The sequence below is a fragment of the Mesorhizobium sp. M0174 genome (assembly GCF_040322275.1).
GTDB lineage: Bacteria > Pseudomonadota > Alphaproteobacteria > Rhizobiales > Rhizobiaceae > Mesorhizobium.
Map to the genome: position 1 here is coordinate 1 of NZ_JAMYTB010000010.1, position 111,036 is coordinate 111,036.

Here is a 111,036-nt window from a genome sequence, read left to right on the forward strand (position 1 = left end):
CCTGGAACAGAGAACCTTGCAGACCATCGACAACCCGTTCGGCACGAGGTTGTCACCCATGTCTTAGGTACATTCTGTTACCCATGTCTCCGGGTCGTACCCTGTTTTTTCTGGTCGGAGTGGCAGGATTTGAACCTGCGACCCCATCGTCCCGAACGATGTGCGCTACCAGGCTGCGCTACACTCCGTGACCAGACCGCGGGCTTATAGCCGCCGCGTTTGGTTACTGCAAGCGTCAATGGAGGCGCTTCTGTCGCATTTCTTTCGCTTTCGTCGCCACGTCATACAGGTTTCAGTTTCCTGTCGCACAAACACGGCTTAAAGGGCTTCTGGGTAACCGTCGCCTTGCCTCGAAGCACCTGATTCAGCAGCCTGGAGTTTGCAGCCTTGTCGATGAAGATCGTTAGCGATGTCAAACCAAACACTTTTGAGTTTGAAACCTCGGCGCTGATCAAGCCGTCCGGGTTTCGCGAATATGATGCGCGCTGGTGGTTCGGCCATCCCGGCTCGAACGAAACACCGGAACTCAATCTGATCGGCGTTCAGGCGCTCGGCATGGGGCTCGGCACGCTGATCCGTCGCCTGGGTGCCGGGCCCGACATCGTCACCGGCCACGATTTTCGCTCCTATTCGCTTGCCATAAAGCTGGCGCTGGTTTCCGGGCTGATGGCAGCCGGCGCACGGGTCAAGGATGTCGGGCTGGCCCTGTCGCCGATGGCTTATTTCGCCCAGTTTGCGCTCGACACCCCGTCCGTCGCCATGGTCACTGCCTCGCACAACGAGAATGGCTGGACCGGCGTCAAGATGGGCGCGGCGCGCCCGCTGACTTTTGGTCCGGAGGAGATGAGTGCGTTGAAGGCGATCGTGCTGTCCGGCGATTTCGATCTTGTCGGTGGCGGCTCCTATGACTTCGTTGCGGACTTCCGCAAAACCTACCTTGACGATCTGACAGCGGGAAAGCGTATCTCCAGGAAGCTCAAGGTGGTGGCCGCTTGCGGCAACGGCACCGCTGGGGCTTTCGCTCCCGAGGCACTGGAAAGGATCGGCTGCGACGTAATCCCACTCGACGTCGAGCTCGATCATACATTTCCCAATTACAATCCAAACCCCGAAGACATGCAGATGCTGCACGCCATTCGCGACAAGGTGCTGGAAACGGGCGCCGATGTCGGGCTCGGTTTCGACGGCGACGGCGACCGCTGCGGCGTGGTCGACAATGAGGGCAACGAGATCTTCGCCGACAAGGTCGGTGTCATGCTGGCGCGCGACATTTCGCACCTCTATCCCGGCTCGACTTTCGTCGTCGACGTCAAGTCGACCGGATTGTTCATGACTGACAAGGTGTTGCGGGAAAATGGCGCGGTCACCGACTATTGGAAAACCGGTCACTCCTATATCAAACGGCGCGTCGCCGAACTCGGCGCCGCCGCCGGTTTCGAGAAATCGGGCCATTTCTTCTTCAATCCGCCGATCGGCCGCGGCTATGACGATGGCCTGGTAACGGCCATCGCCATATGCCAGATGCTGGATCGCAGTCCGCAAAGTAGCATGGCCGATCTCTACCGCGATCTGCCGCTGACGTTCGGCACGCCGACCATGTCGCCACACTGCGCCGACGAGCTCAAATACGGCGTCGTCGAGCGCGTCGTAGGCGATTTTCGCAAGATGAAGAACGACGGCGCGGTCTTCGCCGGCCAGAAGATCGCCGAACTGATCACCGTCAACGGCGTCAGGGTCGTGGCGGAGGACGGCACCTGGGGGCTGGTGCGGGCATCCTCGAACAAGCCGGAGCTTGTCGTGGTGGTCGAAAGCCCGGTATCGTCGGAGCGGCGCCGGCAGATGTTCGAAGCCGTCGATGCCGTGCTGCGCCGCAGCCCCGAAGTCGGCGCCTACAATCAGACCTTTTGAGCACGAGGCTTGTTTTCATGACCGAACGGATCGTCAGTTTTGTGATGAGCGGCGGCGTCGGCTCGCGGCTGTGGCCACTGTCGCGCGAGGACAATCCCAAGCAGTTCCATGATTTTTCCGGCGACGGCTCGATGCTGGCCAAGACGCTGCGCCGGCTGACCGCGCGGCCGGAGGGCGAAACGCCGATCTTCCTGATTGCCTCGGAAAGGCACGCCGACCGCGTTCATGCCGATATTGCCGGTCTCGAGCTTTCCGGCGGCGGCCCGCTGTTCGAGCCGACCGGCCGCAACACTGCCGCGGCCGTTGCCTTGGCAAGCCTGCGCACCTTGTCGGAATTCGGCGACAGCCTGGTGCTGGTGGTGCCCTCCGATCACGAGATCGCGACGGCGCAGCAATTCTGGCAGAGCGTCGAAGCCGGCACCGCGGCGGCGCGCGAGGGCAGGCTGGTGGTTTTCGGCATCAAGCCCGCGCAACCTGAGACCGGCTATGGCTACATCGAGGTGGCCGGCGAGCGGGACGGCATCTGCGACGTCTCGCGTTTCATCGAAAAACCCGATCTCGCCACGGCGCAGAGCTATCTCGAGGCCGGTAACTTCTATTGGAACACCGGCATCTTCCTGTTTCGCGCCAGCGCCATGCGCGACGCATTCATGGCTTTCCAGCCCGACATCTGGAGCGCCACCGAGGCTGCCTATCAGGCGGCGACATCAGACCTTTCGGGCCTCTACATGCCTCTGGAGCTCTATGCCGCCATCCCATCGACATCGATCGACTATGCGATCATGGAGCGCGCCAGCGGCATCGCCATGGTGCCGGCGGGCTTTCGCTGGAACGATCTCGGCTCCTGGCAATCGCTGCTCGACGTCGGCCCCTCCGACAGGCAGGGCAATGTCATCGTCGGCGATGTCGTCGCCATCGATTGCGAGAACTCCTATATCCGCAGCGATGGTCGCCTCCTGTCGGCCATTGGCCTGAAGGACGTCGCCATCGTGTCGACCGCCGACGCCACTTTCGTCGCGCCGGTCAGCCACAGCCAGAATGTCAAAAAGATCGTCGAGCAGCTCGAAAAGAGCGGTCGCCTTGAGACCAGGTTCACGCCCGCCGACGATCGCGTCATCGAAAGCGGCGCCTGGCAGCGCCGCGTGCACCATTGGCTGTTCGAGGAGACGGTGCCGTTGTGGTCGACGGTCGGCGTCGATGAGCGCCATGGCGGTTTCCACGAAGCGCTCGGCTTCGATGCCGCCCCCCTGATGAAACCCAAGCGCATGCGCACGCAGGCCAGGCAGATCTACGCCTTCGCCGTCGCCAAGGCGCGCGGCTGGAACGGCCCGGCCGATCGGTTGATCAGCCACGGCCTCGAATTCATGGCCAGGCACGGCCGTACCGACAATGGCGGCTGGGTACGCACCCTCAACATCGACGGCACCGTCGCCGACGGCGCCGAGGATGCTTACGATCATTCCTGCGTGCTCCTGGCGCTGGCGCATGCCCATATGTGCGGCAATCCCGATGCGTTGCGGCTTGGCGAGGAAACCTTTGCGTTCATCGACGCGCATCTCGAGGACGAACGCCTGACCGGCTTCCGCGAGACCTCGAGTGGCGAGGGCGAGCGCCGCTCCAACCCGCACATGCATCTGCTCGAGGCGTTCCTGGCCTGGCATCAGGCGACCGGCGAGCGCGCTCATCTCCGCCGCGCCGCGCGCATCGTCGATCTGTTCCGCAGCCATTTCTTCGACCCGGAAAGCTGGACCCTTGGCGAGTATTTCGACCATGAATGGCGGCCGGCCCCTGGCGAGAAGGGCACCTGGACCGAACCGGGCCATCATTTCGAATGGGCCTCGCTGCTGATCGACTTCGCCGGCCGCAGCCGCCAGAGCGACTTGACCGGCCTCGCCAGGAAGCTCTACGCGTCGGCGATCGCCAATGGCCTGAACCGCGCCACGGGCCTCGCCTACGGCGCCGTCTCGCGGCAAGGACAGCCGCTCGACCGCGTCTCGCGCAGCTGGCCGCAGGCCGAAGCGATCAAGGCGGCGATCGCGCTGGACGGTTCGGGGGGGCCCGACCTGAAGCCGGAAATCGAGGCGCGGGTCGGCCGGCTGTTCCGCTGGCACATCAATCCGGCACCGCTCGGCCTGTGGATCGACCGCATCGACGAGCGTGGCCGCTCGCTGGCAAACGAGGTGCCGGCCAGCATCTTCTATCATCTCGTCTGCGCGCTGACCCAGTATCTCGACGGCACGGCCCGCAAGGATCAGTACGGGCTGGCGACATCCCCGCTCTCGACATAGACCGACTTCAGCTGCGAATAGAGTGCTAGCGCCGCGAGCGAATTCTCGCGGCCGATGCCGGACTGCTTGAAGCCGCCGAAGGGGATTTCGACCGGCGTCAGATTGTAGGCGTTGATCCAGCAGGTGCCGGCCTGCAGTTCGGCGATCACACGATGGGCGCGCGCCAGGTCGCGGGTGAACACGCCGGCGGCGAGGCCGAATTCGGTATCGTTGGCGCGCTCGATCACCTCGTCCTCGCTGTCGAACTTCAGCACGCTCATCACCGGCCCGAAAATCTCCTCGCGCGCTATGCGCATCGTGTCGGTGACCTCGGTGAACACCGTCGGCTCGACGAAGAAGCCACCCTGGAAACCCTGCAGCGAAGGCACATTGCCGCCGCAGGCGAGCACCGCGCCATCCTGCTTGCCGGCCTCGATGTAAGAGACCACCTTGTCGTGCTGCGCCTTCGAGACCAGCGGCCCCATCTGCGTGTCCGGATCGAGCGGATCGCCGATGCGGATTTTCTTCGTCCGTTCGGTCAGCCTCTCGACGAAACGGTCATGGATGCCGCTCTGCACGAAGACCCGCGTGCCGTTGGAGCAGATCTGGCCGGTCGAATAGAAATTGCCGAGCATCGCGCCGCCGATGGCATTTTCGAGGTTGGCGTCTTCGAAGACGATCAGCGGCGACTTGCCGCCGAGCTCCATCGTCGCGTGCTTCATCTTCGAGCCGGCGAGCGACAGCACCTTGCGGCCGGTCGGCACCGAACCGGTCACCGAGACCTTGGCGACGACATCATGTCCGACAAGCCCGGCGCCGACATCGCCAAAACCCTGCACGACGTTGAACAGCCCGTCCGGCAGGCCGGCCTCGGTGTAGATTTCGGCGAGCGCCAGCGCTGAAAGAGGCGTGTTCTCCGACGGTTTGAACACCATCGCATTGCCCATGGCGAGCGCGGGTGCGGATTTCCAGCCGGCGATCTGGATCGGGTAGTTCCAGGCGCCGATGCCGACGCAGACGCCGAGCGCTTCGCGCCTGGTATAGGCAAAGGGTCCGCCGAGATCGACGGCCTCGCCATTAAAGGCGGCAACGGCGCCGCCGAAATATTCCAGGCAGTCGGCCGCCGACGGGGCGTCAGCAACCAGCGTCTCCTGGATAGGCTTGCCGGTATCCAGCGTCTCGATGCGCGCCAGATCGGCATTGCGCCCGCGCAGAATGTCGGCGGCACGGCGCAGGATGCGGCCGCGTTCGACCGGCTTCAGCCGCGCCCAGGCCGGTTGTGCTGCACGCGCCGCCTCGATCGCGAGCTCCAGCACGTTCGGCGTCGCCGAGCGCAGCATGGCGATGGTCTCGCCGGTTGCCGGATAGATAACCGGCAGCGCTGCGCCGCGCTCGTCGTCGATATAGCGGCCATTGACATAATGCGATGCCGTTGGCTGGGCGCGCATGACTGTTCTCCAAATCGTCTTGTCGCGGCATGCGGAATATGCGTCCGCCGGATCATGGCCTATCTGTCCGACACCTGCCAGCGCGGATTGATCCATGGTTCCTGGTTGGAAGGTGGCAGCGGCGTGCGCCCGAGAATGTGGTCGGCGGCCTTCTCGCCAGTCATGATCGACGGCGCGTTGAGATTGCCGTTGGTGACGCGCGGGAAGATCGAGGAATCGGCGACCCGCAGCCCTTCAACGCCAATGACGCGGCATTCCGGATCGACCACGCTCATCGCATCATCGGCACGGCCCATCTTGCAGGTGCCGCAAGGGTGGTAGGCGCTTTCGGCGTGGTCGCGAATGAAGGCGTTGAGGTCGTCGTCGGACTGCACATGCGAGCCCGGCGACAGTTCCTTGCCGCGGTACGGATCGAAGGCCGCTTGCCCGAAGATCTCGCGGGTCAGCCGGATGCAGTGGCGGAACTCCTTCCAGTCGTCCGGATGCGACATGTAGTTGAAGCGGATCACCGGCTTCGATTTGGGATCGGGCGAGCGCAGCGTGACCGAACCGCGCGACTTCGACCGCATCGGCCCGACATGCGCCTGGAAACCATGCGCCTTGGCCGCCGCTTTGCCGTCATAGCGGACCGCGGCCGGGATGAAGTGATACTGGATATCGGGATAATCGACGCCAGCGCGCGAGCGCACGAAGGCGGCTGCCTCGAAATGGTTGGTAGCGCCGAGGCCGGATTTGAAGAACAGCCATTGTGCCCCGATCATCGCCTTCGAAAACGGATTCAGCACCGAGTTCAGCGTGATCGGCTTTGTCGATTCCTGCTGGATGTAGAGCTCCATATGATCCTGCAGATTGCGGCCGACGCCCGGCCGGTCGGCGATCACGGGAATGCCGTTCTCCCTAAGGTGCTGGCCGGGGCCGATGCCGGACAGCATCAGGATCTTGGGCGAGTTGATCGAGGACGCGGCAACGATCACCTCGCGCCGCGCTCTGACTACCTGAATCCGTTTGCGCGCTTCGATCTCGACGCCGGTGGCGCGTTGATTCTCGATGATCACCCGCCGGGCGAAACCCTTGACCAGGATGACATTTTTCCGCCTCAGCGCCGGCCTCAGATAGGCGCTCGCCGCCGACCAGCGACGGCCGCCGCGGATGGTCTGCTCCATCGGCCCAAAGCCCTCCTGCTTCGCGCCATTATAGTCGTCGGTCAGCTCGAAGCCGGCCTGACGGCCTGCCTCGACGAAGGCGCCATAGAGTGGGTTCGTCCTCGAGCCGCGCTGCACAGTCAGCGGGCCGCCATGGCCGCGCCAGCCATCCTCGCCGCCTGCGCTGTCCTCCATGCGCTTGAAATAGGGGAGCACGTCGGCAAACCCCCAGCCGGCCGCGCCCTGTTCGGCCCAGTGGTCGAAGTCGCGGGCATGGCCGCGCACATAGACCATGCCGTTGATCGAGGACGAGCCGCCGATGACCTTGCCACGCGGCGTCGCCAGCACGCGGCCACCGAGGTGCGGCTCGGGCTCGCTGGCAAAGCCCCAGTCGTAGAGGCTCATATTGAGCGGGATCGACAGCGCCGACGGCATCTGGATCAGCGGCCCAATATCGCTGCCGCCATATTCGATGACGATGACCGAATGCTTGCCCTCCTCCGACAGCCGGTAGGCCATGGCCGAGCCGGCCGAGCCGGAGCCGATAATGACGAAATCCGCTTCAAGCATGGTTCATGCGCGCCCGTGGTTCATATGCGCAATGAAATCGGCCAGCGAGACGTTGCCGCCGGTTGCCACTACGAGAACGGTCTTGCCGGTCGCGTCGACCTTACCGCCGAGCAACGCCGCCAGCGAAGCAGCGCCGGATGGTTCGAGCACCAGCTTCAGCCGCTCGAAGGCGATGCGCATGGCGCGCCGCACCGAGGCATCGTCGACGGTGACGCCGCGAACGCCGGCCGCCTTCACCGCTGCGAACGGCGCGTCGCCCGGCCGCCGCGACATCAGCCCGTCGCAGATCGATTTCGGCCCGATCGGCATGGTTTCGATGGCGCCATGCGCCAGCGACGAGCCCATGCCGTCAAAACCTTCGGGCTCGACGCCGATGATCTCCGTGGCGGGCGACAGGTAATGGAAGGCCAGCGAAACGCCCCCGATCAGGCCGCCGCCGCCGACTGAGCAGAACAAGAGATCGGCCTCCGCTTGCCTGGCGGCGAGCTGGTCGAGTGCCTCCAGCCCGGCACCGGCCTGGCCGGCGACGATCTCCGGATCGTCGAACGGGTGCAGCAGCGCCAGGCCTTCGCTCGAGGCGATCTCGCGCGCCTTGGCGGCGGCGACTTCCTCACGCGCGCGCTCGCCATGGTCAGTCAGCACCACGCGCGCGCCGTAGCCCGATGTGGCGTCGCGCTTGGCGGCCGGCGCGTCGATCGGCATGACGATGGTGACGGGAATGCCAAGCGCTTCGCCTGCCGCCGCCAGCCCTTGCGCAAAATTGCCGGAGGAGTAGGCGACGACGCCCTTTTTGGTTTCGTCAGGCGAGAGCTTCTTCAGCCGCCAGTAGGCGCCGCGCACCTTGAACGATCCGGCCCATTGCAGCGATTCGGCCTTAACGAAGACGCGGGCAGCGCCGGTCTCGCGGGCGAGTGCCGCCGATTCCAGCAGCGGCGTGACCTGCGTTGCCTTGGAGGTGACGGCATAGGCCTGCCTGAGATGGTCGAGCGAGGGGACGAGACGGTCTGCCATCATTTGCCTCGCGGAAAGCGCTTCTGCTCTTCGAGCAGGTCGAGGTTCATATGGTTGCGCATGTAGCGCTCCGATGCCTTCTGCAGCGGCTGGAATTCCCAGGGATAATGGGTGCCGTTGCGCAGCGCCGGGTAGACCACCCAGCGGCGTGCCTGGCTGGCACGCACCGCGGCATCGAACGCCGCCATGTCCCAACGCGCCCGCACCTTGTCGGTGAAAGCGGCCACCAAAGCCGCATTGGCCGGATCGGCGGCGAGATTGGTCAATTCCCGCGGATCCGATTCAAGATCAAACAGTTGCGGCGGATCGATCTCGCAATGGATGAATTTGTAGCGGCCCTCGCGCATCGCCACCATCGGCGCGTTGGAGCCTTCGGCGGCATATTCCATCAGCACCGGCGCGGAGCGTTTCTTTCCGTTCAGCAACGGCAGCAGCGACTGGCCGTCGGTCCACGGCGCAATCGCGCTGATGTCGATGCCGGCGAGATCGCAAAGCGTCGGCGTCACGTCGAGGTTGGAAACCGGCGTCTCGATCAGCCCGGCGTGTACGCCCTTGCCGGCGATCATCAGCGGCACCCGCGCCGAACCTTCGAAAAAGCACATCTTGAACCACAGGCCGCGCTCGCCGAGCATGTCGCCGTGATCCGAGCAGAACAGGATGATCGTATCGTCGAGCATTCGCGTGCGCTCGAGTACCGACAGCAATTCGCCGACCTTGTCGTCGAGATAGGAGATGTTGGCGAAATAGCCGCGCCGTGCGCGGCGTATCTGCTCAGCGGTGATGTCGAACCTGTCATAGTCGCTGGCGCGGTAGAGCCGCTGCGAATGAGGGTCCTGCCTGTCGTAAGGAATGAAGCCGACCTCGGGCTCGAGCGCCGGGCAATCCTGGTAGAGGTCCCAGTAGCGCCGCCGTGCGACGTAGGGATCGTGCGGATGGGTGAAGGAAACCGTCAAGCACCAGGGCCGATGTGCGGCATCGTCGGAGACGCGGGCAAAATCGTAGAGCTTCTGCACCGCATGGAAGGCGACCTCGTCGTCATATTCCAGCTGGTTGGTGATCTCGGCGGTACCGGCGCCGCTGACGGAGCCGAGATTGTGATACCACCAGTCGATGCGCTCGCCGGGTTTGCGATAGTCGGGTGTCCAGCCGAAATCGGCCGGATAGATGTCGGTGGTCAGCCGCTCCTCGAAACCGTGCAACTGGTCCGGCCCGACGAAATGCATCTTGCCGGAGAGGCAGGTGTGATAACCTGCGGCGCGCAGATGATGGGCAAAGGTCGGGATCGAAGACGCGAATTCGGCGGCGTTGTCATAGACCCCGGTGCGTGACGGCAACTGGCCGCTCATGAATGCGGCGCGGCCCGGCGCGCAGAGCGGCGAGGCCGTGTAATTGTTGCAAAAACGCGCCGAACGCGCGGCGAGCGCCTTCAGATGCGGCGCGTGCAGGAAGTCCGCCGGCCCATCCGGAAACAGCGTTCCGTTGAGCTGATCGACCATGACGATCAGGATGTTGGGTCGCTTGGATGTCACTGCTTCTGCCGTCCGCTGAGCTTCGTTTCGAGATAGTCCTCGACCAGTGCAATCGCGGTCGCGGCATCGGGAACACCGTCCTTCAGCGCGCGCCTGATATAGAGCCCGTCGATCAGCGCCGCGGTCGCTTCGGCGACCCGATCGGCCTCGCTTCTCGGCAGGATGCCGGCCAGCCCGCTGAGCAGATTGGAATGCAGCCGGCGCGCATAGACCTTGAGCAGCCGGCGGAGTGCTGCCGATTTCTGCGCCTCGACATAGAAGGCGAGCCAGGCGGCGATCGTTTCGGGCTGGAACTGGATGTCGGAGAAATTGACCGCGACCACCGCCGAGACGCGCTGGCGCGCCGTGCCGGCCGCGCGAAGTGCGCGGCGCGTATCGGCGGTGAGTTCGCTGAGGATGTGCCGCATCGTCGCCAACAGCAATTCGTCCTTGACGCCGAAATAATGGTGGGCAAGCGCCGAGGACACGCCGGCGCGCCCGGCGATTTCCGACATCGTCACATCAAGCGAACCGCGCTCGCCGATCGCCGAGATCGTTGCGTCGATGAGCGCCCTGCGGCGCAACGGCTCCATTCCGAGTTTCGGCATTCCTGCTCCGGCCTGTTGGGACAAGATTATTTTTTATTGACGCATCAATCAACAAAAATCCAGCCTGATTTGCTGGCAAAAGCCAGGCACTATGACCAGATGATCAAGATCAAGCGATTGTGCGGTTCTGGCCCCTTCACGAAGCCGGCGGAACGGTTCATGCTTGAACAATGCTGAGGCGGGCCGCGACATACGTTGCCCGGCCCGCAGGATGGAGGTTGCCATGACAGCATGCATCGTCGGCTGGGCGCATTCGCGCTTCGGCAAGCTCGAAGGCGAGACGCTGGAGAGCCTGATCACCAAGGTGGCAGTCGAGGCGCTCGATCATGCCGGCATCGGTCCGGATGACGTCGACGAGATCGTGCTCGGCCACTTCAACGCCGGGTTTTCCGCCCAGGATTTCACCGCGAGCCTGGTCCTCCAGGCCGACGACCGGCTGCGCTTCAAGCCGGCGACCCGCGTCGAGAACGCCTGCGCCACCGGCTCGGCGGCGGTCAGGCAAGGCATCCGCGCCATCGACGCCAATGCCGCCCGTATCGTGCTGGTGGTCGGCGCCGAGCAGATGACGACGACGCCCGGTCCCGAGATCGGCAAGAACCTGCTCAAGGCCTCGTATCTGCCGGAGGACGGTGACACGCCGGCAGGCTTCGCTGGCGTCTTCGGCAAGATCGCCCAAGCCTATTTCCAGCGCTACGGCGACCAGTCGGATGCGCTGGCGATGATCGCCGCCAAGAACCACAAGAACGGCGTCGACAATCCCTACGCGCAGATGCGCAAGGATTTCGGCTACGAGTTCTGCCGGCAGGAAAGCGAAAAAAACCCCTTCGTCGCCGGTCCGCTGAAGCGCACAGACTGCTCGCTGGTGTCGGACGGTGCCGCCGCGCTTGTCCTTGCCGACACGGCCACGGCGCTGAAGATGCGCCGCGCCGTCGCCTTCCGCGCCAATGAGCATGTGCAGGATTTTCTGCCGATGTCGAAGCGCGACATTCTCGCCTTCGAAGGCTGCGAGCAGGCCTGGAACCAGGCGCTGAAGCAGGCGGGCGTGACGCTCGGCGACCTGTCCTTCGTCGAGACGCATGACTGTTTCACCATCGCCGAACTGATCGAGTATGAGGCGATGGGCCTGGCCAGGCCGGGCGAGGGCGCCAAGCTGGCCCTGGATGGCGAGACGGCGAAAGATGGAAGGCTGCCGGTCAATCCGTCTGGCGGGCTGAAGGCCAAGGGCCACCCGATCGGTGCCACCGGCGTATCGATGCATGTGCTGGGCGCGATGCAACTCGTCGGTGAGGCGGGCGGCATCCAGGTGCCGGGAGCAAAGCTCGGCGGCATCTTCAACATGGGTGGTGCCGCGGTCGCCAACTACGTTTCCATTCTCGACCGGATCAGATAAACCCGCCCGCATTTGCGGGAGGTGACATGACAAATCCGGTTCTGGTCGAGGTCTTGCGCGGCGCTCTCGTCGAGAGCGCCCATCGCGGCGCTGTTGCCGTCTTCGACGCCGACGGCAAGCCGGTCTGGGAGATCGGCGACACGGCACAGCCGGTGTTCCCGCGTTCGGCGGTCAAGGCGATCCAGGCGCTGCCGCTGGTCGAGAGCGGCGCTGCCGATGCCTACGGCTTCGGTGACCGGGAGCTGGCGCTGGCCTGCGCCTCCCATTCCGGCGAGCCGCCGCATGTCGAGCTGGCACGCGCCATGCTGGCGAAAGCCGGCCTCGACGAGACGGCACTCGAATGCGGCGCGCATTGGCCGTCGAGCCACGGGGCGACGCTGGCGCTTGCCCGCGCCGGCCGTGCGCCGAACACCTTGCACAATAATTGTTCCGGCAAGCACTCAGGCTTCCTATGCACCTGCGTTCACAGCGGCATCGCCCATCGTGGTTACGTCGAGGCTGGCCATGCCTCGCAGGAGATGGTGCGCGAAGCGATGCAGGCGGTGACCGGTGCTGCCCATGACGCCGATCACCGCGGCACCGACGGCTGCTCGATTCCGACCTATGCCGTGCCGCTGCGCAGCTTTGCCCTTGGCTTTGCCCGCATGGCGACAGGTGCCGGCTTCGAGCCGGTGCGCGCCCGGGCGGCGAAGCGGCTGCTTTCCGCCTGCATGGCCGAGCCGTTTTTCGTCGCCGGCACGGGCAGGTCCGACGTCGCGATGATGGAGGCCGCGCCGGGCCGGATTTTCGTCAAGGGAGGCGCCGAAGGTGTTTTTTGTGCAGCCGTTCCGGAGCTTGGCCTTGGCATCGCGCTGAAGTGCGACGATGGCGCCGGCCGCGCCGCTGAAGTGATGGTCGCAGCCGTGCTGGCTAAGCTTTTGCAAGCCGACCAGGCGCTCGCAGCGAAACTGACCGAACAGGCAAATCCGCCTATCGAAAGCCGGATCGGTGCCAAAGTCGGCGCGCTCCGGCCGACGGCCACCCTCAACTGACGTGGTTGCGCTCGACGGTCAGATGCGCGTAGCCGGCATTGCCTGATGCGGCGAGGTCACCGGTCACTCGCTCGGCCCAGCGTTGGCCGACGATCGCGCCGTTCTGGACTCCGTCGATGACATTGTCGGAGATGATTGCCGTTCCGGCACCTTCGACCACGCTGACGGCGATGCCGGTTCCGGCCTTGCGGACGATGTTTCCCGTGGCGACCACATTGCGCATGAACGGTCCCCAGCCGATCTGCATGCCGTAGAGCGGCGCATTCTCGATGACGTTGCCGGAAACGGTGGTGTCGGCCTCGACGCTGATGCCGACGCCGAAGCCGGGCGCGTCGGCAGGGTAGGGGCCGCTGGTCGACAGATTGCGGACGATGTTGCCGGAGCACACGCCCATGCGGCCGCCCTCATTGAAATTGACGATCGAAATACCGTTCGCGGCGCCATCGACGATGTTGTTGCCGATGACGGCGCCTTCGAACGAGAATTCGGAATACACGGCCGTCTCGCCCGAACGCGAGCAGGTGTTACCGGTGATCTGCAAATTGCTGGAACTGTTGGCGCGGATCGCCGAGAACGCGCAATCCGAGACAATATTGCCGGAGATGATGACGTTGCCGGCGCGGAACGCATTGATGCCGTTGCCGTTCTGGCCGGTTCCGCCGCTGCGCGCCTGGATGCGCTCGATCCGGTTGCCGCTGACGATGGTGCCGTCTTCCGCCGCCTGCCAGCGGTGCACGAGAATGCCGCCATTGGCGCAGTCGGAGACGCTATTGCCTGATATTTCCAGGCCATCGGCCTCGACCGAATAGATGCCGACATCGGCCGCACCGGATATCTCCGAGCACTGGATGCGGCCCGAGGCCTGTTCGAGCGCCAGACCGTTCTTGCCGCTGCCGGTCATCTGGCAGTTGTCGACGACCAGATGGGCGATGCGGCGCAGATCGAGCAGGCCTTGCGTGTAGTCGCCCATCCAGCGGTTGCTGCCATCGAACACCAGCCCGCTGAGTTCGATATGCTCGGCCCGTTCGGCCATAATGAGATGGCCATTGCCGCCATAGACGATCCGCGATGCGCCCGGCACGCCGGACAGGCGCACGCGGCCGGGCAGCGACAGGTTGGAAACGATATAGGTCCCCGGTGGCAGGAACACCGTGATGTCGCGGTCGTGCGCGTCGCGCAGCAGCTTGGCGAAAGCCTTGCTCTGGTCGTCAAGCGCACCGGGCCGGACGCCGAGCTCGGTCGCGTTGATCGCGCCACGCATCGCGGCTTTCTCGATGCCGGGAAGGTTTTTCGCCGCTGCCTTGCCGAGCGAAAGCCCCATGACGGCAAAGCCGGCGGTCTGCGCAAGCAGCGTTCGTCTGTTCAACATCGGCACAGATTCCTTGCGTTCAACGGTCGCGCCGCAGGATTCGTGCCAGACTAGCCCGGTCGAACTCGTGGTGAAATCTGACGCTTGGCCCCTATTCCATCCTCGTTGGCTCAGCGATCACCGCCCCGTTGAAGGCAAGTTGCAGGAATATCTGGTCGATCTCCGCGGGAGACAGCTTCGTATCCCTCTCAAGCCACCAGTGCATCACTTCAAAGAACGCGCCAACGATGAAGCGTGTGGCAATCTCAAGTCTGACTCCGCCTTCATCACCTTGGATATTCGCCAACTCATGGCGAACCTGCCTGCTTATCCAGCCGCGGATCTCTTCTGGCATTTCGCGCTTTTTCCCGCCCATCAGCGCACGGTGCATCTCCCGCGTGGCATGAGCATGCTCGAACACCGGACCGCTGAAGGAAAAGCCCTTGGCGTTCCGCTGCGAATGGCGTTCGGCACCGTGTGCCTGCAAGGTCTTCAGATGGTCGTCGATCGTTGCTTTCCTCAAGCGGTCCTTGTCGGGATAGTGTGTGTAGAAAGTCGAGCGGCCGACATCGGCTTCCCTGCAGATATCCTCGACCGTGATCGCCGTATATCCCTTCTCGGCGGTCAGTCTGAAAAGCGCCTGCTGCAGTCGGCTGCGGGTCCTGGCGACCCGACGGTCGATCGGTCCGGCTGGCATCGGCAACATCCTTTTCCGGCCAAAGGACACCAAATCGTCCAGTATTGGGCGCGTCGGTGCGATGTGGCCAGTAAAACTGATACTGGACACACTGTCCAGTATCATATGCTCTTGCGGAAGGCCCAGCGCGATGCCCGGCTGGCCGGAGATAAAGCAATGCACCAACGTCTTTTCGGAACAATAGTTGGAGGGCATGCGCTAGTCGCGCTCGTCAAAGTGGCCGTGGTGCTCGCGGCATTTTTCTCGTTGGGACAGGCAAATGCGGTCTTTTCCTTGGGAGTTCCCGTCCTCCTGCTTCATGCTGGTGCACTCGTCGTAGTCGCGAGCTTATTGATATGGCAAAGCGCTCACGGGCGGCTGTCCGCCAAGGCCCGCAGACCGGCCGCCAGCGAGGAGAAGGCGCCGCATGTCGGCATCACGCTTCATTCCGCCGCCCTGTACGATATGCTGGCGTGGCTTCTGACCTTCGGTCGCGAACGTGCTTTTCGCGAAAGGATATTAAGCTTTGCGAAGCTGAAACCGGGAGAAGTGGTCCTGGATGTCGGGTGCGGCACCGGCACCACCGCGCTCCTTGCCAGACAGAAGGTGGGGCCGGAGGGGCGTGTGCACGGCGTCGACGCCTCCGCCGAAATGGTTGCGCGCGCGACGGCAAAGGCCCGGCGAGCCGGGCTACAAGTCGGGTTCTCGACCGCCACCGCTCAGGAACTGCCTTTCAAGGATGGGGAATTTGATGTCGTCCTCAGCACGCTGATGTTCCACCATCTTCCAAAGAAGGGCCGCGAGGATTTCGGCAGAGAAGCCTTCCGCGTCCTGAAGGCGGGCGGTCGCGTGCTTATCGTCGATTTTGCAAAACCGCCGCGCCGGAAGAGCACCTTTCGGCTCCACCGGCATGGTTACGTCGATTTGGACAAAATCGCAGCGGATCTCGGCCGGCTCGGCTTCAATATCGTTGAGCGAGGCGACGTCGGAACCAAGGGGCTCCGCTATCTAATTGCGCAGCCGGACCCCAAGCGGCTGTTAAACGTCGGGTATTGAACCCAGATTTCCGTCACCATCCTCTTCTTCAGCAATGGCTTGTGGAGTCGTCGCGCCGGGCCTAAGTTCGTCGGATGAGCAGGGCCTTCACCCGCGAGGAAGACAGCGAAAACGCCATTGCCGGCATCGGCGAGCGGCCGATCAGCCATCACCGCAATCTGGTCACGGAACGCGGCATGGCGCTGATCGATGCCGAGGTGGCCGCTCTGCGCGACGAACTGGGCAGAGCCGAGAAGAGGGCCGACCGCGAGCGCATCGCGCTGGTGTCGCGTGATCTCCGCTACTGGACGGCGCGGCGCGAAAGCGCCGAGCTTTCGGTGCCGGAACCGGGCAGCGACATGGTTCGCTTCGGCATGGGCGTCACGCTGGAAAGCCACGACGGCAAGAAGGTGCACTGGAAGATCGTCGGCGAGGATGAGGCAAATCCCGCCAAGGGGACAATTTCCCATATGTCGCCGATGGCGATGGCGCTGTTCGGCAAGAAGGTCGGCGAAGTTGCCGTGGTCAACGGTAAGGAATGGGAGATCGTCAAGCTCTCCGACAGTTAGTCTTCGAGCTTGACGACATGATCGCGGAAGAACGCCGCGGCGCCGGCCTCGTCGATTTCGCCGGCGGCGACGCCCATGACGAATTCGTAAAGCATGCCGTCATTGGCCGACAGGGCATAGCCATTCACAATCAGAAATGCGCCGGCCGCGACAATGGCCGTGCGTTTGTTGCCGTCGACAAAGGCATGATTTCTGGCAATGCCGAAGACATAGCCGGCTGCGAGTTCTTCAACCGACGGGTCTCCGTAGTTGGCCTTGTTTTCGGCGCGAGCGAGCGCCGATTCGAGGGCATTTTCATCCCTCAAGCCTTGTGCTCCGCCGTGTCGGCGCAACTGCTCCGCGTGCATGGCTTCGACTGCACGCCGCGTCAGAAACTCCCAGCTCATTCGGCGAGCTTCTGAAGCGCGACCTTGTATTTGTCCATCACCTTGCGGGCAGCTTTCATTTGCCGCTCGAAGCTGTCGTCCACCGGCTTCAGCGCAAGACCGTCACCTGTTTCAACGATTTGAAGCTGGTCGCCGGCCTTCAGGTTCAGACGATCGAGAAGCTCCCTCGGCAGGATCACGCCTTCGGAATTGCCGATCTTGCGAATGGTCGTGTTCATGGTGAGGCATCCTGTTGCAACGCTGATTATAACTCAGCGTGTTTCTTGTTACAACAGACATTGTAACAAAGCGTCAGCCGGCCTGCAGCAGCCGGTCCATCAGCCGCTCCGCCGCTTCCGGGATGACCGTGCCGGGCGGGAAGATTTCAGTGGCGCCTGCCTGCCGGACTGCATCGTAATCCTGCGGCGGGATAACGCCGCCGGCGACGATCAGCATGTCGTCGCGGCCCAACTTCTTCAGTGCAAGCTTGAGTTCGGGAATGAGCGTCAAATGGCCCGCAGCCAGCGACGAGGCGCCGACGATGTGCACGTCATGCTCGACTGCCAGTCTGGCGATCTCGTCCGGCGTCTGGAACATCGGCCCGACGGTGACGTCGAAGCCTAGGTCGGCAAAGGCGGTGGCGATCACTTTCTGGCCGCGATCATGGCCGTCTTGCCCCATCTTGGCGACCAAAATGCGCGGCTTGCCGCCGGACCTCTCCTCGAACGCGATGATCTTGTCCTGCAGCCGGTCGACCACGGGATTGTCGCCGAGCGCGTTGCGATAGACGCCGGAGATCGTCTGCACCGAGGCGACATGGCGGCCGAAAACCTTTTCCAGCGCCAGCGAAATCTCGCCGACCGTGGCGTTGGCGCGTGCGGCCCGGATGGCGAATTCCAGCAGGTTTCCGTTACTCCCGGCAGCACGGGTAAGCGCATCGAGCGCGCTCTCGACGGCGGCGACGTCACGCGTACCTTTCAGCCGCTGCAGCTTCGACAATTGCCGCGCCCTGACTTCGGCATTGTCGATCCTCAGCACGTCGACTTCGATGTCCGTGCCGGGACGGTGAGCATTGACACCGACCACGATCTGTTCGCCGGAATCGATGCGCGCCTGGGTGCGCGCGGCAGCCTCTTCGATGCGCAGCTTCGGTAGGCCCCTTTCGATCGCCGCGGCCATGCCGCCGAGGCTCTCGACCTCCTCGATATGCGCAAGCGCACGCGCCGCCAGATCATGTGTCAGCCGTTCGACATAGGCGGAGCCGCCCCACGGGTCGATAATGCGCGTCGTGCCGGATTCCTTCTGCAGGATGAGCTGTGTGTTGCGGGCGATGCGGGCCGAATGGTCGGTCGGCAGCGCCATTGCCTCGTCGAAGGAATTGGTGTGCAGCGACTGCGTATGCCCTTGAGTGGCGGCCATCGCCTCGATCATGGTGCGGATGATGTTGTTGTAGGGATCCTGCGCCGTCAGCGACCAGCCCGAGGTCTGGCAATGGGTGCGCAGTGACAGCGAGCGCTCGTCCTTCGGCGAAAAGTTCTTCAGCATCAGGCTGGCCCACAAAAGGCGCGCTGCTCTCAGCTTCGCGACTTCCATGAAGAAATTCATGCCGATCGCCCAGAAGAAGGAAAGGCGCGGCGCGAAACGGTCGATGTCGAGGCCGGCCGCGACGCCGGCGCGGGCATATTCGATACCGTCTGCAATCGTGTAGGCGAGCTCGAGATCCGCCGTCGCTCCCGCCTCCTGCATGTGATAGCCGGAGATCGAGATCGAATTGAACTTCGGCATGTGCTTCGACGTGTAGGAAAAAATGTCCGACACGATCCGCATCGAAGGTTTTGGCGGATAGATGTAGGTGTTGCGCACCATGAACTCTTTCAGGATGTCGTTCTGAATGGTCCCGGTGAGGTCCTTCTGCGCAACGCCCTGTTCCTCCGCCGCGACGATATAGAGCGCCATGATCGGCAGCACCGCGCCGTTCATCGTCATCGATACCGTCATCTCGTTAAGCGGGATGCCGTCGAACAGCTGGCGCATGTCGAGAATGGAATCGATGGCGACGCCGGCCATGCCGACATCGCCGGCGACGCGCGGATGGTCGCTGTCGTAGCCGCGGTGCGTGGCGAGATCGAAGGCGACCGACAGGCCTTTCTGGCCGGCGGCAAGGTTGCGCCGGTAGAAGGCGTTGGACTCTTCGGCCGTCGAGAAGCCGGCATATTGCCGGATCGTCCAGGGTTGCTGGACATACATCGTCGGATAGGGGCCGCGCACGAAAGGCGGCAGGCCTGGATAGGTATCGAGATGTGGCAAGCCCTTGAGATCGCCCTGGTTGTAGAGATGCTTGACGGCAATGCCTTCCGGCGTCACCCGCTGGCCTTTGACCTCGACCGGCACCCGCCGTGGCGGCGACCAGCCGATCTGGCTGAAATCCGGGATCATGGCACGGCTCCGATCGACTGATCGATGCGGATCGGAAATAGCGGCTCGCACACCGCAACGCCTTCGGTGAAGGCAGGCCGCCGCTCCGCCGCCAGCGTCTCGACCGGACGCTCGGTCTTCGACGGGTGCAGCGTCGTGCCGACGATCGCCCGTTCGCCCGCCTGGTAGGCTGTGTTGCGGCGGGCGGAAGCTGCCTGGACGCGCCTCTGGATGTGGCCTTGCTCAAGGCTGGTCAGCACGCCGCCTTCTGCCTCGATCTGCTGGAACTCCTGCCAGGCCGCCGCGCAGAGCTCCGCAGTCAGCGCTTCGACGGCGCCCGAACCGCAAGCTGGATCGGCGACGTGGTCGATGTGGCTTTCATTGGCCATGATCAGTTGCGCGTTGCGGGCAACGCGGCGGGCAAAACCCGCGGGCAGGCCGTGCGCGATCGTGTGCGGCAGGATGGCGATCGAATCCGCGCCGCCGGCGGCAGCCGCGAAAGCGGCGATGGTGGTGCGCAGGATGTTGGTTTCCGGATCGGCCGCCGTCATCATCCGGAAGGATGTTTCGGCATGGATGCTGGCGGTGGAGGGCGGTATCGAGCAGGCCTCCTGGACACGCGCCCACAGCCTGCGCAACGCCCTGACCTTGGCCGTCGAAACGAACTGGTCCTGGTCGACGCTGAGCGCAAAACCGATATGCGGCGCCGCGTAGACGAGCGGCTGGCGCGCCTTCTCGAACAGCCTCAAATAGGAGACGGCCGAGGCGAGCATGGTGCCAAGCTCCTGCGCCTCGGTGGCGCCGGCATTGTGGAATACCCGCCCGTCGGCCTCCAGCAGCACGCCGGGCACACCCATCGAAAAGAAATGCGCCAGCGATTGCGGCATCGAAGCCTGTAAAGCCTCGATCGACATGCGCAGCCTGCCGGTCCCGGCAAAGATCGCCGCCGGATCGATGCCGAAGGAGAGGTTGAGCTTTGCCGGGTCGGAGCGGCGCTTGGTCAAAAACGCCACCAGCCAGTCGGCCACGGCACGGCTCCAGGGATGGGCGTCGATGCGGATCTGGATGCGGTTGAGCGGCACGCCGTCGAGCACGCCCTCCAGCGCCTCCGCCGTCCTCGGCAAGCCATAGCCGAAGGCGTTCGGCGCACCCTCGAAGACAAGCGACAGTCCGGTGGCACCCTGCGCGACGTCTTCCAGCGCCTGCGCACTGGCGCGGCCTATGTCCGGATCGTCGATGCGCTGGCTGACGATCCACGGTGATCCCGGGTTGGCGCGCACGACAGGCTCGGCGGTTACCGAACGCTCGTAGAGCGGCTCGATGCGGATGGCGTCGTCCGTATGCGAGACGAGCTTTTCCTCGAAGGACCCGCCGGCCAGCGCCTTCTCCGCCAGCGCCAGCCATCGTTGCCGGTCGACGTTCGGAAGTTCGGCATCCTGGGTCAAGGCACCGGCGCCCATCGGTTCTCCTCGTTCTAGCGGCCGCAGCGGCCGACTATGTCAGTCTACGGTCCCCGGCCCGATATCACAATGCAGCACACATGCCGTGCAACACGCCTTTCGTGACGGCGACCGTCAATCGATTGCCAAACATGGGCAGGTTCCGCAAGCTCCAAAAGCCATTTTCGACGGTGCCCATTGTCGCTGCGCAATGGCCTCATTATACCTGCGGCGGGGCTCCCTTTTCTTCAAGGGATCAGGGCATTCAACCCTATAGGTTTGCGGAGACCGGACACATGGCCGACGATACCAGTATCTTCATAGGGGCCAGCCGCAAGCCGGACGACAGCTATCAGCGGCCCGAACAGCTTTTGCTGCAGTATGGCAATCGTCACGGCCTGGTCACCGGCGCGACCGGCACCGGCAAGACGGTGACCCTGCAGATATTGGCCGAGGGTTTCTCCAATGCCGGCGTGCCGGTATTCTGCGCCGACATCAAGGGCGACCTGTCGGGTATCGCCATGATGGGCACAACGCAGGATTTCCTGGTCAAGCGGGCCGAGCAGGTCAAGCTCGATCCCTATGAATTCCAGGAATTCCCGGTCATCTTCTGGGATCTGTTCGGCGAGCAGGGCCACCCGATCCGCGCCACCATCTCGGAGATGGGCCCACTGCTTCTGTCGCGGCTGATGAACCTTTCCGAGGCGCAGGAAGGCATCATGAACATCGCCTTCCGCATCGCCGACGAGGAAGGCCTTCTGCTGCTCGATTTGAAAGACCTGCAGTCACTGCTTGCCAATATCGCCGACCGCGCCGAAGAGATCGGCGCCCGCTACGGCAATGTGACGAAACCTTCGGTCGGCGCGATCCAGCGCACGCTGCTGGTTCTGGAGCAGCAGGGCGCCGCGAATTTCTTCGGCGAGCCGGCATTGCGGATATCCGACATCATGCGCACCACGCGCGATGGACGCGGCGCCATCAGCGTGCTCGCCGCCGACAAGCTGATGATGAATCCGCGGCTCTATGCGACGTTCCTTCTGTGGCTGATGTCGGAACTGTTCGAGGAACTGCCGGAAGTCGGCGACCCGGACAAGCCGAAGCTGGTCTTCTTCTTCGACGAGGCGCACCTTCTGTTCGACGACGCGCCGAAGGTGCTGGTCGACCGCGTCGAACAGGTGGTCCGGCTGATCCGCTCGAAAGGCGTCGGCGTTTATTTCGTCACGCAAAATCCGCTGGATATCCCTGAAACGGTGCTGGCCCAGCTCGGCAACCGCGTGCAGCACGCACTTCGTGCCTATACGCCGCGCGAACAGAAGGCCGTCAGGACGGCGGCCGAGACGTTCAGGCCCAATCCCGACTTCGACTGCGCAACCGTCATCACGCAGCTCGGCACCGGCGAGGCGCTGGTCTCGACGCTGGAAGCCAAGGGCGTGCCGTCCATGGTACAGCGGACGCTGATCCGCCCGCCGTCATCGCGGCTTGGCCCGATCACGCCCGAAGAGCGCCGCAAGCTGATCAATGAGAGCCCGGTTGCGGGACAGTACGACCAGACCGTCGATCGCGAATCGGCTTTCGAGATCCTGCAGAAAAAGGCTAAGGACGCCCAGGAGGCACAGGCGCAGCAACAGGACGCAGGCCGTTCGCGCTGGACTATTCCCGGCTTCGGCAATGACGGTCCCCAGCCGACCGGCGGCCGCCGCGCGCCGCGCCCCTCCAACCGCCAGACGGTGGCGGAGGCGGCGATCAAATCCGTGGTGCGCTCGGTCGGCTCGTCGGTCGGACGAGCGATCGTGCGGGGTATTCTGGGGAGCCTGTCCAGGGGCAGGTGAGGGGCATCGGACCCGAAGGCGGGCATCGGTGTTGGCAATTCTGTCCTGGAATCAAGCGCCAGTATCCAGATCTGGAGGACAGCGGACGGCGGCTATGCGGTCATGAGCTGTCACTGGTGGCGTCTGCCCACAGCACGGCAAAATCCGCTGCTCGGCGTAAGCATCGGACCTAAAGGCCGGCACCGGTACAGGCACGCCGACGCGCAGCAAAACCAGCGGGAGCGAGGAAGATCCCGCCCGCGCTTTCGACCAGCTCAGAAGATCGAATTTGTGATCGATTTTATCGGACCGAGCAGGATCGATCCTTCCGGCACGCCGGCGTCGATCGGAATGGCTCTGCGGTTTGCTGTTGCCACCACCGGCTGGCCGACATCGGCTGTCACCACGACCGGGGTCTTGTTCGGCACACGATCGTAGAGATCGATAATGTCCTGGTTCATCAGGCGCACGCAGCCCGACGACACCGACTTGCCGATCGACCGCCATTCCGGCGAGCCGTGCAACCGGTACAGCGTGTCCTGGTTACCCTGGAACAGGTAAAGCGCACGCGCGCCAAGCGGGTTGTCCAGCCCGCCGGGCATGCCGCCATTATCGGCGCTGTATTTTGCGAGCTCGGGCTGGCGGGCTATCATGTCCTCCGGTGGCGTCCATTTCGGCCATTTCTGCTTCCATTGGACCACCGCATCGCCCGACCATTCGAAGCCGGCGCGGCCGAGGCCGACGCCGTAGCGGATCGCCTGGCCGCCGGGGCGCACCAGGTAGAGGAAGTGGTTGGTCGTGTCGACGACGATGGTGCCGGGCTGCTGCCCGGTCGGATCGTCAACGATCTGGCGCAGGAACTGCGGGTCGATCTTGTCGACAGGTATGGCCGGCAGCTCGAAGCCGCCATCCGACATCGGCCCATACATCGTCACGTAGTCGCCGAGCGCCGGCTCGACATAGGTCGGCGGCGGTGGCTCGACTGGCTGCTGCGACAGCGTGGTGCAACTGGAAACCGCGACCGAGGCGGCGCCAAAGGCGGCCGCGTTGAGGAAACCGCGACGGCTCAGGCGAAGAGAGGACGATTGGGGTGTGAACATGATTGCCTTTTTTAAGTCTCAAATCGCAACAAAGCATAAATGCGTCCTGTTGCGCAGGTGCCGAGCAATGCCCGGCGCGATAGGCGGTTCCAATTCTGGCCGCAGGGTGGACAAACAAAGGCAAAGCTGTGACTGGACCGTACTGTTGCGTCGAGGCAACATGTCCGGCCGTCAAACCCCGGAGATCAGACCATCGAGGGACGGCAGGATCAGGGCCGGTGGAAAATCCCGGTATTCCTCTGGCTGATTGGCGCGGTTGATCCACACCGTCCTGAAGCCGAACTTGGTGGCGCCGGCGACGTCCCAGCGGTTGGATGACTGGAAAGAGACGGCGCCCGGATAGAGGCGCCAGCCCGTGGTGACCATGTCGTAGACCGACGGATCGGTCTTGAAGCGCCTGACGCTGTCGACGGAAAAGACGTCGTCCAGGACCTGGTCGAGCGCGGCGGATTTGACCGCCGCTTCCAACATCTCAGGCGAACCGTTTGACAGGATCGCCAGCCTTGCCCCCGATGCCTTGAGCGCCTTGAGCACGGCCGGTACCTCCGGATAGCAGTCCAGCCGCCAATAGGCCTCGAGCAGCTTCGCCCTCAGCCCGGCATCCGCGGATGGAACCTTGCGCAGGGCGAAGTCGAGGGCCTGCTCGGTGAGCTGCCAGAAATCGGCATAGGCCCCCATCAGCGTCCTGACCCAGGAATATTCCAGCTGCTTGGCGCGCCAGATATCCGACAGCAACTGGCCGTCCGGCCCGATCTGGTCGGCGTGACGGCGCACGGCCGCATGCACGTCGAACAGCGTGCCATAAGCGTCGAAAACGTAAGCCGCGAACTGCATTCGACAGTTTTGAGGCCGCGTAAGGCAAGGCGCAAGCGCTGATTGCAGTCCGCCAGCCCGCTGGCCTCAACAAATCTCAGCCAAGCCGGTTGACGGCGGCCGCCAAAGCATCTTCCAATGCGCCGCAACAAGCATCGAACGGAACCTGGCAATGACACTGGCGACTGCGGCGCAATCGGCGACATGGACCTTCGTCGACGGCGACTGGTACGAGGGCAATGTTGCCATTCTAGGGCCGCGCAGCCACGCCATGTGGCTCGGCACCAGCGTGTTCGACGGCGCCCGCTGGTTCGAGGGCGTCGCTCCCGATCTCGATCGCCATGCAGCGCGGGTAAATGCCTCGGCGATCGCGCTCGGCCTGAAGCCGACGATGAGCACCGACAAGATCGTCGGCCTGACCTGGGACGGACTGAAGAAGTTCGACGGCAAGACGGCAGTCTACATCAGGCCGATGTATTGGGCCGAGCATGGCGGCTATATGGGCGTGCCGGCCGACCCGGCCTCGACGCGTTTCTGCCTTTGCCTCTACGAATCGCCGATGATCTCGCCGGCGGGGTTTTCGGTGACGGTGTCGCCGTTCCGGCGCCCGACCATCGAAACCATGCCGACCAATGCCAAGGCCGGCTGCCTTTATCCCAACAATGGCCGGGCTATCCTCGAAGCCAAGATGCGCGGCTTCGACAATGCGCTGGTGCTCGACATGCTGGGCAATGTCGCCGAGACCGGCACCTCGAATATTTTTCTGGTCAAGGACGGCCATGTCATGACGCCGGCGCCGAACGGCACCTTCCTGTCCGGCATTACCCGCGCGCGCACCATGGCCCTGCTGGGCGAATACGGCTTCACGACGACGGAAAAGACGCTGTCGATCCGCGATTTTCTCGAGGCTGACGAAATCTTCTCGACCGGAAACCACTCGAAAGTCGTGCCGGTCACCCGTATCGAGGAGCGCAATCTGCAGCCCGGACCGGTGGCCAAGAAGGCGCGCGAACTCTATTGGGAATGGGCGCATTCGACTTCGCCCGGCTGACCCGCTAAAAAGCGGCCGGCGCTTCGTTTCCGGAGTTGTTCCAGACCAATCCAGTCCTATGTTAGTCCGGTATCGACACCGGATTTTTCCACGAGGGAGTACGACCGATGGCTTTTGAATTGCCCGCCTTGCCCTATGATTACGAGGCCTTGCAGCCTTATATGTCAAAGGAAACGCTGGAATATCACCACGACAAGCACCACAAGGCCTATGTCGACAACGGCAACAAGCTGGCCGCCGAGGCGGGCATGGGCGATTTGTCGGTCGAAGAGGCCGTCAAACAGTCCTTCGGCAAGAATGCGGGCCTCTTCAACAATGCCGCCCAGCACTACAATCACATCCATTTCTGGAAATGGATGAAGAAGGGCGGCGGTGGCAACAAGCTGCCGGGCGCATTGCAGAAGGCGGTCGACAGCGATCTTGGTGGCTACGACAAGTTCAAGGCCGACTTCATCGCCGCCGGCACCACCCAGTTCGGTTCGGGCTGGGCCTGGGTCTCGGTCAAGGACGGCAAGCTGGCGATCTCGAAGACGCCGAATGGCGAGAACCCGCTCGTCCATGGCGCGACGCCGATCCTCGGCGTCGATGTGTGGGAACATTCCTATTACATCGATTATCGCAACGCCCGGCCGAAATATCTCGAAGCCTTCGTCGACAGTCTCATTAACTGGGACTATGTGCTCGAACTCTACGAAAAGGCCTGATCCGTTCCAGAAAGCCCCGGCAAAACCGGGGCTTTTCTTTTTCACCATCAGAACGACAGTTGCAAAATTTCACGCAAGCGTGAGGCGAAGCGTCGGAATTTTTAAGCCATCCTTGCCGTTTGTCATCGGGGTGGGACCGCATCCTGAATTGCCTTCAACATGGAGCCAAGTGAATGAGAAAGCTTATCCTCGCCATCTCGATGCTCGCCTTCGCCGGTTCGGCGGCATTTGCCGACCCGGTTGCTGACCGGCAGGCGCTGATGAAGGAACGTGGCAAGATCGCCGCCGGCTTGTCGAAAGTGGTCAAGGGCGAGACGCCCTACGACGCAGCTTCGGTGCTGACCGCGTTGCAGGCACTGCAGGCCAATGCCGAGAAATTCCATGCCGGCGTCGACACGCTTTTCCCGGCGGGCAGCGACACCGGCGACACCACGGCGTCTCCCAAGATCTGGCAGGACATGGCCGGCTTCAAGACGGCTGAAGGCAAGTACCTCGCAGACGTCAAGGCAGCGGTCGCCGCAGCACCTGCGGACGCCGAGGCGTTGAAGGCACAGTTCAACACCATCGGCGGCGGCTGCGGCAACTGTCATCAAAACTACAGGGTGAAAAAAGGCTGATGGCGGGCAATGCGCTTGCTGAAGAAACTTGTCGGCGCCGCCCTCGTTCTGGGCGGCGCGGCCGCGATTGCCGGCTGGTTCCTGTCGGCTCCGGTCAGGCTCGATGCCGCAACGCTGGCTGAGCTTGGTCCCGGCGACGCCGCCAGGGGCAAGCGCATCTTCTACGCCGGCGGCTGCACGTCCTGTCATGCCAAGCCCGGCTCGCAAGGCGACGCCCGCCTTCAGCTGGTCGGCGGCCTCGAGCTCAAGACGCCGTTCGGCACCTTCGTGCCGCCGAACATATCGCAGGATGCCAGGGACGGCATCGGCGCCTGGTCCGTCGAGGACTTTGCCAACGCCATGCTGAAGGGCGTATCACCGTCGGCCGAGCATCTTTATCCGGCATTTCCCTATACTTCATACGCGCGCATGAAGCCGGCCGACATTGCCGATCTCTATGCATTCCTCAAGACCTTGCCCGCGGTCGCCCGCAAGGCGCCCGCCAATTCGCTGGCATTTCCCTTCAATGTCCGACGCGGTCTTGGCTTGTGGAAGCTGCTCTATTTGAGTGACCAGCCGGTCGTTTCCTTTCCCGACGGCACGCCCGACCCGGTGCTGGCCGGCCGCTATCTGGTGGAAGGCCCCGGTCATTGCGGCGAATGCCACACGCCGCGGGACCTCGCCGGCGGCACCAGGAAGGGCCAGTGGCTGGCAGGTGCGGCCGCCGCCGAAGGCAGCGGTATCGTGCCGAACATCACGTCGGGCGAGGGCGGCATTGCCGATTGGTCCGAAGCTGACATCGCCAACTATCTCGAAACCGGCTTCACGCCGGATTTCGATACGGTCGGCGGCGCAATGGTCGACGTGCAGCGGAACATGGCCGTGCTGACCCCGGAGGACCGCGCGGCAATCGCTGCCTATCTGAAAGCCGTGCCGCCGCATCCCAACGGCTATCCGGCTCGCAAGAAGCCGGCGAGCTGACGGCCGTTGCGTCAGCGGTCGCCGAGAAAGTCGAAGCCGGTTTCGAAGAAGTGATTGTAGTCGCAGGTCATTTCCTCGCCAGGCGCAATGTCGCGCAAGGCATAAGTCTCCTCCGGCTGCGAGACGTCGCAATTCGGGTCGTCGGCATGGTTCATGTAGCGCGCATCGTCGGCTTCGAAGACGATGTAGTTCGGGTCGCACCGGTCCGGGTAGGCGTAGCGGTCAAGGTAGGTTTTCACCGGCCCGGTTTCCCGCTCGTAGGTCGTCACCTCGATGCGGCGGTCGTATTTCGGGTCGAGCTTCCAGACCAGCGTGCCGCGGGGAATGTGGTTCTTGGCAAAGACGCCGATGCCCTGGATGGGCGATTTGTCGAGATAGACATCGACGAGCAACATGGCAGATCCCTGGGTGATTGAGTGTTGGCGGCGAGTGAAAAGGCCGCGCATTGGGTAGCGCGCGACCTTTGCAATTGCGAGCGGAAAATCAACTGTGCCTGCCCAGTATCCGAAGCCTCGTACGGCGTCGCATGTCGAGACCCTAGCGCTGTTGCAGCGCCAGCCGGATGCCCAAGGCGCAATAGATGCCGCCGACAGCCTTGCCCTGCCATCTCAGCACCGTCGGGTTTCGGCGCAGGAAAGCGCCGAGGCCGCCCGCACCCACGGCGAAAACCACCGTGCTGACGAGGCCCAACAGAACAAAGATCACGCCCAATGTCGCCAGTTGAAGCATCACCGATCCGTTTTCAGGCCGCACAAACTGCGGAAGAAATGCAAGGAAGAAAAGTGCGGTCTTGGGGTTGAGAATCTCGGTCAAAACAGCCTGCCGAAATGCTTTGGCAGCGGGGATCGCAAGTGCGCCGGCGGCCGGATAGGCAGGCGTTTTCTCGATGATCGCGCGAACGCCGAGATAAATGAGGTAGGCTGCGCCGATGTACTTCACTATGCTGAAAAGCGCCCCCGACGTGGCAATGATCGCCGAAATGCCGACGATCGCCATGAAGGTGTGAACCACGTCGCCGGCCGCGATCCCCGCGCCGGTCGCGATGCCCACCCTGGTTCCAGAGCTGGTTGCTCGCGCCACGGTCAAAAGGGTGGCAGGACCCGGGATGAAAACAAAGCCAAGCACAACCGCGACATACGCAATCAATGTGGCAAGATCGATCATTGGTGGGCTTCTCCGCAACTTCCATCCTCAATGAAGGCATGTAGCGGAACAGCAAGCAATACCTGCCTATCCGCGGTGTTCACGCGGCAAGCTCGGCCTTCCCTGTCACCTTGAGCGCAAAGGCATAGGTGAAGGCGATTTCCTCCAGCCTCGAAAACCGGCCAGAGGCGCCGGCATGGCCTGAATCCATGTTGATCTTGAACAGCACCGGATTCTCACCTGTCTTGCGGTCGCGCAACCGCGCTACCCATTTGGCCGGCTCCCAATAAGTGACGCGCGGGTCGGTCAGGCCGGCCAGCGCCAGAATCGGCGGATAGTCGAGTGCGGCGACATTGTCGTAGGGTGAATAGGCGGCGATGGTCCGGTAATCCTCCGCCGAAGCGATCGGATTGCCCCATTCCGGCCATTCCGGCGGCGTCAGCGGCAGGCTGGCGTCGAGCATGGTGGAGAGCACGTCGACGAAGGGAACTTCGGCGATGATGGCGCCGAAACATTGCGGCGCCATGTTGGCGACCGCCCCCATCAGCATGCCGCCGGCCGAACCGCCTTGCGCGACGATGCGGTCATGCTGCGTATAGCGTTCGGCGACGAGGTGCTGAGCGACCGCGATGAAGTCGGTGAACGTGTTCATCTTGTTCGCCCGCTTGCCGTCGTCGTACCAGCCATAGCCCTTGTCCTTGCCGCCGCGAACATGGGCTATCGCGTAGACAAAGCCGCGGTCGACCAGCGAAAACAGATTGGTATTGAACGCGGCCGGCACGGTGATGCCGTAGGAGCCGTAGCCGTAAAGCAGGCACGGCGCCGACCCGTCGAGCGGCGTGTCGCGGTGATGGAGGAGCGAGATCGGCACCAGTTCGCCGTCGGCGGCAGGCGCCATCAGCCGGCGCGTGACGTAGTGCTCCGGGTCGTGGCCGGACGGCACTTCCTGGGTCTTGAGCAGCACTCGCTCGCGGGTGCGCATGTTGTAATCGAAGACCTGCGCCGGGGTCGTCATCGACGAATAGGAAAAGCGCATGATCTCGGTGTCGTATTCGTAGGAGCCGGACAGGCCGAGCGAGAAGGCTTCCTCGTCGAAGGAGATCAGGTGCTCCTCGCCGCTCTTGCGGTCGTGTACGACGATGCGCGGCAGGCCTTCCTTGCGCTCGAGCCGGACCATGTGGTCCTTGAAGCCGATCACCGAAAGGATCAGCCGGCCCGCTTCGTGCGGCACCAGTTCCTGCCAGTTGGCGCGCACCGGATCATGCGCCGGCGCCGTCATGATCTTGAAGTCCTTGGCACCGTCGGCATTGGTGAGGATGAAGAAGATGTCGCCGCCTTCCTCGAGCTCGTACTGCAGGCCGGTCTGGCGCGCTGCAACCAGCTTCGGCTCTGCGAACGGATCGTTGGCGCTCATGATTCGGTATTCCGAGGTCTCATGGTCGTTGATGCCGATCATGATCCACTCGTTGGATCGCGTGCCGCCGACATCCATGAAGAAGCCGGGATCAGTTTCCTCGTAGATCAGCCGGTCGTTTTCAGGACTGTCACCAAGCGCATGGAACAGCACTTTGGAAGGCCGGTGGTTGGGGTCGAGGCGAGTGTAGAAAAACCCGTCATTGCCGGCATCCCAAACACCGCCACCGCCGGTGTCCGGAACCCTATCCGCCAGGTCGTTGCCGCCGGCGAGATCGCGGACGCGCAGCGTGTAGAATTCGGAACCCTTGTCGTCGAAGGCCCAGAGCAGCTTGCTGTGGTCGTCCGAATGATCGACGCCGCCCAGCCGGAAATAGGGTTTACCCTCGGCCTCGGCATCGCCGTCGAGCAATATCTGCTTGTCGCCGCCGTCGCGCGCCGTGCGGAAATAACGCGGCTGCTGGCCGCCAAGCTTGAAGGAGGAGCCGTAGGCATAGGGCCCATCCTTCATAGGCACAGAGGAATCATCTTCCTTGATACGCCCCTTCATTTCCGCGAAAAGCTGCTTCTGCAGCTGAGCCGTATCGGCCATCAGCGCCGCCTGGTAAGCATTCTCGGCTTCGAGGTGGGCGCGGATTTGGCCGTCGAGCAGAGACGGATCCCTGAACATCTCTTGCCAATTGGTGGCCCTCAGCCAAGCATAGTCGTCCGTCCGCGTAATGCCGTGATGCGTGTCGAAGATCGGCCGTTTCTCCGGCTGCGGTGGGGTGGCGGTCGGAAACACTGGGGTTCTGGTCATTGCGTCTCGCTGTGGAAGTTACTTGAATAGCGAATGAACACGCCGATCAGCGCGGGTTCAGCGGCTATGATCTATTGTCGTGGTGGCTCGAGGGGACGGGCTGGAGGAGAGGACAATGAACATTTTTTCTCGGACTGTCGCGGCCCTCGCCGTCGCTGCGACGACCCTGGCCAATGCCGGTCATTCTCATGCAACTGCCTTTGCGGCTTGGCAAGTGGCCAATGTGCCGTTCGGCGACACACTCAATGTGCGCAAATATCCTTCGGGAACTTCGCAGAAGCAGGCCGCCTATCCCAACGGGACGGTTCTGCAGATGACCGGCAAATGCACCGGTGGGATAAATCTGCTGAATCTCGCCAACCATTCGTACTGGCAGCAGAAACAGAAGATCCGCAATCACTGGTGCCAAGTCTGGCATGATCCGGCACAGAACGGCCAGTTCGTCACCGGCTGGGTCTACGGAAAATACATCACCCCGTTTCAGTGACGCGGCACGCCGCTCCCGGCCGACGGCTCACGAGCAACAGTAATGTTTCGCAACCTATGATTTTACTGAATCCGCCGATTGGCCAGGCTGTAATGCTGCCGGCTGGATCAAGCATTGAGGTCTATTTACCTGCTGCAGTCTGTGTAATGGCTGCTTGCCGCCGCGTCAGTCGATGCTGGTCTGACCAGAAAAAACGGCAAGTTTACACTCTGCACGAAAGAGTGAAGCTGAATATGAAAGATTTGACTTGCATCGCTGAATAGAGCGCAAGAAGCGAATTGACTTACTTGACGCCAAGGCCCATTAAGGTGCCGCGACGCGAATCGCGGAGGCTTTTTCCTGCACAAGTTCGCGCGATGCCCAACTATCGAAACGGGCGCAAACAGAAACAATTCTCGTTGGGGCCTGAATGCCATGGATATTACCGAAACACCTTCCAGAAACAGTGACGCGCTGATCGAGCTTACCGCCGACGTGGTGGCCGCCTATGTCAGCAACAATCCCGTGCCGGTCGGCGAATTGCCGAACCTCATTGCCGATGTCCATGCCGCTTTGGGGCGCGTCGGCGGGGCCGCCGAGCAGCCGCCTGCCGACAAGCAGAAGCCGGCGGTAAATCCGAAGCGTTCGGTGCATGACGACTACATCATCTGTCTCGAAGACGGCAAGAAGTTCAAGTCGCTCAAGCGTCACTTGATGACCCACTATGATCTCACGCCCGACCAGTATCGCGAAAAGTGGAACCTGGACCCGAGCTATCCGATGGTTGCGCCCAATTATGCGGCCGCCCGTTCGCAGCTCGCCAAGAAGATGGGTCTCGGCCGCAAGCGCAAGGGACGCTGATAACCGGCTCTTCGGGTTTGACACTCAAACGGCGCCTGCGGGCGCCGTTTTGTATTATGGGGTCAAAGGTCGAACCCCCCATGCTGCCGGCAACTGCCGTCCGGTCAGGCGGTCTGCTTCAACGCTGCTTCGGCGTCGCGCTTGATGCGCTTGACCATCGAGCGAAGACCATTGGCGCGCTGCGGCGACAGGTGCTCGTCAAGTCCGAGCGCCTTCAATGTGGCCTCCGCGTCGGTCCTCTGGATTTCGCTGGCCGGCCGTCCCGAAAACAGCGCCAGCATGATGGCGACCAGACCGCGCACGATATGGGCGTCGGAATCGCCCTTGAAGGTAATAACGGGGTCGGCACCACCGCCCTGTTCGGTGGTCAACCAGACCTGGCTGACGCAGCCGGGGACCTTGTTGGCCGGTATGCGTTGCTCGTCGGGAAACGGCGGCAGCGCTTCACCCAGTTCAATCACATAGCGATAGCGGTCTTCCCACTCGTCGAGCAGGGAAAAGTCGTCGCGGATGGTCTGGATCGTCGTAGTCATCACCCCGGATATAGTCATCCGGCGCTGCCACGTCACGGAAAAAGAGGAGAAACGCCGCAGGCGCCGAGCGTGGGGAGCCTTGCGGTCTGGCGATGAATTCGGCCGAAACAGTGTCAGTTCTTCGCCGGCAAGTGCAGTTTCGCCGGCAGATCGACTTTCGCCGGCAAGACGATTTCCTCGGGCACGCTGCCGGTGGTCGTCACCGTATCTGGTTCAGGGGTTTTGTCGTCCAGCATGGCGGCCGCGATCTTGGCGGTTTCCCTGGCCCGGGCGGTGATGGTGTGCATTGCCGATTTGCCGGTCTCGCACACGTCCGGCTTGCGCTCGCAGATGCCGGCGATGTCGCCGACGGCTTCGCGCGCCGCAAACAGCGCCTGGAGCGGCCCGACGCTTTCGCGGCCCGCATCATCGGCGCCGACACCCAGCGGCAGCGCCAGAAGCACCAGCGAAAACCAGAAAGCAGCTCTTATCAGAAAGCCCATCTGTCTGTCCTTTATGACGGTCATGCCTCCGAACCGCACGACCCTTGTACCGCGATACTGGCACGGAGGCGCAAAGGACGACTTGTCCCGAAAGCAACAGTTTTCCTCAAATTTTAGGCAGATTCGAAACAAAGCGTTTTGAAGTTCATTTGCCTCGAATGGTTCATATTTCATTCAGCAAATGGTAACCATCCAACCTATTGTTTCTCCTCGTTATTTTTTGCATTGGTGACAGTTTGATGCGATCGCCCGCCAACCCAGGCGCGGGTGGTCCGGATAACGCTCCGTTTACTATGGCGGCAATTGCCCCGGTTTTTTCCCCGCCGGTATCCCGATATTTGCAGCCTGCCGGGGACGATCGGCCCAGCCTTATCCATTCCTTAAACGCTGGATGCGAGTTTCGGATCGACAAAAGCCGCCTGCAAAGCAGAGCCGTTCACGACCGGGTGCGTTGAGTTGAGTGCGATCAAGGCCAGATACGCCGAGTTGCCAGGCGCGATAGCCGCCGGTTGCGAACGGATGGTTCATCCGTCCGTCCTCGGCCAGGACGACCGCCGCCGTGAGAGCCGGTTCATTGGCGTCATGCTGGCGGCTCCCTTCTTCAGCGCGGGTGCAGCGGTGACGCTGGTCACGTCGGGCATGGGCGCGGCCGTGACTGTGGCTGCGATCTTTGCGGCGTTCGGCCTTTGCTGGTTCGCCGCCCTGCTGGTGGCTGCATCGGGCAAGATGACCCTGGCCGGCCAACTCGCCTTGGTCGTCGGCAGTGTTGCCCTGGGTGCCCTTATCGCTGCCGCCGGCGGTGTGGCCTCGCCGGTTGCCTTGCTCGCGGTGGCGCTGCCGTTTGAAGCCTGGTGGATCGGCCAGTCGCGGCGTGCCGTGATCTGGGGCGCCATCTCGGCCCTTGTCGCAGTCTTGCTGCAGCCTTTAGCCGGTTCCGTCTTGCCGCTCGGCCAGACCGAAATCGCCGCATGGCACTGGCTGGTGCCGTTGGCCTGGGCGCTCACGCTCATTCCGCGTGTCGCTTCACTTCGTGCCACCGCCAGCGCTCAGCTCGATCCGGCCGGCAGCCACCGGCTCGAAGACCTGATCGACGCCGTCGTGCTGCGAATCGCTGCCCATGGCGAGGTTCTGGACGCCTCGGCTAAGGCACGCACGATGCTGAGGCTGCCACCGGAGCTGCTTTTCGGCACCGGACTTTTCGATCGCATCCATCTGTCCGACCGCGTCCCATATCTCAGTGCGCTGGCCGATATGCGCGAGGGCGCCCTGTCGCGCCGGCTCGATCTTCGCGTCCGGCTGCCGCAGAACAGCGGCGTGACGGCCGACAACTACCAGCCGTTTTCGCTCGAGATGATGCGCGCACCGGGGCAGGAGACTGTCTTCACGCTTGTTCTGCGCGAGAACGATGAACTGGCCGGACTGCGCCAGGAGCTTGCCGCTGCCAACGAGGCGGCTGCTTCGGCCGAGGTGGCGAAAGGACGCTTCCTTGCCGTCGTCAGCCATGAGTTGCGCACCCCGCTCAATGCCATCATTGGCTTTTCCGACATGCTGCTGCACGAGATGTTCGGCAGCTTCAAGGATCCGCGCCAGAAGGAATATGTCGGGCTGGTCAGGGATTCGGGCCAGCACCTGCTTGCCGTCGTCACCTCGATACTCGACGTATCGCGGATCGAATCGGGCGCCTACGCGACCGAACCGGAACCGTTCCGCTTTCGCGAAGCGGTCGAGATGTGCCAGTCGATGATGCGCCTGCAAGCCGAGGCAAAGGCCATCGATCTGCAGGCCCAGATCGCGCCGGATGCAGGCGAAATAAATGCCGACCGTCGCGCCGTGCAGCAGATCCTGATCAATCTCGTCTCTAACGCGATCAAGTTCACGCCCGAAGGCGGCAATGTCGTCATCGGCGCCAAGCGGATCGGCTCGCGGCTGCATTTCTGGGTCCGGGACACCGGTATCGGCATCGCCGAGGAAGATTTCGCCAATCTCGGCAAGCCGTTCATGCAGATCCAGAACGACTATACCCGTCGTTTCGAAGGCACAGGGCTCGGGCTTTCGCTGGTGAAGGGGCTGGTGGCGCTGCACGAGGGCACAATGTCGATCGAAAGCATGCCGGGCGAGGGCACCACGGTGACGATCAGCCTTCCCGTGAGCGGCCCGACGGGCCGCTCGGCGGAGAAGACCGGCGTGGTGCCGATGTCCGCGGTCAAAGCCAAGGCGGACGGTGGCAAAGGGGAGAGCAATGGGTCGCTCCGCAAAACAGCCTAAGGCGGTCAAACGCCGCGGCAATGCCTTCGAGCACGGAGCGATGGCGCTGGGCAGCCTGATCTCGCGCAATCCTGTTGTGGTCGGCGGCTCCACCGCGTTCCTGGTGACGCTGTTCTACGTCTCGGCGAACGCGCTTTGGTACCAGCCCTTTCCGCATGCCGGAGCGTTTTTCGCTACCAGAAGCATCGAACGCTTTCCGCGGGCGGATAGCAATGAGCCCGAAACCACCATCAATATCGTGCGTCCGGCCGCTACGCCGATCAAGAGCGACCCGGTCGTCGAGCAGGTCCAGGGCATCTTGAAGGATCTCGATTTCTATTCCGGCACCATCGACGGTATTCCCGGACCGAATACGCGCAAGGCCATCCAGGCCTATCAGCAGAAAGTCGGATTGAATGCCTCCGGCGAGATCGACGGCGTCCTGCTGGATCAACTGGGCGCCACGCCAAAGACCGCGGCCGTGGTTCCGCATCCCGTGCCGCGGCCGGTCGAAACGGCCGCTGCTCCGGCCGCCATTCCGGTATCCGCACCAGCAAACGCAGCGGCGCAAACGCCGGATCCCCGCATCGTCAAGATCCAGGCCGGACTGAAAGCGTTCGGCAATGAGGACATGCAATTGGATGGCGTCGTAGGCGCGCGCACCAAGGCCGCGATCAAGGAATTCCAGGCGCTGTTCGGCTTGCCGGAGACCGGCGAGCCAGACGAGATCGTCTACGTCAAGATGCGCGAGATCGGCCTGACCAACTGAGGGCCGAAACCTAGTCTCCCGGCCTATTTAAGCCATTGCTCCGGGTCACGCATTCCATGGACTATCGCCACGGCTAACACGCCGTAGGGCATGGGCTCGTAAATCACGATGTAGCGCCCCTCGACCAGAATGCGGGCGGTGGCGCTCAATTCCGGTCGAGCTGCGCCCATTTTGGCGTGCTCGCAAGCCAATTCTAGCCTGTCGAAAATGCGTCCGATCAGCTTGTCAGCCGCCTTCTCGTTATCGACGGCAATGTGATGCCAAATATCTCGCAAATCCTGAGAAGCTCGCGGGGTGAGCCGGTATTCAGCCACGGACTGCGCGTTCGGCCTTCAGAGCGCGTAAGAAAGCCGTACGATTTACGTGTTGACCTTCGCCACTTGCCATCCCTTCGTCATAGGCCCTTTTGAGGCGTTCCAGTTCAAGAGTGCGGAATTCCTCGCGCTGCTCCCATAGACGTAGTGCTTCCCTGACGATTTCACTGTTGGAAGCATAGTCTCCGCTGTTCACGGCGTCTTGTAGACGGGCGGCCTGCTTGGGGGTAAGCGACACAGTAAGAGTGCGCATGGGCTGGGCTTTCATACCGGGCACTATAGCATTTTTCACAGAGGCCAACAAGTTTTGTTAGACTTTGTTGGTAAATCGTCGCATTCCGGGACTTGCTTTGATGGCCAACCGTTGCTCGCGAATAAGTGAGAATCTCGACACCACAAACCCGAAATCGTACAGGGTCCCGCCATGCGGGTAACCACCGATCTGTGGGTGTCGGCCCTGTTGCGCCGGGTTTTTAGCGCCGGCGGCTTTGCCGCCGTGGTCAAGCGCGGCGCCACGGAAGCCGGCGCAGTTTTCGTGTTGGCGCGTGGCCGGCTAGGAGAGATGGCGCTGTTCGGGCCGGCGCCGCAGACGAGCTACGATTCGGCCAGGCCGGACGACCGTTTTTTCAGTCTGCTTGGCGAAGGCGACGATGCCGCCATTTTCGACGCGCAGCTGGAGCGCGAGAAGAAATTCGATCCGGATATCTGGGTGATCGAGATCGAGGCGGGCGTCGTTCCCGTCGAGGAGCTTATCTCGGTCAAGGCGTCGTAACGGCAAGCCTTCAGATGCGAAGCGCCTTTGGGGTGGCGGTTACATCGGCGTTGTTCGGCTTGCGCAGGTCGGCATTTGCCGCGACGCGCCCGGGCTTGCGAACGATTTTCGACACGGTGTCGGCCTTCCAGCCGCGGAGCCTGTCCAACGCAGCGTCGCGGTGCAGCAGGCGGTAGCGGTCGAGGAAGATGCGGATCGCCTGCGGGTGCGGAAACTCGGTCGGATAGATGGCAGCCGTGATCAGGAACGCCTTGTCTTCGCTGAGGTCGAGCGCGCGCAAGGCGAAAAGTAGCGGTGTGTAATTTTGGCTCGCGGTGAGCGTCCGCGCCGTTGAAAAATCGACTTCGAGCGCATCGGCGAGCGCTGTCTGAAAGAATGCCGCATTGCCGGTCAGCGCGGTTTCGCGCAGCTTGACGTAGGTTTGTGGCTCGACGAACGGTCTGATGGCGGTGCCGCGCTCGGAGCGCATCATGGATCGCAACCGGCGGCGTACGGTTTCGGCGGCGTCGGCCGCCTCTTGTCTGTTTGCGTCGCTCGCGACCATTTCCGCGTTTTCGGACGGGGCAATGGCAGTTGCTTCCGGCTGCTGCTGCGACCGCACCAGCGTCGGCCTTTCAAGCACTTTGGTGAGATCGGCGATGGTTTGGTTGAGATCCTTGCGGCGGGCAATGGCACGGGCATGCGGCAGGCCGTGACGCCCGATCAGCGCGATCAGGTCGATGTCGCTGAGGGCACGCGAGCGGATGAGTAGCGGAGCGGCGATGTCGACCCGCTCCTGGCAAAGCCGCCGCACCAGCGCGGCGGGTGCATATTCGCATTCGGAAAGGGCCGCTGCGACGTAGCGGCGCGATTCGACCGAGACATTCTCGAAAAGCGGCAGCGTCAGGTCTTCGAGCTGCGCGATCTCCCGGCGCGAAGGGCGGGTGAGCGAACAGAATGCCGATACCGCGGCGCGAAACAGCCTTTCGGCCTTTCCCGATTCAGCTCCTGCTGCGATTTGCCCGAAATCCGAAGCTGACACGAAGGATACGCCTGACACTCGACACGATCTGGAGGGCGCTCTGCCGGGCTGTACCGGTTTCGCGTTTCCCAAGAACAAAGATCAATTTAGCGGCGATCCGTTAGCGCTCCGTTAACCTACTGCCTTCTTAATCGACTATGGAGGCGTTGCGTTGTGCTCCGGGGCAACCGAGAGGAATACGCGAACCATGGGCATGGTACTGTCTTTCGTGCCGCGAACGGCGGCAACCAATCGAGCACAACAAGCCGCGCCGGCGGCAGTGATCATATTTCCCGGGGTGCGCTACGAGCAGCGGCCGCTGACGGCCGAAACGCGGCCGACCGGCCCCGACAAGCCGGGACCGTCGGGAACATTGCCGGTACCGCACCACTGAGCATCGGAACCGGCCTAAAAATCCTGCAGTTCGCAGGAACTCTGTTCGAGAAAGCGCGAGACAATCGGCTTCCAGCTGTCGTCGGGCACGAACGAACGGATGACGAACACGCCTTCCTCTATCGGCGCCTCGACGAAGATGGCCCCTTGCAGTTCCTCGGGAAGATCCTTGCGGACCTCGATCATCTGGGCCGGCGTCAGCACAACGGTGTCGAGCACGCCTGCGGTCGCGCTGTGGTCGTTGAACGAGTAGATGTTGTGGCCGCCGCGGTCATAGACCGATATCGACCAGAATGGCACCTTGCCCGGCGCCTTGACCCGCACCATCCCCTCGGCAAGGTCGAAGCGGCAAGCCGCCGCATAAAACAGCGGATCGACCGATTTCACCACCGGCGCGCCGCCGGCTTCCGCGTCGAGCCTGGTCATCTTGTAGAGATCCGAAGCCATGGCCAATCGCGACCAGGCGTCGCGTTCGGAGAACTCGGGGACGAGCAGCAGCACGACGATGTGCACGATGCCGGCGCCGAGCAGGCCGAGCAGCACGGCATGCAGCAGGCTACGCATTGCAGCCGACCTTCTGGATCTGCGGCAGCGTGACGTCCGACAGACCGGTGCTGCTGGCGATCGGTGTGTCGTAGAACGTGAGCACCAAGTACATCTTGCCGGCGCCGCTGGTCAGTAGCCAGTTGCCAGGTGCAGGGCGGCTGCCGACGGAAATGACCACCGAATTGTCGGCCTGGCGCAGCACTTGATAGGACTGCAGCGCAGCCGGCCTCGGCGTGCCGGTCTCGACCACGCCAAGCGACTGGTCGGCGGCATAAAGCGTCCAGAACCGAGCGGTGGGAAAACCGCCCGCAATCTTGTAGGCGCATTGCCGCTTGAGCTGTTCGCCGCCGGAATCGCGTTCGGCTATGAAGGACAGCCCTTCCGCCTGTCCAAGCGCCAGCACGCCTTCGCGAGCCACCCGGGCTTTGGAATAAGGATCCGCCGTCGGCGTGCCGATATCCGGGAAGGCGGTCCATTGCCCGATCCTGATGGCGCCGACGCCATCCTGCAGCTTCAGCGCGTACCAGACGCTGGCGCCACCGCCACCGATGGCGATGGCAAGCGAAAGCAGCGTCAGGAAGGCGTTCTTGAGCATGACGAGCCGGGAGAACCGAAGGCCGGGGACAGAGAGATTGCCGCCCGGGGATATCTCGGCGCAGGGGCTTATGGCAAGCGGCCCCGCGGAATTGGCCGTCACAGCGCCGACAGGGTCTCCGGTGCAGCGGGCGCGTCGAGCACGGGTGCCGCCTGGAAAAGCCTGGTGAGTTCTTTCAGGGTCCGGGTGGTCCGGCTGGACAGCACCGGCGGACGCTCGGCGGCGGCGTCGGCTGCTGCCTGTTCGGCGTTCTTCTTTTCCGCTTCCTCGGCCTTGGCGGCGATTTCGGTATCGACGAAAGGATGATCGATACCGGGGATCGGTTTCAGGTCGATATTCTGGTGCGCATAGAGCATCAGCCGCTGCCACACCATTGCCGGCAGCGTGCCGCCGGTCATCTTGTTGGTCGCGGTGAAGTCGTCGTTGCCGAGCCAGACGGCGGCTGTGTAGTTGCCGGTAAAGCCGACGAACCAGGCATCGCGGTAGGACTGCGTCGTGCCGGTCTTGCCGGCGACAACGATGTTTGGAAGGGCCGCGCGCCGGGCCGTGCCGATCACCGGCACCGCCGCCAGCATGGTGTTCATGTATTTGAGCGCCTGCTCCGACAGCACCCGGTGCGGCGGCGGCGCGTCCTTGGCGAAGTCGTAGACCACCTCGCCGGTACGGTTGAAGAGTTGGCTTATGCCGTGCCGGGTTCCGGCAAAGCCGTTCTGGGCGAACACGCTGTAGCCCGTCGCCTGGTCCATCACAGTCATGCCCGATGTACCGAGCACCATGGTCTTGTGCGATTCCAGCGGCGACTCGACGCCCATGGCTTCGGCCATCGCCTTGATCGGCTTGATGCCGAGATAATCCTTGGCCAGCCGCACCGGCACGGTGTTGATCGATTTGGCCATCGCCGTGATCAGCGTCACCTTGCCGGCCGACCCGCCATTGTAATTGTGGGGCGACCAGCTGCCCCAGGAGATGGGTCCGCCGGACACCACCGAATCCGGCGTGAAGCCATGCTCCATCGCCGTCGCATAGACATAGGGCTTGAACGAGGAGCCGGTCTGGCGAAGTGCCTTGGTGGCGCGGTTGAACTGGCTGGCGCCGTAGTCGCGGCCGCCGACGATCGCCCGGACGGCGCCGTTGGTCTCGATGACGACGATGGCGCCCTCGGTGACGTTGTATTCCTTGCCGAACTGGCGGAGGTGGAACTCCATCGATTCTTCGGCCGCCTTCTGGATGTTGGCGTCGAAAGTGGTGTGGGCGACAAGCGAGTGCGGGCCGCCTTTGGCGGCGATCTTCTTGACCTCGTCGAAGGCCCAGTCGAGGTAATAATCGGGGCTCTTCTGCTCGCCGCGGTCGACGATTTCGGCCGGGTGTAATCTTGCCTGCAGCACCTGGCCTTCGGTCATGAAGCCGGAATCGACCAGATTGGACAGTACCACATTGGCCCGCGCACGGGCGGCGGGCAGGTTTATGTGCGGCGCGTATTTGGTCGGCGCCTTGAACAGGCCGGCCAGCATCGCCGCCTCGGCAAGGTTCAGGTCCTTGACGCTCTTGCCGAAATAGAAATCGGCTGCTGCCTCGATGCCGAAAGTGCCGCCGCCCATGTAGGCGCGGTCGAGGTAAAGCTGCAGGATTTCCTTCTTCGACAGATTGGCTTCGAGCCACAGCGACAGGAAGGCTTCCTTGATCTTGCGCTCGAAGGTCCGTTCGTTGGTCAGGAACAGGTTCTTGGCCAGCTGCTGGGTGATGCTCGAGCCGCCCTGGACGACGGAATTGGCCCGCACATTCTCGAATATCGCCCGCGACAGGCCGAGCACATCGATGCCGTAATGGTCGAAGAAACGGCGGTCCTCGGTGGCCAGCACCGCCTTGATGACATGGTCGGGCATCTCGTCGACCGGCACCGAATCGCGCTGGATGATGCCCCGCTGGCCGATCTCGTTGCCGTAGCGGTCTAGGAAGGTGACGGCGAAGTCGCCTTGCGTGCGCCAGTCGCCGGCGGTTATCTGGAAGGCCGGCAAGGCCAGCGCCAAAAGGACGACGATGCCGCCGGCACCGAGCGTAAAGCCTTCACTCAACAGTTCGATCAGGCCGCGGCGCCAGCCGCCGACGCGGAAACGCCGCGAGAAGATGGTGGCCGCCTCCCAGAACTGGCGCGCCCTGAAGCCGATTTCGTAGGCAGAGGAATCGATCCACGCATCCACCGCCAGCAGCCTTGCGGCGATCGGACCTCTTCTCTTGCGTGGTTCCAAAGGACTGGCCATTCCAGGATCCGGCTGCGGGGACGCCGCCAACTGAGAAACCGCATGCCGGCAATTTCACGGCGGCGCGCCTTTCAAGACTATTCGTCCATTTTGGTGCTGCCTACAAGGGCGATGAAGGTTCCGCGCTTGCGTGGGTGCTGAGGATCGGCAGCGTCACATGGGACGCTTGTCCGCGATCTTTTTCGGGTCGCGGCCTATCATACCGGCGTTGGCTTTCCTGTGCTTGTCGGCAAGCCTGCGAATGCGATCGAAGCGGCTTTCCTCGGCCACTTCGATTTTCGCCGCTGCATTTGGCTTCGGGACGAATGCGATCATTGATCGATCTCCTTGCCGATGGTGCGCGCCGGGGATACCCGGCGGCTGTCTTTCAGGCTTGTTTCCGGCAGTGGCTGGTCAATAGCCCATGCCGCCGGGCGAAGCAGCGGCTTCCTTCGCCGGAACGTCGGTGATCATGGCTTCCGCCGTGATCAGAAGCGCCGCAATGGAGCCCGCGTCCTGCAGCGCCGTCCGTACCACCTTCGCCGGGTCGACGATGCCGGCCTTGATCATGTCGACATAGACCTCGTTCTGGGCATCGAAGCCCTGATTGTGATCCTTGCCGTCGGCGAGCTTGCCGACGACGATCGAACCTTCGACGCCGGAATTCTCGGCGATCTGCCGGATCGGCGCTTCGAGCGCTCTCGACACGATCGAAATGCCCGCCGTCACATCGGCATTGGCTCCGGTCATCCCGTTCAGCACAGCCTTGGCGCGCAGCAACGCGACACCGCCGCCCGGAACGATGCCTTCTTCAACGGCCGCGCGCGTGGCGTTCAGCGCATCGTCGATGCGGTCCTTCTTTTCCTTGACCTCGGATTCGGTGGCGCCGCCGACGCGGATGACGGCAACGCCGCCCGCCAGCTTGGCGAGACGTTCCTGCAGCTTCTCCTTGTCATAGTCGGACGTGGTTTCCTCGATCTGCGCCTTGATCTGCTGGACGCGCGCCTGGATGGTGGTCTTCTCGCCGGCGCCGTCGATGATCGTGGTGGTGTCCTTCTCGATCAGCACGCGCTTGGCGCGGCCGAGCATGTCTATGGTAATGTTCTCCAGCTTGATGCCGAGATCCTCGGAAATCATCTGTCCGGCGGTGAGCACGGCGATGTCTTCCAGCATCGCCTTGCGGCGGTCACCGAAGCCAGGCGCCTTGACGGCCGCTACCTTGAGGCCGCCGCGCAGCTTGTTGACGACCAGCGTTGCCAGCGCTTCGCCCTCGACGTCCTCGGAGATGACCAACAGCGGCCTCCCGCTTTGCACCACGGCTTCGAGGATGGGCAGCAGGGCCTGCAGATTTCCGAGCTTCTTTTCGTGGATGAGGACGTAAGGGTCTTCCAGCTCGGCGCGCATCTTCTCGGCATTGGTGACGAAATAGGGCGAGAGATAGCCGCGGTCGAACTGCATGCCTTCGACGACGTCTAGCTCGGTTTCGGCGGTCTTGGCCTCCTCGACGGTAATGACGCCGTCATTGCCGACCTTGTCCATCGCCTTGGCGATCATGGCGCCGACACTGGTGTCGCCATTGGCGGCAATGGTGCCGACCTGCGCGATCTCGCCTGAGGACTTGACCTTCTTGGCTCGGGCCTGGATTTCCTTTACGACGGCGCTGATGGCAAGGTCGATGCCGCGCTTGAGGTCCATCGGGTTCATGCCGGCGGCAACGAATTTGGCGCCCTCGCGCAGGATGGAAGCGGCAAGCACCGTGGCGGTGGTGGTGCCGTCGCCGGCGAGGTCGTTGGTTTTCGAGGCCACTTCGCGCACCATCTGTGCGCCCATGTTTTCGAACTTGTCGGAAAGCTCGATTTCCTTTGCCACGGCCACCCCGTCCTTGGTGATGCGCGGCGCGCCGTAGGCCTTGTCGATGATGACGTTGCGGCCTTTGGGGCCGAGCGTCACCTTGACGGCGTTGTTGAGGATTTCGACGCCGCGCAGCATGCGGTCACGCGCGTCGGTGGAGAATCTGATTTCCTTGGCAGACATGATCTTTTCCAGTTCGGTTGTCGTGGCAAGGCGCTTGCAGCGCCTGAATCAAAGCTCGGAGCGTCCTTTGCGCGCGCGGGAGGGCGCGCGGCCTTCCAATCAGGCGGCCTTCTTGGCAGCCACGGTCTTGTCGATGATGCCCGTCTCGCTTTTTTCGATGATGCCCATGACGTCGGCCTCCTTCATGATCAGAAGGTCCTCGCCGTCTATCTTGACCTCGGTGCCGGACCATTTGCCGAACAGAATGAGATCGCCGGCCTCGACGTCGAGCGGGATCAGCGCGCCGCTTTCGTCCCGCGCGCCCGGCCCGACAGCGATCACTTCGCCTTCCTGCGGTTTTTCTTTGGCATTGTCGGGGATGATGATGCCGCCCTTGGATTTGGTGTCGCTTTCGGCGCGCCGAATGACGACGCGATCGTGGAGTGGCCGGAATTTCATGGGGACTCTTTCTGGGGCCGGCTTAGGCGGCCGCCCCCTCTCTATAGGCGCCTTGGCACTCGATTGATAGGAGTGCCAAAAAATATTCATAGGGCATATAAAATAAATATTCATAGGGCATATAAAATATTGAACGTATTATCTTGCCTGGTCATCCCTTGGTGTTCGGGTCCTGCCGAATATTAATGAAATTGAATTTCTGTCTTTGAACACCTATTTTACGATGAAGTTCACAGTCATGACTTTCGCTGCAAGGGAGATTTTACCGATGGCCGAAGGCAATCAGAACATCATGGAAAAAGCTCAGGCTCGCTTCATGGAAAACCAGAAGAAGACGGCGGAACGGAACAAAGCAACTGCCGAATATCTCTCGGAGGCCAAGGCCAGGAGCATCAAAACGGCAAGGCTGAGGGAATTGCGACTGGCCAAGGAAGAGGCGGACCGCGCGGCGGAAGCTCTGAATCCGGTCGCCGCAAAGAAGAAGCGGGCGTCACGGGCAGTCAAGAAGGCCGTATCCGCATCGATGGAGGCGAAACCATGAGCCTGACATTTCCCAATCCCAGCCGCAGCTACGACGAGGCAAGCAAACGCATCCGCTTCGTCGGCCATGACGGCATGTTCCAGATTTCCTTCTCTGTCGCTACCGATGCCATCTCCAAGATGCAGCCGGGAACGGCGGCCTCAGAAGCTACCTACCTGGCAGCCTTCGACACGGCTTCCAACTCGATCCACGATGTCGCCAGGAATGCCTATGCCCGCACCCGCAGGAGCATATATGTGCTGACTGCGGCCGATTTTCGCTAGATCCGTCGCAATCCGTCCACAAGACGCTTTCTCAGGGCTTCCGGTCCGCCTTCGCTCGCCGCTTGACGTCGCGACCGTTCAGCCGGTCAAGGGGTCCGTGACGCAGAGGGCTGCGGCGTCGCGCATTCCAGGAGCAGGGCTTATTCCCGAGGTCATGAAGGTTCATAATCCGTATGAGACGCGCTGATTCGCGCTTTTGCCGGGATGCCGTCATGCAACGCAGCTACGCAGCCGGGAGGTCGACGCGACGGGCGAGGGCAAAGACAATGACCGCGCCGGCCGTCGAATTGCAGAGGGCAATATTCGAGGCAGTGAACGGCGATCCCGACCTGTCGGCGGCACTGGGCGATGCAAGACTGTTCGACCATGCCCCGGAAAATGTTGCGTTCCCCCACATGACCTTCGGCCGCACCAGCGTCTACGACTGGGCAACGGGGACGGAGAACAACGCCGAGCAGTTGCTGACGCTGCATGTCTGGTCGAAGTCCGAGGCCAGCAAGGAAACCACCGACATCATGGACCTGGTCAGCGCCCGCCTGCGAGATGCGGCGCTCTCGCTTGGTGAACATCGTCGCGCCCATCTCAAGCTCGAATTCGCCGAAGCCCGCTACGACGAGGACCTTTCGGCCCATCACGGGCTGCTGCGCTTCCGCGCCGTGATCGAGGAAGACGGCTGAGCGTCGGGCACTTTCCGTAAAATCGGGCAATTTTGTTCTTGCTTTGTGCCGGCAGCTATGCTACTAATTTGGCTATGGTGCTGATTGGCGCCAATGACCCGTCGCAGAGCGGGTTTTTTTATTTCCGGTCGGTTCGGCTGAATCTGCCTTCGGTTGCCGGATCGATTGTCGAAGTCGGGGCAAACCTGAAGCGATTGCCTTTCACCGCCAAACGATGCCCGGTTGTCGGCGAAGGATCGGAGGGCTAGGTTAACTTGGCAATTTCGCGGGATGGGCAGCGAAAGGGCAATCCGGTAATCTCGCGCTTCAGGGGTGTGGCGGGCATGCATTCGAGCGTTCACCGTTCATATCACGTTCAGCACCGGCGCGTTAGAACGCTGGCCATGAAAACCCTTCGCTCGCACTTCCGGACCGCGGCACTGGCGCTCTCAGCCGCCGGCCTGCTTGCGTCGCAAGCGATGGCGATCCCCGCTGTCACGCCCGAGCGGCCCCAGCCGGTCGTCCTCGCCGCGTCCGACTGCTACGCGATCGGCCAGCAGGTGGCGGAGCAGAATGGCGGCACCTTGGCCAAGGCCTCGCAGTCGACACGCGCCGGCAAGCCGGTCTGCGTCATCGTCGTGCTCGTTCCGGGCAAGGACGGGCAGCGTCCCCGTCGCTCGGAGATCGTCGTTCCGCTGAACTGAACCGTGCCGTTTCCCAGTCTGCCGGAATCGGCCTATATCTGAACAGCTTCAACAGGCCTTCCGCATGCGCGTACTCGTCGTCGAAGATGACAAGGATCTCAACCGGCAGATCGGCGACGCGCTGGTCGATGCCGGCTATGTCGTCGACCGCGCTTTCGACGGCGAGGAAGGGCATTTTCTCGGCGACACCGAGCCCTATGATGCCGTGGTGCTCGACATCGGCCTGCCGCAGATGGACGGCATCAGCGTGGTCGAGCGCTGGCGGCGCGGCGGCCGCAAGATGCCGGTGCTGATCCTGACGGCACGCGACCGCTGGAGCGACAAGGTTGCCGGCATCGACGCCGGCGCCGACGACTACGTCACCAAACCCTTCCACATCGAGGAAATTCTGGCCAGGGTGCGCGCTCTGATCCGGCGCGCTGCCGGGCATGCCTCGTCCGAGCTGACCTGCGGGCCGCTGCGTCTCGACACCAAGGCCTCCAAGGCCGACGTCGACGGCGTACCGCTGAAGCTGACCTCGCACGAATTCCGCTTGCTTGCTTACCTCATGCACCATATGGGCGACGTCGTATCCCGGACCGAACTGGTCGAGCATCTCTACGACCAGGATTTCGATCGCGATTCCAACACGATCGAGGTCTTTGTCGGACGGCTTCGCAAGAAGATGGGCATCGACATGATCGAAACCGTTCGCGGCATGGGCTACCGCATGCGTAAGCCGGAGGCGTAACGCGGAACCGCTTCCTACAAGACCCGCCGTCTCGAACACGCCGTCGCTGCGGTCATGGCCGCGTTCGCTGGCGTTTCGCGTCATCGCCTTTTCCACGGTCTGGGCGATCCTCACTCTGGTGGTCATCTTCACCTTGATCACCACGCTCTATCGCCAGGCCAGCGAGCGCGGTTTCGACAGCCTGCTTTCGGCGCATCTGTTCAACCTGATCGGCTCGGTGGGCGTTTCCGAAGGCGGCCAGTTGACCGGCGCTCCCGACCTTGGCGATTTGAGATTCTCGGAGCCGAATTCCGGCTGGTACTGGTCGGTCGAGCCCGCCTCGGAAGGCGTGCACGGCGATCTCCATTCGTCGTCAATGACCAAGGCGATCCCGTCGCCAAGCGTTGCCGAGGTGCCCTTCAATGCCAGCTTCCAGCGCAGCTATTCAGCGGACGGCATCGAAGGCGAGCAGTTGGAGGTGTTCGAGAGCGAGTTCGTCCTCGATGCGAAAAATCGCGCCGCGCGCTTCCGTGTCATGGGCAACCAGACCGAGCTCGAGCAGGAAATCGCTACCTTCCAGCGGCGTCTGTTGACCTATCTGTCGCTGTTCGGCGTCGGCATGATCGCCATCAACGCGATTGCGATCCTGCTCGGCCTGCAGCCGCTGCGCCGGGTCAGGAATGCGCTTGCGATGGTGCGCGAAGGAACCGCGCAACGCCTCGACGGCCGTTTCCCGGCCGAGATCGAGCCGCTCGCCAACGAGACCAATGCGCTGATCGAGAACAACAGGCGTATCGTCGAGCGGTCGCGCACGCAGGTCGGCAACCTGGCGCACTCGCTGAAGACACCGCTTGCCGTGCTGCTCAACGAGGCGCGGGCGCTGGGTGGCGCCAAGGGGCAGCTGATCGCTGAGCAGGCTGCTTCCATGCAGAAGCAAGTGGACCATTATCTGCAACGTGCCCGTGTCGCCGCGCAGCGCGACAGCGTCGTCTACCGAACGCCGGTGACACCGCTGGTCCAGCGCATGGTTCGGGTGCTGCAGAAGCTCAACCCGCAGACGGCGCTGTCGCTCTCACTGCCGGCCACCGACATCGTCTTTGCCGGCGAACGCGAGGACCTGGAGGAGTTGCTCGGCAATCTGCTCGACAATGCGATGAAATGGGCAAGGAGCGCGGTTGCCGTTTCCGTGAAGCCAATCTCCAGCAAGGGTGGCGCCAGCAAGGAAGGCGCGGCCAATCTATTCGAGATAGCCATCGAGGATGACGGCCCCGGCATTCCCGACGACAAGGCGCGCGAGGTATTGCAGCGCGGCCGGCGTCTCGACGAGACAAAACCGGGCAGCGGGCTCGGACTTGCCATTGTCGCCGACCTTGTCAACGAGTATGGAGGCTCTCTGGCGCTGGAACGATCCGTCATGGGTGGATTGAAGGCGATGGTTCGATTGCGGAGCCTTCAGTAATGCTTTTCCAGGTGGCCGGCTGCGGCCAAATTTCCGACAAACATCGACATTATCGCCGCGCCAGCCTGCTGACAGCGCGGCGGTCCAGCTCAAGAAAGCCGGTATTGGCATGAAGATTCGCGTCGCGCTCGTTTCCGCCCTGCTCGCCGTCTCCGGCTGCACAACGCTCAGCAAGGGCCCGGCCGTTACGGTAACGCCGGCCGCCACGCCCCCCAGCGGCGCCAAGGTGGCGACGACGATCATCTCCGCCATGGGCGGCGGCCTCGTCGGCGGCTCTATCGGCGCCGGCCTGAGCGAGACCGAGAAACGCAGCGCGCTCGAGGCGGAATACAAGGCGCTTGAATACACGGCGAGCGGCCAGAAAGTGGCTTGGAAGAGCGACAGTTCGGCCCATCGCGGCGAAGTGGTTGCCGCCCAGCCCTATCGCGTCGGATCGCAGGACTGCCGGCAATACACCCATACGGTGTTTACCGGCACCGCCGGCGCCACCGCGCGCGGAACCGCCTGCCGCAATGCCGACGGCAGCTGGACGCCGCTGACGTAGCTGGTCCGGCCGTTTCCGCCAAAGCGTCGCAGCACGCTTGTGTTGGCAGGGCAGGGGTCTCGTTCTATTGGAAGAGCCATGCTGTTCTGGGTCATAGCCGCAATCCTGACGCTGGGCGCAAGCCTGGCGGTGCTGCTGCCGTTGGCCGGTGGATCGAAGAACGCGTCCGCTGCCGGCGATCACGACCTTGAAGTCTATCGCGACCAGCTGGCCGAGCTTGACCGCGATATGGCGCGTGGCCTGATCCAGCCGATGGAGGCCGAAGAGGCTCGCGCCGAAATCGCCCGCCGCATCCTTCGCCTGAGCAATGCCGGCCAGGCCGGCGAGACGGCGACGCAGCCGTCGCGGTCGACAAGACTGGTGGCGACGGCTGCCGTGCTGGTGGTTCCGCTGCTCAGCTGGGGCCTCTATGGCCAGCTCGGCTCACCCGACCTGCCATCGCAGCCACTCAGCGAACGCCTGGCCAAGAACCCCGCCGACAGCTCGGTCGACGAGCTGATAGCCCGCGCCGAGGCGCACCTGGCGGCCAACCCATCCGATGGCCGTGGCTGGGACGTTCTGGCGCCGGTCTATCTGCGCATGCAGCGATACGCCGATGCGGTGACCGCCTATCGCAACGCCATCCGCCTCGACGGCGACAGCGCTGCCCGTCAGGCGGGTCTTGGCGAGGCGATAGCCAATGCGGCCGGCGGCATTGTCTCGGCCGAAGCGCAGGCGGCGTTCGAGGCGGCGTTGAAGCTCGATCCGGCCAATCCGAAGGCCGCGTTCTATCTCGCCATGGGCATGGCACAGGAGGGCCGCATAGCTGAAGCCACGGCGGCCTGGCAAAAGATGCTGGCCGCCTTGCCGCAGGGCTCGCCGTGGCGCGGCGCCGTCGAGCAGGCGCTGGCCGAATCCGCCGCCCGCAGCGTCGCTTCCGGAGCGCCCGCGAAAGGACCGAGCGCCGAGGATATCGATGCTGCCTCCTCGATGTCGCCGCAGGACCGGCAAGCCATGATCAGCACTATGGTTGCCAGCCTCGATGAAAAGCTTCGGCAAAATCCGCGCGACGAGGAAGGGTGGATGCAGCTCGTTCGTTCTTATGTCGTGCTGGGCAAGACAGATCAGGCGCGTGACGCGCTCAATCGCGGTATCGCCGTCTTTGGCGCGGACAGTGACCAGGCCAGGAAATTCACCGCCTTTGCTGCCTCGCTCGGCGTGACGGCGACGGAGTAGACGATGACGCGCAAGCAGAAACGACTGTCGGTGATCGCCGCAGGGCTGGGGTTTCTCGGTGTTGCCACCGGGCTGACCTTCTGTGCGCTTGGCCAGAAGGCCTCCTATTTCTACATGCCGGCTGATCTGGCCACCGCCAGCCTTCAGCCGGGCCAGCGCATCAGGCTCGGCGGCCTCGTCGAAAAAGGCACAGTAGAGCGTAGCCAAGGCGCCACCGTCGCCTTTTCGGTGACCGACAACCAGAAGGACGTCAAGGTCACCTATACCGGCATTCTTCCCGACCTTTTCCGGGAAGGGCAGGGCGTGATCACCGAAGGCTCGTTTGGCCCCGACGGCATCTTTGTCGCCGACAGCGTGCTCGCCAAGCATGACGAGACCTATATGCCCAAGGAGGTGGCCGACGGCCTCAAGGCCAAGGGCGTGTGGCAGGAGAGCAAGAGTGAGTAGCGGGTGCGGCGACAATGGTTGAAACCGGACATTTCGCCCTGGTCCTGGCGTTTGCGCTGGCCCTGGTGCAGACGGTGGTGCCGATGTTCGGCGCGCGCACCGGCAACCACAAGATGATGGCCGTCGGCGCACCCGCCGCGCTGACCGGCTTTGCCTTGACGGCGCTGTCCTTCGTAGCGCTGGCGACCGCCTATGCAGGGTCCGATTTTTCGGTTGAGAGCGTCTGGGAGAACTCGCATTCGCTGCAGCCGCTGATCTACAAGATCACCGGAACCTGGGGCAATCACGAAGGTTCGATGCTGCTCTGGGTGCTGATCCTGATCTTCTTCGGCGCGCTTGTCGCCGTTTTCGGCGGCAATCTTCCGGCGACGCTCCGGGCCAATGTGCTTGCCGTGCAGGGAGCGATCGGCGCCACGTTCTTGCTGTTCATCCTGACGACGTCGAACCCGTTCGTCAGGCTCAATCCGGCGCCTATCGAGGGACGCGATCTCAACCCGATCCTGCAGGATCTCGGCCTCGCCATCCATCCGCCGCTGCTCTATCTCGGCTATGTCGGTTTCTCGATCTGCTTTTCCTTCTCGGTCGCCGCCCTCATCGAGGGCCGCATCGACGCTTCGTGGGCGCGCTGGGTAAGGCCATGGACGCTGGTCGCCTGGATGTTCCTCACCGGCGGCATCGCCATGGGCTCCTACTGGGCCTATTACGAACTCGGCTGGGGCGGCTTCTGGTTCTGGGACCCGGTCGAGAACGCATCCTTCATGCCGTGGCTGGCGGGCACGGCGCTGCTGCATTCGGCGATCGTCATGGAAAAGCGCTCGGCGCTGAAGATCTGGACGCTGCTTCTGGCGATCCTGACCTTCTCACTGTCGCTGCTCGGCACCTTCCTGGTGCGTTCCGGCGTGCTGACCTCGGTGCACGCATTCGCCACCGATCCGACGCGTGGCGTTTTCATCCTCTGCATCCTGACGCTGTTCATCGGCGGCTCGCTGGCGCTGTTTGCCTTGCGCGCCTCCCGGCTGACGGCCGGCGGCCTGTTTCACCCGATCTCGCGCGAAGGCGCGCTGGTCCTGAACAATCTGTTCCTGACCACCGCCACCGCCACCGTGCTGGTCGGCACGCTCTACCCGCTCGCCGTCGAGGCGCTTTCGGCCGACAAGATTTCGGTCGGCGCGCCGTTCTTCAACCTGACATTCGGCCCGCTGATGGTGCCGCTCTTGGTCGTCGTGCCGTTCGGGCCGCTGCTCGCCTGGAAGCGCGGCGACATTTTCGCGGTCGCCCAGCGCCTGATGGCGGCTTTCGCGGCGGCGCTGCTCGCCGTACTGGTGACGGCCTTGTTCATCGATGGCGCATCGGTATTCGCAGCGCTCGGTGTCGGCCTTGCCTTCTGGCTAATCTGCGGTGCGCTCACCGATCTCGGCGTCAAATCCGGCTTCGGCACCGTCGCGCTCGCCACCATGCTCAGGCGCTTCGCCGGCCTGCCGCGCTCGGTCTTCGGCACAGCGCTTGCGCATCTCGGTCTCGGGCTGACGACGCTTGGCATTGTCGGCACGCTTTGCTTCGGCACCGAAAAAATCCTGTCGATGCATGCCGGCGAGACCGTCGAACTGTCCGGTCACAGGCTGCGCTTCGAGGGGCTCTACCCGGCCCAGGGCCCTAACTACAGTGAGGATCGCGGCCGCTTCGCCCTGCTTGGCGCCGACGGCAGCGTCGCAGGCGAGATCACCTCGGCCAAGCGCTCGTATCCGGTGCGCCAGATGACCACAACCGAATCCGGCATCAGGACGATCGGCTTCAGCCAGCTCTATCTTTCGCTTGGCGACGAGGGCAGCGATGGCTCGGTGGTCGTTCGTCTGTGGTGGAAGCCGCTGGTGACGCTGATCTGGGGCGGCGGATTGGTGATGATGGCGGGCGCGGCGATGTCGCTGCTTGACCGCCGCCTGCGCGTCGGCGCACCGTCGCGCCGCAAGCCTGCAGGCGCCATGCCATCGGCGAGCCCGCAATGAGAAGGAGCACGCTGGCCTCGCTGGTCCTGCTGCTGGCGCTGTTGTTCGCCGGCGCCGCGCAGGCGGTCCAGCCCGACGAGGTGCTCGCCGACCCGGCACTCGAGGCGAGGGCGCGCGCTTTGTCGGAAGGCCTGCGCTGCATGGTCTGCCAGAACCAGTCGATCGACGAGTCCGATGCCGATCTCGCCCGTGACCTGCGCATCCTTGTGCGCCAGCGTCTGGTCGCCGGCGATACCGATCAGCAGGTGATGGACTATGTCGTTTCGCGCTACGGCGAGTTCGTGCTGCTGAAGCCACGCTTCAATCTGCGCAATGTCTTGCTCTGGGGGACGCCAGTTCTTCTGCTGCTCGTTGGCGGGACGTTTATCCTGCTGGCCGCCCGCTCGCGCCGCTCGACGGCGACCAATGCCCTGACCGCGGACGAGCAGGCGGCGTTGGACGCAATGCTCCGCCGCGATTGATCGATACATTACGAAAGTTTCATGTACCGGAAATGGCGCCGTAATGTGCGGCTCTCTATTTCCTTTGTCGAGGATGCCAAACAAGGGGCGTCCCTTGAAAAGAGGATACGAGAACCATGAATGTTGCCCCCAATTCATCTCTTCGCACTCGCAAACGCCTGCTGGCCGCAGCCGCATCCCTGGCCATTGCCGGCGCGATCGGCTTCGGCGCCGTTGCCACCGGGACAGCCCCGGTGCTGGCCGACGCCGTGCGTGTCGAGGCACCGCAGGTCCCAAGCTTCGCCGATGTGGTCGAGCGTGTTTCGCCGGCGGTTGTCAGCGTGCGCGTCAAGGCCAAGATCCAGCCGACGGCCGATGACGGTTCCGACCAGATGGACGACGAGGACGGCTTAGGCAATCTTCCCGATAACCCGCAGCTGCGGCGTTTCTTCCGCGAATTCCGCGGCTTTGGCGACCAAGGCCCGAACGGAATGCGTCGTTTTGGACATCGTGACCGCAACAACGACCAGCCGCGGCCGGTGGCGCAAGGGTCCGGCTTCTTCATCTCCGATGACGGCTATCTCGTCACCAACAACCATGTCGTCGAGGAGGGGACCGCCTTCACCGTGGTGACCAATGACGGCAAGGAACTCGACGCCAAGCTGATCGGCACCGATCCGCGCACCGATCTTGCCGTGCTCAAGGTCGATGACGGCAACAGGTTCACCTATGTCGACTTCGCCGATGATTCCAAGGTTCGCGTCGGCGACTGGGTGGTGGCTGTCGGCAATCCGTTCGGCCTCGGCGGCACGGTTACCGCAGGCATCGTTTCGGCCCGCGGCCGCGATATCGGCGCCGGTCCCTATGACGACTTCATCCAGATCGACGCCTCGGTGAACCGCGGCAATTCGGGCGGCCCGACCTTCAACCTCAACGGCCAGGTTGTCGGCATCAACACCGCGATCTTCTCGCCGTCGGGCGGCAGCGTCGGCATTGCCTTCGACATTCCCGCTTCGACCGCCAAGCAGGTCGTGCAGGACCTGATGAGGAACGGTACCGTCCAGCGCGGCTGGCTCGGCGTCGAAATCCAGCCGGTCACGCCTGAAATCGCCGAGTCGCTTGGCCTTGGGTCCGGCAAAGGCGCGCTCGTTGCCAGCGCGCAGGACAACGGTCCCGGCAAGAAGGCCGGCATCACCGCCGGTGACGTGATCACCCAGGTGGACGGCAAGGACGTTGCTTCGCCGAAGGAACTCGCCCGACTGATTGGCGCTTACCCGCCCGGCAAATCGGTCGACGTCACGGTGTGGCGCAACGGCAAGAGCGAGGCGGTTAAGGTCGACCTTGGCAAGCTGCCGTCGAGCGACAAGCAGGCCTCGGCCGACCAGCAGCCTGCTCCGGCACCGAAGACCGACACGCTCGCCGATCTCGGCCTGACCGTTACCAAGTCCGAAAATGGCAAGGGACTTGTGGTGACCGACGTCGACCCCGACAGCGATGCCGCCGATCGCGGCATCCAGCCCGGCGACGTCATCACCTCCGTCAATTCGACGGAAGTGAGCGGCACCGCCGACGTCGACAAGGCGATGGCCGACGCGGTGAAGTCCGGCCGCAAAGCGGTGTTGATGCAGATCACCCGCGACGACAGTAACCGCTTCGTCGCACTGCCTGTCGCCAAGGGCTGACTTTTCCGGTGCGGCGGTTTTCAACACCCCCGAGCCGCCGCACGGGAAAGCACGGGGCCTGAATACGTTAGTCAGTCATCGTGTTCCGCCCCAGCGGCAGCGGGCTTCCCATCGCCCGCTGCCGCTCGAACATGTCGCTCAAAGCGTGAAGCGGTTTTAGGCTACGACATGCTAAAACAAAGACTTACCGCGTATCCTTGAATCACTTTGTTCGCGATACGCCATGGAGAAGGCCACGATGCGTATGCCGGCCACTCAATCTTCCAGCGAAATCGCGTATAACGGTTCTATGAAGATTCTCGTCATAGAAGACGATCGCGAGGCAGCCGACTACCTGCAGAAGGCGTTCGCCGAGGCCGGCCATACCGCCCATGTCGCCGGCGACGGCGAAACCGGCTTCGCGCTCGCTGATTCCGGCGACTATGACGTCATGGTCGTTGACCGCATGATGCCGCGCCGCGACGGCCTGTCCGTCATTGCCGGGCTCAGGTCCAGAGGCAATACGACGCCCGTCCTGATCCTTTCGGCGCTCGGCGAAGTCGACGACCGGGTCACCGGTCTGCGCGCCGGCGGTGACGACTACCTGACCAAACCCTACGCCTTTTCCGAACTGCTCGCCCGCGTCGAGGTGCTGAACCGCCGCGCCAGCGCCAGGGAAGCCGAAACCGTCTACCGGGTCGGTGATCTCGAACTCGACCGGCTGTCGCACTCGGTGCGCCGCGCCGGGCGCGAGATAACGCTGCAGCCGCGCGAGTTCCGCCTGCTCGAATATCTGATGCGCCATGCCGGCCAGGTGGTGACGCGCACCATGCTGCTCGAGAACGTCTGGGACTATCATTTCGATCCGCAGACCAACGTCATCGACGTTCATATCTCTCGGCTGCGGGGCAAGATCGAGAAGGGGTTCGACAAGCCGATCCTGCACACGGTTCGCGGCGCCGGCTACATGCTGAAAAGCGGCTAGAACCCCATGGCTCTTTCCGTGCCGGCCATCATGAAGACGACGGCAGCGCGGCTTTCAGCGCTTTATCTTCTGCTTTTTGCGCTGTGTGCGGTGTTGCTGGTCTTGTACATGACCTCGCTCTCGGTGCGCATGCTGACCGCCCAGACGCAGGAGACGATCAACGACGAGGTGCTCGGCCTTGCCCGCGCCTATCAGCGCGGCGGCCTGCCGCTGCTGGTCCGCGTCGTCGAGCAGCGCTCCCGCCAGCCCGGCGCCAATCTCTATCTGATCGCCGATGCCAACGGCCAGATCCTGACCGGCAACGTGCAGAGCCTGGAGCCGGGCGTGATCGAGGCCGAGGGCTGGACCACCGAACCGTTCTCCTACCGCCGCTTCGGTGAGGGCGAGCTCGAACGGCAGCGCAACCCGGTCTCCGACCCGAACGAGCCCGCCCAGAGCGAAGTCCAGGCCGAAGGCGAGAAAGGCCACAACGCCGTTGCCCTGGTGCTGCGCCTGCCCAACCAGATGATCATGCTGGTCGGCCGCGACCTCGGCGAGCCGGAGCGCTTCCGCGCTGTCATTCGCCGTGCCTTGATGCTGGCGCTCGGCATGATGGGCGTCGGCGGGCTGCTGATCTGGTTCTTCGTCGGGCGCGCGGCGCTGAAGCGCATCGACAGCGTGTCGGAGGCGAGCCGCCGCATCATGGGCGGCGATCTTTCCGGCCGGCTGCCGGTCACCGGCGCCGGTGACGAGTTCGACCGGCTGTCGGAAAACCTCAATTCCATGCTGGCCCGGATCGCCACGCTGAACGAGGGCCTGAAGCAGGTCTCCGACAACATCGCCCATGACCTGAAGACGCCGCTGACCAGGCTGCGTAATCGCGCCGAGGCGACGCTTTCCGGCAAGCACAACGCCAGTGACTACCGGCAGGCTCTGGAAGGAACGATCGCCGAATCCGATCAGCTGATAAAGACCTTCAACGCTATCCTGATGATTTCGCGGCTGGAGGCCGGCTATTCCTCGGAAAGCACCACCAGGGTCGATCTGGCCGCTGCCGTGCACGATGTCGTCGAACTCTACGAGCCGGTAGCGGAGGAGGCGGGCGTGACACTCGAAACTTCGGTGCAAGGTTCTTTCGTCGTCGACGGCAATCGCGAGCTGATCGGCCAAGCGCTGTCCAACATCGTCGACAATGCGATCAAATATTCGACCGACTCGACCTCCGGGCCTACGGTTCGCGTGACGCTGGAGCGTGTCGGTAGCGAGATCAGACTCGCCGTCTCCGACAACGGCCAGGGCATTCCCGACGATGTCGACCGCGCCAGGGTGACCGAGCGTTTCGTGCGGCTGGAAAAGAGCCGCTCGCAGCCGGGTTCCGGCCTTGGCTTGAGTCTCGCCAAGGCGATCATGACATTCCACAATGGACGGCTTGAGCTGCTGCCCGGCAATCCCGGATTGTCGGTCGTCATGAGTTTTCCCGGGCGGGAGGATCGCTGATGGTTGCGAGGATGGCAGTGCGACGCCTGGAAACGGACTGGCTGTTGAAGCCGGCGGTAGAGCTCGTTCCGCTGGATGCAAGCCGCGCCAGGCAGGAACTGTCGGAGATCGCCGACGCCGCGCGGCAAAAGGAACTGCCGCGACTGGCGAAATTTCTCGCCGGCAAGGGGGTCGTCCAGGATTTCCTCGCCGCCGTGTTCGACCTGTCGCCGTTCCTGCGCGATACCGCGCGCCGCCGGCCGCAGATACTCGATGCGCTTTTCGACGGGAGGGTCGAGGCGCGGCTGTCATCGATCGGCGCCGCGATCGACAAGGCAGCACGCGCAGAGGCCGTCTCCGAAACCAGCCTGATGATGGAGCTGCGCCAATGCAAGGCGGAGGCGCATTTCCTGATCGCCTTGGCCGATCTGGCCGGCGAGGCCGAGACCTCGTTGACAGTGCGGCGACTGAGCGACCTTGCCGATGCCTGCACGCGTGCGGCCGTCGATTTCCTGCTCCGCGACGCGCATGAGCAGGGCAAGCTCCGATTGCCGGATCCCAAAAATCCGGCGCGACGCTCGGGCTGGATTCTGCTCGGCATGGGCAAGCTCGGCGCGCATGAGTTGAACTTCTCCTCCGACATCGACCTCGTCGCCTTCTTCGACCCCGATGCGCCTGCCGTCGTCGACCCGCTCGATGCCACAGAGCTGTTTTCGCGCCTGACCCGTCGGCTGGTCCGTATCCTCCAGGACCGCACCGAGCACGGTTACGTCTTCCGCACCGATCTCAGGCTTCGTCCTGACCCCGGCTCGACACCGCTGGCGATCCCGGTCGAGGCGGCGCTGCGCTACTATGAGGCGCGCGGCCAGAACTGGGAGCGCGCCGCCATGATCAAGGCTCGCCCGGTGGCCGGCGATGTTGCTGCCGGCGCCGCGTTCCTGAAGGAACTGCAGCCCTATATCTGGCGCAAATACATGGACTATGCGGCGATTGCCGACGTCCATTCGATCAAGCGCCAGATCCACGCCCACAAGGGCCATGGCGAGGTCGCGGTCAAGGGCCACAACGTCAAGCTTGGCCGCGGCGGCATCCGCGAGATCGAGTTCTTCGTCCAGACCCAGCAGCTTATCGCCGGCGGCCGCTTTCCCGAACTGCGCGGCCGCGAGACCGTGCCGATGCTCGGCGAACTCGCCGCGCGCGGCTGGATCACCGCCGACGCGCGCGATGCACTCACCAGGCAATACTGGTTCCTGCGCCGCGTCGAACATGCCATCCAGATGGTTGCCGACCAGCAGACGCATATCCTGCCGGAGGACGAAGAGGGGCTGGAACGCGTCGCCCGCATGCTGGGCTTTGCCGATGCGGCAGGCTTTGCCGAAACGTTCCGCGCGGCGCTGCATCAGGTCGAGCGCCACTATGCAGCGCTGTTCGAGACCGCGCCGGAGCTTTCGGCCGGCATCGGCAATCTGGTCTTTACCGGCGACGTCGACGATCCCGATACCTTGCAGACCCTGCGGCGGCTCGGCTTCCAGCGGCCGAGCGACATCTGCCGGGTTATCCGCGGCTGGCACTTCGGCCGCTACCGCGTCACCCGGTCGGCGGAGGCACGCGAGCGGCTGACCGAACTGACGCCGGCGCTGCTGCAAGCCTTCGGCCAGACGCGGCGAGCGGACGAGGCGGTGATCCGCTTCGACGAATTCCTTGCCGGCCTCCCTGCCGGCATTCAGCTGTTTTCGCTGCTGCAGTCGAATCCGGCGTTGCTGAAGCTGATGGCGACGATCATGGGCGCGGCACCGCGGCTGGCCGCCATCATCACGCGCCGGCCGCATGTCTTCGATGGCCTGCTCGATCCGGCGCTGCTGAGCGAACTGCCCAACCGCGCCTATCTATCGGCGCGCCTTGCCGGCTTTCTCGAAGGCGACAGGGCTTATGAGGACGTGCTCGACCGGCTGCGCATCTTTGCTTCGGAGCAAAAATTCCTGATCGGCGTCAGGCTGCTTGCAGGGTCGATCGATCCGCCGCGCGCCGGCCGCGCCTTTTCCGATCTCGCCGATCTGACCATCGGGGCGGCGTTGCAGGCGGTGACGGCGGAATTCGCGTTGCGTCATGGCTATATTGCCGGCGGCAGGGTCGCACTGCTCGGCATGGGCAAGCTCGGCAGCCGCGAACTGACGGCGGGTTCGGACGTCGACCTCATCCTGCTCTACGATCACGACGCCGATGCCGAGGAGTCCGACGGCGACAAGCCGCTTGCCCCGTCGCATTACTACAGCCGGCTGACGCAGCGGCTGATCGCCGCCGTTTCCGCGCCGACCGCCGAGGGCGTGCTCTACGAGCTCGACCTTCGCCTGCGACCGTCCGGCAACAAGGGGCCGGTGGCCACGCACGTCGATGCATTCAAGAAGTACCAGCGCCAGGACGCCTGGACGTGGGAGCATATGGCGCTGGCGCGGGCCCGCACGATCGGTGGCGATGCCGAGCTCTGCCGCGAGGTTGAGGAGGAAGTTGCCGCAGTACTCGCTCTGCCGCGCGATCCAGCCAAGGTGATGGCCGAGGCATCCGAGATGCGCGCCATGGTCGACAAGGAGAAGCCGCCGCGCGATCCCTGGGACATCAAGCTGATCCCGGGCGGCCTCATAGATCTCGAATTCATTGCCCAGGTTGCGTTGATCACGGGAAAGATCGAAGCCGGCCGCAGGGCTACCGGCACGGCTGAGGTCCTGTCGCGCTTGGCGCCGGATTTCGCCAGCGCCCAGGTCAGGCAGGAACTGGTGGATGCCTTTTCGCTCTATCTGGCGCTGACTCAGATGATACGGCTTTGCCTCACCGGCGCGTTCGAACGCGACGACGTTCCGCCAGGGCTTTCCGATCTGCTTCTTGCGGTCACCGACCTGCCTGATTTCGGTGTGCTTGAAGGGCATCTCAAGGAGACGTCGCAGAAGGTCAGAAAGGATTTCGACCTTCTGGTTCGTGCGAAATAACCGTGACGGCAACCAGCCGTACGGGCGAGAGCATCGGACCCGAAATTGCGACCTTTTTTGGGAGGTTCCGATGTTCAATCAAAGAGATAGGGCGGGGGATGAAGGTCCGCCGCTCTAGCATCGGGGGTGACGATGCAACAGGAGAAGACCATGAGAAAGACAACCAGACTTGCACTCGTTTTCGCAGCCCTGGCCGGCGCCGTCGGCACCGCAGCCTTGCAGACGAGCACTCCGGCGCCAGGCCGCGCGACGGCATGATGATGCGCCTCGGCAAGGTCATGAAGGACAATGACGGCACCATCACCTTCGACCAGTTCTCCGACGCCATGAACGCGCGGCTGAAGAAGATGGTCGCTGACAATGGCGGCAAGCTGACCGTGGCACAGCTCGCCGACGCGCTGGAGAAGGCACGCTTCGAGCAGATGGCCAGGCGCATCATCGCCCGCTACGACACCAAGGGCGACGGGACGCTGACCGCCGACGATATCACCAGCCGCCAGAAGAAGGTGTTCGCCATGCTCGACCGTGACAATGACGGCAAGATCGAGAAGAACGAACTGCCGAAGGGTCCCGGCCGTCACCGCCAATGGGACGGCGAGGGCAATGATGGCGCTGACGGCATGCAGTGAGAATTGACAACCGCTCCGGCGGCGCGAGCCGCCGGAGACTTATCTGGTCATTCACGCAGCCGCCCTGATCGCCTGCGCGACTTTCTTCATCGGGATGCGTACCGAGACGATCGTGCCGATGCTTTCGGTCGAACGGATCTTCAACGCGCCACCCTGAAGCTCGGCCAGCGAGCGCGAGATGGCGAGGCCGAGGCCGGAGCCGGTATGGCTCTTGGAGAACTGGTTTTGCACCTGTTCGAATGGCCGTCCGAGCTTGCTCAGCGCCGCTTTCGGGATGCCACAGCCATTGTCCTCGATCGTCAGGATCAGCGCGCTGGAAATGCTGCGGGCTCTGACCGAAATGTGGCCGCCTTGCCCGGTGAACTTCACCGCATTGGACAGAAGGTTGATGAGGATCTGCTTGATCGCCCTGCGGTCGGCGAACAGCGTCAGCGAATCGGCGATGCGGGTTTCGACGGTGATCGACTTTTCCGCCGCCTGCAGCGAGACGACGCGAACTGTCTCCCTGATGAGCGGGCAGAGATCGATTTCTTCCTGATCCAGGGCGAACTGGCCGGCCTCGATCTTCGACATGTCGAGGATGTCGTTGATCACGCCGAGAAGATATTTGCCGCTGCCATTGATGTCGGTGGCATACTCTTCGTAGCGCGGCGACCCCAGCGGCCCGAACAGCCGCCGTTCCATCAGTTCCGAGAAGCCGATGATCGCGTTGAGCGGCGTGCGCAACTCGTGCGACATGTTGGCTAGGAATTCGGATTTGGCCCGGTTTGCCGCTTCGGCCCGCTCGGTTTCCTTCATGTATTTGCGATTGAGCTCGACGAGCTCACGAGCCCGTTCTTCTTCCGCGCGGCGGGCAAGGCTGAGGTCGTGGATTGTCGCCATCAGCCGGCGCTCGCTGTCGACCAGCTTCTCCTGGTGCAGCTTGATCTGGGTGATGTCGGAGCCGACGGAGACGGTGCCGCCGTCCCTTGTCCGCAACTCGTTCACTTGCAGCCAGCGGCCGTCGGCAAGCTGGCGCTCGAAGGTCACGCCCCCCTGCGGTCCGTTGGTATTGGCAAGCCGTCGCTCCGAGGCGAAGGCCAGCATGCGTTCCTCCAGCACGGCGCGCGGGGCGCCCGGCATCACGTCGCGATCCGACAGGCCGTTGTCCTGCTGGTATTTGGAATTGCACATGATCAGGCGCTCGGACGAATCCCACAGCACGAAGGATTCGTTGATGTTTTCGATGGCTGTCCTCAGGCGCAGGTCCGCCGCTTCGGAGCGCAGCGCCAGGTGCCGCTGCTCGGTGACGTCGACGGCGATGCCGATCAGCTGGATCTCCGGCGCTTCCGGGTCGATAACCTGTGCTCTTGCGCGCATCCAAACCCATTGCCCGTCGGCATGGCGCATCCGGAACACCTGATCGATATGATCGATCTCGCGTGCGACGATCCTGTTGGCGAGTTCGAACAAATCGCCGTCCTCGGGATGAATGATTTCGTCGACTTCGCCGAACGACAGCATCGTGTCGCAAGGCTCGTAGCCCAGCATGTCGTACATCGAGCGCGACCAGTACATCTTGCCGCGCACCATGTCCCAATCCCACAGGCCGCAGCGGCCGCGCACCAACGCCATGTCGATGCGCTGGTGGGCTTCGAGATAGATGCGGTCGGCGGCCTGGGCACGCGCCGCCTGGCCGAAATAGGCATAAAGGACGACGATCAGCACGCCGGCCGTCAGCACGAACAGCGTGACATTGAGTGAGACCGTCTTGCGCCAGGCGTCAAAAACTGCCTCCTGCGGCACGAACGCTGCCGCGGCACCCTTTCGGCCATTCGCCAGGCTCACTGCCGCGTACCAGTCCTGTCCGCCGATGCTAACCTCCATCACGCCGGCGCGGTCGCCGAACATGAACAGCGGCTGCCCGCCCTGCACGACGCCATCGAGCGATCGGCCCTCCCAGTGCATCGACTGCGGCGATACGGCAATGATCTTGAAGGCGCTGTCGGCGATCGCCAGTACGTGGCTTCGGCCCATCGCGCCCTGACGACCGGTGCTCTCCAGCAGGTCCTGGATCGCACCTGGCGCGGAAACCATGGTCGCGTCGGCGATCGAACTGGCCAGTTGGCCGGCGGCCAGCGCAAGGATCGCTTTGGCGTCGCGCTCGATCTCGTCGCGCTCGTTCATCAGCGACAGAAAGCGCAGTACTGCGATGATCAACAGAAACATGATAATGAGGGCCGGTATCGATCGCCGCAACAGCGGCTCGGCTGCCAGCAGCCGTCGGTAGGCAGGTTCGGCGATGAGCCGCGTATTGCCCGCGAGACCGTCGTTTCGCGCCTCGCGACGCTCAAACGCCGTCCCACCGGGCGCGCCCCACGCGTCCGCCTTCGCCATAAATGGCACTCCCCGATTTTCTGTCCCGCTTGACGATCCGGCAACGCCGCACTTCCGAATCGTCACTAAAGAATCAAAGGTGATTCGCCTTGTCCAGAGGTGCGGCGAAAAAAGATTAAAAATCGACTAAAATAATGGGTTTTCGGATGGTCTTCCCTTCTCCCACGACAAGGGGAGAAGGGGAGGTCGCTTACGCCAGGGTGCGCTCGATGATGTCTCGCAAATCGGCCGACAGCTTCTCGGTATTGGCGATTGAAAGCAACGCCTCCCTTGCCTTGGCCTGCCGCACGGGTTCGAGCGAGCGCCACGACCTGAGCGCCGTCGCCAGCCTGGCGGCCACCTGCGGGTTGCGTTTTTCGACCTGCAGCACCGTTTCGACGAAAAGCCGGTAGCCCTCGCCGTCGGCGCGATGAAAGCCGGTCTGGTTGGCGCTGGAAAACGTACCGATGAGCGCGCGTACCCGGTTCGGGTTGGCCATCGAGAACGTTGGGTGGCTGGTCAAGGCGCGCACCGCGTCGACGGTTTGCGGACCGGGCACGCTGGCCTGGATCTGGAACCATTTGTCCATGACCAGCGGATCGGTTGCATATTTCGCCTCGAAATCGGCCAGTGCCTTGATTGCCTCAGGTGAGCCGTGGTGACGGTGCGCAAGCACGGTCAACGCCGCGGCACGATCCGTCATGTTGGTCGCCGATTGGAAGTGCCGGGCAGCGAGTTCCGCACCTCCCGGCAGCAAGGAGAGATAGTCCAGCAGGACATTGCGCAGCGCCCGCCGCCCGGCACTGGCCGCGTCCGGGCTGAACGGACCATTGTCGGCGAGCCGATCGTAGAAGTTGGAGAATATCTCGCGGTTGGCCTCGGCGATCGCAACTGCCAGCGCCCTGCGCGCCGCGAAAATGGCGTCGGGGTCGATGTTCTTGCCGATGTCGCGGGCGATATCGGCCTCGCCGGGCAGCGCCAGCGCCAGTGCCCGATAGGCGGGTTCGAGCGCTTCGTCGCCGGCTATTTTGCCGGCAAGCCCGGTCAGCCGGGCGCTGAACTCGGGTTGCCTGTGGTCTAGGATCTGGCGGAAAGCTGCAATCAGCGCATCGGTCAAAAGCGTGTTGAACGCCTGCCAGCGCGAGAAGGCGTCGCTGTCGTGGCCAGCCAGAAAAAACTGGTCGTCGGGCCGCTGCTCGACCGAAAGCGTCACCGGCGCCGAAAAGCCGCGGTTGAGCGACATGGCCGGCCGCTCGGCAATACCGGAAAACCTGACGACATGGCGGCGTTTGCGAATATGGATGACGCCGTCCTCGACATTCGCTCCTTCCACGCCGCTATAGGCTGTCGCCTCTCCGCCGGCGCCGACCAGGCCGAAGGCAAGCGGAATGTGCATCAGCCGTTTGCGGCTTTCCGACGGCGTTGGCGGCACCGACTGCTCGATTTCGAGCGTGAATTCCTGCGCCGCAGGATTATACGCCGAACTGACGGTCAGGTTCGGCGTACCGGCCTGATGATACCAGAGCGAAAACTGCGACAGGTCGCGACCGGAAACGTCTTCGAACACCTTGATGAAGTCTTCGATCGTCGCCGCCTGGCCGTCGTGACGTTCGAAGTAGAGGTCCATGCCGGCGCGGAACGTCTCTGCACCGAGGATAGTGTGGATCATGCGCACGACTTCCGAGCCCTTTTCATAGACCGTCGCCGTATAGAAATTGTTGATCTCGCGATAGCGGCGCGGCCGCACCGGATGCGCCAGCGGCCCTTGGTCCTCGGGAAACTGATGGGCGCGCAGCGTACGTACCTCGGCGATGCGCTTGACGGCGCGCGAGCGCTGATCGGCGGAGAATTCGTGGTCGCGGAAAACGGTCAGGCCTTCCTTCAGGCAAAGCTGGAACCAGTCGCGGCAAGTGATTCTGTTACCTGTCCAATTGTGGAAATACTCATGCGCAATGATGGCCTCGATATTGGCGAAATCGGCGTCGGTCGCGGTTTCCTGGTCGGCCAGCACATATTTGTCGTTGAAGATGTTGAGACCCTTGTTCTCCATCGCGCCCATATTGAAGTCGGACACGGCGACGATGTTGAAGACATCGAGGTCGTATTCGCGGCCGAATGCCTCCTCGTCCCATTTCATCGACCGTTTCAAAGCGTCCATGGCGTAGCCGGCGAGCCTCTCTTTGCCCGGTTCGACATAGATTCCGAGCTCGACTTTGCGGCCAGACAGGGTAACGAAACTGTCCGAGATCTTGCCGAGGTCGCCGGCCACCAGCGCAAACAAATAGGACGGCTTGGGGAAGGGGTCGTGCCAGACCGCATAGTGCCAGCCGCAGGCAAGCTCGCCACTGCCGGCCGGGTTGCCGTTGGACAAAAGCAGCGGCGCCTCATTGCGCTCCGCTTCGATACGCACCGTATAGACCGACAGGATGTCGGGACGGTCGAGGAAATAAGTGATGCGGCGAAAGCCTTCGGCCTCGCATTGCGTGCAATAGACGTCGCTGGAGCGATAGAGGCCCATCAGCGCTTCGTTCTGCGCCGGCGCCAACACGGTTTCAATTCTCAGCCGGAAGCGCCTTGTGGCAGGGGGGCTGATGATTGTCAGTTGATCGGGCGTGACGAGAAAATCCTCAAGGCTCGGTTCCTGGCCGTCGATGGCGATACTGCGGAGCGTCAGCCCGTCGCCATCCAGCACCAGTGGCACCGACGCGGCAATCTCGTCGCGACGTTCGACCGTCAGCACGGCGGTGACATGCGTTGCTTCAGGCGAAAGGCGGAAAGTCAGGCTGGTTTCCGGAATCAGATAATCACTAGGGCGATAGTCTTCGAGTTTGAAGACCTGGCCGGTATCCGTGCGCATTCCTTGATTTTTCCTGTCGATCCGGGAGCGGCGGGCGGGTCCGCTGGTCCAAATAATTTGAAGTCTGCGCTCTTTACACGAAACACTCCCTCGACAAAACTGCAGCGACGTCTATTTCCGGCGATCATTTTCCAAGCATCATCGCGAGGCTTCCATGACCATCGTCACGCCGAAATTCGGGATGAGCGCCTCTGTGTTGCGTCGCGACGATCGGGCTTTCATCAAAGGCGCCGGGGCGGTTACGATCGGATCGACGCCTGCCGCGCTCAATGCGGTGACCGACGCGTTCTACCGCGCCTACGGCATCAGGCATATCGACAGGCCGGCAACGCCGGCGCGCATCTGGGCGATCGAGGAAGCAAAAGGGGCGTGACAGCCAGACCGGATTTGCCAGTGCTTGCAGCCGGCAATCTTGCCGGCGAGCACAGCACACTGACCGGGATCTTGCTCAAGATCGTATCGGTGGCGGTCTTCGTCGGCATGTCGTCCTGCATCAAGGCGGCGGGCACCGTGCCGGCGGGCCAGATCGTCTTCTTCCGCTCCTTCTTTGCCATTTTTCCGATCATCGCCTTCCTCGCCTTCCAGGGAAAACTCGGAACCGCCTTTTCGACAAAGCGCCCGATCAACCACATTGCGCGCGGCGTCGTCGGTGTCTGTGCCATGGGGCTCGGCTTCTTCGCGCTGACGCGGCTGCCGCTGCCGGAGGCGATCACGCTGAACTACGCGCAGCCGCTGCTGGTCGTGGTGTTCAGTTCGATCTTCCTCGGCGAAGCCATCCGCATATATCGCTGGAGTGCGGTTGCCGTCGGCCTGGTCGGGGTGCTGATCATCTCATGGCCGGAACTGACGCTGCTCAGTTCGGGCGCTGCCCTTGGCGATCAGGAGGTGCTCGGCGTCATTGCCGCCCTCATAGCCGCGGCGATCTCCGCCATCGCCATGCTCCTGGTTCGCAACCTCGTCCAGAGCGAGCGGACGGCGACCATCGTGCTGTGGTTTTCGGTTACCGCGAGCCTCATGGCGCTGCTTTCGCTGCCATTCGGCTGGCAGGCGCTGACGACGACACAGGCCGGGCTTCTGATTGCCGCGGGTTTTTGCGGCGGGCTTGGCCAGATCCTGATGACCTCGGCCTATCGCCATGCCGAGGCTTCCGTCGTGGCACCCTTCGAATACACTTCGATGATCCTCGGCGTCGTCGTCGGGTATCTGGTCTTTGGCGATGTCGCCACGATCAACATGCTGGTCGGCGGCATGATCGTGGTTGCGGCGGGGATTTTCATCATCTGGCGCGAGCGCCAGCTGGGTCTCGAACGCACCCGCACCCGCAAGGCCGTCGCGCCGGAAGGGTGATCACGGCTCCGCTGCGTCAGTCCGCTCTTTCGCCAGCCGCACCAGCACCGCCCGCGTCTGTTCGTCGGCGGGGAAAAAAGATTCGATCGCCAGCTCCGACAGCGTCACGTCGAGCGGCGTGCCGAACACGGTGATGGTGCTGATGAACGACAGCACCGCGTCGCCATGGGCAAGCTTGAGCGGATGGACAATCGCATTTGGTTCGACCGGCGCCGGCCGGCTGCCTCTAAGGCCGGACGGATAGGCCCGAAGCTCGCGCTCGAGCTCGACCAGAACCGGATCGGCGGTAGCGTCGTTCTGCCGCTTCAGCCGCTCCAGAAGATGCGTCCGCCATTCCGCTAGGTTGACGATACGCGGCGCGATGCCGCCGGGATGCAGGCTGAGGCGCAAAACGTTGACCGGCGGCTTCAGCAGGGAGGCATCGGCGACATTGGCGAGGAACGGGCCGATGGCGGCGTTCGCCGACACCAGGTTCCAATGCCGGTCGACGGTAAGCGCCGGGAACGGCTCGTGCGCCTTGAGCACGGTCTCGACCGCCGCCATCGCCGGTGCCATCGAGGCATCGTCAAGTGGTCGTTCGCCGAAGCTCGGGGCAAAGCCGGCGGCCAGCAGCAGCTGGTTGCGCTGCCTGAGCGGGATCGAAAGCTGCTCCGCCAGATGCAGCACCATGTCACGCGAGGGTGCGGCGCGGCCGCTTTCCACGAAGCTCAGATGCCGCTGCGAGATCTCGGCCTCCATAGCGAGGTCGAGCTGGCTCATGCGCCGGCGTGTACGCCATTCGCGAATGAGACTGCCGGCGGAAATCTGGGCTGCTGTCATAACGAGATGACTAGGCCGGCAGTGGGCGCATTTCAATTACCTGCGAAGTCATGATGCCGCCCTTCCTTCCTCGCAAGGGGAGAACTGAAGACGCGCTCTGCACCATTACCCAAGCGCCCGCAACTTCGCCTTCACTTCGAGGAAATCCCGCCACGCCAGCTTCTTGTGCGCCGGCGTTCTCAGCAAATAGGCCGGATGCAGGGTCGGCATGGCAGGAATGGCGACGCCGGACGGGGTCGTGTGGACGCGCCAGTTGCCGCGCAGCCGCAATATGCCTTCGGAGGTGTTGAGCAGGGTCTTTGCCGACGGGCCGCCGAGATTGACCAGCACCTTCGGATTGACCAACTCGATCTGCCGCTCGATGAACGGCCGGCAGATCTCGGTTTCGTGCGGGGTCGGCGTGCGGTTGCCGGGCGGCCGCCAGGGAATGACATTGGCGATGTAGACGGACGTCCGGTCAAGACCGATCGCAGCCAGCATGCGGTCGAGCAGCCGGCCGGAGCGGCCAACGAACGGCAAGCCCTCTATGTCCTCATCGCGACCCGGCGCTTCGCCGACCAGCATCACCTCGGCAGTCGGATTGCCGTCGGCGAACACAAGGTTCTTGGCGGTGAATTTGAGATTGCAGCCGTCGAATGCCGCCATGTGCTGGCGAAGCTCGTCGAGGCTTGCCGCCGATCTCGCCAGTTGCCGCGCCAATGCCGCTTGCGCCTCGTCGGGCACCGTTGACATGGCCGGGGACGTTCGCACTGCCGGTGCTGTACTCGGTCTCTCGCCCATTTCGGCGCGCGATACGCTCGTCGAGCGTTGTGGCGCCGCATTTTCACCGGCCGGCATAGCGGCCGCCGCAGGCACCCGCTCCGGTGGCCTGGCTTCTGCAAACCTGTTTACCGGGTGTTCTTCAAGTGCCTCGTCGACGCCGGCGCTGGCGTAGAAGGCCAGCAGCTCGGCGAGATCGGCTCGGCTATTGTGGGGGGCGGCAGTCATGGTTTCACATTCGGCCGCAAAGCTTGAATTTGCAAGTTCAGCTCGACGGTATGCGCGGATCCTGCACCAGATAGAACGTCCAGCGCGGCGTGTAGTCGGTGATCAGGAAATAGAAGCTGGCGGTCTTCAGCGGGTCGATCTTGCCGTTCTTGAACAGCAGGCGGTCATACGGTTCGAAATTGCGGTCGAAATCGGCGTAGCTGCTCGACCAGATATTTTCAGGCGTTTTGTTGCGCTGGTCAAACGACAGGCCGTCGCCGAACACGCTCGGCTGGTCGAGGATCTCCTGGAGTTCGAACTGGAACTCGACCCAGGCCTGGCCGCTATTGTTGAGCACGTCGATGCGCATATACATCAGACCATTGGCGAAGTCTCCCGCCTTGCCGAACGGCTGGATCGGCTTTGTCGTGCGAATGGCAAGCGTTACCGGCGTCGCTGAATTCAGCTCTTCGGTGATGACCAGCGGATCCTCTTTCGTGCCGATGCCGGAAGCCCCGGTGATGCGGAAGCCGCCGCGCTCGTCGGAAAAGGAATAGGCGCCGGTCGCCCAGACCAGTTGCTGCTCGGCATGGGCATCGAGGGTCGTCAGTGGCAGCAGCGCCAACAGCGCCGCACGGCAAATCCGGCCGGGCGTGAAAAAAAAGCGCGTCGATGAAAAGCCAGCCGGCCTGAATATGCGCATGGCGGGAAGTATGGCCGATAAGCAAGCCGTCGAACAATTAAAAACATCAGTGCGACATATCTGTGCAAACGGAATAGGATTGAAGATTGATGCTCGCCACCGCGAATCTGTGTGGCAGGACGCGACTTTTTGACGAAATCGGTATTGTCACGTCCGCGCCGGTTTCCCGTCGCTATTTGATGCGCTATGCAGCGCGTGAGCCAGCAAGATGCCGGGAATAGCGAGCCAGTGAGGGGTCGATGAGCGATATCGAACGCGAAAGCATGGAATTCGACGTGGTCATTGTCGGCGCCGGCCCGGCCGGCCTCGCCGCCGCGATCCGTCTCAAGCAGGTCAATCCCGAGCTTTCCGTCGTCGTGCTGGAAAAGGGCGGCGAAGTCGGCGCGCACATCCTGTCCGGCGCCGTCGTCGATCCGATCGGCATCGACCGGCTGCTGCCCGGCTGGCGCGAAGAGGAGGGTCATCCCTTCAGGACACCGGTCACCGACGACCATTTCCTGGTTCTCGGCCCCGCCGGTTCGTTCCGTCTGCCCAATATCCTGATGCCGCCGCTGATGAACAATCACGGCAACTATATCGTCTCGCTCGGCAATGTCTGCCGCTGGCTGGCGACCAAGGCCGAGGCGCTGGGCGTCGAGATCTATCCGGGCTTTGCGGCGGTCGGCCTGCTCTACAACGAGGCCGGTGCGGTCACCGGCGTCGTCACCGGCGACATGGGCGTCGAGAAGGACGGCACGCACGGTCCGGGCTTTGCGCCGGGCATGGCGCTGATGGGCAAATATGTCTTGATCGGCGAGGGCGCGCGTGGCTCGCTCGCCAAGCAGCTGATCGCCAAATACCACCTTTCCGACGGCCGCGAGCCAGGAAAATACGGCATCGGCCTCAAGGAACTCTGGCAGGTCAAACCGGAAAACCACCGGCCGGGCCTTGTGCAGCATTCCTTCGGCTGGCCGCTCGATATGAAGACCGGCGGCGGCTCCTTCCTCTACCATCTCGAGGACAACCAGGTGGCAGTCGGCTTCGTCGTTCACCTGAACTACAAGAACCCCTATCTGTCGCCCTTTGACGAGTTCCAGCGCTTCAAGACCCATCCGGCGATCCGCGGTACCTTCGAGGGTGCCAAGCGGCTGGGCTATGGTGCCCGCGCCATCACCGAAGGCGGCTGGCAGTCGGTGCCGAAACTGTCCTTCCCCGGCGGTGCCCTGATCGGCTGCGCGGCCGGCTTCGTCAACGTGCCGCGCATCAAGGGCTCGCACAATGCCGTGCTCTCCGGAATGCTGGCGGCCGAGCATGTCTGTGATGCGATAGCCGCCGGCCGCGCCAATGACGAGCTGGCCTCCTACGAGGCCACCTGGCGCGCCACCGATATCGGCAAGGATCTGAAGAAAGTGCGCAATGTCAAGCCGCTATGGTCACGCTTCGGCACCATTGTCGGCGTCGGCCTTGGCGGGCTCGACATGTGGCTGAACACGCTGTTCGGCTTCTCGCCCTTCGGCACGATGAAGCACGGCAAGGCCGACTACGCCACGCTGGAACCGGCCGCCGCGCACCAGAAGATCGCCTACCCGAAGCCGGACGGGGTGCTGACCTTCGACCGGCTGTCGTCGGTGTTCCTGTCCAACACCAACCACGAGGAGAACGAGCCGGTCCATCTGCTCGTCGCCGACATGGACCTGCAAAAGCGCTCCGAGCATGACGTCTATGCCGGGCCCTCGACGCGTTACTGCCCGGCCAGCGTCTACGAATGGGTCGACAAGGACGGCAATGCCGCCGCCGATCCTGCGGCAAAGGATGTGCGCTTCGTCATCAACGCGCAGAACTGCGTGCACTGCAAGACTTGCGATATCAAGGACCCGAACCAGAATATAAATTGGGTGCCGCCACAGGGCGGCGAGGGCCCGGTCTACCAGAACATGTAAGTCACAAGGTTTGTTCCGGACTAAACAAGATGAGGAGCAGCGCAACCGTAGGATTGTTGAATAAACCGCCTGCCTGTGTTTCCTTTCTGCGGCGACAGGGAGGAAGGAAAAATGCGCCTGGCAGTTCTGACGAGCGTTGTGGCGATCGGGGCATTGTGCGCCCCTGCAGCCTTGGCCGGCACTAAGGTGCTGGTCAAGACACGAACTTACAACATTGCCGGAACCACCGGCGCGGCCCTGATCGAGGCCATGGATCGCAGTGGGCCGAAGCACGGCTTCATGACCCACGCCATCGCGCAGACCGGCTACAGCGTCGATGATTGGACCTTCGACGCCCATCAGGAAAACGGCGTCTGCCGCCTGCGCCAGGCCAACGGGACGCTCAATCTCTTCTATACCTATCCCAAACTAGTCTCAGCCACATCGCCTGCGCTGCAGAAGCGCTGGAAGCGGTTCTTCGCTGGCGTCCGCGCCCATGAAGAGACCCATGGCCGCATCGCCAGACAGATGATGCGGGCCACCGAAAAGTCGGTTCGAGGGCTGACAGTCGCTGATGACCCGCACTGTTTCGAGGCACGTCGCGAGGCAAAGCGCCGGATCAATGCCATCTATGCCGAATACGAGGCAAAGCAGATCGCCTTCGATGCGCACGAGCATCGCGACGGCGGCCCTGTCGAGCACCTCATCCGCGCTTTTGTGGGCCAGTAATAAGCCAGGTCGAGACTGGACTGCGGATTTTCAGCTTCGCGTCCCGCCAGGCAGCGCTGCAAGCGCGGTCGCCGTCTGGTGCTCGTCGAGCGGCTTTTGTTCATGCGACCGTAGCGAAAACTCCACCAGCACCGGCAGATGGTCTGAGCCGGTGTCCTCAAGGGTCGACGCCGAACGGATAACGATGGCGCCCTTGCTGAAAACCTGGTCGATCGGCAGTCCGGCGAAGCGCAGGAAATCCGGCAGCTTTCTGTAGAGCCAGGTCGGCCCGACCGACGGCATTACAGTCAGCTTGCCAAGCGATGCGACGCGCCGGACGGCGGCGCTCCATGGCGCTGCGTTGCAGTCGCCCGCCAGGATCGACGTCTCGCCAAGCGAGGCGATTTCGTCAGACAACCCTCCAATCTGCCGTGATTGGTTGTGCGGCCATGGCCAGGTGAGGTGGATGGCGCCGACATCGACGTCGGTTCCGCCGAAATCGACCGTGGCGATCGCCATTGCGCCGCGGCTGTCGCAGTGCGGCGCTGTGCCTATGGCAAACGGTCGTCTGGACAGCAGCGCAACGCCGAACACGCCATTGGGATACGGGCAGAGGATCCGGTAGGGATAAGCGCTGGACAGCAGCCCAAGCTTTGCCTTCCACATCTCGGACACCTCTTCGAGGGTGATCACATCGGGCTGGGTCCGGCCGATCAGCGACAGCACCTTCTCAGGCGTTGGATTGTTGAACCTGAGGTTCATCTGCAGCAGGCGGTAGACCGGCTCGTCACCAGGTTTGGCTTCGTAGGCGGCCTGCACCTGCCATAGCCGCGAAAGCGGCAAGGCATTCGACGTGGTGGCAAAGGAGGCTACCGCAAACAGCAAGGCGGCCGCAGCCTGCAGGCGAAACGAGGTGGCGAGCAGGGGCAGCGCGCAAAGCGCCATCAGCACCGAAAAATGGACGCGGAAATGAGCAAAGGAATCGAGGGCCGGATGCAGCGATCCGAAAAACCCGGCCACCAGCGCGGCCGAGAGTGCAAGCATTGCGACGAATGCCAGCGCAACCGTCATTTCCCGAATACGTGCCATCGCTTTGTCTATCGGCAGAAGTGCGGCTCAATCAAGATGACGAAATGTCCTGACCCGGACCGACACATGCGATTCGGCATTTACTGGAAGGCCGTTTCCGAAAAGCTCCTGAGCTTACGCGAATGCAGTCGCTCCATCGGCATTTCAGCCAGCTTCTCCATCGCCCTGATGCCGATGGTCAGATGCTGCGCCACTTGCCGCTTGTAGAACTCGGTCGCCATGCCGGGCAGCTTCAATTCGCCATGCAGCGGCTTGTCGGATACGCAAAGCAGCGTGCCATAGGGAACCCGGAAGCGGAAGCCGTTGGCGGCGATCGTTGCCGATTCCATATCGAGCGCGATCGCCCGCGACTGCGACAGCCGCTGCACCGGCCCGCGCTGGTCGCGCAGCTCCCAGTTGCGGTTGTCGATGGTGGCGACGGTGCCGGTGCGCATGATGCGCTTGAGGTCGTAGCCGGAAAGCCCGGTGACCTCGGCGACCGCTTCCTGCAGCGCCACTTGGATTTCAGCCAGCGGCGGGATCGGCACCCAGACCGGAAGATCGTCGTCGAGGACATGGTCTTCCCGAACATAGGCGTGTGCCAGCACATAATCGCCCAGCGCCTGCGTGTTGCGCAGGCCAGCGCAATGGCCGAGCATCACCCAGGCATGCGGCCGGAGCACCGCAATATGGTCGGTGATGGTCTTGGCGTTGGAAGGGCCAACGCCGATATTGACCATGGTGATGCCGCCATGATTCGGCTTCTTCAGATGATAGGCCGGCATCTGCGGCAGGCGAGGGGGCGCAGCACCCTCACCAGGCGCGCTGTCGCCCACTTTGGTCACGATATTGCCCGGCTCGACGAACTCTACATATCCGTCACCGCCATTGGCCATCAATTCGCGTGCACGGGCGACGAATTCGTCGATGTAGAACTGGTAGTTGGTGAACAGCACGAAGTTCTGGAAATGCTGGGGACTGGTCGCCGTATAGTGCGACATCCGATGCAGCGAATAGTCGATCCGTTGTGCCGTGAACGGCGCCAGCGGCCGTGCCTCGCCCAATCCCACTTCAAATGTACCGTTGGCGATCTGGTCGTCGGTGCCGTCGAGATCCGGCACGTCGAACAGGTCACGGATCGGCCGTTTGATGCGTTCCGCAGCGGAACCGTCGACATGCGTGCCTTCGAGAAAGGCGAAATGCAGGGGGATGGGAGTGGTCGATTCTGAAACCGTGACCGGAACGCCGTGGTTGCGCATGATCAGCCGAAGCTGTTCGGTGAGATAGCTCTCGAAAAGAGCAGGCTGGGTGATTGTGGTTGAGAAATGCCCCGGCGTCGGCATGTGACCATAGGCCTGCCTCGAGTCGATCTGGGTGAACGAACTCGTGGTGACGCCGATCTCCGGATAGAAGGCCCGGTAGCGTTTGTTGTTGTCGCCGCCCGCTGCGAGCGCGGCAAATGAATCGCGCAGGAACTTTGTGTTGCGGTCGTAAAGCACCTGCAGGGCCGCGACCGCCTTCTTGGCGTCGTTGAAGCTCTGTCGGCCAAACGGCTCCGGCGTGACGACCGATTCAATGGCTTGGGGATAGATTCGCTTTTCCATGACCCAATATAGAGAGTTGGGCGCGCAGTTGGGAGGGGGTAAGGCGGTCTCAAAACGCGCTGTCGGCGGTTTTCTTTCCGGCGGCCTAACCTCGCCGCAAGCTGACCAGCAGCACAAAGCCGACGCTGGCCTTTCTCAGCGCAGGCGCCTCGATGGTCGAACCGGAATCGGCGCGCATCGTCGGCACGGCCAGGACCGGGGCCGCCAGAACCGTCAGGATGAGTGCCGTCCGCGGCAGAAGCCGAAGGATCTTGACGACATTGGCGGTGAGGCGGGTCATGGCGTGGGTTTCAATATCTCGCTGTCGGGTTCAGTGGCGAAGCTGGTTCGGGCAACCGAGCCGGCAGGAAATGGCCACATCCCAGGCGCGGGCCGGCCGGCCGGCTTCGGCGACAAGGACGGCGAACAACATGCCGAACAGGCTCATCAGCAGGCAGACGATGGTGAAGCGGCGGGCAAGCATCGCGCGGTGTCTCCTTCAACACGCATGACAATGCCTTGCCCAGGCTGAACCGGCTCTGATGCCGGCGTTCATCTGGGGTTCAAAATGGTTGATGATCTCTGGGCGGGCCGCCTTGAAAGCAGTGACCTATGGCGAGCCGCGGCTGCGAGACCGATATATGAAAACGGGGCCGACTGGCCCCGCGCACCCCGGCAGGAATGGCACGATCAGAGCTTGTGCCAGGTCTGGCTCTTGCAGATCAGCCCGCCCAACACGCAGCCGCTCATCTTGAGCGAACTGCCGGAAAGCGAAGCCTTGCCCGAATAGGTCTTGTCGGTTTCGGGGTCGGTTATGGTGCCGGCATATTTGTTGTCGCCGGCCACCTTCAGTGAACCTATGTTCTTGCCGGCAAATTTGCCGGATTTGAGCGTAATCGAAAATGCCCCGCCGCCACCCGAAATGGCGGCAGTCGCTCCGGCTTGCGTTTTCCAATTGCCTTCGATCGGATCGGCCCATGCCGCGCCGGTCATCATTATTGCGGCCGCGAGGGCCAGGCTCACGTGTCGAAACATGTCTTTCCTCCCTCAGGCAAGTCCAATCGGGCTCCGTCCCGGCCGTCTGCCCCTTACGCAAACGTAAGCTAGTCCAGCTCCCGGAAAAACAAAAGCGGTGCCGCGACGGAACGGTTGCGGGTTTTTGCCCGCTCCCGAACGGCCGCGCCGGCGAAAAATGAAACGGGCCGCACACGTCTTTGTCTTCTGTGGTTAGCCGAGTCTTGATCCGCGCCTCGCAAGTTTTCTTCAAATTTTGTGCAAACTGGCGCAGTTGCTGGCTTTGTATCCTTAACGAATTTTCGCGTTTACCTCTTGTTTTAGCTTTGTTTTCCTCAAATTAAGCACGCCATTTAACGACGGATTCAAGCCTCCGCGGCATTCTCGAAAGCATCGAAAGAGCGGCCGCCCCCGAAGGTAATCAAGGACACCGAGGGACAGACGGAGACAGCTCTCGGGAGCCAGAACAGGGGATTTGAAATGGCACGTTTTGAAATGCTTGAAGCCGGCTTCGGCGCCATGGGGGCAACTGCCCAGGCCGATATTCTTTTCGAGTTGGGCATGATGTATGCGACCGGCCGCGATTGCGAGACCGATGTCGTCGCCGCCCACAAATGGTTCAACATCGCCGCGATCAAGGGTTCGGCCCGCGCCGCGGAACTGCGTTCTGAATTGTCGGCCGCCATGTCGAAAGTCGAGATCGCCAGTGCGCTGCGCGAAGCCCGCGAATGGATGACGATGCACTGAATTCGCCGACACTGAGTTCACTGACAGGGACGCTTCGGGTCAAGGCCGCGCAGACGGCTGGCCCCGAAAAAAAGAGGCCGCGCAAGATGGCCGACCAAGTCAAAACCAAGAACACAGCAGGCTGATCAGGCCGAGCCGTGCAACAGACAGGGAAGGCCAGCAGGTTCCGGCGCGGATGCGCCGGCAAGCTCAATGGCAAAAGCCGCGACCGGCCGGAACAGGGCTGGCGCGGCTTTGTCTTTGGGACCGCATGTTACAGGCCCAATCGAGCGCCGACGATGCGTCTAGACAGCTCCGGCGAAGGATGAAATTCTCCCGCCACTCTGGAAGAGGCGCGGCCGGGCGGCTGCGCGAGAGTGGAGGAGTTATGTTACCATGAAGAAATTCAGTATTTTGAGCGCAGCCATATTTGGCCTGATGATGACCGCGCCGCTCGCCTTCGCCGACGACATCACCTTTTCGGTGGTCGGACCGATGACCGGGCAGCTTGCCACCATCGGCGATCAGTTCAAGCAAGGCGCGCAAGCCGCCGCCGACGCGATCAACGCGGCTGGCGGCGTCGACGGTCGCCAGATCAAGCTCGACATCGAGGATGATCAGTGCGATCCGAAGCAGGCGGTTTCGGTCGCCAACCGCATCATCGCCAATGGTGTCAAGTTCATCGATGGTCACGCCTGCTCGGGCTCCAGCATCCCGGCCTCCGCTGTCTACGCAGAAGCCGGTGCGCTGATGATGAGTCCGGCTTCCTCAAACCCGGTGTTGACCGACGCAGCGGCGAAGGCCGGCTGGCCGACGATCATGCGCCTCTATACGCGCGACGATGCGCAGGGCGCTTTTATTGGTCCCTGGATCGCCAAGAAATATGCCGGCAAGAAAGTCGTCATCCTGCACGACAAGAGCGCCTATGGGCAGGGCGTGGCCGATGCCGTGAAGGCAACGATGAACCAGAACGGTCTCAATGAAATCCTCTACGAGGGCATCAACGCCGGCGAGAAGGACTATTCCGCGCTCGTTACCAAGCTCAAGGAGCTGAAGGCTGATGTGGTCTATTTCGGCGGCTATCACCCCGAAGCCGGCCTCATCCTGCGCCAGTCGGCGGAGCAGAACCTCAAGTTCCAGTTGATCATGCCGGACTCGATCGCTTCGCCGGAATTCTGGCAGGTTGCCGGTCCGGCCGGCGAAGGCACCATGTTCGTCTTCCCATCGGATCCGCAGTCGAAGCCCGAAGCCAAGGAAGCTATCGCCAAGATCAAGGCCGGCGGCTTTGTGCCGGAGGGCTTCACGCTGTTTTCCTATGCCGTGATCCAGGCATTCGCCGAGGGCATCAAGCGCGCCGGCAGCGACGACCCGGCCAAGGTCGCCGAGGCGTTGAAGAACGGCCAGCCGATCAGCACGGTTGTCGGGCCGGTCACCTTCGACGAGAAGGGCGACCTCAAGAACGCCAGCTACGACATCAACCAGTGGCATGACGGCAAATACGCGCCGATCCAGCCCTGATAGAACTATGTTGTAATTGAAAATGGCCGGGTCGAACCTGGCCATTTTCATCTTTGCGGTGCCTTTTGTGACGCGCTCGGGGTCACTTCGTGGATAAGGAAACTGCGGTCAGCTGTGGTTCCTCGGCAAAGCGAACCAGCACGGTTCCGTCTGTGACCTGCGCGCCTTCGGCGGCGATCTCGGCGATAAGCCCGTCATGGGGCGCGGCAATGGTGTGCTCCATCTTCATCGCCTCCAGTATCAGCAGCGGCTGGCCCTTGATCACGGCCTCGCCTTTTGCCGCACGCACCAATTTGACCAGGCCCGGCATCGGCGCGCGCAGGCTGCCGGAAGCGGCGGCTTCGTCGGCTCGCGCCAGCGGGTCCGGCACGGCAAAATCGTAGCCGATAGCGCCCTCGAAGACGGTGACGTGGCCCGGCCAGCGGGCGAGGCGAGGGGCGGTACGGAGATCATGCGAATTGACGCTGTCATAGGGCGCTTCCAGCGCCACCTCGAACCGTCTGTCCGGCCGCACCGACACGCGCGCGGCGATCTCCTGCTCGCCAAACTTCAGCAGCATGCGCCGCACTACAGCGTGGAAATGCGCATAGCCGGCCAGCGACAACCAGGGATCGTCCGAGGACGGCAAGTCGCGCGCACCGGAAGCAGCAAGTGCCGCGGCGGCAATTGTCTCACCGCTCGGCGGCGCAACCGCCGTCAACGCCTGCTGATGCCTGGAGATCAGGCCGGTATCGATATCGCCCGCCGCAAAAGCTGCATCAGCGGCCAGCGCGGCAAGAAAGCCAGTGTTGACGGTCGAGCCGGCGATTTCGGTCTGCGACAGCGCCTCGCCAAGTGCCGTGAGCGCCGCCCGTCTGTCCTTGCCATGGACGATCAGCTTGGCGATCATCGGGTCGTAAAACGGCGAAATCGCATCGCCGGCGCGCACGCCAGTTTCGATGCGCATGGTCGCACCTTCCGGTGCTGGCTGCGGAAATTTCAAATGGTGCAAGGTGCCGGTCGCCGGTAAAAACCCTCTTGCCGCGTCCTCGGCATAGATGCGCGCCTCGAAGGCGTGGCCGGAGAGCGCGATCTCGCTCTGCGTCTTCGGCAGTTTTTCGCCGGAGGCTACCCGCAACTGCCACTCGACCAAGTCGATGCCGGTGACCATTTCGGTGACGGGGTGCTCGACCTGAAGGCGGGTGTTCATTTCCATGAACCAGAAACGGTCGGCCTTCAGACCTTGCGAGGCATCGACGATGAACTCGATGGTACCGGCGCCGGAATAGTGGATTGCCTTTGCGGCTTTCACCGCCGCCTCGGTCATCGCCTTGCGCAGTGCCGGCGTCATGCCGGGGGCAGGCGCCTCCTCGATCACCTTCTGATGGCGGCGCTGCGCCGAGCAGTCACGTTCGTGAAGATGTACGGCGTTGCCGAAATTGTCACCAAACACCTGCACTTCGATGTGGCGCGGCTTGTCGACATATTTTTCCACCAAGACGCGGTCGTCACCGAACGCGGCTTTCGCCTCGCGCCGCGCGCCCGACAGTGCTTCCGAAAAATCATCGGGATGCTCGACACGCCGCATGCCCTTGCCGCCGCCGCCGGCGCGCGCCTTGATCAATACGGGGTAGCCGATCTCGCGCGCCTTGGAGGCGAGCAACACGATCTCCTGCGCTTCGCCATGGTAGCCCGGAACGACAGGCACGCCGGACTTTTCCATCAGCCGCTTGGCCGCGTCCTTCAGTCCCATGGCACGGATCGAGGCCGCCGACGGCCCAATGAAGATCAGCCCAGCGGCGGCGACCTGGTCGACGAATTCGGGGTTTTCCGAAAGAAAGCCGTAGCCCGGATGGATGGCCTCGGCACCTGTGGCCAAGGCCGCTGCAATGATCTTGTCGCCGCGCAGATAGCTTTCGTTGGCGGGAGAGGCGCCGATATGCACCGCTTCGTCGGCCATTTCGACATGCAAGGCGTGAGCGTCGGCATCGGAATAGACGGCGACGCTGCGCACACCCATCCTGCGTGCCGTGCGGACCACCCGGCAGGCGATCTCGCCACGGTTGGCGATCAGGATCTTGGCGAACATCGGGCCTCCCGGATTTGGCGCGGGCAATCCCGGATCGGCGTTTGCCCGTCTACTTCGAAGCCGCGATCTGACAGTTGCCGCTGGCCGCCACCTTGTAGTACGCCCGTGCGCTCTGGCGGGATTTCATCGCCATGGCCTCTGCCGCCTTTTGCGACGAGGCATTGCAGTGAGCGCCACACAGGACGTAACCGTCCCTGACCCGCACGAAAGATGTCGTGGCGTATGCCGAATGGCCGCTTGCAGCGACATAGGCCTTGTAGGCCTTGGTGCATTCGTCCTTGGCGCTGCCAGGCAGAAGTGGTGAAAAGCGCTTGTCGCCTTCGCTTCCGGCCAGCGATCCCGCCGCGCCCGTGCCTGGTGCAGCTAATATAAGTAACCCCGAAAGTATTGCGGCAGTAGTTTTTCTGGAAAAGTTGCTGTTTCACCTTCGCCCAAGCCCCATTGACGTTGAAAAACAGCAATAGCCGCAATTTTTCTGTATGGCCAGTTGGATGATTGAAAATGGGTCTGCAGATTTCTCATGGCTGTGGATCACGCTTTGCCGAGTGCAGCAACGGCCCGCTGATACAATTCGGCCGTCGGCTCGTCGAAGCAGCAGAAAATGACGGTTTCCGGAACGGTGTTCTGGCCGATGAAGGCGCTCACGGTCCCGACTGCAATTTGCGTCGCCTGATCCTTCGGGTAGCGGTAGGCCCCGGTCGAGATCGCTGGAAACGCCACCGTCCGGCAGTCCTTTGCGGCGGCGATTTCGAGCGACCGGCGATAGCAGGAGGCGAGCAGTTCGGCTTCTCCTTTGCTGCCACCTTGCCAGACCGGCCCGACCGTATGAATGACGTAGCGCGCGGGTAGCCTGTAGCCCTTGGTGATTTTTGCGTCTCCGACCTTGCAGCCATGCAAGGTCCGGCATTCTGCCACAAGCTCGGGGCCGGCCGCGCGGTGGATAGCGCCGTCGACGCCGCCGCCTCCGAGAAGAGAGGTGTTGGCGGCGTTGACGATGGCGTCGACCGCCAGCCTCGTGATGTCGCCGGTTTGAATACGAATCCTCTGGCCGATTTCGCTCATCTCACATCCTGAACACGCCGAACCTTGTCTCTTCGATCTCGGCGTTGAGCGCGGCCGAAAGGCTGAGCGCCAGCACCTCGCGGGTCTTGGCCGGGTCGATGATGCCGTCGTCCCAGAGCCTTGCCGACGAATAGAGCGGGTGGCCTTCATGCTCGTATTTCATAAGGATCGGCTTCTTGAATTTCGCCTCCTCCTCGGCGCTCCATTCCCCGCCCTTGCGCTCGATGCCTTCGCGCTTGACCATGGCCAGCACCGTTGCCGCCTGCTCGCCGCCCATCACCGAGATGCGGGCATTCGGCCACATCCACAGGAAGCGTGGCGAATAGGCGCGTCCGCACATACCGTAATTGCCGGCGCCGAACGAGCCGCCGATGATCACGGTCATCTTCGGCACCTTGGCCGTTGCGACCGCCATGACCAGCTTGGCGCCGTCCTTGGCGATGCCGCCGGCCTCGTATCTCCGCCCGACCATGAAGCCGGTGATGTTCTGCAGGAAAATCAGCGGGATCCTGCGCTGGCAGCACAGCTCGATGAAATGCGCGCCCTTTAGCGCGCTTTCCGAAAACAGCACGCCATTGTTGGCGATGATGCCGACCGGCATGCCGCTGAGATGGGCAAAACCGGTGACCAGCGTGGTGCCATAATTCTGCTTGAACTCATCGAATTCGGAGCCGTCGACGGTGCGGGCGATTACCTCGCGTACGTCATAGGGCTGGCGCAGATCCGTCGGCACGATTCCGTAGAGTTCATGTGGATCGTGAAGCGGCGGAATCGATTTCTGTAAGGCAAGGCTTACAGTCTTGTTCCGATTCAGGTTTTTGACGATACGCCGGCATATGGCCAGCGCATGCTCGTCGTCGAGCGCATAGTGGTCGGCAACGCCGGAAAGCCTTGTGTGCACGTCGGCGCCACCGAGGTCCTCGGCGGTGACGTCCTCGCCGGTGGCCGCCTTCACCAGCGGCGGGCCGCCGAGAAAGATGGTTGCCTGGTTGCGCACCATGATTGTCTCGTCCGACATCGCAGGCACATAGGCGCCGCCGGCAGTGCACGACCCCATGACGCAGGCGATCTGCGGAATGCCGGCGGCCGACATGTTGGCCTGGTTATAGAAGATGCGGCCGAAATGATCGCGGTCGGGAAACACCTCGTCCTGATTGGGCAGATTGGCGCCGCCGCTGTCGACCAGATAGACGCAAGGCAGATTGTTCTGCAGCGCGATTTCCTGTGCACGCAGATGCTTCTTCACTGTCAGCGGATAATAGGTGCCGCCCTTCACCGTGGCGTCGTTGACGACGACCATCACTTCGGTGCCTTCGACGCGCCCGATGCCGGCGATGAGACCGGCCGACGGGATGTCCTCGCCATACATCGACCATGCCGCGAACTGGCCGATTTCGAGGAAGGGCGAGCCGGTATCAAGCAATTGGGCGAGGCGTTGCCGCGGCAGGAGCTTGCCGCGGGAGACGTGCCGCTCGCGCGCATCTTCCGAGCCGCCGCGTTCGACCGTGGCCGCTTTCTCAGCAATATCGGCGACCAGCGCCCGCATGCGCTCGGCATTGGCGCGGAAAATATCGGAGGCGGGCGAGATCTGCGAGTTGAGGGGGGCCATGGCGCTACCGGATCAGCTCGATCTTGCAGCCGACATCGAGGTCGCTCCAATCGCGATCAGCGGTGACGGCAATGGCGTTCTCGCGAATAGCCAGCGCGAGGCAGGCCCGATCGCCCAACGACAGGCCGCGATGCCGCGTCAGTTGGCGAAGCTGCCCGGCGGCGATGCCCATCGCTTCGTCGAAAACGGCGATCGGCATGCCGAGACTGGCGAGGTCGTCCGCGGCCTGTTCCATGCTGCGTCCCTTGTCGATCAGCTTGGCAATGATTTCGGCCGCATTGACCGAACTGCATTGTGCATCCGGCGCGAACCCCAAAGCACTATCGGTGCCTTGCTCGTTGAGCAGGATTGCGAGTGCCGCCGAACTGTCCATGACGTAGGGCTTCATTTCGCCCGCTTTCCTGTCGTCCCTTCGGCGTGAAGCCGGTCGAGACGCTTGTCGCTTCGACGCTGCTCTTCCCGCCGCTCTTTCAGAAATTCGTCGACGACGCTTTCACCGGGCTGTTTCAGCGCCGACAATTCGGCCTGGACGCGCCGCAGATTCTGCAGCCACGATCTTACCCGCAGCTCGCCGTTTTCGACATGCAGGATCATCTCCTCGCCAGGCTTCACGCCCATCTCCTCGCGCATCGCAGCAGGGATGACGAAGCGCCCGCCCTCGCCAAGTTTAACACGCTCGCGTTTCGCCGGAACCCTAAGTGGCGTTTTGCGAGCGCTGGCATCGAACTGTGCTTGCGGATCTTCGTCAAATCCGGACTTTCCCGTTCTGTCCGCCATGGTTCGTCTCGCTAGGATTGTGGCACATAGTCCGAAATATGCCACATCGCATGGCTTCTGGCAAAAGTTCAAAAGGATGCCATTAGGCGCTCTCCGCCATGATTTCCCGCCCGATCAGCCAACGACGGATTTCGCTGGTGCCGGCGCCGATCTCGTAGAGCTTGGCGTCGCGCAGCAGCCGGCCGGTCGGGTAGTCGTTGATGTAGCCATTGCCGCCCAAAAGCTGGATGGCCTCGAGCGCCATCAGCGTCGCCTTTTCGGCGGCGAAGAGAATACAGGCGGCAGCATCCTTGCGGGCCGTCTCACCGCGATCGCAAGCGGCGGCCACGGCATAGACGTAGGCGCGCGCCGCGTTCATCGTCGCATACATGTCGGCGAGCTTGCCTTGCACCAGCTGGAATTCGCCGATCGGCTGGCCGAACTGCTTGCGCTCGTGCACGTAAGGTATCGCCACGTCGAGGCACGCCGCCATCAGCCCGATCGGCCCGCCGGCCAGCACGGCACGTTCGTAGTCGAGGCCCGACATCAACACCTCGACGCCGCGCCCTTCCTCATGCAGCACATTGTCGAACGGGACTTCGACATTCTCGAACACCAGCTCGCCGGTGTTCGAGCCGCGCATGCCAAGCTTGTCGAGCTTTTGCGCAACCGAAAAACCGGCAAAGGCCTTTTCGACGATGAAAGCGGTGATGCCGCGCGAATGGAGTTCCGGATCGGTCTTGGCATACACGACCAGCGTCTCGGCATCCGGTCCGTTGGTGATCCACATCTTGGTGCCGTTGAGCACATAGCGGTCGTTGCGCCTTTCCGCGCGCAGGCGCAGCGACACGACGTCGGACCCGGCGCCGGATTCCGACATTGCCAGCGCGCCGACCTTTTCGCCACTGCACAGCGAAGGCAGATATTTTTCCTTCTGCGCCTGCGTCGCCCAGCGATTGATCTGGTTGACGCAGAGGTTGGAATGGGCGCCGTAGGAGAGGCCGACCGAGGCGGAGGCGCGCGAAATCTCCTCCATCGCCACGACGTGGGCGAGGTAGCCCATGCCGCTGCCGCCGAAATCGGGATCGGCGGTGATGCCGAGCAGGCCAAGCCCGCCGAGCTCCACCCACAGATGCGCCGGGAATTCGTTCGACCGGTCGATCTCGGCGGCTATCGGCGCGATTTTCTCTTGGGCGAAGCGCCGCACCAGGTCGCGCAGCGCCTCGACATCTTCGTCAAGCCCGAAGTTGAGCGTATGCGTGTACATGCCGTTCCTCCCGGCGCACGACCCCGAAAATCGGGATCATGCGCGAAATCAAAGTGCTAGAGCGTCCTTTGCGCGCTCGAATGAACGCACGGCGCCGGAGCTCGTTGTCGCGCCATCGTTCTTTGCTCCAACAAGGCGCATTGTCATTGCTAGATATGTAGCGGTGACTTCGGCGATCGACAGCCGTTCGCCCGGCCGGAACCAGACGATGACGCCGGTCATCATCTGGATCAGCGCCATGGCGGTGAGCCCTGTGTCTTCGATGCTGAATAAGCCCGCTTCGACGCCGTCGCGCAGGATGGTGCGCAGCTCCTTCTCGTAGGCCGTGCGCATGCGCAGGATCTGCGTGAGTTTTTCGTGCGACAGGCTGCGCAGCTCCATGTTCGAGACATGGGTGGAATGGCGGCGTTCGATATGGAAAGCGATGTGGTTTTCGACATAGGCGGCAAGCCGCGTTGCCGGATCGGCGCCGACAGGGCGTGTTGCGCGCCACGCCTCGATCAAGCCTTCCATATGCTCGCGCATCAGCGTGAACAGAAGGTCCTGCTTGGTCGGGAAGTAGCGGTAAAGCGCCGCTGCCTGGACGCCGACTTCGGCCGCCAGCTGGCGCATCGACATCGCTTCGTAGCCGAGACGCGCAATCAGGCTGACCGCCGCCTCGCGGACCGCAGCTTCGGTCTTTTCTCCGTGAGAACCGGTCGTACGCGCCATGACAAACCGCCTTTTACGACGTAATAAAACAAACGTTCAATTAATTCAAGGACCGAAGCATTCGGGCAGGGCAATGACTTCAGGTTTGCTCTCTCTGCACCCTGGAGATTTTGTCCGATGGAAGCAATGAGCAGGATCATGCCTTGCTAGGCAATAATCCTGAAACCCGCGGACGTGTTGCGTGCCTCGATGTCCTCGACATCGACCTTCGAAACTGCTGCCCCTGCCGGCCCTTGCCAAAGTCGCTCAATCATCGTCGAGACCGCCGCCCCGGTTCCTGCAATCAAGGCTGTCACCGAGCCGTCAACTTCGTTGCGCACCCACCCGGCGAGGCCAAGCGCCGACGCCTCGCGCCGCGCCCAGACCCGGTAGCTGACGCCTTGCACCTTGCCATATATGCGTACTTGTACAGTGCGGTCGGTCATCGCGCTCTCCATCCTCTGAGTCGAGTCTGGCGCATCGCCGTGCAAATTCAACCACGCTGCCGCCAGTCAGCCACATAGGGCGAAGGCTCTTCAGTTCCCCCGTGCTGCCGCCAGTGCGCCGGGCAATTCCTCGGCAAAAATGTCGAGCTCGTGGTCGAGGCCGACGCTGACCCGGATGCAGCGATCGAGCACCGGCACCATCGGCTTGCGGATGAAGACGTCGCGCGACAACAGCGCCCGCAGCACCTTCAGCGCGAAGGCGCCGTCGCGGCCGCAATCGATGGTGACGAAATTGGTCGCCGAAGCCAGCGGCTTCAGCCCGTTCGCCTCGGCTGTTCCGGCAATGCGTCGGCGGCCGGAGGCGACCCGCGCCACCACGCTTTCCAGCCAGGCTTGATCGGCAAGCGCCTCGACGCCGGCGATCTGCGCCATGCGGCTGACGCCGTAGTGGTTGCGGATCTTCTCGAAGTCGCGAATCACCTGGGCCTCGGCCACCGCGTAGCCGCAGCGTATGCCGGCCAGCCCATAGGCCTTGGAGAAGGTGCGCATGCGGACGACGTTCGGCCGCGCCACATCGATTGGCGGCAGCGCTGAGGCTGGCCCTAATTCGCCATAGGCCTCGTCGAGCACCAGCATTGTGGTTTCCGGCAAGGCCTCGATGAAGCGGCCGAGTTCGGCGGCTTCCCACCAGCTGCCCATCGGATTGTCCGGGTTGGACAGGTAGACCAGTGGCGCCTTCTCCCTGGCGACCGCAGCCAGCAGGCCGTCGAGGTTTTCCCGATCGTTCTCGTAGGGCACTGCGACCAATCGGCCGCCGACGCCGGCAACATGAAAGTTGAAGGTCGGATAGGCGCCGAGCGAGGTCACCACCGCGTCGCCGGGCGCCACATACATGCGCGCAACCAGGCTGAGCAGCCCGTCTATGCCTTCGCCGACGACGACGTTTTCGGCGCCGACGCCGAGATGCCTGGCTACGGCTACCTTCAAATCGTGATTATCGGGGTCGCAATACATCCACATGTCGCCGGCAATCCCGGCCATGCGGGTAACGACGCGCGGCGAAGGGCCAAAGCTGCTCTCATTGGCCCCGATGCGGGCGCGAAAGGCGCGGCCGCGGTCGCGCTCCTGCGTCTCCGGGCCGACAAACGGCACCGTGGAGGGAAGCGCTGCGATGAGCGGTGTAAGGGGAGGGCGCATGGCAAAGGCTCGTTAAAAAAGGGGCCTTCTTGCTAGCCTGCCGGCTTGGCCTGCGCAAGTTCCGCGGCAGCCTTGAAATGTGGCAGCCGGCGAATGGCTCAAAGAAAAACCCGGCGGTTGCCCGCCGGGTTCAATATTGGTCAGGTCGAACTTATTAGAACGAGCGCTGGAAGCGGAGGAGGCCGCCAATGCTGTCCTTCTTGTCCGCACTGGTCCAGTTGACGTTGGTGAAGCTGGCCGGATCGTTAAACCGCCCGTAGTGGTCCCAATCGACTTCGGCGGTGATCGTCAGGCCAGGAACGATGTCGTAGGCGATGTTCGCCGCGACGGCATAGTTCTTGTCGTCGTCAGCGGAAGCCTGCACGTTGAACGAGGTCTTCTCGTTGAACTTGTAGGTGCCGCCACCCCAAACCGCCCAGTTGCCGCCCCACTGCTTGTAGAAACCACGGCCATTGGCTGGGACAAAGTTGCCCGGGTCATTGAGGTTATCGTCAGTGCCGTAGCCCGCCATGATGAACAGCGACAGCGCGTCGGTTGCATTCACGTCCAAACGAACCTTGCCGGCCACTTCTTCGTAGTTGCTGTCGTAGGCGATGACGCCGGTGATCGCGCCCCAGCCCTGCGTCCACTTCAGGCCGCCGACGACATGCGGAACGTAGCTGTCGATGGTCCCAACGCGGCCCGCGCCCTGCTCGAGCGAAGCCACGGCCGAGAAGCCGTTGCCGAAATCGAAGTAGTACTGGACGACGTTGGTGTCGAAATCACCGTAAGGAACCAGCGTATCCTGGATGACGCTGCCGGCGTAGCCGATGAACGTGTTGAAGGCCGATTCGTCCTTACCGACGCGCAGGCCACCGAGCTGGATCCAGGCGAAGTTCAGCGAAACGCCCTTGTTTTCGGCGTCATTTCTGACGATGGTCGTGACCGGCAGCAGCGGACCCTCGGGGCCGTCCGGATCGGTGGTTGTGGTGCTAACGTGACGGTTGCGGTTGCCGAAATTGAACCGGGTCTCGGTGTAGGTCTTCAAGGTGCCGAGTTCGGTTTCCTGAGCGGTCCAGGTCTTCAGGTTGAAGCGGGCGTTCTTGTAGTAGGTGTCCTGGATATCGCCATCTTCGTGATCGAAATTCTCAGCACCGTCGAACGAACCGACGTCGCCGATGCCGATGTCGTAGCGGACATAGCCGCCGATGCGCAGGCAGGTTTCGGTGCCGGGGATGTAGAAGTAGCCAGCGCCGTAGACGTCGCAGATCTTGACGTATTCAGCGGGTTCCGGCTCGGCGACGACGACGGCGTCGGCGGCGCGCGCACCGGATACTGCGATCAGCGCCGCAGCGGAGCCGAGAAGCAGGCTCTTGATGTTCATTTTCTGACCTCCAGTCAAAAGTTAAAAAACGGGTCTGGGTATTCTTTGCTGAAGGACAGCGTTCCCTGCCCCATCCCCACTACCGAAAAAGATGCGCACCGCGCCGCTCCTTCAAACCCGACATTACCCATGAGGCGGCGTCGTTCAACCACGATCGTACCGGCAAAAGGTTTGTGGTGGCGCTATCGCCGAGCGTTGTTGCACAAATGACACGATTTGGCCTCACTCCGAAAGCTCCCATTAACTATCGGGCCCCGGCAACCCCGCATTCCAGCCAATTCCGGCAATGGCCCGCTCAAACTGTGACCATGCGCCGACTCAACAGCCAGGGAATTGCCGCGGAATCGCCGCAAGCCACAGGTGGCAATTTGGCGGAAGCCCGATTTTTCGACGATAGTGACACCAGCTTGTTGATTGTGGCGGCGCTTTTCTTTATCCACCGGCGCAACGGAGAGGTGGCCGAGTGGTCGAAGGCGCTCCCCTGCTAAGGGAGTAGAGGTCAAAAGCTTCTCGTGGGTTCGAATCCCATCCTCTCCGCCACCGCTCAAAGTCGGTGCAGCACTGCCCATTAAATTCCTCAGTTCTCGAGCTTTACTTCCCATCACCCCGCCGCTCCGCCCGCTCGAAAAAACCAGCGATCCTGCCCGTAAGGATCCCGGACTCCAAGAACGGTGCATGCCCCTGGCCGTCGACCGTGATCGTTTCGATGTCGGCATGGCCCGTGCGCATCTGCTCGAGTGTTTCCGCGGACAGCAGCTTCGAGTTGGCGCCGCGTATGACGAGCATCGGAACCGCCGCCAGCGCGTCGAACTGCGGCCACAGATCAGGCAGCGGCTGAGTGAGGTCTAGGCCCGCCAGCGTGTCGACCAGTTTCGGGTCGAAGTCGGGCAGAAATCCCTCCTTGGCCTCGCGGTAGAAGGCTGACGCCATCCGCTCCCAATCCGCATCGGTCAGCGCCGGAAAATCCGGGCCATGGATGCTGCGCAGGTCGCGGACCACCTCGGCGTACGTCTTCGGCCTTGGCATGGGGTCGAGGTAGGAGCGGATATGGGCGAGACCTTGCGACTCGATCACCGGGCCGATGTCGTTGAGGACGATGGCCTTCAGCATGGCCGGCCGCATCGCCCCGAGCACATGGATGATCAATCCACCGCGCGACGTGCCGATGAAGGCAGCCTCCTCGATGCTCAGCGCCGCCAGCCCGGCGAGAATATCGCCGGCTTCGATGCCGATATTGTAATGGCCGATATCGGCATCGTAGGCGGACTGCCCGCGCCCGCGATAGTCGAAAGCGACGACCTTGCGCTTCCCCTGCACTGATAGATAAAGCGCCAGCTCGTGAAAATCACGGCAATTGCGGGTCAGGCCGGGCAGGCAAACGACTGGCCAATGGCCGGAATTCGCTTCGTCGTAGATGCGGGCGTGCAGGGACAGCCCGTCCGGCGCGGCGTAGAAGAAGTCGGAGAAGCCTTGGCTTGCCATGGTATTCCCTTGCCTCGTCCGGGTCGTTTCCGACAGCTACAGGCGAGGGCAGAGGCGGTCAAATCGAAGCGTCGGCGCTGAGAATCTTCGAGATGTCGGCGGACAGCGCCCCTCTGGCCTGCCGGCCATCTCCCCCACAAGGGTACCCTCAAAGGGGGGAGATCGGCCATCATCTCCGTTTTCGATAACATCCCAAGTTGCAGAAAAGTACCCCTCAGCGAAGCTGCCAATCTCCCACTAGAGGGGGAGATGTCCGGCAGGACAGAGGGGGGCGCGAAGGATCGCAGCCTGACTTGGCTTGAAGCCCGGTCGTCACCCTCGGCCGTTCACCAGATCCCCGACAATGTCGTATTTGCCGGAAATGCGCATCTTGTAGACCTCGTAATTCTCCATCACGCGCTGGACGTAACTTCTTGTTTCCGTATAGGGAATTCGCTCGATCCAGTCGACGATGGCGTCGACGTCCTTGCCGCGCGGGTCGCCGTATTTCGCCACCCACTGGGCGGCGCGGGTGGGGCCGGCATTGTAGCCTGCGAAGGTCAGCACGTAGGAGCCATCGAAACGGCCGAGCTGCTCGCCGAGAAAGGCAGCGCCCAGCGTTGCATTGTAGCCGGCATCGGTGGTCAGCCGGGCCTGAGAAAATGTGATGCCGGCCTTCTTCGCCAATTGCTTGGCCGTGCCCGGCATCAGCTGCAGCAGTCCGCGCGCGCCGGCGCTGGAGACAGCGCCGATGTTGAACTCGCTTTCCTGCCGGGCAATCGCATAGGCCAGCGCCTTGCCCGAGCCGGTGATGTTGGCGGTGTCGGGAATGACGCCGAGCGGATGCGACAGCGCGCCGACGTCGATGCCGCGGGCGCCGGCGATCTTGCCGACCTTCAGCGCCATGAAATGGTTGCCTTGTCTTTCCGCCAGCGCCGCCAGCAGCGCAAGTTCGCCGGGGCTGTTCAGCTGCCCGGCAAGATCGCGGTATAGCGTTTCGGCGTAGGGGTCATAGCCGGCCTCCTGCAGCCGCTTGATGGCGCTGACCGCCTCGCGGGTGGCAAAATTCCGGCGGTCGGCGGCACTTGGCTGGGGGTAGACGATGTTGAGGGTCTGCCGGCCGACGCGCTCGCCGGCGAGCTGGCCGTAAAAGGTCGTGCCGTAGCTGGCGGCGCGGCTGAAATAATCCTTGTCATTGCCGGGCCCGCCGACTTCGGCGGCGCGGCCGAGCCAGTAATAGGCGCGCGACAGCGACATCGGCCCCTGGGCGAGCTCGGCGATTCGCGCAAAATGCTTGGCGGCGGTGGCGGGATCGTTGAGGCCACGCAGTGCGTACCAGCCGGCGTGGAATTCCGCCTCGGCGGCCTTGGCGGCACTTTCGAAGGCGTGCGCGGCGACTATTCTGTAGGCGGTCTTCATGTCGCCCTGGTCGACCAGCTCGCGCGACAGCACCCGGCGCTCGACCCACCAGGCGTCCGGATCGACCAGCGCGTCACGGTCGCCCGGCGCTTTCATCACCAGCGCGGCGGCGTCGGAAAATTTCTGCTGCTTGCGCAGATATTCGGCTTCAGCAAAGAGATAGCCAGCCGCCCGCTGCGCCGTCGGCACCGCCTTCAGCAGCTTGGCCGCGTTCTTGTCGCCTTTGGTGACTGCCGCCCAGGCGTCGGCCAATTGCTGGGCGCCGGCGAGACCGGCGACGCGCAGCGCCGAAGCGACCCGGTCGGCATAGAACATGCGCTCCATGCGGAAGCGATGGTCGGCGGCCGGGATCAGCGCGCCGAACTCGCGGATGACCGCCGCCTCGTCCCTGGCTTCGAGCTTTTCGGTGCGCCAGAATGGCGACAGCACCGAGCGCGCCGCCTTCGTATCGCCCAGCGCTACATAGGAGCGGGCCAGGATCACCACGCCCTCGAAGGTCAGCGGCTGGCTGCCGTCGAACGCCCGCACCACGACATGTGGCAAGGGGTTCTCGCGATAGAGCGCGCGCTCGCTGTTCTTGCGCAAGGCGATCGTGCCCGGCCAGTTCGGCAGCATCTTCGCGGCATCGGCGATGTCGCCGCTCGGCACCTGGTCGCCGCCATAAAGCGCTATCGCCCAGGCAAGGATGTGCCGGTCTAGCGATTTGGTCGGCAGCGCCTCGCGCACCTGGCGCGCGCGCTGAATGTCGTTTGCCGCCAGCGCGTCGAGACCGCTCTTCAGCACCGCAACGCTGGCGGACGGCGACGGGGACTGCGGCAGCGCATCGTTGTCCGGCGCCGTCATCGGGATCGCCGACGTGACCCGCATATCGACGCTGCCGCCGATCGCCGCGCCGGGTATCAGCGCGACGATCGCGCCGAAAAGCGCGAAAAGATGAGGCCGCCTGGCCGGCATGGATCTGGTCATTTCCTGTTCTTCGACGTTACAGCAGGCACAGTTGAACCGAAGCCTATTCGTCGGTGGTGAAGGGCCCGTAAAGAAAATCTTATTGAGGTCGTTCGAATTGCGATTGCCGGCGCAATGCTTGCCGCGCAACAATGTCGAGACTATGGTGCGCGGCTTCGCTTTCGGCTAGAAGGCAGCGCACGACAAAACCCGAAAGGCCCCAAGGAGTTGGACGACATGCTGAGAGGCTCGCTGACCGCGCTCGTCACACCGTTCGAAAAGAGCGGCCGTTTCGACGAGAAAGCCTTTCGCGCGTTCATAGCCTGGCAGATCGCCGAAGGCACGACGGGCGTGGTCCCGGTCGGCACCACCGGCGAGTCGCCGACGCTGTCGCATGACGAGCACCGCCAAGTCGTCAAGGTTTGCATCGAGGTCGCCAAGGGCCGGGTTCCGGTCGTCGCCGGCGCCGGCTCCAACAACACCGAAGAGGCGGTCGGCCTGGTCCAGTTTGCCGAGAAGGCGGGCGCCGACGCGGCCCTTGTCGTCACGCCCTATTACAACAGGCCGACGCAGCGCGGCCTCTATGCGCATTTCGCCGCCGTCGCCAAGGCGACCAGCCTGCCGATCATCATCTACAACATTCCACCGCGCTCGGTGGTCGACATGAGCCCGGAGACGATGGGGCAATTGGTGCACGACTTCAAGAACATCGTCGGCGTCAAGGATGCCACCGGCAAGGTCGAGCGGGTTTCAGAGCAGCGCGCCACCTGCGGCAAGGATTTCATCCAGCTCTCCGGCGAAGACGCCTCGGCACTCGGCTTCAACGCGCATGGCGGTGTCGGTTGCATCTCGGTGACCGCAAATGTCGCGCCCAGGCTCTGCGCCGAATTCCAGGAGGCAACGCTTTCCGGCGACAGCGCCAAGGCGCTCGACCTGCAGGACCGTCTGTTGCCGCTGCACAAGGCGATTTTCATGGAGCCCGGCGTTTCCGGCGCGAAATATGCGCTGTCGAAGCTGGGCAAGGTCGAAAACGTGCTGCGCTCGCCGCTAATGACGGTCGAGCCGTCGACCGCCGAGAAGATCGACGCGGCGATGAAGCACGCCGGCTTGATAAACTAGGGATGAGGCGCCACCTCTCCGCATCATGAATCAAGTCAGAAAAGCCGATCCCAACAACAAGACCGTTGCGGAAAACCGCAAGGCGCGGTTTTCCTATGAGGTGCTCGACACGATCGAGGCCGGTCTTGTGCTGACCGGCACCGAGGTGAAGTCGCTGCGCCAGGGCCAGGCCAACATCCAGGACAGCTACGCCTCGGTCGAGGGCGGCGAGATCTGGCTGATCAATTCCTATTTGCCGGAATACCTGCAGGCCAACCGCTTTAACCACGAGCCACGCCGCCGCCGCAAACTCCTGCTCAACAAGCGCGAGATGGCCAAGCTGGCGCAAAGCGTCGACCGCGAAGGCATGACGCTGGTGCCGCTGAAGATCTACTTCAACGACCAGGGCCGTGCCAAGCTGCTGCTCGCCGTTGGCCGCGGCAAGAAGCTGCACGACAAGCGCGAGACCGAAAAGCAGCGCGACTGGTCGCGCGAGAAGGGCCGGCTGCTGAAAGAGCGAGGGTGAGGGCGGTCCGAAGCGGACGAAAAGCCAATGATTTGGCTTTTCGAGCGACGAACGCCCGGAGCATGGCGGCGGGCAGGGCGGGCCAATGGGGGTAGGTCTCTGTTGAAAAACCGGATCGTCTTGTGGGGTGCTGCCGGTCTGCTCATGGCAGGCCTCATCCTGGCCGGCGGCTATACTTACTTTCAGACGTTTTCTCCGGATCGCGGCAAATATCCGGTCAGGGGCATCGACGTTTCCCACCATCAGCGGCAGATCGACTGGCGGCGTGTTGCCGCCGACGATGTCGCCTTCGCTGTTATCAAGGCAACTGAAGGCGGCGACCATGTCGATGATGCCTTCGCGGGCAATTTGCGTGCGGCCCGCGCCGCCGGCCTTGCCGTCGGCGCCTATCACTTTTTCACCTTCTGCAGGCCCGGTGCCGATCAGGCACGCAACTTCATCTCGGTGGTGCCGCGCGATCAGCCTTTGCTGCCGCCGGTGGTAGACATCGAGTTCGGCGGCAATTGCCCGCAGCGCCCAACTCCCGAACAACTGAGGGCCGAACTCTCAGCCTTCCTCGGCCCGGTCGAAGCAGCGTTCGGCAAGACGGCCATCCTCTATGTGACCGACGAGGCCGCGCAAGCCTATGCCGGGCAGGTAGCCGGCCGCCCGCGCTGGCTGCGTTCGCTGGCGCTGCGGCCAGGCCATGACGACTGGATTTACTGGCAGTACCACAACCGGGGCCGCGTCGACGGCATCAGCGGCGACGTCGACCTGAATGTTCTCCAAGGCGGGCCGGCGACGCTGGCAGCGATGTTTGCCGCAGCGCCTGAAGCGACGGCGTCGGATTGACACTATTCCTGTCCGCCCGAAAGCACCCTCAGTGGCGCGATGACAGAACGACGAAGCCTTGACAAATACGGCTATTCGATAGCGTCTCAGTTTCGAGTTCAGCTTACGACCGTTTTGCAGACTTTATCGGCAGAGATACGCTAGCTTGGCCGCATACTCTGGATTAGCCAATGACCGCAGGACCAAAAAAATCTTGGATAGTCGCAAGCGACGTAGCCGACCGGGACGGAATCGGCGTCGAGCTTTGGATTGAAGGCGACCAAGTGTTGGAGATTTTTCGTGACGACACAAGGCGAACCCGAGAGGTAACTCTGTATCGGAAGGATATTCCTTTGGGGTTAGTCGAGGAGGCGATTGCGAGGTTCAAAGCTGAGATTTCATGGGATTTTGTAGATTGATCAATCGCCGCCCGATTCATTGTTTCCCTAAAAGTTGAACGTCACCGTCCCGCCTTTATGCTTCCACCAACTATTCGTATCGGGGCGGCGCTGTGCTAACTGCATTTGATGCCGGAGCGCCCTTCATCGACCAATGACAGCAACGCCCCGCCTGCAGCGGCGGACGGCGGCGACCCCCGCCTGGCATTTGTCTACGCGGAGGCGGTGCGTGGCCTCCAACACCAGCAGGGCGTGGTTGAAAGTCTCAATACGCGCGCCGGCAATCTGATTTTCGCAACTGCGTTCGCGAGTTCTCTCCTTAGAGGCAGGGCGCTCCTGGATGGCGTAGGGCCTTGGGACTGGCTGGCACTGACGTTGCTTTTTCTGATCGGACTGCTGGTCGCGATTATGTTGTGGCCGTATTATAACTATACGTTCCGTTTCGATCCCAAGAAGCTGCCCCAGGACTTCGTCGACCAGCACCCTCCCGCAACCGTGGACGGGATGCAATGAGCGCTTGCTGCGCATCAAATCCGACATGGCCAGCAATTGGCGGATCATCCAACGCCTGCGCGTCGCGCTGCAGCTTGCACTGTTTCTGTGGTTGCTGGATCTCCTGGCCTGGTTGTTTGCGATCGCCCGAATCTAAGGCTCGTGCCCTGGCGGGCCTCGTCCGACTCTATGTCTTCAGAAAAGCTTCTATCTGACTGAAGACGTCGACGAACATCGCTTCCGTCAACACGCCGGTATTGGTGTTGTAGCGCGAGCAATGATAGCTGGAAAACAGCGTGATGCCATTGGCCTGCTGCTGCCCACCATGCCGGAACGGATAGGCGGCAACGCGTTGGCCGAGCGCCCGCACGGTCGACTGGTGCGCGATCGAGCCCAGCGCCAGCACAGCGCGCAGATTTGGAAACCGCGCAATCGTCGGTACCAGGAACGTCCGGCAGGTCGCTATCTCGGCGCCAACCGGCTTGTTATCCGGCGGCACGCAGCGCACCGCATTGGTAATCGCCGAACCGACAAGCTCCAGCCCGTCATCTGGTCGCGCTTTGAATTCGCCGCGCGCAAAGCCGTGCGCGATCAGCGTGTTGTAGAGCAGGTCGCCGGCAAAATCGCCGGTGAAGGGGCGCCCCGTCCGGTTCGCCCCGCGCAGGCCAGGCGCCAGGCCGACGATCAGCAAGCGCACCGCATCCTCGCCTTCCGGCGGCAAAAAGGTCGGCACTGGCGCGTTGAACCAGGACGGCTCGCGCCGCCGCCACTCGGCGATGAAGTCGTGCAGCCGCGGGCAGAGCGGGCAATCGCGATCGGGTTCGGGCGAGACGACCAGGGGCGCGGTCAAGGCAACGACCGTCAATAGTCTTCCTCGTCGACTTCGGCCGGTTCGGGCCGACGCACCGGCCGCTCCGACGGATCGCGGCCGACTTCGTTCTTGAGTGTCATCAGGTCAATGAAATGGTCGGCCTGGCGGCGCAGATCGTCGGAGATCATCGGCGGCTGCGACGCCATCGTCGAGACGATCGACACCTTGCGCCCGCGCCGCTGCAGCGCCTCGACCAGCGTACGGAAATCGCCGTCGCCTGAGAAGATGACATAATGGTCGACGACGTCGGCAAGCTCCAGCGCATCGACGGTCAGCTCGATATCCATATTGCCCTTGATCTTGCGCCGGCCGGTCGAGTCGGTGAATTCCTTGGCCGGCTTGGTCACCACCTTGAAGCCGTTATAATCGAGCCAGTCGATCAGCGGACGTATCGAGGAGTATTCCTGATCCTCGACCAGCGCGGTGTAGTAATAGGCGCGCAGCAGATAGCCGCGTTTCTGGAAGCTCGACAAAAGTTTGCGGTAGTCGATGTCAAAACCCAGCGCGCGCGAGGTGGCGTAGAGATTTGCACCGTCGATAAAGAGAGCGATTTTTTCACGAGGATCGAACATGGAAAAATGTCCTTTTTCGAAATAAGCGGTCGTCTAAATGCGTCGCGACTACCGGCCAGTCTGATACCGGTCTGATAATAGACCTGTTGGCCTTCATTGTTCGAGATAACGCCAGTTTTACGGCAATCCAAGGCGCCATGCCGCACTGCAAGCAATTGTGATCGGCGCTGTGTCGTCGCAGGCGGCCCGCGTCGGAGCTGCGCACCGCCATAAAAGCTTGTATTTTGGCGGCGTTCGGGTTATGGACCGCGCCTGTTTTCCATTAAATCCAGGCATGAAAGGGGCAACTCATGGCCCGCGTAACCGTTGAAGATTGCATCGACAAGGTCGACAACCGCTTCGAGCTGGTGCTCCTGGCCGGCCACCGCGCCCGTCAGATCAGCCAGGGCGCGCAGATCACCGTACCGCGCGACAACGACAAGAACCCGGTCGTTGCGCTCCGCGAAATCGCCGAAGAGACGCTGTCGCCGGACGACCTCAAGGAAGATCTCATCCATTCGCTGCAGAAGCATGTCGAGGTCGATGAGCCGGAAGCCGATGGCGAGGCGATTGCCGACCAGACCGGCAGCGCCGTTGCGGCCACCGATGCCGACGACGCCGAGGACAACGTCACCTTCGATCGCATGACCGAAGAAGACCTGTTGGCCGGCATCGAAGGTTTGGTGCCGCCGGAAAAAAGCGACGATTATTGATCTTAGCGACAACTGCCGACACTTTCGCGTCGGCAGTTTCGTGGCTATCTATGACATGCGCCGTACGCCAGTGCGGCGCATGATTCATTTCAGCATTGCGAGATCCCGCCCATGATGCGTCAGTATGAGCTTGTCGAGCGCGTCCAGCGCTACAAGCCTGACGTCAACGAGGCGCTGCTCAACAAGGCCTATGTCTACGCCATGCAGAAGCATGGCCACCAGAAGCGCGCTTCCGGCGATCCCTATTTCTCGCATCCGCTCGAAGTCGCCGCCATCCTCACCGAAATGCATATGGACGAGGCGACGATCGCCGTTGCCTTGCTGCATGACACGATCGAGGACACCACGGCGACCAGGGCCGAGATCGACGAATTGTTCGGCCCGGAAATGGGCAAGCTGGTCGAAGGCTTGACCAAGCTGAAGAAGCTCGACCTCGTCTCCAAAAAGGCCGAGCAGGCGGAGAACCTACGCAAGCTGTTGCTGGCGATCTCGGAAGACGTTCGCGTGCTGCTGGTCAAGCTCGCCGACCGCCTGCACAACATGCGCACGCTCGACCATGTGCCGGAAGCCAAGCGCCTGCGCATCGCCGAGGAAACGATGGATATCTATGCGCCGCTGGCCGGGCGCATGGGCATGCAAGGCATGCGCGAGGAGCTCGAGGAGATCGCCTTCCGCTTCATCAATCCGGAAGCCTACCGCGCCGTCACCGCACGGCTGGCCGAAATTTTCGAGCGCAACAAGGGCGTGCTGTCCGAAATCGAGAAGGCGCTCTCCACGCTGTTCGACAAATATTCGATCAAGGCCGAGGTCAAGAGCCGGCAGAAGAAGCCGTGGTCGGTGTTCCGCAAGATGGAAGCCAAGGCGTTGTCGTTCGAGCAGCTGTCCGACATCTTCGGCTTTCGCGTCGTCGTCGATACCGTCGAGGACTGCTACCGGGCGCTCGGCGCCATCCACACCACCTGGTCGATGGTGCCCGGCCGCTTCAAGGACTACATCTCCACGCCGAAGCAGAACGACTACCGCTCGATCCACACCACCATCGTCGGCCCGTCGCGCCAGCGCGTCGAATTGCAGATCCGCACCTACCAGATGAACAAGATCGCCGAATACGGCGTCGCCGCTCATTCGATCTATAAGGATACCGGCGGCAAGATGAATGGTGCCGCCCATGCGATCTCGAAGGAAACCAATGCCTATGCCTGGCTGCGGCGCACCATCGAGCAGCTTGCCGAAGGCGACAACCCCGAGGACTTCCTCGAAAACACCAAGCTGGAACTGTTCCAGGACCAGGTGTTCTGCTTTACGCCGAAGGGCATGCTGATCGCGCTGCCGCGCGGCGCCACGCCGATCGACTTTGCCTATGCCGTCCACACCGATGTCGGCGACACTTGCGTCGGCGCCAAGGTCAATGGCCGCATCATGCCGCTGATGACGGAGCTGAAGAACGGCGACGAGGTTGAGATCATCCGCTCGAAGGCGCAGGTGCCGCCTGCGGCATGGGAATCGGTGGTGGTTACCGGCAAGGCGCGGTCGGCCATCCGCCGCGCCACCAAGAACGCTATTCGGAAGCAATATTCAGGTCTCGGTATCCGCATTCTGGAGCGCGCCTTCGAACGGTCCGGCAAGACCTTCACCAAGGAAAGCCTGAAGCCGGTGCTGCACCGGCTGGCACGCAAGGACATCGAGGATGTGCTGGCCGCGGTCGGCCGAGGCGAAGTTGCCTCCACCGATGTCATGAAGGCGGTGTTTCCCGACTACAAGGACGAGCGCGTCACGCTGGTCGCGCCCAAGCAGCGCGAGGAGGGCTGGTCGAAGATCCGCAATGCCGCCGGCATGCTGTTCCAGATTCCGGGCCGCGCCGCGCGCAAGGATAAAAACCAGCCGCGCGACGATGCGGTGCCGATCCGCGGTGTGCGCGGCGATTTGCCGGTGCGCTTCGCGCCGGAAGGGGCAGTGCCAGGCGATCGCATCGTCGGCATCGTGCAGCCGGGAACCGGTATCACCATCTATCCGATCCAGTCGCCGGCGTTGCAGGCCTTTGACGACCAGCCCGAGCGCTGGATCGACGTGCGCTGGGATATTGACGAGCGCACCAAGGAGCGGTTCCCGGCGCGCGTCTCGGTCACCGCCATCAACGCGCCGGGTTCGCTAGCCGACATTGCGCAAGTCGTCGCATCCAACGATGCCAACATCCACATTTTGTCGATGGTGCGCACCGCGCCCGATTTCACCGAAATGCTGATCGATCTCGAAGTGTGGGACCTCAAGCACTTGAACAGGCTGCTGTCGCAGCTAAAGGACAATTCGAGCGTCAGTGACGCAAGGCGCGTGAATGGGTGAATAGTGAATAGAAGAGGGTGCTCTCACTACCATTCACCATGGACATGGAGTGAACGATGAACACCGATGAAGTGCTGGGCATTTTCCGCGAGGCCGGCGCCGTTCTCGAAGGGCATTTCATCCTGACGTCGGGCCTGCGCAGCCCGGTCTTTCTGCAGAAAGCGCGTGTTTTCATGCATGCCGACAAGACCGAGCGATTGTGCAAGGCGCTCGCCGAAAAGATCCGCACTGACGTGCCCGGCAGGATCGACTACGTCGTCGGCCCGGCGATCGGCGGGCTGATCCCGGCCTATGAGACCTCGCGCCATCTTGGTGCGCCGGCGATCTGGGTCGAGCGGGAAGGGGGCGAATTCAGACTGCGCCGTTTCGAGATCGCCAAGGGATCGCGCGTTGTCATTGTCGAGGACATCGTCACCACCGGCCTGTCGATCCGCGAGACCATCGACTGCCTGCGCGGCCTTGGCGCCGAAGTCGTTGCCGCCGCATGCATCATCGACCGCTCGGCCGGCAAGACCGATGTCGGCGTGCCGCTGATCGCGCTCGCCGAATATGAAGTTCCGGCCTATCCGGCCGACAGGCTGCCGCCCGAACTCGCCGCCATACCGGCGATCAAGCCCGGCAGCCGCAATATATGACTGAGGCGCTGCCGTGATTGCCGGCATCGATCATTTCGTGCTGACGGTTCGTTCGGTGGACAATACCTGCGCCTTCTATCAGCGCGTGCTTGGCTTCAAGCGCCTCGACGAGCCGGACCGACCAACGGCGCTGCTGTTTGGAACGCAGAAGATCAATGTGCATCAGGTCGGGCGTACCTTCGAGCCGAAGGCCAAGGCGCCGACGCCGGGCTCCGGAGATTTCTGCTTGATTGCTGCCCGGCCGCTCGCCGAGATATGTGCCAACCTCGCCGCCAATGGTGTGGTGATAGAGGTCGGCCCGGTCGAGCGTGTCGGCGCTCGGGGCGCGATGATGTCGGTCTATTTCCGCGATCCGGACGGCAACCTCGTCGAGGTCAGCGAATATCGATCCTGAGTGACGCTCCTTAAATTCGCCGCGATCATGCCCTGTTCAGAACGGCGACACCCAGGGCCGGCGCGAGCGGCCACCGAGCGGATGCCGTCGGCCTCGTTGTTCTTCGGCCAGCGCGTCGCTATATCAAAGTCGTAGTTGCTTTTCGGCGACCGCAGAGCGCAGCATAGGCTGTCGCGCTTGGCTGGAAAGGCCGGCGTGAAGCCATCGACGGAACTAGGAACAGGAACAGAGTGCTTTTTCGACGGCGCAAGCCTGATGGTTTTTTCGAGCGGGTGCGTACCTATTTGTGGCCGCGCCGCTCGTTCTCGCGCTCGCTGCGGTATTTCTCCAAACGCATCCTGCGGCTTAGGGCCACGCCGCATGCCGTGGCCGCCGGTGTTGCGGCGGGCGTATTCGCGTCGTTTTTCCCGCTTGGCTTTCACTTCATCATTGCTGCCATCCTGTGCTGGCTGATCGCCGGCAATCTGGTCGCGGCAGCACTCGGCACGGTCTTCGGCAACCCCCTGACCTTTCCGCTGCTATGGGCCGCCTCCTGGGAGGTCGGCAAGCTGATCCTGCATGAACACCTGCCGGCGCATGGCCCGCCCGCGCATCTCGGCGACATGCTGCATAATCTTTCCTTTGCGCAATTGTGGGGACCGGTGCTGAAGCCGATGACGATTGGCGCAATACCGCTCGGCCTGGTTTTCGGCCTGCTGTTTTACGGCATCACCCGCTGGGGCATGGTCACTTTCCACGAGCAGCGCCGCAAGCGTCTGGCCGAAAGAGCGGCAAAGGCTGGAAAAACCGGGCCGGAAGTTCCCGCCGAATGATTATCGGTATCGGCAGCGACCTCATCGACATCAGACGCATCGAGAAGTCGCTGGAACGCCATGGCCAACGCTTCATCCAGCGCATCTACACCGAGATCGAACAGGCGCGCTCCGAAAACCGTGCGGCGCGTGCGGCCTCCTACGCCAAGCGTTTCGCTGCCAAGGAAGCTTGCGCCAAGGCACTGGGTACCGGTCTGGCGCAGGGTGTGTTCTGGCGCGACATGGGGGTCGTCAACCTGGCCAGCGGCAAGCCGACCATGGCGCTGACCAATGGGGCGGCAGCGCGGCTGGACGAAATTCTGCCTGTAGGGCACCGCGCGGTGATCCACCTCACCATCACCGATGATTTTCCGCTCGCTCAAGCCTTTGTGATCATTGAAGCGTTGCCGGTCGAAGAAGCGCCACATTGATTGCATCTGACCACCGGCATGACGTTGCCCAGCGCGCGCCGAGACTCTATACCATCCAACGCACAATCGAGGACGACATGAGCGTGGCTGAAAAAACCCAGAAGAAATCCGGCGGACTTGGCGAAACCGTCAGCGTCATCGTCCAGGCCCTGCTGCTTGCGCTGGTCATCCGCACGCTCCTGTTCCAGCCGTTCTCGATCCCGTCCGGGTCGATGCGGCCGACTTTGCTCGAAGGTGATTATCTCTTCGTCACCAAGTGGTCCTACGGCTTCTCCCGCTATTCACTGCCGTTCGGGCCGAACATCTTTTCGGGCCGCATCTGGGGCTCAGAGCCGAAGCGCGGCGACGTGGTGGTGTTCAAGTTTCCGCCGGACCCTTCCGTCGACTATATCAAGCGCGTCGTCGGCCTGCCGGGCGACAAGATCCAGGTCAAGGATGGCCAGCTCTTCATCAATGACGTGGGCGTGCCGCGCGTCAAGGTCGGGCAGATCGACAACCGCGACATCACCGAGGAGAACGGGCCGGTCGATGTCTATCGCGAGACGCTGCCGAACGGCGTCAGCTACGACACGCTCGACCTGACGCAGGCCTCGATCGGCGACAATACCAAAGAGTTCAAGGTGCCGCCCGGTCACTATTTCATGATGGGCGACAATCGCGACAACTCGTCGGACAGCCGCTTCACCGTCGGCTTCGTGCCGGACGAGAATTTGGTCGGCCGCGCCAACCTCATTTTCTTCTCGATCGGCGGCAGCGCCAGCCCGCTCGAAATCTGGAAATGGCCGTCACTGATGCGCGCCTCGCGCCTGTTCCATTTCGTCAATTAGGGCCATGGCGGCGACGAAACGGCTGACCGCCGATGCGCTCGCCGAGGCGCTCAGGGAGCGCACCGGCCACAGTTTTGGCGACCATCAGCGCCTGCAGCGGGCGCTGACCCATGCCAGCGCTCGCGGCAGTCACGCCGGCGTCGACTACGAACGTTTCGAATTCCTGGGCGACCGCGTTCTCGGCCTTGTCGTTGCCGATATGCTGCTGGCGGCATTTCCCGACGCCGCCGAGGGTGAGCTGTCGCTGAGATTGAACGCTCTGGTCAACGCTGAAGCCCTGGCGGAAATTGCCGAGGAGATCGGCCTGCCGGAACTCATTCGCGCCGGTTCGGACGTACGCGGCCTCGACGGGCGCAAGCGCGTCAATCTGCGCGCCGATGCATTGGAATCGCTGATCGCCGTGCTCTATCTCGACGGAGGGTTGGAAGCGGCCCGTGCCTTTATCCACAAATACTGGCAGCCGCGCTCGCAAGCCATTGACGCCGCCCGTCGCGATGCGAAAACCGAACTCCAGGAGTGGGCGCATCAGGCGGCAGGCGCAGTGCCGGTCTACATAATCGACAGCCGCGAGGGACCGGACCACGATCCGCTGTTCACCGTCAGTGTCAAGGTCGGCGCCTATCCGCCGGCGACCGGCAGCGGGCGCTCCAAGCGCGAGGCGGAGCAGGCTGCAGCCGCGGCACTTCTGCAGCGGGAAGGCGTCTGGCTCGATCAAGGGAGTGCCGCATGACCGCCACCGAAGCTCCAGCAACAGAAGCGCCCGCTACCCGCTCCGGCTTCGTCGCGCTGATTGGCGCGCCCAATGCGGGGAAATCGACGCTGGTCAACCAATTGGTCGGCGCCAAGGTGTCGATCGTGACACACAAGGTGCAGACCACGCGCGCCATCGTGCGCGGCATTGCCACCCACAACAACGCGCAAATCGTTTTCGTCGACACGCCGGGCATATTCAAGCCGAAGCGCCGGCTGGACACCGCGATGGTGACCACAGCCTGGGGCGGTGCCAAGGACGCCGATATCGTGCTGCTCTTGATCGATGCCGAGCGCGGCATCCGGGGCGATGCAGATGCCATCCTCGAGCGGCTGAAGGATGTCCGGCAGCCGATGGTGTTGATCCTCAACAAGGTCGATCGGGTCAAGCACGAGACGTTGCTTGCATTGTCGGCGGCAGCCAACGAAAGGGTGCCGTTCAAGCGCACCTTCATGGTTTCGGCGCTGACGGGGTCCGGCTGCAAGGACCTGCTCGACTATCTCGCCGAGACCCTGCCGGCCGGACCCTGGTACTACCCTGAAGACCAGATCTCCGACCTTCCGATGCGCCAGCTCGCAGCCGAGATCACCCGCGAAAAGCTCTATCTCAGGCTGCATCAGGAACTGCCTTATTCCTCCCACATCGAGACAGAGAAATGGGAAGAGAAGAAGGACGGGTCGGTGCGCATCGACCAGACAATCTATGTCGAGCGCGACAGCCAGAAGAAGATCGTGCTCGGCCATAAGGGCGAGACGATCCGCGCCATCGGCCAGGCCGCGCGCATGGAAATCGCAGGCATCCTCGAGCAGAAGGTGCATCTCTTCCTGTTCGTCAAGGTGCGCGAGAACTGGGGCGACGATCCCGAGCGCTACCGCGAGATGGGGCTCGAATTTCCGCACTGAGCTATCCAAAGATTTGGCCGATCGGTCGAGCTGTCTCTTGGTCGTCTCAAGATTCTGAGCGGTCCCCAAGTGCCAACGACACGCCGTTGGCAAGATGCTCGGCGTCGGACGCGTTTTCGAACGGGATGCCCGTTCTTGTATAGTCGAGCGGTGAGAAATCGGAGCCGTCGGCGTTGATCAGCGCAGCCTGGCGCCTTGCCGCTTGCATGTCGCCGAACTGAGCGTAACAGGCGGCAAGCCGGGTGCGGATCCACGGCGTCGGTCGCGTCGCCAGCTCCAGCGCCTCGGCAGCCGTGCGGTATTCGCCCAGCATGTATAGCGCGAGCGCGCGATCGTACTGATACCAATGAGGATGCAGCGGGTTGATGCGGATGGCGCGCGCCAGCCAGGCGAGCGCGTCGAGCGGCCGGCCACGCATCGTCAACAGATGCCCCATCTGCTCGATTCAGTCTGCGTCACCCGGATTGAGCTCGAGCGCGATGCGTAAATGATGCTCGGCCGCCTCGTGGTCGCGCATATTGAGCCGCACCAGCGACTGGATGCGGTGTGCCGTTGCCTGGTCCGGCGACAATGCGATGCCCCGGTCGGCCAGGTCGCGGGCCTTCGTCAGCACCGCGTCGCTGCTCGGTCCGAATTCGCTGTTAAGCACATGCGACAGCGCCAGATAGGTGTAGGCAAGGCCATGGGCCGGGTCCCTGACGATCGCAGCCTCGAAAAACGCCGCCGCTTCTTTCAGTTCGCTTTGCGCCGGATCGCGCAGCAAGGCGACGCCGCGCAGCACCAGTTCATGGGCGGCGAGGCTGGCTACCGGCTGCCGCGAGGCACGTTGCAGGCCGGCATTGTTCACCCGAACCACCAGCCGGCCGACGATCTTTTCGACGATCTCCTGCTGGATCGCGGACAGCCCGGCGTAATCGGCCTGGTAGCGATCGCCCCAGAGCTGGGAAGCGCTGGCTGCGTCAACGAGATTGACCGCACAGACGATGCTGTCTGCCTGCCGCCGCACCGAGCCCTCGACGACATAGTCGGCGCCGATGCACGAACGCACCACAGGCCATTCGCCAGGCGAATAGGAGGCAAACGAGAAGCTCGAGTTGCGCGCCAGCACCGTCAACGTGCCGAAGCGGGCGAGGCCATTGATAATGTCTTCGGCAATACCATCGACGATCGCTTCGTCGGCCGGATCGGCGCCGTCATTGCGGAATCTGAGCACCGCCACGATCGGCTGGGCGCCGGGTTCGGGCACCGGCTCAGGGATCAGCATGTAGCCGCGCTTCGATACGGTCCGTATCGTTTCCTCGCCGAGCACCTTGCGGATCTCGCGAATCGACTGCGTCAGCGAATCCTCGGTGACGAAAACACCCGGCCAGACCGCATCCATCAATTCCGACTTCGGCACCACACGGCCGATATGGCGGGCGAGATGCGTCAGCAATGCGTAGGCTTTCGGCCGCAGGAAGGCCGGCTGTTCGGCCCGGCCAAGCGTACCTTTGCCCAGATCGAGCGTGAAACCGCCAAACTGAAAAACCTGGTCAGTGGCCGAACCCGCCATCGAAACGGCCGCTCCCTGAAGCCGTGCCTGTATTGGCCTACGGCTGGAGGGCTAGGTCAAGGTCTGTCGCCGCCGAAAGCGGCGCTTTGGATTTGGACGCCGCAAATTAGACGGCGCCAGCAAGGGCGGGCTGCGTTGCCGGCCTGCGGACGAAGCTCTCGGTGCCGTAGACGGCAACGATCGCGATCGCAGCCATCGCCCAGATCGCAACATCGATCCATTGCTGCTGCACATGGTCGGCGTCGATGAACGCCTTGCCCAGGAAGCGCACGCTGTTCTGATGGGTGACATGCATCAGAATGGCGAGAAGCACACTGCCGGTGTTCTGATAGAGCCAGGTGAACACCACTGCCGCCAGCACGACGTTGATCGTGCCATAGAGGCTGAGATCGCCGACCAGGCCGAGCGGAAAATGCCAGATCGCCCAGATCGCGCCGAGGATCAGGCTTCCGGCCAGCGCCGAATGCTTGGCCAACAGACGCGGTGTCGCAAAGCCGCGCCATCCCGGCTCTTCGCCAAGCGGGCCGCTGAAGACCGCATAGAGCGCGATGATCGGCAGTATCTCAGTGACGGCTGGAATGTTGCCCCAGGCCGGCGTCGCCGAGCCGAACAGCGGATTGACCAGGATCGAGGCAAGCTGCGTGCCCAATGGCAGGCTGAATGCCACCAGATACCAGAGCGGAGATACCCGCCACTTCACCATGGAAGCGAGAATGGCCTTGACCGAAGCCCAGCCTCCGGAAAGGGCGGCGATGACGAATCCGGACACCATCGGGCCGAAGGTAAACCAGGGAATGCAATCGCCATTCGATAGGTAGAATGGGATGAAGGCAAACCAGGTCAGGGCAAGCGCCAACGAAAAGAAGGCAGCCAACTGATGCTGCCGCACCAGGCGCAGGAAAGAAGTCATGTCGGGCCTCTCACGGGCAGATGACAATGGGAGGTCGCCGGGCTGCCCAATCGGTCGATTTGCATCTTGAACAGCCGGCCGAATCATTCCGGGAGGCTATGCGCCGACCACCTCGGTCGACCCGTTTCTTATTGGCACCGGCGCTACGCGAAATCCTGAGCGGGTTCTGAGAAATTTCCGATATTTCATGCAGAACCGGCCGGTCAGACCGGTTGGAACGCCTGCCGACACTGCGGTCGTCCAGCGTTCCCGTTCGTCGTCTCTCCGTCATACACCCTGCCTATAGGCTGTGCGAAGACCCCCGCTTCCGAGCAAACCGGAACCGGCAGGCAAACAGCCAGATCAGGACATGACCGGGACTTGGAATAGCATCGACCCCATCCGTCAGATCGAGTTTGCAAACGCCGTCGCTGTTGAGATCGAGCGCGTGCTGGCGCGGCAAGGCAAGGTGACGAACAGCGATGCGGTCGTTGCAGCGGGCAGGGTCGCCGGCGCCGTTGCCGCCGCCGTCGCTTTGCTTGCGCCGGCCGACATCAGTGCGATCGACACCATGCAGGAAAGATTACCCGGCATGGCGTCGCGTTTCGTGCGGATATTGGCGGCCGAAGCTGCGGAGCGCAGTGCCCGAACGCGTCTGTCGAGCGCGCATAGAGGCCAAAGGACGGACGTCCAGCCGGCTGGAAGCGGCGACCTCGACGCGATGCGGGTCGAGGACTGGGCCGGTCGGGTCGCCGGGTCGACGTTCCTGCAGCAAAATCTCGGCATATCGCGTTCGACCCTGCATCGCTGGCAGCGGAGCGGCACGGTCGTTGCGTTGCGCACCGGTGGCCGCAAACATGTATTTCCTTTGGCGCAGTTCGTCGACGGCAGGCCCGCGCCGGGTATCAAGGAGGTGTCGTCCGCGATGCCCGATCCGCGGCGTGCCTGGGCGTGGCTGATCGGCCCCGCGCCTGGCCTCGCCGGACGTACTCCCATTGAAATGCTCAAGCAGGATCTGGTGGCGGAAGTCGTTCTTGCCGCACAGAACGCAGCGATGGCGAAGTTGGCTTGATCTCGCTGCCAAACGTTAGAAGTCTACTCCGAAAAAGAACACGTGAAAGGAATGTATGTCGGATTCCGATCGGTTTGCCGGCTAACAGCATAAGTATATTTTTCGTACAATTGTGACAATGTCTCGTTTGTGCCGAGGGAAAATGTGAAGAAAATATGAAGTGATATTTGTGCAACATTGATTTATTCTGTTATGCAAATATCGATTATTTTTGGAATCGTCATTGAGACTGGAATTCGGATGAGTATGTTCGCCGCCTGAAGAGGGGTGCGGTGCGCGCCTTTTTCGACGTGGGTGAGGCGTTCAGCCGTTCAACCCATGAATCCAAGCCATTTTAACTTTGACTGGAGAGGTCAGAAAATGAATATCAAGAGCCTTCTTCTCGGCTCAGCCGCGGCATTCGTCGCGGTCTCCGGCGCGCGCGCCGCCGACGCTGTTGTGGTCGCCGAGCCGGAACCGGCAGAATACGTCAAGATTTGCGACGTCTACGGCGCCGGCTACTTCTATATCCCGGGCACCGAGACCTGCCTGCGCATCGGCGGCTATGTCCGCTATGATATCGGCGTCGGCGATGCCGGCTCGCTCGATGGCGTCAACCATGTCCCTGACCATCAAGGCGACGACACTCATTCGACCTACTACAAGAACGCCCGCTTTACGCTGAAGACCTGGACCGGTCAGGAGACTGAGCTCGGTACGCTTAAGACCTACACCGAGACCCGCTTCAACTTCGGCAACAGCAGCGGCGACTACCTTAATCAAAAAGCCTCCAATGCCAACGACTGGCAGGGCCGCAACAAGTCTCTTTCGCTGCGTTACGCCTGGATTCAGCTCGGCGGCCTGCGTGTCGGCAAGGACGATACGGCTTTCGATACGTTCATCGGTTATGCCGGCGCCGTCATCCAGGATACGCTGATTCCGTATGGCGGCCAGGAGAGCAACGTCGTTCAGTATTACTTCGACGCGGGCAACGGCTTCTCGGGGTTGGTCTCGCTCGAAGAAGGCGCCGGCAGCGTCGGCACCATCGACAGCTATATTCCGCATGTCGTCGGCGGCTTGAAGTACAAGGGCGACTGGGGTGCGATCACCGGCGTCGTCGCTTATGACAGCAATTACGAGGAAGTGGCCGGCAAAGTTCGTTTGGACGTAAAGGCCACCGACGAACTGTCGCTGTTCATCATGGGTGGTTACGGCACGGACGACAACCTCAACGACAATGCAGGCAACGCCATTGATGCGAGCGGTCGTGGCTTCTACAAGCAGTGGGGCGGCAATTGGGCAGTCTGGGGCGGCGGCACCTACAAGTTCAACGAAAAGACTTCGTTCAACGCCCAGGTCTCTTACGACGACTGGAAGAACCTCGGCATCGCCGCTAACGTTGCTTATACCGTTGTGCCCGGCTTTACGGTCACGGCTGAAGTCGATTACCTCAATGCTGGAAAGTTCGAAGACGCAGACTTCAACAACTGGACCAAGGCCAACAAGAAGAGCAGCGTCGGCGGCATTCTCCGCTTCCAGCGCTCGTTCTGATCAGCTGAAGATTTGACAGGCGGCCCGCGGTGCAAATGCTGCGGGCCGTTCTATTTTCTGGCAGGACGATTCGGGCATCTGACGACCTAATCTTGATTTCGCCA

At 62.7% G+C, this 111,036-nt stretch carries 111 protein-coding genes and 2 tRNA genes; 58 read left to right on the plus strand and 55 right to left on the minus strand.

Annotation, left to right across the window (positions count from 1 at the left end):
- Positions 1-111 precede the first annotated feature (111 nt).
- Positions 112-188, minus strand: a tRNA-Pro gene (locus NKJ13_RS20285).
- Positions 189-393: 205 nt separating this feature from the next.
- On the opposite strand from NKJ13_RS20285, the gene NKJ13_RS20290 reads away from it, so the two are divergent.
- Together NKJ13_RS20290 and NKJ13_RS20295 are read left to right on the plus strand one after the other, a co-directional pair.
- The gene (locus tag NKJ13_RS20290; protein ID WP_502899854.1) at positions 394-1,908 is read left to right on the plus strand and encodes a phosphomannomutase/phosphoglucomutase; all 1,515 of its coding nucleotides are present in this window, start codon (positions 394-396) and stop codon (positions 1,906-1,908) included.
- A 17-nt stretch (positions 1,909-1,925) separates the two neighbouring features.
- On the plus strand, positions 1,926-4,196 hold the full coding sequence (locus tag NKJ13_RS20295; protein WP_352778046.1) for an AGE family epimerase/isomerase: 2,271 nt from the start codon (positions 1,926-1,928) through the stop codon (positions 4,194-4,196).
- On the opposite strand, the gene betB is transcribed toward NKJ13_RS20295, so the two are convergent.
- The 5 genes from betB to betI are packed head-to-tail and all read right to left on the minus strand — an operon-like array spanning position 4,160 to position 10,462.
- On the minus strand, positions 4,160-5,623 hold the full coding sequence (gene betB / locus NKJ13_RS20300) for a betaine-aldehyde dehydrogenase (RefSeq protein WP_352778047.1): 1,464 nt from the start codon (positions 5,621-5,623) through the stop codon (positions 4,160-4,162). The genes NKJ13_RS20295 and betB overlap by 37 nt on opposite strands.
- Before the next feature lie 59 nt (positions 5,624-5,682).
- Positions 5,683-7,335, minus strand: a complete 1,653-nt coding sequence (gene betA, locus NKJ13_RS20305; RefSeq protein WP_352507458.1) for a choline dehydrogenase — start codon at positions 7,333-7,335, stop codon at positions 5,683-5,685.
- A gap of 3 nt (positions 7,336-7,338) precedes the next feature.
- A complete protein-coding gene (locus NKJ13_RS20310; RefSeq protein ID WP_502900894.1) occupies positions 7,339-8,346 on the minus strand; it encodes a threonine/serine dehydratase family protein in 1,008 nt (335 codons plus the stop codon).
- A complete protein-coding gene (betC, locus tag NKJ13_RS20315; protein WP_352507460.1) occupies positions 8,346-9,875 on the minus strand; it encodes a choline-sulfatase in 1,530 nt (509 codons plus the stop codon). The genes NKJ13_RS20310 and betC overlap by 1 nt, the downstream gene beginning before the upstream one ends.
- Entirely contained in the window at positions 9,872-10,462 is a 591-nt protein-coding gene (gene betI / locus NKJ13_RS20320; RefSeq protein ID WP_352454288.1) for a transcriptional regulator BetI, read from the minus strand. The genes betC and betI overlap by 4 nt, the downstream gene beginning before the upstream one ends.
- Before the next feature lie 223 nt (positions 10,463-10,685).
- Here betI and NKJ13_RS20325 point away from each other — a divergent pair, with 223 nt between their 5' ends.
- Both NKJ13_RS20325 and NKJ13_RS20330 read left to right on the plus strand, forming a co-directional pair.
- Positions 10,686-11,852: an acetyl-CoA acetyltransferase gene (locus NKJ13_RS20325; protein ID WP_352507462.1), complete on the plus strand. Its 1,167-nt coding sequence runs from the start codon at positions 10,686-10,688 to the stop codon at positions 11,850-11,852.
- 26 nt (positions 11,853-11,878) lie between these two features.
- Positions 11,879-12,883, plus strand: a complete 1,005-nt coding sequence (locus tag NKJ13_RS20330; RefSeq protein WP_352507463.1) for an asparaginase — start codon at positions 11,879-11,881, stop codon at positions 12,881-12,883.
- Here NKJ13_RS20330 and NKJ13_RS20335 read toward each other — a convergent pair.
- Both NKJ13_RS20335 and NKJ13_RS20340 read right to left on the minus strand, forming a co-directional pair.
- Complete coding sequence (locus NKJ13_RS20335; protein WP_352778049.1) at positions 12,876-14,252, minus strand: TIGR03808 family TAT-translocated repetitive protein; 1,377 nt, start codon at positions 14,250-14,252, stop codon at positions 12,876-12,878. The genes NKJ13_RS20330 and NKJ13_RS20335 overlap by 8 nt on opposite strands.
- 91 nt (positions 14,253-14,343) lie before the next feature.
- Positions 14,344-15,123: a TetR/AcrR family transcriptional regulator gene (locus NKJ13_RS20340; protein ID WP_352778051.1), complete on the minus strand. Its 780-nt coding sequence runs from the start codon at positions 15,121-15,123 to the stop codon at positions 14,344-14,346.
- Positions 15,124-15,144: 21 nt separating this feature from the next.
- On the opposite strand from NKJ13_RS20340, the gene NKJ13_RS20345 reads away from it, so the two are divergent.
- Both NKJ13_RS20345 and NKJ13_RS20350 read left to right on the plus strand, forming a co-directional pair.
- Complete coding sequence (locus NKJ13_RS20345) at positions 15,145-15,963, plus strand: class I SAM-dependent methyltransferase (RefSeq protein WP_352778053.1); 819 nt, start codon at positions 15,145-15,147, stop codon at positions 15,961-15,963.
- Between the two features lie 74 nt (positions 15,964-16,037).
- Positions 16,038-16,511, plus strand: coding sequence for a GreA/GreB family elongation factor (locus tag NKJ13_RS20350; protein WP_352490814.1), 474 nt, complete (start codon positions 16,038-16,040; stop codon positions 16,509-16,511).
- On the opposite strand, the gene NKJ13_RS20355 is transcribed toward NKJ13_RS20350, so the two are convergent.
- From NKJ13_RS20355 to NKJ13_RS20370, 4 genes are all read right to left on the minus strand, one after another.
- Positions 16,508-16,897, minus strand: coding sequence for a type II toxin-antitoxin system death-on-curing family toxin (locus NKJ13_RS20355; protein WP_352778055.1), 390 nt, complete (start codon positions 16,895-16,897; stop codon positions 16,508-16,510). The genes NKJ13_RS20350 and NKJ13_RS20355 overlap by 4 nt on opposite strands.
- Positions 16,894-17,115: an AbrB/MazE/SpoVT family DNA-binding domain-containing protein gene (locus NKJ13_RS20360; protein WP_352490816.1), complete on the minus strand. Its 222-nt coding sequence runs from the start codon at positions 17,113-17,115 to the stop codon at positions 16,894-16,896. The genes NKJ13_RS20355 and NKJ13_RS20360 overlap by 4 nt, the downstream gene beginning before the upstream one ends.
- Positions 17,116-17,188: 73 nt before the next feature.
- Positions 17,189-19,312 (minus strand): methylmalonyl-CoA mutase, encoded by a 2,124-nt coding sequence (scpA, locus tag NKJ13_RS20365; protein WP_352778057.1) that lies wholly within the window; start codon positions 19,310-19,312, stop codon positions 17,189-17,191.
- Positions 19,309-20,751, minus strand: coding sequence for a methylmalonyl-CoA mutase subunit beta (locus NKJ13_RS20370; protein ID WP_352778059.1), 1,443 nt, complete (start codon positions 20,749-20,751; stop codon positions 19,309-19,311). The genes scpA and NKJ13_RS20370 overlap by 4 nt, the downstream gene beginning before the upstream one ends.
- Positions 20,752-21,026: 275 nt before the next feature.
- On the opposite strand from NKJ13_RS20370, the gene NKJ13_RS20375 reads away from it, so the two are divergent.
- The gene (locus NKJ13_RS20375) at positions 21,027-22,559 is read left to right on the plus strand and encodes a helicase HerA-like C-terminal domain-containing protein (RefSeq protein WP_352778061.1); all 1,533 of its coding nucleotides are present in this window, start codon (positions 21,027-21,029) and stop codon (positions 22,557-22,559) included.
- Positions 22,560-22,813: 254 nt separating this feature from the next.
- Here the strand turns inward: NKJ13_RS20375 and NKJ13_RS20380 are convergent, their stop codons facing one another.
- Complete coding sequence (locus NKJ13_RS20380) at positions 22,814-23,638, minus strand: L,D-transpeptidase (protein ID WP_352507471.1); 825 nt, start codon at positions 23,636-23,638, stop codon at positions 22,814-22,816.
- A 171-nt stretch (positions 23,639-23,809) separates the two neighbouring features.
- On the minus strand, positions 23,810-24,472 hold the full coding sequence (locus NKJ13_RS20385) for a haloacid dehalogenase type II (protein WP_352690040.1): 663 nt from the start codon (positions 24,470-24,472) through the stop codon (positions 23,810-23,812).
- Positions 24,473-24,623: 151 nt separating this feature from the next.
- Here NKJ13_RS20385 and NKJ13_RS20390 point away from each other — a divergent pair, with 151 nt between their 5' ends.
- The 4 genes from NKJ13_RS20390 to NKJ13_RS20405 all read left to right on the plus strand — a co-directional run bounded on the left by NKJ13_RS20390 (position 24,624) and on the right by NKJ13_RS20405 (position 27,783).
- A complete protein-coding gene (locus NKJ13_RS20390; protein WP_352507473.1) occupies positions 24,624-25,502 on the plus strand; it encodes a branched-chain amino acid aminotransferase in 879 nt (292 codons plus the stop codon).
- 107 nt (positions 25,503-25,609) lie between these two features.
- Positions 25,610-26,206, plus strand: a complete 597-nt coding sequence (locus NKJ13_RS20395; RefSeq protein WP_023677850.1) for a superoxide dismutase — start codon at positions 25,610-25,612, stop codon at positions 26,204-26,206.
- Positions 26,207-26,379: 173 nt separating this feature from the next.
- Positions 26,380-26,823: a c-type cytochrome gene (locus tag NKJ13_RS20400; protein WP_254819933.1), complete on the plus strand. Its 444-nt coding sequence runs from the start codon at positions 26,380-26,382 to the stop codon at positions 26,821-26,823.
- Between the two features lie 9 nt (positions 26,824-26,832).
- Positions 26,833-27,783, plus strand: a complete 951-nt coding sequence (locus NKJ13_RS20405; RefSeq protein WP_352778063.1) for a cytochrome c — start codon at positions 26,833-26,835, stop codon at positions 27,781-27,783.
- 11 nt (positions 27,784-27,794) lie between these two features.
- Here the strand turns inward: NKJ13_RS20405 and NKJ13_RS20410 are convergent, their stop codons facing one another.
- The 3 genes from NKJ13_RS20410 to NKJ13_RS20420 all read right to left on the minus strand — a co-directional run bounded on the left by NKJ13_RS20410 (position 27,795) and on the right by NKJ13_RS20420 (position 31,138).
- A complete protein-coding gene (locus NKJ13_RS20410; RefSeq protein WP_254819935.1) occupies positions 27,795-28,178 on the minus strand; it encodes an SET domain-containing protein in 384 nt (127 codons plus the stop codon).
- 142 nt (positions 28,179-28,320) lie between these two features.
- A complete protein-coding gene (locus NKJ13_RS20415) occupies positions 28,321-28,947 on the minus strand; it encodes a LysE family translocator (RefSeq protein ID WP_352738202.1) in 627 nt (208 codons plus the stop codon).
- 79 nt (positions 28,948-29,026) lie between these two features.
- Positions 29,027-31,138: a S9 family peptidase gene (locus tag NKJ13_RS20420; protein ID WP_352738200.1), complete on the minus strand. Its 2,112-nt coding sequence runs from the start codon at positions 31,136-31,138 to the stop codon at positions 29,027-29,029.
- A 115-nt stretch (positions 31,139-31,253) separates the two neighbouring features.
- Here NKJ13_RS20420 and NKJ13_RS20425 point away from each other — a divergent pair, with 115 nt between their 5' ends.
- Positions 31,254-31,625 (plus strand): SH3 domain-containing protein, encoded by a 372-nt coding sequence (locus tag NKJ13_RS20425; RefSeq protein WP_352479517.1) that lies wholly within the window; start codon positions 31,254-31,256, stop codon positions 31,623-31,625.
- 414 nt (positions 31,626-32,039) lie between these two features.
- Positions 32,040-32,465, plus strand: coding sequence for a Ros/MucR family transcriptional regulator (locus tag NKJ13_RS20430; RefSeq protein WP_023677844.1), 426 nt, complete (start codon positions 32,040-32,042; stop codon positions 32,463-32,465).
- 104 nt (positions 32,466-32,569) lie between these two features.
- Here NKJ13_RS20430 and NKJ13_RS20435 read toward each other — a convergent pair whose 3' ends face one another.
- Positions 32,570-32,998: a SufE family protein gene (locus tag NKJ13_RS20435; protein WP_352471107.1), complete on the minus strand. Its 429-nt coding sequence runs from the start codon at positions 32,996-32,998 to the stop codon at positions 32,570-32,572.
- 113 nt (positions 32,999-33,111) lie between these two features.
- Positions 33,112-33,480: a DUF5330 domain-containing protein gene (locus tag NKJ13_RS20440; RefSeq protein WP_352738215.1), complete on the minus strand. Its 369-nt coding sequence runs from the start codon at positions 33,478-33,480 to the stop codon at positions 33,112-33,114.
- 519 nt (positions 33,481-33,999) lie between these two features.
- Between NKJ13_RS20440 and NKJ13_RS20445 the strand changes: the two genes are divergently transcribed.
- Positions 34,000-35,745, plus strand: coding sequence for an ATP-binding protein (locus tag NKJ13_RS20445; RefSeq protein ID WP_352778081.1), 1,746 nt, complete (start codon positions 34,000-34,002; stop codon positions 35,743-35,745).
- Complete coding sequence (locus NKJ13_RS20450) at positions 35,720-36,493, plus strand: peptidoglycan-binding domain-containing protein (protein ID WP_352778065.1); 774 nt, start codon at positions 35,720-35,722, stop codon at positions 36,491-36,493. Before NKJ13_RS20445 ends, NKJ13_RS20450 begins: the two co-directional genes overlap by 26 nt.
- Before the next feature lie 23 nt (positions 36,494-36,516).
- Here the strand turns inward: NKJ13_RS20450 and NKJ13_RS20455 are convergent, their stop codons facing one another.
- Together NKJ13_RS20455 and NKJ13_RS20460 are read right to left on the minus strand one after the other, a co-directional pair.
- A complete protein-coding gene (locus tag NKJ13_RS20455) occupies positions 36,517-36,807 on the minus strand; it encodes a type II toxin-antitoxin system RelE/ParE family toxin (protein ID WP_254819939.1) in 291 nt (96 codons plus the stop codon).
- Positions 36,800-37,075 carry a type II toxin-antitoxin system ParD family antitoxin gene (locus tag NKJ13_RS20460; protein WP_502895544.1) on the minus strand — a complete coding sequence of 92 codons (276 nt, stop codon included), beginning with the start codon at positions 37,073-37,075 and terminating at the stop codon, positions 36,800-36,802. Before NKJ13_RS20460 ends, NKJ13_RS20455 begins: the two co-directional genes overlap by 8 nt.
- Positions 37,076-37,231: 156 nt before the next feature.
- Here NKJ13_RS20460 and NKJ13_RS20465 point away from each other — a divergent pair, with 156 nt between their 5' ends.
- On the plus strand, positions 37,232-37,579 hold the full coding sequence (locus NKJ13_RS20465; RefSeq protein WP_254819941.1) for a DUF1491 family protein: 348 nt from the start codon (positions 37,232-37,234) through the stop codon (positions 37,577-37,579).
- 10 nt (positions 37,580-37,589) lie between these two features.
- On the opposite strand, the gene NKJ13_RS20470 is transcribed toward NKJ13_RS20465, so the two are convergent.
- Complete coding sequence (locus NKJ13_RS20470; protein WP_352778067.1) at positions 37,590-38,600, minus strand: hypothetical protein; 1,011 nt, start codon at positions 38,598-38,600, stop codon at positions 37,590-37,592.
- Positions 38,601-38,787: 187 nt separating this feature from the next.
- Here NKJ13_RS20470 and NKJ13_RS20475 point away from each other — a divergent pair, with 187 nt between their 5' ends.
- Positions 38,788-38,973, plus strand: coding sequence for a hypothetical protein (locus NKJ13_RS20475; RefSeq protein ID WP_254819943.1), 186 nt, complete (start codon positions 38,788-38,790; stop codon positions 38,971-38,973).
- Between the two features lie 14 nt (positions 38,974-38,987).
- Here NKJ13_RS20475 and NKJ13_RS20480 read toward each other — a convergent pair whose 3' ends face one another.
- From NKJ13_RS20480 to NKJ13_RS20505, 6 genes are all read right to left on the minus strand, one after another.
- Positions 38,988-39,536 (minus strand): DUF1254 domain-containing protein, encoded by a 549-nt coding sequence (locus NKJ13_RS20480; RefSeq protein WP_254819944.1) that lies wholly within the window; start codon positions 39,534-39,536, stop codon positions 38,988-38,990.
- On the minus strand, positions 39,529-40,113 hold the full coding sequence (locus tag NKJ13_RS20485) for a DUF1214 domain-containing protein (protein WP_352706148.1): 585 nt from the start codon (positions 40,111-40,113) through the stop codon (positions 39,529-39,531). The genes NKJ13_RS20480 and NKJ13_RS20485 overlap by 8 nt, the downstream gene beginning before the upstream one ends.
- Before the next feature lie 98 nt (positions 40,114-40,211).
- Positions 40,212-42,371 carry a transglycosylase domain-containing protein gene (locus NKJ13_RS20490; RefSeq protein WP_352738197.1) on the minus strand — a complete coding sequence of 720 codons (2,160 nt, stop codon included), beginning with the start codon at positions 42,369-42,371 and terminating at the stop codon, positions 40,212-40,214.
- Positions 42,372-42,524: 153 nt separating this feature from the next.
- The gene (locus NKJ13_RS20495) at positions 42,525-42,686 is read right to left on the minus strand and encodes a hypothetical protein (RefSeq protein WP_352479526.1); all 162 of its coding nucleotides are present in this window, start codon (positions 42,684-42,686) and stop codon (positions 42,525-42,527) included.
- Between the two features lie 78 nt (positions 42,687-42,764).
- The gene (gene groL, locus NKJ13_RS20500; RefSeq protein WP_352738196.1) at positions 42,765-44,384 is read right to left on the minus strand and encodes a chaperonin GroEL; all 1,620 of its coding nucleotides are present in this window, start codon (positions 44,382-44,384) and stop codon (positions 42,765-42,767) included.
- A gap of 99 nt (positions 44,385-44,483) precedes the next feature.
- Positions 44,484-44,822, minus strand: a complete 339-nt coding sequence (locus NKJ13_RS20505) for a co-chaperone GroES (RefSeq protein WP_254819949.1) — start codon at positions 44,820-44,822, stop codon at positions 44,484-44,486.
- 268 nt (positions 44,823-45,090) lie between these two features.
- Here NKJ13_RS20505 and NKJ13_RS20510 point away from each other — a divergent pair, with 268 nt between their 5' ends.
- The 16 genes from NKJ13_RS20510 to NKJ13_RS20585 all read left to right on the plus strand — a co-directional run bounded on the left by NKJ13_RS20510 (position 45,091) and on the right by NKJ13_RS20585 (position 61,514).
- A complete protein-coding gene (locus NKJ13_RS20510) occupies positions 45,091-45,363 on the plus strand; it encodes a hypothetical protein (RefSeq protein WP_352690026.1) in 273 nt (90 codons plus the stop codon).
- Positions 45,360-45,626, plus strand: coding sequence for a DUF1488 family protein (locus NKJ13_RS20515; RefSeq protein ID WP_254819951.1), 267 nt, complete (start codon positions 45,360-45,362; stop codon positions 45,624-45,626). The genes NKJ13_RS20510 and NKJ13_RS20515 overlap by 4 nt, the downstream gene beginning before the upstream one ends.
- 266 nt (positions 45,627-45,892) lie before the next feature.
- The gene (locus NKJ13_RS20520; protein WP_352690024.1) at positions 45,893-46,303 is read left to right on the plus strand and encodes a DUF3168 domain-containing protein; all 411 of its coding nucleotides are present in this window, start codon (positions 45,893-45,895) and stop codon (positions 46,301-46,303) included.
- 383 nt (positions 46,304-46,686) lie between these two features.
- Positions 46,687-46,986 (plus strand): hypothetical protein, encoded by a 300-nt coding sequence (locus NKJ13_RS20525; RefSeq protein ID WP_352690022.1) that lies wholly within the window; start codon positions 46,687-46,689, stop codon positions 46,984-46,986.
- Positions 46,987-47,050: 64 nt separating this feature from the next.
- Entirely contained in the window at positions 47,051-47,716 is a 666-nt protein-coding gene (locus NKJ13_RS20530) for a response regulator transcription factor (RefSeq protein ID WP_352588745.1), read from the plus strand.
- Between the two features lie 82 nt (positions 47,717-47,798).
- Positions 47,799-49,154, plus strand: a complete 1,356-nt coding sequence (locus tag NKJ13_RS20535) for an ATP-binding protein (RefSeq protein ID WP_502899853.1) — start codon at positions 47,799-47,801, stop codon at positions 49,152-49,154.
- A gap of 109 nt (positions 49,155-49,263) precedes the next feature.
- Positions 49,264-49,698 carry an RT0821/Lpp0805 family surface protein gene (locus NKJ13_RS20540; protein ID WP_352690020.1) on the plus strand — a complete coding sequence of 145 codons (435 nt, stop codon included), beginning with the start codon at positions 49,264-49,266 and terminating at the stop codon, positions 49,696-49,698.
- A 78-nt stretch (positions 49,699-49,776) separates the two neighbouring features.
- On the plus strand, positions 49,777-50,913 hold the full coding sequence (gene ccmI, locus NKJ13_RS20545) for a c-type cytochrome biogenesis protein CcmI (RefSeq protein ID WP_352752362.1): 1,137 nt from the start codon (positions 49,777-49,779) through the stop codon (positions 50,911-50,913).
- 3 nt (positions 50,914-50,916) lie between these two features.
- Complete coding sequence (gene ccmE, locus NKJ13_RS20550; protein ID WP_352706090.1) at positions 50,917-51,360, plus strand: cytochrome c maturation protein CcmE; 444 nt, start codon at positions 50,917-50,919, stop codon at positions 51,358-51,360.
- Positions 51,361-51,374: 14 nt separating this feature from the next.
- Entirely contained in the window at positions 51,375-53,363 is a 1,989-nt protein-coding gene (locus NKJ13_RS20555; protein WP_352778070.1) for a heme lyase CcmF/NrfE family subunit, read from the plus strand.
- Complete coding sequence (locus NKJ13_RS20560; protein ID WP_352738189.1) at positions 53,360-53,824, plus strand: cytochrome c-type biogenesis protein; 465 nt, start codon at positions 53,360-53,362, stop codon at positions 53,822-53,824. The genes NKJ13_RS20555 and NKJ13_RS20560 overlap by 4 nt, the downstream gene beginning before the upstream one ends.
- A gap of 116 nt (positions 53,825-53,940) precedes the next feature.
- Positions 53,941-55,485, plus strand: a complete 1,545-nt coding sequence (locus tag NKJ13_RS20565) for a Do family serine endopeptidase (protein ID WP_352690015.1) — start codon at positions 53,941-53,943, stop codon at positions 55,483-55,485.
- A 289-nt stretch (positions 55,486-55,774) separates the two neighbouring features.
- Positions 55,775-56,449, plus strand: coding sequence for a response regulator transcription factor (locus tag NKJ13_RS20570; protein ID WP_254819962.1), 675 nt, complete (start codon positions 55,775-55,777; stop codon positions 56,447-56,449).
- Positions 56,450-56,455: 6 nt separating this feature from the next.
- Positions 56,456-57,925 (plus strand): ATP-binding protein, encoded by a 1,470-nt coding sequence (locus NKJ13_RS20575; protein WP_352738188.1) that lies wholly within the window; start codon positions 56,456-56,458, stop codon positions 57,923-57,925.
- Positions 57,925-60,885 (plus strand): bifunctional [glutamine synthetase] adenylyltransferase/[glutamine synthetase]-adenylyl-L-tyrosine phosphorylase, encoded by a 2,961-nt coding sequence (locus NKJ13_RS20580; RefSeq protein ID WP_352778072.1) that lies wholly within the window; start codon positions 57,925-57,927, stop codon positions 60,883-60,885. Before NKJ13_RS20575 ends, NKJ13_RS20580 begins: the two co-directional genes overlap by 1 nt.
- Positions 60,886-61,139: 254 nt before the next feature.
- Positions 61,140-61,514 (plus strand): EF-hand domain-containing protein, encoded by a 375-nt coding sequence (locus tag NKJ13_RS20585; protein WP_352738185.1) that lies wholly within the window; start codon positions 61,140-61,142, stop codon positions 61,512-61,514.
- Between the two features lie 51 nt (positions 61,515-61,565).
- Here NKJ13_RS20585 and NKJ13_RS20590 read toward each other — a convergent pair whose 3' ends face one another.
- Positions 61,566-63,890, minus strand: a complete 2,325-nt coding sequence (locus NKJ13_RS20590) for a PAS domain-containing sensor histidine kinase (protein ID WP_352738184.1) — start codon at positions 63,888-63,890, stop codon at positions 61,566-61,568.
- Between the two features lie 190 nt (positions 63,891-64,080).
- Positions 64,081-66,726, minus strand: a complete 2,646-nt coding sequence (pepN, locus tag NKJ13_RS20595) for an aminopeptidase N (RefSeq protein WP_352738182.1) — start codon at positions 66,724-66,726, stop codon at positions 64,081-64,083.
- 154 nt (positions 66,727-66,880) lie between these two features.
- Between pepN and NKJ13_RS20600 the strand changes: the two genes are divergently transcribed.
- Positions 66,881-67,099, plus strand: a complete 219-nt coding sequence (locus tag NKJ13_RS20600) for a hypothetical protein (RefSeq protein ID WP_352706152.1) — start codon at positions 66,881-66,883, stop codon at positions 67,097-67,099.
- Positions 67,096-68,073 carry a DMT family transporter gene (locus tag NKJ13_RS20605; RefSeq protein WP_502899851.1) on the plus strand — a complete coding sequence of 326 codons (978 nt, stop codon included), beginning with the start codon at positions 67,096-67,098 and terminating at the stop codon, positions 68,071-68,073. The genes NKJ13_RS20600 and NKJ13_RS20605 overlap by 4 nt, the downstream gene beginning before the upstream one ends.
- Here NKJ13_RS20605 and NKJ13_RS20610 read toward each other — a convergent pair whose 3' ends face one another.
- The 3 genes from NKJ13_RS20610 to NKJ13_RS20620 form a co-directional block, all read right to left on the minus strand.
- Positions 68,074-68,892: a helix-turn-helix domain-containing protein gene (locus NKJ13_RS20610; RefSeq protein ID WP_352706080.1), complete on the minus strand. Its 819-nt coding sequence runs from the start codon at positions 68,890-68,892 to the stop codon at positions 68,074-68,076.
- Positions 68,893-68,997: 105 nt separating this feature from the next.
- Positions 68,998-69,879 (minus strand): uracil-DNA glycosylase, encoded by an 882-nt coding sequence (locus tag NKJ13_RS20615; protein WP_352706078.1) that lies wholly within the window; start codon positions 69,877-69,879, stop codon positions 68,998-69,000.
- A gap of 37 nt (positions 69,880-69,916) precedes the next feature.
- Entirely contained in the window at positions 69,917-70,561 is a 645-nt protein-coding gene (locus NKJ13_RS20620) for a hypothetical protein (protein ID WP_352647256.1), read from the minus strand.
- On the opposite strand from NKJ13_RS20620, the gene NKJ13_RS20625 reads away from it, so the two are divergent.
- From NKJ13_RS20625 to NKJ13_RS20635, 3 genes are all read left to right on the plus strand, one after another.
- Complete coding sequence (locus NKJ13_RS20625) at positions 70,512-70,694, plus strand: hypothetical protein (RefSeq protein WP_254820002.1); 183 nt, start codon at positions 70,512-70,514, stop codon at positions 70,692-70,694. The two genes, NKJ13_RS20620 and NKJ13_RS20625, sit on opposite strands and share 50 nt — an antisense overlap.
- Positions 70,695-70,800: 106 nt before the next feature.
- The gene (locus tag NKJ13_RS20630) at positions 70,801-72,480 is read left to right on the plus strand and encodes an electron transfer flavoprotein-ubiquinone oxidoreductase (protein WP_352706075.1); all 1,680 of its coding nucleotides are present in this window, start codon (positions 70,801-70,803) and stop codon (positions 72,478-72,480) included.
- A 111-nt stretch (positions 72,481-72,591) separates the two neighbouring features.
- Complete coding sequence (locus tag NKJ13_RS20635) at positions 72,592-73,188, plus strand: DUF922 domain-containing protein (RefSeq protein WP_352738178.1); 597 nt, start codon at positions 72,592-72,594, stop codon at positions 73,186-73,188.
- 30 nt (positions 73,189-73,218) lie between these two features.
- Here NKJ13_RS20635 and NKJ13_RS20640 read toward each other — a convergent pair whose 3' ends face one another.
- The 5 genes from NKJ13_RS20640 to NKJ13_RS20660 form a co-directional block, all read right to left on the minus strand.
- The gene (locus tag NKJ13_RS20640) at positions 73,219-74,256 is read right to left on the minus strand and encodes an endonuclease/exonuclease/phosphatase family protein (protein WP_352706071.1); all 1,038 of its coding nucleotides are present in this window, start codon (positions 74,254-74,256) and stop codon (positions 73,219-73,221) included.
- 80 nt (positions 74,257-74,336) lie between these two features.
- A complete protein-coding gene (locus NKJ13_RS20645; protein WP_352647263.1) occupies positions 74,337-75,839 on the minus strand; it encodes an AMP nucleosidase in 1,503 nt (500 codons plus the stop codon).
- 85 nt (positions 75,840-75,924) lie between these two features.
- Positions 75,925-76,119, minus strand: a complete 195-nt coding sequence (locus NKJ13_RS20650) for a hypothetical protein (RefSeq protein ID WP_352706069.1) — start codon at positions 76,117-76,119, stop codon at positions 75,925-75,927.
- A 30-nt stretch (positions 76,120-76,149) separates the two neighbouring features.
- Positions 76,150-76,302, minus strand: a complete 153-nt coding sequence (locus tag NKJ13_RS20655; protein ID WP_023718367.1) for a hypothetical protein — start codon at positions 76,300-76,302, stop codon at positions 76,150-76,152.
- A 206-nt stretch (positions 76,303-76,508) separates the two neighbouring features.
- On the minus strand, positions 76,509-76,853 hold the full coding sequence (locus NKJ13_RS20660) for a DUF2147 domain-containing protein (protein ID WP_254819976.1): 345 nt from the start codon (positions 76,851-76,853) through the stop codon (positions 76,509-76,511).
- A gap of 459 nt (positions 76,854-77,312) precedes the next feature.
- Here NKJ13_RS20660 and NKJ13_RS20665 point away from each other — a divergent pair, with 459 nt between their 5' ends.
- Together NKJ13_RS20665 and NKJ13_RS20670 are read left to right on the plus strand one after the other, a co-directional pair.
- Entirely contained in the window at positions 77,313-77,579 is a 267-nt protein-coding gene (locus tag NKJ13_RS20665) for an SEL1-like repeat protein (protein ID WP_352706067.1), read from the plus strand.
- Between the two features lie 375 nt (positions 77,580-77,954).
- Positions 77,955-79,076 carry a branched-chain amino acid ABC transporter substrate-binding protein gene (locus NKJ13_RS20670; RefSeq protein WP_254819977.1) on the plus strand — a complete coding sequence of 374 codons (1,122 nt, stop codon included), beginning with the start codon at positions 77,955-77,957 and terminating at the stop codon, positions 79,074-79,076.
- 82 nt (positions 79,077-79,158) lie between these two features.
- On the opposite strand, the gene NKJ13_RS20675 is transcribed toward NKJ13_RS20670, so the two are convergent.
- From NKJ13_RS20675 to NKJ13_RS20720, 10 genes are all read right to left on the minus strand, one after another.
- Positions 79,159-81,144 carry an acetyl/propionyl/methylcrotonyl-CoA carboxylase subunit alpha gene (locus NKJ13_RS20675; RefSeq protein ID WP_352706065.1) on the minus strand — a complete coding sequence of 662 codons (1,986 nt, stop codon included), beginning with the start codon at positions 81,142-81,144 and terminating at the stop codon, positions 79,159-79,161.
- Between the two features lie 531 nt (positions 81,145-81,675).
- The gene (locus NKJ13_RS20680; RefSeq protein WP_352738177.1) at positions 81,676-82,206 is read right to left on the minus strand and encodes an O-acetyl-ADP-ribose deacetylase; all 531 of its coding nucleotides are present in this window, start codon (positions 82,204-82,206) and stop codon (positions 81,676-81,678) included.
- A gap of 1 nt (position 82,207) precedes the next feature.
- Positions 82,208-83,815 (minus strand): carboxyl transferase domain-containing protein, encoded by a 1,608-nt coding sequence (locus NKJ13_RS20685; protein WP_352690006.1) that lies wholly within the window; start codon positions 83,813-83,815, stop codon positions 82,208-82,210.
- Positions 83,816-83,819: 4 nt separating this feature from the next.
- Positions 83,820-84,203: a type II toxin-antitoxin system VapC family toxin gene (locus tag NKJ13_RS20690; RefSeq protein ID WP_352480311.1), complete on the minus strand. Its 384-nt coding sequence runs from the start codon at positions 84,201-84,203 to the stop codon at positions 83,820-83,822.
- Entirely contained in the window at positions 84,200-84,592 is a 393-nt protein-coding gene (locus NKJ13_RS20695) for an AbrB/MazE/SpoVT family DNA-binding domain-containing protein (protein WP_352690005.1), read from the minus strand. Before NKJ13_RS20695 ends, NKJ13_RS20690 begins: the two co-directional genes overlap by 4 nt.
- 82 nt (positions 84,593-84,674) lie before the next feature.
- Positions 84,675-85,838, minus strand: coding sequence for an isovaleryl-CoA dehydrogenase (locus NKJ13_RS20700; protein WP_352690004.1), 1,164 nt, complete (start codon positions 85,836-85,838; stop codon positions 84,675-84,677).
- A gap of 48 nt (positions 85,839-85,886) precedes the next feature.
- Complete coding sequence (locus tag NKJ13_RS20705; RefSeq protein WP_352690003.1) at positions 85,887-86,549, minus strand: TetR/AcrR family transcriptional regulator; 663 nt, start codon at positions 86,547-86,549, stop codon at positions 85,887-85,889.
- A gap of 146 nt (positions 86,550-86,695) precedes the next feature.
- The gene (locus NKJ13_RS20710; protein ID WP_352690002.1) at positions 86,696-86,974 is read right to left on the minus strand and encodes an acylphosphatase; all 279 of its coding nucleotides are present in this window, start codon (positions 86,972-86,974) and stop codon (positions 86,696-86,698) included.
- Positions 86,975-87,064: 90 nt separating this feature from the next.
- On the minus strand, positions 87,065-88,171 hold the full coding sequence (locus NKJ13_RS20715) for a pyridoxal phosphate-dependent aminotransferase (protein WP_352738175.1): 1,107 nt from the start codon (positions 88,169-88,171) through the stop codon (positions 87,065-87,067).
- 154 nt (positions 88,172-88,325) lie between these two features.
- Complete coding sequence (locus NKJ13_RS20720; RefSeq protein WP_352507518.1) at positions 88,326-89,534, minus strand: porin; 1,209 nt, start codon at positions 89,532-89,534, stop codon at positions 88,326-88,328.
- 449 nt (positions 89,535-89,983) lie between these two features.
- On the opposite strand from NKJ13_RS20720, the gene NKJ13_RS20725 reads away from it, so the two are divergent.
- Positions 89,984-90,074: transfer RNA gene (locus NKJ13_RS20725), tRNA-Ser, on the plus strand.
- 51 nt (positions 90,075-90,125) lie between these two features.
- Here NKJ13_RS20725 and NKJ13_RS20730 read toward each other — a convergent pair.
- The gene (locus NKJ13_RS20730) at positions 90,126-91,016 is read right to left on the minus strand and encodes an alpha/beta fold hydrolase (protein ID WP_352738173.1); all 891 of its coding nucleotides are present in this window, start codon (positions 91,014-91,016) and stop codon (positions 90,126-90,128) included.
- A 312-nt stretch (positions 91,017-91,328) separates the two neighbouring features.
- Positions 91,329-93,368 (minus strand): lytic transglycosylase domain-containing protein, encoded by a 2,040-nt coding sequence (locus tag NKJ13_RS20735; RefSeq protein WP_352738211.1) that lies wholly within the window; start codon positions 93,366-93,368, stop codon positions 91,329-91,331.
- Positions 93,369-93,596: 228 nt separating this feature from the next.
- On the opposite strand from NKJ13_RS20735, the gene dapA reads away from it, so the two are divergent.
- The 6 genes from dapA (at position 93,597) to NKJ13_RS20765 (ending at position 96,840) form a co-directional block, all read left to right on the plus strand.
- Positions 93,597-94,478: a 4-hydroxy-tetrahydrodipicolinate synthase gene (dapA, locus tag NKJ13_RS20740; protein WP_352647295.1), complete on the plus strand. Its 882-nt coding sequence runs from the start codon at positions 93,597-93,599 to the stop codon at positions 94,476-94,478.
- A 25-nt stretch (positions 94,479-94,503) separates the two neighbouring features.
- Positions 94,504-94,983, plus strand: a complete 480-nt coding sequence (gene smpB / locus NKJ13_RS20745; RefSeq protein ID WP_023768487.1) for an SsrA-binding protein SmpB — start codon at positions 94,504-94,506, stop codon at positions 94,981-94,983.
- A gap of 102 nt (positions 94,984-95,085) precedes the next feature.
- A complete protein-coding gene (locus NKJ13_RS20750; protein WP_352689564.1) occupies positions 95,086-95,814 on the plus strand; it encodes a GH25 family lysozyme in 729 nt (242 codons plus the stop codon).
- Between the two features lie 170 nt (positions 95,815-95,984).
- Positions 95,985-96,212 carry a hypothetical protein gene (locus tag NKJ13_RS20755; RefSeq protein WP_352689565.1) on the plus strand — a complete coding sequence of 76 codons (228 nt, stop codon included), beginning with the start codon at positions 95,985-95,987 and terminating at the stop codon, positions 96,210-96,212.
- 108 nt (positions 96,213-96,320) lie between these two features.
- The gene (locus NKJ13_RS20760; protein WP_352738171.1) at positions 96,321-96,704 is read left to right on the plus strand and encodes a hypothetical protein; all 384 of its coding nucleotides are present in this window, start codon (positions 96,321-96,323) and stop codon (positions 96,702-96,704) included.
- 4 nt (positions 96,705-96,708) lie between these two features.
- Complete coding sequence (locus tag NKJ13_RS20765; protein ID WP_352508496.1) at positions 96,709-96,840, plus strand: hypothetical protein; 132 nt, start codon at positions 96,709-96,711, stop codon at positions 96,838-96,840.
- 30 nt (positions 96,841-96,870) lie between these two features.
- Here the strand turns inward: NKJ13_RS20765 and NKJ13_RS20770 are convergent, their stop codons facing one another.
- Both NKJ13_RS20770 and NKJ13_RS20775 read right to left on the minus strand, forming a co-directional pair.
- Positions 96,871-97,548 carry a uracil-DNA glycosylase gene (locus NKJ13_RS20770; protein WP_352647302.1) on the minus strand — a complete coding sequence of 226 codons (678 nt, stop codon included), beginning with the start codon at positions 97,546-97,548 and terminating at the stop codon, positions 96,871-96,873.
- Positions 97,545-98,126: a LabA-like NYN domain-containing protein gene (locus tag NKJ13_RS20775; protein ID WP_292657898.1), complete on the minus strand. Its 582-nt coding sequence runs from the start codon at positions 98,124-98,126 to the stop codon at positions 97,545-97,547. The genes NKJ13_RS20770 and NKJ13_RS20775 overlap by 4 nt, the downstream gene beginning before the upstream one ends.
- Positions 98,127-98,416: 290 nt before the next feature.
- Between NKJ13_RS20775 and rpoZ the strand changes: the two genes are divergently transcribed.
- The 9 genes from rpoZ (at position 98,417) to era (ending at position 105,889) form a co-directional block, all read left to right on the plus strand.
- The gene (rpoZ, locus tag NKJ13_RS20780; RefSeq protein WP_023677773.1) at positions 98,417-98,818 is read left to right on the plus strand and encodes a DNA-directed RNA polymerase subunit omega; all 402 of its coding nucleotides are present in this window, start codon (positions 98,417-98,419) and stop codon (positions 98,816-98,818) included.
- A 111-nt stretch (positions 98,819-98,929) separates the two neighbouring features.
- Positions 98,930-101,158, plus strand: a complete 2,229-nt coding sequence (locus NKJ13_RS20785) for a RelA/SpoT family protein (RefSeq protein WP_352738169.1) — start codon at positions 98,930-98,932, stop codon at positions 101,156-101,158.
- A 56-nt stretch (positions 101,159-101,214) separates the two neighbouring features.
- Positions 101,215-101,793 (plus strand): orotate phosphoribosyltransferase, encoded by a 579-nt coding sequence (gene pyrE / locus NKJ13_RS20790; protein ID WP_352647483.1) that lies wholly within the window; start codon positions 101,215-101,217, stop codon positions 101,791-101,793.
- Between the two features lie 13 nt (positions 101,794-101,806).
- Positions 101,807-102,187, plus strand: coding sequence for a VOC family protein (locus NKJ13_RS20795; protein WP_352738167.1), 381 nt, complete (start codon positions 101,807-101,809; stop codon positions 102,185-102,187).
- 230 nt (positions 102,188-102,417) lie between these two features.
- On the plus strand, positions 102,418-102,999 hold the full coding sequence (locus NKJ13_RS20800; RefSeq protein ID WP_023677769.1) for a DUF2062 domain-containing protein: 582 nt from the start codon (positions 102,418-102,420) through the stop codon (positions 102,997-102,999).
- On the plus strand, positions 102,996-103,409 hold the full coding sequence (acpS, locus tag NKJ13_RS20805) for a holo-ACP synthase (protein ID WP_352738165.1): 414 nt from the start codon (positions 102,996-102,998) through the stop codon (positions 103,407-103,409). Before NKJ13_RS20800 ends, acpS begins: the two co-directional genes overlap by 4 nt.
- A 77-nt stretch (positions 103,410-103,486) precedes the next feature.
- The gene (gene lepB / locus NKJ13_RS20810; protein WP_352471047.1) at positions 103,487-104,236 is read left to right on the plus strand and encodes a signal peptidase I; all 750 of its coding nucleotides are present in this window, start codon (positions 103,487-103,489) and stop codon (positions 104,234-104,236) included.
- Between the two features lie 4 nt (positions 104,237-104,240).
- Positions 104,241-104,966, plus strand: coding sequence for a ribonuclease III (gene rnc, locus NKJ13_RS20815; RefSeq protein WP_352738162.1), 726 nt, complete (start codon positions 104,241-104,243; stop codon positions 104,964-104,966).
- Positions 104,963-105,889 (plus strand): GTPase Era, encoded by a 927-nt coding sequence (gene era, locus NKJ13_RS20820; protein WP_023677765.1) that lies wholly within the window; start codon positions 104,963-104,965, stop codon positions 105,887-105,889. Before rnc ends, era begins: the two co-directional genes overlap by 4 nt.
- 46 nt (positions 105,890-105,935) lie before the next feature.
- Here the strand turns inward: era and NKJ13_RS20825 are convergent, their stop codons facing one another.
- From NKJ13_RS20825 to NKJ13_RS20835, 3 genes are all read right to left on the minus strand, one after another.
- On the minus strand, positions 105,936-106,313 hold the full coding sequence (locus tag NKJ13_RS20825) for a hypothetical protein (protein ID WP_352738160.1): 378 nt from the start codon (positions 106,311-106,313) through the stop codon (positions 105,936-105,938).
- 21 nt (positions 106,314-106,334) lie between these two features.
- Positions 106,335-107,441 (minus strand): winged helix-turn-helix domain-containing protein, encoded by a 1,107-nt coding sequence (locus NKJ13_RS20830; RefSeq protein WP_352738158.1) that lies wholly within the window; start codon positions 107,439-107,441, stop codon positions 106,335-106,337.
- Between the two features lie 106 nt (positions 107,442-107,547).
- Positions 107,548-108,351: a CPBP family intramembrane glutamic endopeptidase gene (locus NKJ13_RS20835; RefSeq protein WP_352738157.1), complete on the minus strand. Its 804-nt coding sequence runs from the start codon at positions 108,349-108,351 to the stop codon at positions 107,548-107,550.
- 349 nt (positions 108,352-108,700) lie between these two features.
- Between NKJ13_RS20835 and NKJ13_RS20840 the strand changes: the two genes are divergently transcribed.
- Entirely contained in the window at positions 108,701-109,402 is a 702-nt protein-coding gene (locus NKJ13_RS20840; protein ID WP_352738155.1) for an antitoxin Xre/MbcA/ParS-like domain-containing protein, read from the plus strand.
- A 360-nt stretch (positions 109,403-109,762) separates the two neighbouring features.
- Positions 109,763-110,932, plus strand: coding sequence for a porin (locus tag NKJ13_RS20845; RefSeq protein WP_352738154.1), 1,170 nt, complete (start codon positions 109,763-109,765; stop codon positions 110,930-110,932).
- Positions 110,933-111,036: the final 104 nt, after the last annotated feature.

Excerpts from the sequence above, each read along its gene's own strand:
- NKJ13_RS20670 (WP_254819977.1), top strand. The coding sequence starts at position 77,955 with ATGAAGAAATTCAGTATTTTGAGCGCAGCCATATTTGGCCTGATGATG.
- NKJ13_RS20590 (WP_352738184.1), bottom strand. The coding sequence starts at position 63,890 with ATGGCGAAGGCGGACGCGTGGGGCGCGCCCGGTGGGACGGCGTTTGAG.
- NKJ13_RS20410 (WP_254819935.1), bottom strand. The coding sequence starts at position 28,178 with ATGTTGCTCGTCGATGTCTATCTCGACAAATCGCCCATCCAGGGCATC.
- pepN (WP_352738182.1), bottom strand. The coding sequence starts at position 66,726 with ATGCGCACGGATACCGGCCAGGTCTTCAAACTCGAAGACTATCGCCCT.
- NKJ13_RS20490 (WP_352738197.1), bottom strand. The coding sequence starts at position 42,371 with ATGGCCAGTCCTTTGGAACCACGCAAGAGAAGAGGTCCGATCGCCGCA.
- NKJ13_RS20435 (WP_352471107.1), bottom strand. The coding sequence starts at position 32,998 with ATGACTACGACGATCCAGACCATCCGCGACGACTTTTCCCTGCTCGAC.
- NKJ13_RS20335 (WP_352778049.1), bottom strand. The coding sequence starts at position 14,252 with ATGTTGAACAGACGAACGCTGCTTGCGCAGACCGCCGGCTTTGCCGTC.
- NKJ13_RS20665 (WP_352706067.1), top strand. The coding sequence starts at position 77,313 with ATGGCACGTTTTGAAATGCTTGAAGCCGGCTTCGGCGCCATGGGGGCA.
- NKJ13_RS20360 (WP_352490816.1), bottom strand. The coding sequence starts at position 17,115 with ATGAACACGACCATTCGCAAGATCGGCAATTCCGAAGGCGTGATCCTG.
- NKJ13_RS20400 (WP_254819933.1), top strand. The coding sequence starts at position 26,380 with ATGAGAAAGCTTATCCTCGCCATCTCGATGCTCGCCTTCGCCGGTTCG.
- ccmE (WP_352706090.1), top strand. The coding sequence starts at position 50,917 with ATGACGCGCAAGCAGAAACGACTGTCGGTGATCGCCGCAGGGCTGGGG.
- NKJ13_RS20475 (WP_254819943.1), top strand. The coding sequence starts at position 38,788 with ATGGGCATGGTACTGTCTTTCGTGCCGCGAACGGCGGCAACCAATCGA.
- pyrE (WP_352647483.1), top strand. The coding sequence starts at position 101,215 with ATGAACACCGATGAAGTGCTGGGCATTTTCCGCGAGGCCGGCGCCGTT.
- NKJ13_RS20690 (WP_352480311.1), bottom strand. The coding sequence starts at position 84,203 with ATGAAGCCCTACGTCATGGACAGTTCGGCGGCACTCGCAATCCTGCTC.
- NKJ13_RS20635 (WP_352738178.1), top strand. The coding sequence starts at position 72,592 with ATGCGCCTGGCAGTTCTGACGAGCGTTGTGGCGATCGGGGCATTGTGC.
- betI (WP_352454288.1), bottom strand. The coding sequence starts at position 10,462 with ATGCCGAAACTCGGAATGGAGCCGTTGCGCCGCAGGGCGCTCATCGAC.
- NKJ13_RS20505 (WP_254819949.1), bottom strand. The coding sequence starts at position 44,822 with ATGAAATTCCGGCCACTCCACGATCGCGTCGTCATTCGGCGCGCCGAA.
- NKJ13_RS20480 (WP_254819944.1), bottom strand. The coding sequence starts at position 39,536 with ATGCGTAGCCTGCTGCATGCCGTGCTGCTCGGCCTGCTCGGCGCCGGC.
- NKJ13_RS20460 (WP_502895544.1), bottom strand. The coding sequence starts at position 37,075 with ATGAAAGCCCAGCCCATGCGCACTCTTACTGTGTCGCTTACCCCCAAG.
- NKJ13_RS20380 (WP_352507471.1), bottom strand. The coding sequence starts at position 23,638 with ATGTTCACACCCCAATCGTCCTCTCTTCGCCTGAGCCGTCGCGGTTTC.
- NKJ13_RS20565 (WP_352690015.1), top strand. The coding sequence starts at position 53,941 with ATGAATGTTGCCCCCAATTCATCTCTTCGCACTCGCAAACGCCTGCTG.
- NKJ13_RS20540 (WP_352690020.1), top strand. The coding sequence starts at position 49,264 with ATGAAGATTCGCGTCGCGCTCGTTTCCGCCCTGCTCGCCGTCTCCGGC.
- NKJ13_RS20580 (WP_352778072.1), top strand. The coding sequence starts at position 57,925 with ATGGTTGCGAGGATGGCAGTGCGACGCCTGGAAACGGACTGGCTGTTG.
- NKJ13_RS20525 (WP_352690022.1), top strand. The coding sequence starts at position 46,687 with ATGAAAACCCTTCGCTCGCACTTCCGGACCGCGGCACTGGCGCTCTCA.
- NKJ13_RS20775 (WP_292657898.1), bottom strand. The coding sequence starts at position 98,126 with ATGTTCGATCCTCGTGAAAAAATCGCTCTCTTTATCGACGGTGCAAAT.
- NKJ13_RS20440 (WP_352738215.1), bottom strand. The coding sequence starts at position 33,480 with ATGGGCTTTCTGATAAGAGCTGCTTTCTGGTTTTCGCTGGTGCTTCTG.
- NKJ13_RS20385 (WP_352690040.1), bottom strand. The coding sequence starts at position 24,472 with ATGCAGTTCGCGGCTTACGTTTTCGACGCTTATGGCACGCTGTTCGAC.
- NKJ13_RS20575 (WP_352738188.1), top strand. The coding sequence starts at position 56,456 with ATGGCTCTTTCCGTGCCGGCCATCATGAAGACGACGGCAGCGCGGCTT.
- NKJ13_RS20585 (WP_352738185.1), top strand. The coding sequence starts at position 61,140 with ATGATGATGCGCCTCGGCAAGGTCATGAAGGACAATGACGGCACCATC.
- NKJ13_RS20570 (WP_254819962.1), top strand. The coding sequence starts at position 55,775 with ATGAAGATTCTCGTCATAGAAGACGATCGCGAGGCAGCCGACTACCTG.
- NKJ13_RS20845 (WP_352738154.1), top strand. The coding sequence starts at position 109,763 with ATGAATATCAAGAGCCTTCTTCTCGGCTCAGCCGCGGCATTCGTCGCG.
- NKJ13_RS20425 (WP_352479517.1), top strand. The coding sequence starts at position 31,254 with ATGAACATTTTTTCTCGGACTGTCGCGGCCCTCGCCGTCGCTGCGACG.
- NKJ13_RS20485 (WP_352706148.1), bottom strand. The coding sequence starts at position 40,113 with ATGCTCAAGAACGCCTTCCTGACGCTGCTTTCGCTTGCCATCGCCATC.
- NKJ13_RS20755 (WP_352689565.1), top strand. The coding sequence starts at position 95,985 with ATGACCGCAGGACCAAAAAAATCTTGGATAGTCGCAAGCGACGTAGCC.
- NKJ13_RS20465 (WP_254819941.1), top strand. The coding sequence starts at position 37,232 with ATGCGGGTAACCACCGATCTGTGGGTGTCGGCCCTGTTGCGCCGGGTT.
- NKJ13_RS20415 (WP_352738202.1), bottom strand. The coding sequence starts at position 28,947 with ATGATCGATCTTGCCACATTGATTGCGTATGTCGCGGTTGTGCTTGGC.
- NKJ13_RS20760 (WP_352738171.1), top strand. The coding sequence starts at position 96,321 with ATGCCGGAGCGCCCTTCATCGACCAATGACAGCAACGCCCCGCCTGCA.
- NKJ13_RS20675 (WP_352706065.1), bottom strand. The coding sequence starts at position 81,144 with ATGTTCGCCAAGATCCTGATCGCCAACCGTGGCGAGATCGCCTGCCGG.
- NKJ13_RS20560 (WP_352738189.1), top strand. The coding sequence starts at position 53,360 with ATGAGAAGGAGCACGCTGGCCTCGCTGGTCCTGCTGCTGGCGCTGTTG.
- NKJ13_RS20355 (WP_352778055.1), bottom strand. The coding sequence starts at position 16,897 with ATGAGCTGGGAGTTTCTGACGCGGCGTGCAGTCGAAGCCATGCACGCG.
- NKJ13_RS20515 (WP_254819951.1), top strand. The coding sequence starts at position 45,360 with ATGAGCCTGACATTTCCCAATCCCAGCCGCAGCTACGACGAGGCAAGC.
- acpS (WP_352738165.1), top strand. The coding sequence starts at position 102,996 with ATGATTATCGGTATCGGCAGCGACCTCATCGACATCAGACGCATCGAG.
- NKJ13_RS20330 (WP_352507463.1), top strand. The coding sequence starts at position 11,879 with ATGACAAATCCGGTTCTGGTCGAGGTCTTGCGCGGCGCTCTCGTCGAG.
- NKJ13_RS20830 (WP_352738158.1), bottom strand. The coding sequence starts at position 107,441 with ATGGCGGGTTCGGCCACTGACCAGGTTTTTCAGTTTGGCGGTTTCACG.
- NKJ13_RS20840 (WP_352738155.1), top strand. The coding sequence starts at position 108,701 with ATGACCGGGACTTGGAATAGCATCGACCCCATCCGTCAGATCGAGTTT.
- NKJ13_RS20450 (WP_352778065.1), top strand. The coding sequence starts at position 35,720 with ATGGGTCGCTCCGCAAAACAGCCTAAGGCGGTCAAACGCCGCGGCAAT.
- era (WP_023677765.1), top strand. The coding sequence starts at position 104,963 with ATGACCGCCACCGAAGCTCCAGCAACAGAAGCGCCCGCTACCCGCTCC.
- betB (WP_352778047.1), bottom strand. The coding sequence starts at position 5,623 with ATGCGCGCCCAGCCAACGGCATCGCATTATGTCAATGGCCGCTATATC.
- NKJ13_RS20420 (WP_352738200.1), bottom strand. The coding sequence starts at position 31,138 with ATGACCAGAACCCCAGTGTTTCCGACCGCCACCCCACCGCAGCCGGAG.
- NKJ13_RS20395 (WP_023677850.1), top strand. The coding sequence starts at position 25,610 with ATGGCTTTTGAATTGCCCGCCTTGCCCTATGATTACGAGGCCTTGCAG.
- NKJ13_RS20495 (WP_352479526.1), bottom strand. The coding sequence starts at position 42,686 with ATGATCGCATTCGTCCCGAAGCCAAATGCAGCGGCGAAAATCGAAGTG.
- betA (WP_352507458.1), bottom strand. The coding sequence starts at position 7,335 with ATGCTTGAAGCGGATTTCGTCATTATCGGCTCCGGCTCGGCCGGCTCG.
- NKJ13_RS20705 (WP_352690003.1), bottom strand. The coding sequence starts at position 86,549 with ATGGCGCGTACGACCGGTTCTCACGGAGAAAAGACCGAAGCTGCGGTC.
- NKJ13_RS20710 (WP_352690002.1), bottom strand. The coding sequence starts at position 86,974 with ATGACCGACCGCACTGTACAAGTACGCATATATGGCAAGGTGCAAGGC.
- NKJ13_RS20340 (WP_352778051.1), bottom strand. The coding sequence starts at position 15,123 with ATGCCCTCCAACTATTGTTCCGAAAAGACGTTGGTGCATTGCTTTATC.
- NKJ13_RS20430 (WP_023677844.1), top strand. The coding sequence starts at position 32,040 with ATGGATATTACCGAAACACCTTCCAGAAACAGTGACGCGCTGATCGAG.
- NKJ13_RS20650 (WP_352706069.1), bottom strand. The coding sequence starts at position 76,119 with ATGACCCGCCTCACCGCCAATGTCGTCAAGATCCTTCGGCTTCTGCCG.
- NKJ13_RS20640 (WP_352706071.1), bottom strand. The coding sequence starts at position 74,256 with ATGGCACGTATTCGGGAAATGACGGTTGCGCTGGCATTCGTCGCAATG.
- NKJ13_RS20610 (WP_352706080.1), bottom strand. The coding sequence starts at position 68,892 with ATGACAGCAGCCCAGATTTCCGCCGGCAGTCTCATTCGCGAATGGCGT.
- NKJ13_RS20390 (WP_352507473.1), top strand. The coding sequence starts at position 24,624 with ATGACACTGGCGACTGCGGCGCAATCGGCGACATGGACCTTCGTCGAC.
- NKJ13_RS20375 (WP_352778061.1), top strand. The coding sequence starts at position 21,027 with ATGGCCGACGATACCAGTATCTTCATAGGGGCCAGCCGCAAGCCGGAC.
- NKJ13_RS20660 (WP_254819976.1), bottom strand. The coding sequence starts at position 76,853 with ATGTTTCGACACGTGAGCCTGGCCCTCGCGGCCGCAATAATGATGACC.
- NKJ13_RS20715 (WP_352738175.1), bottom strand. The coding sequence starts at position 88,171 with ATGCGCCCTCCCCTTACACCGCTCATCGCAGCGCTTCCCTCCACGGTG.
- NKJ13_RS20600 (WP_352706152.1), top strand. The coding sequence starts at position 66,881 with ATGACCATCGTCACGCCGAAATTCGGGATGAGCGCCTCTGTGTTGCGT.
- NKJ13_RS20730 (WP_352738173.1), bottom strand. The coding sequence starts at position 91,016 with ATGGCAAGCCAAGGCTTCTCCGACTTCTTCTACGCCGCGCCGGACGGG.
- NKJ13_RS20695 (WP_352690005.1), bottom strand. The coding sequence starts at position 84,592 with ATGGCGGACAGAACGGGAAAGTCCGGATTTGACGAAGATCCGCAAGCA.
- NKJ13_RS20620 (WP_352647256.1), bottom strand. The coding sequence starts at position 70,561 with ATGCGCATATTCAGGCCGGCTGGCTTTTCATCGACGCGCTTTTTTTTC.
- NKJ13_RS20445 (WP_352778081.1), top strand. The coding sequence starts at position 34,000 with ATGGTTCATCCGTCCGTCCTCGGCCAGGACGACCGCCGCCGTGAGAGC.
- rnc (WP_352738162.1), top strand. The coding sequence starts at position 104,241 with ATGGCGGCGACGAAACGGCTGACCGCCGATGCGCTCGCCGAGGCGCTC.
- NKJ13_RS20680 (WP_352738177.1), bottom strand. The coding sequence starts at position 82,206 with ATGAGCGAAATCGGCCAGAGGATTCGTATTCAAACCGGCGACATCACG.
- NKJ13_RS20835 (WP_352738157.1), bottom strand. The coding sequence starts at position 108,351 with ATGACTTCTTTCCTGCGCCTGGTGCGGCAGCATCAGTTGGCTGCCTTC.
- ccmI (WP_352752362.1), top strand. The coding sequence starts at position 49,777 with ATGCTGTTCTGGGTCATAGCCGCAATCCTGACGCTGGGCGCAAGCCTG.
- NKJ13_RS20310 (WP_502900894.1), bottom strand. The coding sequence starts at position 8,346 with ATGGCAGACCGTCTCGTCCCCTCGCTCGACCATCTCAGGCAGGCCTAT.
- NKJ13_RS20405 (WP_352778063.1), top strand. The coding sequence starts at position 26,833 with ATGCGCTTGCTGAAGAAACTTGTCGGCGCCGCCCTCGTTCTGGGCGGC.
- NKJ13_RS20700 (WP_352690004.1), bottom strand. The coding sequence starts at position 85,838 with ATGTACACGCATACGCTCAACTTCGGGCTTGACGAAGATGTCGAGGCG.
- groL (WP_352738196.1), bottom strand. The coding sequence starts at position 44,384 with ATGTCTGCCAAGGAAATCAGATTCTCCACCGACGCGCGTGACCGCATG.
- rpoZ (WP_023677773.1), top strand. The coding sequence starts at position 98,417 with ATGGCCCGCGTAACCGTTGAAGATTGCATCGACAAGGTCGACAACCGC.
- NKJ13_RS20785 (WP_352738169.1), top strand. The coding sequence starts at position 98,930 with ATGATGCGTCAGTATGAGCTTGTCGAGCGCGTCCAGCGCTACAAGCCT.
- NKJ13_RS20295 (WP_352778046.1), top strand. The coding sequence starts at position 1,926 with ATGACCGAACGGATCGTCAGTTTTGTGATGAGCGGCGGCGTCGGCTCG.
- NKJ13_RS20350 (WP_352490814.1), top strand. The coding sequence starts at position 16,038 with ATGAGCAGGGCCTTCACCCGCGAGGAAGACAGCGAAAACGCCATTGCC.
- NKJ13_RS20645 (WP_352647263.1), bottom strand. The coding sequence starts at position 75,839 with ATGGAAAAGCGAATCTATCCCCAAGCCATTGAATCGGTCGTCACGCCG.
- NKJ13_RS20685 (WP_352690006.1), bottom strand. The coding sequence starts at position 83,815 with ATGGCCCCCCTCAACTCGCAGATCTCGCCCGCCTCCGATATTTTCCGC.
- NKJ13_RS20735 (WP_352738211.1), bottom strand. The coding sequence starts at position 93,368 with ATGCCGGCCAGGCGGCCTCATCTTTTCGCGCTTTTCGGCGCGATCGTC.
- dapA (WP_352647295.1), top strand. The coding sequence starts at position 93,597 with ATGCTGAGAGGCTCGCTGACCGCGCTCGTCACACCGTTCGAAAAGAGC.
- NKJ13_RS20655 (WP_023718367.1), bottom strand. The coding sequence starts at position 76,302 with ATGCTTGCCCGCCGCTTCACCATCGTCTGCCTGCTGATGAGCCTGTTC.
- NKJ13_RS20510 (WP_352690026.1), top strand. The coding sequence starts at position 45,091 with ATGGCCGAAGGCAATCAGAACATCATGGAAAAAGCTCAGGCTCGCTTC.
- NKJ13_RS20630 (WP_352706075.1), top strand. The coding sequence starts at position 70,801 with ATGAGCGATATCGAACGCGAAAGCATGGAATTCGACGTGGTCATTGTC.
- NKJ13_RS20520 (WP_352690024.1), top strand. The coding sequence starts at position 45,893 with ATGACCGCGCCGGCCGTCGAATTGCAGAGGGCAATATTCGAGGCAGTG.
- smpB (WP_023768487.1), top strand. The coding sequence starts at position 94,504 with ATGAATCAAGTCAGAAAAGCCGATCCCAACAACAAGACCGTTGCGGAA.
- NKJ13_RS20530 (WP_352588745.1), top strand. The coding sequence starts at position 47,051 with ATGCGCGTACTCGTCGTCGAAGATGACAAGGATCTCAACCGGCAGATC.
- lepB (WP_352471047.1), top strand. The coding sequence starts at position 103,487 with ATGAGCGTGGCTGAAAAAACCCAGAAGAAATCCGGCGGACTTGGCGAA.
- NKJ13_RS20370 (WP_352778059.1), bottom strand. The coding sequence starts at position 20,751 with ATGGGCGCCGGTGCCTTGACCCAGGATGCCGAACTTCCGAACGTCGAC.
- scpA (WP_352778057.1), bottom strand. The coding sequence starts at position 19,312 with ATGATCCCGGATTTCAGCCAGATCGGCTGGTCGCCGCCACGGCGGGTG.
- NKJ13_RS20615 (WP_352706078.1), bottom strand. The coding sequence starts at position 69,879 with ATGACTGCCGCCCCCCACAATAGCCGAGCCGATCTCGCCGAGCTGCTG.
- NKJ13_RS20290 (WP_502899854.1), top strand. The coding sequence starts at position 394 with ATGAAGATCGTTAGCGATGTCAAACCAAACACTTTTGAGTTTGAAACC.
- NKJ13_RS20325 (WP_352507462.1), top strand. The coding sequence starts at position 10,686 with ATGACAGCATGCATCGTCGGCTGGGCGCATTCGCGCTTCGGCAAGCTC.
- NKJ13_RS20555 (WP_352778070.1), top strand. The coding sequence starts at position 51,375 with ATGGTTGAAACCGGACATTTCGCCCTGGTCCTGGCGTTTGCGCTGGCC.
- NKJ13_RS20720 (WP_352507518.1), bottom strand. The coding sequence starts at position 89,534 with ATGAACATCAAGAGCCTGCTTCTCGGCTCCGCTGCGGCGCTGATCGCA.